The following is a 115,343-nucleotide window of genomic DNA, read 5'->3' as shown; positions in this document are numbered from 1 at the left end:
GTGTACAGCCTGCCCGTGTCGCCCTAGGATTCCGAACACTCCGCTTCGCCATAGCGACTGTGAGTGATGGTCTCGGGCTGGGTGGGGTTCGGCTACGTTGACCGAGGAGAGTGGAGGAACGTGTGGGAATCTCGCCGTCCGAGTTCCTGTTGCGCGAGCTGCGCCGACGGCGGGTGGCTGCCGGGTTGACCCAGGAGGCGCTGGGTGAACGGGTGCACTACTCGAACACGCACGTCAGCGCGATCGAGACCGGCGTCAAGCCGCCCAAGCCGGATTACCTGAAGGCCGTGGACGAAGCCCTGGAGACCGGCGGAATCCTCCTCAGTCTCTGGGAAGACCTGGTCAAGGACGCGAGCGCTCCGGTGTGGTTCCGGAACTGGATCGAGATCGAACGCCAAGCGCTGTCCCTGCGGTGGTACGAGATAACGGTTCTGCCTGGGCTGCTACAGACAGAGGCGTATGCGCGGGCGGTGTTCTCGTGTGGTGGACTGCTGACCCCTGAGGAAGTCGAACAGAGGACGGCCGCCCGCATCGCCCGTCAGGAGGTGCTCACGCGGGACTCGCCACCACAGTTCGTGGCGGTTGTCGATGAGTATCTGTTGCATCGCGAAGTCGGTGATGCCGCGCTGATGCGCGACCAGTTGTCCCGACTGGTGGAGCTTTCTGCCCAGCTTCCGCACGTACGAATCCATGTCGTTCCCTCGTCCGCCGGGGCGTACGCTGGCATGAGTGGTCCCTTCGTGTTGGCGACACTCGAAGGAGGGGACGAGTACGCCTACCTGGACAATCAGCTCCAGGGTCAAGTGGTGGACGAGCCATCCAGCCTGATCTGGGTGCGGCAGGCGTGGGAGTCCATCCGCGGCGAGGCGTTGCCCCACAAGCAGTCGATTGAGCTGATCAGGGAAGTGGCTGAGAAATGGATCTGAGCGGCGCTGTTTGGCGCAAGAGCACGCGCAGTAGCCAGAACGGTGGAGCGTGTGTCGAGGTGGCGGACAATCTGGCGGGGGTGATTCTCGTGCGGGACACGAAGAACCGGTCGGGCGGCACGCTCGCCTTCGCCCCCGAGTCCTGGCGCGCGTTCGTCGCCCAGGTATCCAGCCGGCGGTAACAGCACTCGTGGCGAAAGGGCGTCCGACTCCCGGGTGGGGGTTGGGCACCCTTTCACTCCCGCGCTTGGCGTGGCCGCCTTACCAAGCCCGCTAAGTTCTGTCCGGCGGATTTCGAGGGTCCTCCATCCGGTACTCCCAGCCCTCACGCCAGGCGAAGTCAGCGTCAATCAGATCCTCCAGCCGCACCCCGTTGATCCAATGGTCGAGGCCCCACCGAGTGGCAACGTGTCCGATCACCAGGACTCGTCGGCCCGCCCACCGCAGCGACAGGTCATCGAGAAAGCGCCCGACCCGGTGCACGGCCTGTCGCCAGCTCTCACCGCCGGGGTAGGGGTGTTCGAGGTACCGGCTGCGCTGCTCGTGCAGCTCGGCGGCCGGCATGCCGTTACGCTCCCCGTAGTCACACTCCCGCAGGCGCCAATCGTGCAACACGGGGATCGTGGTTCCCGAGAGGGCTATGTCGACCGTCTCCACAGCCCGACGCAGGTCCGAGGCGAATACCGCCTCGATGCCGTCGCTTCGCCTGCGCTGGCCAAGCTCGGCTGCCAACGCTCGTCCCCTGGCAGACAATTGACCCGGCAGCCAGCCGGTAGCAAAACCTCGGTCGTTGTCCTGGCTCCAGGAGTGAGTCTCGAAAACGATTTCGGTCGGCATGGGGCGATGCTACTGACGAGATGGGAAACGTGGCGCGACCACCACGGGCCATCGACGCGATCTGTCGGGTGAAACGCACCAACTCGCGTTCGACCCCGACGCATCCGGGCGCGACCGTGATGGAGGTTCGACGGTCGACTCAGACGCGACGGATGACCAGCCCCGGTTTGACGTCTGAGGTGGCCGAGAGGTGTGCGATGTCCTCCGGATCGCTGGTGAAGACGATCGCGCCGCAGGCCAGAGCGATGGTGACCACGCTGGCGTCGACGACATCGCGGGTCCGGGCCTTGCCGCACAGCACGCTGACCCACGACGACGGAGGGGATAAGCAGGCGTCGCCCCTCCTCCAGGGCCAGATGGTGGATCGCCTACATCCGCCGGTCGTTGCCGTCGATCGCAAGGAGCACCCCGGCGTCGTAGACGTAGAGAACGCTTACGCCGTCGCCTGGCCGAGCCCGCTGACTGCATGCGCGTCGGCGGCGGCCATTTCTGCACGCGCTGCGGCGATCTCCTCCACGGAGAACGTGCCGTGTTCGGCCTGCCAGTCTGCGACCAAGCGCCGCCCGACCCGCCGCCGGAGTTCGCTCTTCGCCGCATGGGCGACCAGCCTCGACAGCGGGACGCCATCTTCGCGAGCCGCCTCACCGAGTGCCGCCACCAACTCCTCGGGGAGGGTGACCGTCACCTTCTTCGCCGCCATGCAAGCACCATATGAGTAAGGCTTCCGGTGGTCAGCCGCGTTTCATGAGGCGGCCGACTGCCGCCATCATCTCGGTCGCCATCTCGTCGGCGCGGCCCTCGGCGGCGCCCTCGTGCATGCAGTGCCGGGCATGGCCGTCGAGCAGGCCGAGGGCGACCTTGTCCAGGGCGGCCTGGATGGCGGAGATCTGGGTGAGCACGTCGATGCAGTAGCGGTCCTCGTCGACCATCTTCTCGATGCCCCGGACCTGCCCCTCGACCCGGCGCAGTCGCGCGAGCAACTGGTCCTTGGTGGCCGTGTATCCCCGGATCGGTGTGGGTGCGCTCATGATGTCGAGGATAGCTTACCCCCTGGGGGTATGCTACGGTCCAGTCGAAGGGATACCCCAGGAGGGTATCCATCGTCGAGAGGAGTTCCGATGGCCACCGAGACGTACCAGGTCCAGGGCATGACCTGCGGACACTGCGTCAGCGCGGTCAGCAGCGAGCTGGGCGCGGTCGACGGCGTCACGGACGTCCAGGTCGACCTGGCCTCGGGGCAGGTCACCGTCACCAGCGACGCCCCGTTGGAGACCGAGACGGTCCGCGCGGCGGTCGACGAGGCCGGATTCGAGCTCGTCGGCTCATGAACACAGCGACGAAGCTGAGCGGGCTCGCCCTCGGCCTCGTGGCGGTTCTCGGTGCGGCGTACGGGGTCGGGCAGTTGACCGGCCCCGTCACCCCCGCCGAGAGCGGCCACCCCACCGCCGGGCACGCGCCCGCCGACCCCGAGGACGGCGACGGGCACGAGGGCGGCACGGGTGCGGCCGACCACCTCCCCGGCGGGCTACTGGTCTCCGACCGTGGCTACACGCTCACCCCCGTCTCCGCGCCGGCCGGCGAGTTCGCCTTCCGCATCACCGGCCCGGACGGGCACGCGATCACCGCCTTCGACGAGGCGCACGACAAACGGATGCACCTGATCGTCGCCCGGCGGGACCTCGCCGGCTTCCGGCACGTGCACCCGACGATGGACCCGGACGGCACCTGGCGGATCGCCTCCCCGCTGGCCGAGCCGGGGAGCTGGCGGGCGTTCGCCGACTTCACCCCGACCGGGGCGGAACCGCTCACCCTCGGTCTGGACGTCGCGGTCCCCGGCGCGTTCACACCGCGTACGCTGCCCGCGCCGACGGCCACCGCCACCGTCGACGGGTACGCGGTCACGCTCACCGGCGAGCTGCGCCCCGGCGACACCAGCGAGCTGACCCTGACCGTACGCCGCGACGGCGTACCGGTCACCGATCTTCAGCCCTACCTCGGCGCGTACGGGCACCTGGTGGCGCTGCGTCAGGGGGACCTGGCGTACCTGCACGTGCATCCGGACGGCGCGCCCGGCGACGGGCGGACCCGGCCCGGTCCGGAGGTCCGCTTCCGCGCCGAGGTGCCGTCCGCCGGGACGTACCGCCTCTTCCTGGACTTCCAGCATGGCGGCACGGTCCGTACCGCGGAGTTCACGGTCGTGGCCGGCGCAGCCGACCACGCACACGACTGATCGGAGGTACTGATGTCCACCGCTGAGCCACTACGGGTGGCACCCCACCGGATCGAGCTGGCCATCGGCGGCATGACCTGCGCCTCCTGTGCGGCACGGATCGAGAAGAAGCTCAACCGCCTGGACGGGGTGACCGCCTCGGTCAACTACGCCACTGAGAAGGCGACCGTCCGGTACGACGACACTGTCACGCCGGAGGACCTGATCGCCACGGTCGAGAAGACCGGTTACACCGCCGCGCTGCCACCCCCGCCCACGCCGGCCGCCGCCCCGGAGGGGGCTGCCGAACCGGTGGACGAGCTGCGCGGACTGCGTACCCGGCTCTGGGTGTCGATCGTCCTGACGGTGCCGGTGGTCGCGCTGGCGATGGTGCCGGCCTGGCAGTTCACCTACTGGCAGTGGCTCTCGCTGACCCTGGCCGCCCCGGTGGTGGCCTACGGCGGGCTGCCCTTCCACCGGGCCGCGCTGATCAACCTGCGGCACGGTGCCGCGACCATGGACACCCTGGTCTCGCTCGGCACCCTCGCCGCGTTCGGCTGGTCGGTCTGGGCGCTCTTCCTCGGCGACGCCGGCGTGCCCGGCATGACCCACCCGTTCAGTTTCGACATCACCCGTGGCGACGGGGCCGGGAACATCTACCTCGAGGCGGCAGCCGGGGTGACCACGTTCATCCTCGCCGGCCGCTACTTCGAGGCCCGGGCGAAGCGCACCGCCGGCAGTGCCCTGCGGGCCCTGCTCGAACTGGGCGCGAAGGACGTCGCCGTGCTGCGCGACGGCGCGGAGGTCCGGATCCCGGTGGACCAGCTCGCGGTGGGGGACCGGTTCGTGGTCCGGCCCGGCGAGAAGGTCGCCACCGACGGGCTGGTGGCCGAGGGCACCTCGGCGGTCGACGCCAGCATGCTCACCGGCGAGTCGGTGCCGGTCGAGGTGGGACCGGGTGACGCGGTGGTCGGGGCGACCGTCAACGCCGGCGGCCGGCTGGTGGTCACCGCCACCCGGGTCGGCGCGGACACCCAGCTCGCCCAGATGGCGAAACTGGTGGAGGAGGCGCAGACCGGCAAGGCGGCCGTACAGCGGCTGGCGGATCGGATCTCCGGGGTGTTCGTCCCGATCGTGATCGCGCTCGCGGTCGCCACCCTCGGCTTCTGGATCGGCCGGGACGCGGGCCTGACCGCCGCGTTCACCGCCGCCGTGGCGGTGCTGATCATCGCCTGCCCGTGCGCGCTCGGCCTGGCCACGCCGACCGCCCTGCTGGTCGGCACCGGCCGGGGCGCGCAGCTCGGCATCCTGATCAAGGGACCGGAGGTGCTGGAGTCGACCCGGCGGGTGGACACCGTCGTGCTGGACAAGACCGGCACCGTCACCACCGGCAAAATGACCCTGGTCGACACGCTGCCGGCGGACGGGCAGGACGCCGCCGAGTTGTTGCGGCTGGCCGGCGCGCTGGAGGCGGCCAGCGAGCACCCGATCGCCCGGGCGGTGGCCGCCGGAGCGGCCCGCGCCGGGACCCTGCCCCCGGTGACCGGGTTCGCCAACGTCGAGGGGCTCGGCGTCACCGGCGGCGTTGACGGCCGGCAACTGGTGGTCGGCCGGGTACGGCTGCTGCGCGAGCGTGGGTTCGACGTACCCGAGGAGGTCGCGCGGACCGTGACCGACGCGGAGGCCAACGGACGGACGGCGGTGCTGGCCGGCTGGGACGGCCGGGCGCGCGGGGTCCTGGTCGTCGCCGACGTAATCAAGCCGACCAGCCGGGACGCGATCACCCGACTCCGCGAAATCGGCCTGACGCCGGTGCTGCTGACCGGGGACAACACCGCCGCCGCCCGCACGGTCGCCGCCGAGGTCGGCGTGGACGAGGTGATCGCCGAGGTGCTGCCGGCGGAGAAGGTCGACGTGGTCAAGCGGCTCCAGGCCGAGGGAAAAGTCGTGGCGATGGTCGGGGACGGGGTCAACGACGCCGCCGCGCTCGCCCAGGCCGACCTGGGGCTGGCCATGGGCACCGGTACGGACGCCGCGATCGAGGCGTCCGACCTGACCCTCGTCCGGGGCGACCTGACGGCGGCGGTGGACGCTATCCGGCTCTCCCGCCGGACGCTGCGGATCATCAAGAGCAACCTCTTCTGGGCCTTCGCCTACAACGTGGCGGCGCTGCCACTGGCCGCCGCCGGGCTGCTCAACCCGATGATCGCCGGAGCGGCGATGGCCCTCTCCTCGGTCTTCGTGGTCGCCAACAGCCTCCGCCTGCGCGGCTTCCGCCCCGTGGCGTGACCCGGCGGGAGGTGGCCGCCCTGCCCGACGGCGACCCGGGCGGCAGGGTTGGGCCGGCAGCGTCGGGGTAGGAGGAAGACGTTCCACCCGCGATTCTGGAGGTGCGACATGGGTCTCGATAACAAGATCGACAACGCGTCTGAGCAGGTGGCCGGCAAGGTGAAGGAAGGCGTCGGCCGGGCGACCGACGACGAGCGCCTGGAGGCCGAGGGCCGCCAGGAGCAGGCCAGCGGCCATCTCAAGCAGGCCGGCGAGAAGATCAAGGACATGTTCCGCAGCTGATGTCCGCGTTCCGCGTCGGGTCGGCCCCTCGGCCGGCCCGACGCGCGCGTACGGGTCACCTTCGACCGGCGCGGCTTTGGGCACGAGCGGCTGCTGATCGCCGGCGGGCCCCTGCCCGAGCCGGTCGCCGGCCGGCCCCTGCCCGAGCCGGTCGCCGAACGGTCAGCCGGCCGCTCGCGCCGCGCGCAGTAGCCGGAGCTGCCCGATCTCGGCGACGTTCTTCATCAGCTCGGCGTTCGCCCAACCGAGGGTGTGCGCGACGGTGTGCGCCGGATCGTCCTGCCACGGGAAGGTCGCGGGGCGGGCGAGGTCGGCGTCGGTGAGCCGGTCGAGCACGGCCAGCCATCGGGTACGCAGGTCGCGGAGCCAGGTCACGGTCGGTTCCCCCGGGCCGGGCCAGTGGACGTCGGTACGCTCGCGCGGCGCCAGCCCCTCAAGGTGATCCAGGGTCACGCTCCACCACCAGCCGAGATGCCAGGTCAGCCAGCCAATCGTGGGCACCGGTACCGGTTCCGGCTCGGTGTCGGCCCAGTCGGGCACCCACCCGCCGTCGGGGCCGACCCGCATCGTCCAACAGAGTGTGGCGGGCTCCCAGCCGAAGTCCTCCGGTTCGAGTCGTTCGAGGTGGTACTCGAAAAGGGACCAGGTCAGGTCGAACTGCCACCGCGTGAGCGCGAGGGAGGGCACCGGCATTCGGGCACCATGCCACCGCGTCGCCCCGCCGGTCGACCGAATATGGCCCGCCGTGCCCCCGTTGACGCATGGCGTCGCACCTTCCGTGGCGTTGGCGTGACGACGGAATCGACGGATCAGGAGGCTGGGTCGCTGCGGTAAGGCCGTCCTCGCGCTGGCCGGCAGGAAGCGACCACAATCGACACATGGCCGCTGACTTCGACATCGACGCCTTCCTCGCCCAGCCGCTCACCGCTCGCCTTGCCACCAACGGACCTACCGTTCGGCCTGTCTGGTATCTGTGGGAAGACCAGGCCTTCTGGATCATCACCGGCCCCTGGTCCAAGCTGCGCGACCATGTTCGAGTCGACCCCGCCCTGGCCATCACCGTCGACGTCTGCGACCTCACCACGGGTCTGGTCCGACAGGTCATCGCTCGCGGATGCGCCGAACTGCTGCCGTTCGACATTCCGCGTGGCAAGCGCAAGCTCAGCCGCTATCTCGGCCCTGACGAGACCCGCTGGGCCACCCGCTTTCAACTGCACGACGACCTTGCCGAACGTGACACCGTCTGGCTGCGGCTGCGACCCACCTCCATCACCGCCGCTGACCTCAGCTACCAGGCTTGACGGACACGATCTCGATCAGCGTGACCCGTCGGCCGGCTGCTTGATCCACTCCATTACGTCGAAACGGCGGTCTCCGACGTTTTGGGCAGCCCCATCTCGCCGAAACGGAGTCGATCACCCGAGGCCGGCTGCTTGATCGACTCCGGTTGCGGCAAGTTGGGGTCACCCGGGCCGTGGAGACCCCGACATGCCGCAAATTGAGGGCCGGGCCGAGGGACGGGCCGGCGGCGGACGGTCCGGCGTCCGGCGGGCGCGTCGGCGGGCGGGCCGGTCGGCGGCGGACGGGGCCGGTCGGCGGCGGACGGGGCCGGCGGCCGGTGGGAATGGCGGCGGGGGTGGGGTGGTTGTATCCCCCGTGCGGCTGTGACCCCGCCCCTGGTGAGTGGGCGGGTGGGCCGGGCCCCCCGGGGAATGGGGGCGGCCGGTTGGTCGTTATACCTTGTCCGCGCCGATGCAGTGGCCCCCTGTGTGGCGGGCCTGGCGGATCCCCCGATCCCCCTCGTCTGGTGCGGTGAGTATCCCCCTGGATCTTTCTCAGAGCGCCCTTACGTGTGGTGCTTACGCGCTTGTCCGGTATCTGCCGAGATGGCCGGCTGTGGTGCGTCGACCCCGAACGGAGCTTTGATCATGAACAAGCTTATCGAGCGTGGTGTGCTGTCCATTGCCGGTCTGACCGCTGTGGTGGGTATGGCGGCTGGTTCGGGTCTGTCGCAGGACGTGACTCCGGCAGTGACGACGAAGCCGGTGGCGGCGACGCAGCAGGTGTCGGCGGACAGTGGCAAGCAGGTGTCGATGGACAAGTTGCTGCCCAACGGTGTGCCTGGTGGGCAGTCGGCGATTCCGCTGAACGGTGAGCAGAAGGACAACGCGAAGGCGATCGTCGAGGCGACGAAGAAGGCCGGGATGGACGAGCGGGCCGCTGTGGTGGCGATCGCGACGAGCTTGCAGGAGTCGAAGTTGGAGAACCTGGGTCATCTGGGTGACCGCAACGACCATGACTCGCAGGGTCTGTTCCAGCAGCGTCCGTCGAGTGGGTGGGGCACGGTGGAGCAGATCACCGACCCGGAGTACGCGACGACCGCGTTTTTGAACGGGTTGAAGGGTGTGGACGGCTGGGAGGACATGCCGCTCACTGAGGCCGCGCAGACGGTGCAGGTGTCGGCGTACCCCGACCACTACGCGCAGTGGGAGAAGCAGGCCGCTGACCTGGTCGCCGAACTCTGGACCAAGTGACGACAGCACCGAGTCACGACAGGACCAAGTCACGATAAGACCAAGTCACGACAGGACCGAGTGACGGCAGGGCCAAGTCGCGACAGGACCAAGTGACACACGCACGAGGGCTCCTTCCCGGACGGGAAGGAGCCCTCGTCGTCTTCAGGCCGGGCGGAGGTCTGTGGTGTGGTGGACCCGCCAGGCGGGAGAGCCGACGATCCAGGCGGCGGCGGTCGCCGCCCCGACGGCGCAGAGCGCCAGCACGGCCGTGGTGCCCCACTGCTGGGCGAGCCAGCCGGCGAGCAGCGCGCCGACCGGGGCGGAACCCCAGACGACGGTACGGATCGTGGCGTTGACCCGGCCGTGCAGGTGGTCCGGGGTGAGCGCGTACCGGATCGGCACCTGGTGCACATGATGGACCTGCTGCCCGAACCCGGCGACCACCTGGGAGGTCAGCACCAGGGCGAACGCCGCCCACCCGGGCGTCCACTCGGCCAGTGGGGTCAGGCTTGCGCCGAGCCCGCCGACCAGCAGGGCGTACGCCATGGTCGGGCCGCTGCCCAGGCGGCGGCCGAGCGGTGCGGCTACCGTCGCGCCGAGCAGCCCGCCGACCGCCGCCGCACCGAGGGTCACCCCGAGCAGCCAGGGGGCGAGGTTCCGTTCCCGCAGCAGGTGGAGCACGAGCAGGGCGGACGACCCACTGGTCCAGAAGACGAGGGTGGCGGTGGCCAGGGTGACCGCGCGCAGTACCCGTTCACCGAAGACCACCCGCAGTCCGGCCCGGATGGCGGTCAGCAGACCGGTGGCCGGCCCGGCGGGGCGGGGCGCGCGGTGCCGGATCGCCAGCACCGAACCGGCGGCGACCAGGTGGGAGAACGCGTCGACCGCGACGGCGACCGGTGCGGTGAGCACCTGTACGAGCCAGCCGGCCAGGGCCGGCCCGCCGAGCTGCCCGGTCGACTGGGTCACCTCGATGATGCTCTGCGCGCCGGTGCGTTGCGGTGCGGGCACCAGCGTCGGGACGTACGCCAGATGGGCGACGTCGAGGAAGACGGCGAACGACCCGGCGACGAAGGTCACCGCGTACAACTGGGGGAGGCCCAGCCAGCCGAGGAGCGCGCCGGCCGGGACCACCGCGAGCACCGCGGCCAGGGCGAGGTTGACCGCGACCAGCGCGGGGCGGCGCGGCAGCCGGTCGACCCAGACCCCGACGACCAGGCCGAGCAGGAGGTACGGTGCCCGGCTCAGCGCGGCCAGCACGCCCATGTGCAGCGGGCCGGCGTCGAGCGCTGCCGCCGCGGTCAGCGGCAGCGCCACCACGCTCACCTGGGAACCGAGGTACGACACCCCCTGCCCGGCCCAGAGCCGGCGGAAGTCCGAATCACGCCAGGCGGTCAGGAGTGCGTCACGCTCAGGCCGTAGATCAGCGTCTGACCGTAGTTGTCACTGCTGCACGGCGACGAGTTGCTGCAGTTGGCCTGGGTGTACGCGCCGGCCTTGAAGTACGCGCCGGAGAAGCTCTTGCTGAGCGTGGTCTGGAGGGTGCCGTTGTAGTACGCCTTGATCTGCCCGCCGCTGACCACGAACTTCACCTGGATGCGGGTGCCGAGCTGGTAGCTGCTGGTGACCAGCTTGTGGTGGGTGGTGTCGCCGTTGGTGACGTACAGGCTGGACCCCTCCAGCCGGAACACGGTTACGTCGTCGCTGCCGTCGTGGATCTGCGCGCCGACGACGTGCGGCTTGGTGGACGGCAGGCGGGTGAAGGCGAGGTCCACGGTCAGGGTGTGCGTGCCGGAGGTGGAGGACCAGGCCGCGTTGGACGTCCCGTTGTTGGTCATCTCGCGCAGCTCGGAGCGGGGGTAGCTGGACCCGCTGGTGGTCACCCCGTTGACCGGGGCGCGGAACTGCACCGCCCGGCACGAGTCGGCGGTGACGAACCACGGGGAGATCTGGTAGCCGTCCAGCGTGGGCTGCTTGATCTCGGTCGGGCTCTCCGACGACCCGGTCGGCAGGGTGATCTTCCAGTTGGTCAGGTTGAGCACGTCGGCGGGGACGGAGCAGGTGCCGCCGCTGCCGTCCGCCCCGTACACCTGGGCCTCGGTGATGCTGTTCCAGTCGTTGTACGTGTTGCCGTAGCCGACCACCCGGATGTACCGGGCGGTGCGGTCGGCGAAGCCGTACGTCTCGAGCTGCGTGGTGCTGCCGCTGCTCGTCCGCTGGCTGACCACCGTGTTCCAGGTGGAGCCGTCACCGGAGACCTGCACGGCGAATGTCTGCACCCGGGTGTCGCCCTGGTGCCAGGCGATGGCGATCGAGCCGATCGTGGTGGTCGCCCCGGTGTCGAAGCGGATCCAGGAGCCGTCACCCTCGGCCGACCAGCGGGTGTTCAGGTCGCCGTCGACGGCGTTGGCCGGCACGTTGCCGTCGTGCGAGCTGGCGGTCACCGCGGAGACCGGCAGAACCGTCGCGGCCTGGGCGGGCGCGGCGGCCAGGCCGGTGCCGAGCAGCGCCAGCGGTAGGAGGGCAGCCATTGATCGTCGCAACGGACACCTCACGTGGGTCGGGGCAAGCTCGATCGCTTTGCCAACGCCGAGCGACCCTAGGAGAGAGTTCGGTGTCCGTCAATGTGTGTCCGGGCCATACCGGGGCCGGACAGCGAGCGACGTGCCGAATGCGCTGCCTCGGTGGTCGCCGCTGTCAGGTTTCAGACAAGCAGGAAGGGGGAGATGCGGTCGGATTTCCCTTCTTGCGGAGGTGCGACATGGCCACCAGAACCGATGCCCGAGCCCGGGCCGCTCACCCGGTGCGCAGGGCCGCCCAGTTGGTCGGGGCGGTCTTCCTGCTGGTCGGGGTGCTCGGCTTCGTACCCGGCATCACCTACGACGTCGGCGAGATGACCTTCGCCGGCCACCACTCCGACGCGAAACTGCTCGGCCTGTTCCAGGTGTCCGTCCTGCACAACCTGGTACACCTCGCGTTCGGCGTCGCCGGGCTCGCCCTGGCGCGTACCGTCTCCGGCGCGCGGACGTACCTGGTCGGCGGGGGCGCGATCTACCTGGTGCTCTGGCTCTACGGCCTGGTGATCGACTTCGACAGCGGCGCGAACTTCATCCCGCTCAACACGGCCGACAACTGGCTTCACCTGCTCCTGGGCATCGGCATGATCGCCCTCGGCATCACGCTGACCCGGGGCTCGCCGGCGGCCCGACGCCGCTAGCGTTTCCGGCGAGGCGGGCGGCGCGCATCAGCAGGTAACGCTGCTCCGGCTGGCTGCTGGTGCGTTCGGCCGCCGCCCGGTAGTGGCCGAGCGCCGCCTCCCGGTCGCCGGCCAGTTCGTGCAGGTGGGCGCGGGCCGCGTGCAGCCGGTGGTGTCCGGCGAGGCGGGGGTCGGCGGCCAGCTCCGCGAGGGCGTCCAGGCCGGCGACCGGCCCGTGCACCATCGCGTACGCCACCGCGCGGTTGAGCGACACCACCGGGTTGTCGGCGTGCCGCTCGAGGACCTCGTACAGCGCGAGGATCTGCGGCCAGTCGGTCTCGGCGGCGGTGGGTGCCTCGTCGTGCAGCGCCGCGATGGCGGCCTGGATCTGGTACGGGCCGACCGGCCCCCGGGGCAGCGCGTGGGTGACCAGGGCGATCCCCTCGGCGATCGCGGCCCGGTCCCAGCGGCTGCGGTCCTGGTCGGTCAGGGAGATCAGCTCTCCGTGCGGACCGGTCCGGGCCGCGCTCCGGGCGTCGGTGAGCAGCATCAGGGCCAGCAGCCCGGTGACCTCGCTGTCGTCGAGCAGCAGGGCGTGCAGCAGGCGGGTCAGCCGGACGGCCTCGTCGGACAGGTCGACCCGGCGCAGGTCGGGGCCACCGCTGCTGGTGTGCCCCTCGGTGAAGATCAGATAGAGGACGTGCCGCACGGCGTCGAGCCGGCGACCGCGTTCCGACTGCTCGGGCAGCCGGAACGGGATTCCCGAGGTGCGGATGCGCTGCTTGGCCCGACTGATCCGCTGGGCCATGGTGGCCTCGGGCACCAGGAAGGCGCGGGCGATCTCGGCCGTGCTCAGGCCGCCGACCGCGCGCAGGGTCAGCGCGATCGCCGAGGCCGGCGAGAGCGCGGGATGAGCGCAGAGGAAGAGCAGGGTCAGGGTGTCGTCCCGGTCCGCTGCCAGGTCGTCGGCCGCCGGTGCGTACTGCCGGTCCGTCGGCTCGCGGCGGGCGGCGAGGTCCTCCCGGCGCCGTCGGGCCTGCTCGCCCCGGACCTGCTCGACCATCCGGCGGTACGCGACCTGGACCAGCCAGCCGCGCGGGTTCTCCGGCACCCCGTCCGCCGGCCACTGCGTCGCGGCGGCCAGCAGCGCCTCCTGCACCGCGTCCTCGGCGGTGGCGAAGTCGCCGAACCGGCGGGTGAGCACGCCGAGGACCTGCGGCGCCAGTTCGCGCAGCAGGTCCTCGGGGGCGTGGCTGCTCGTCACATGTCCTGTGGCGGCGCGGACATCACCGGGTGCACCTCGATCGGCATGTTGACCGGGCGTCCGCCGGGGCCGGGGGCGGCCGAGGCGAGGGCGGCGATCTCGACGGCCCGCTCGGCGGACTCCACGTCCACCACCCAGTAGCCGGCGAGGAACTCCTTCGTCTCGGCGAACGGGCCCTCGGTGACCACCGGCCGGCCGCCCTCGCCGGCCCGGACGATCTTCGCCTGCTCCGGCCCGCCCAGGCCCTGCCCGTCGACCAGCTCGCCGGCGGCGGTGAGCTTGGCGTTCAGGTCGCCCATGTGCCCGATGTGGGCCCGGATCTCCTCCGGCTGCCAGGTGTGGATCGGCGGGAACTCGTCGAACGCTCCGCTGAACTGCATCAACAGCATGTACTTCATGGTCTGCTCCTCAGGGCCACCGCACCATTCTCGGTGCGTTCACCCCAGGTCGAAGCCGCGACCCGCGTCCTCGACATGCCCGCCGGAAAAATCTTTGGAGATTTCTCAGCCGGCCGGGGCGTACCGGGCGAGGGGGTTGGCGAGGGTGCCGACCAGTTGCAGGGCGGCGGAGGGATCGGCCAGGTCGACCATCTGCTCGTTGTTGCGCAACTGGAGCCGGTTCAGGCAGGACAGGGCGAACTCGTCGGCGAAGAGGTCGTACCGCCGGAACCGGTCGGCCAGGTGCGGCACCCGGTCGCGGTAGTCGGCGGCGCAGGCCGCCACCGTCCGCCAGAAGCTCTCCTCGTCGAGGACGCCCTCGGTGGACAGCACCGCGTTCAGGTGCCGGAAGAAGCAGTCGAAGACGTCGGTGAAGATCGACAGCAACCGCATGTCCTCCGGGATCTCGGCCTGGACCCGGCGGACCGTCTCGGGCAGCTCCACCGCCGGATCCATCACGCAGATCTCCTCGGCGATGTCCTTGAAGATCACCCGTTCCACCGTGCCGCCGTCCAGCACCAGGATGACGTTCTCGCCGTGCGGCATGAACGCCAGGTCGTAGGCGTAGAAGGCGTGCAGCAGCGGCACCAGGTACGCGTCCAGGTAGCGGCGCAGCCACACCTCGGGGGCCAGCCCGGACTCCGCGACCAGCGCGGCGGCCAGCGAGCGCCCGTCGCGGTCGACGTGCACCAGCGACGCCATGGTGGCCAGCCGCCGCCCCGGCGCCAGGGCCGGCACCGGGCTCTCCCGCCACAGCGCCGCGAGCATCTTCCGGTACGGGGAGTACCGGTCGGTGGCCGCCTCGAACTGCTGGTGCCGGTAGCCGATCGCGGCCCGCTCGCGCAGGACGGTCAGGCCGGTCTCCTTGATCACCTCATCGGCGTCGAACAGCTCGGCGAGCCAGTCGTTGATCGCCGGGGTGGCCGCCATGTACGCGGCGGAGAGCCCGCGCAGGAAGCCCATGTTCAGTACGGACAGCGCGGTCTTGACGTAGTGCCGCTCCGGCGCGCTGACGTTGAAGAAGGTGCGGATGGACTGCTGGGCCAGGTAATCGTCCGGCCCCTCGCCCAGGCAGACCAGCCGCCGCTGGGCTACCTCACCGGCGAAGGTGACCGCGAGCCGGTTCCACCACTGCCAGGGGTGCACCGGGATGAACAGGTAGTCGGCCGGGTCGAGGCCGAGGTCGGTGAGGGTGGCGGCGAACCGGTCCAGGGTTTCCGTACCCAGCTCGTACGCCATGAGGGTGTCGTAGTCGAGGTCGGCGGCGCAGGTGAAGGTGGCATGGTCGCGGTGCGCGGCGAGCCAGAGCAGGCGGACCGGGTGGGCCGCCTCCGGGGCGTACCGGTGGTATTCGTGGATGCCGAAGCCGAGTCGCCCGTTGTTGGCGACGAAGCAGGGGTGGCCCTCGGTCATGCCGGTCTCGACGGCCTGGAAGTCGGCGCGGGCCAGCTCGGCGGCGCTCACCGCCGGGCGGCTCAGCTTGTACGCGGTCCCGGCCAGGGTGGAGGTGATCTCCTCCAGATAGACCGGCAGCACCCGGTCGGAGAGGCCGAGCGCGCCGCGCAGCTCGGTGCAGAGGTCCAGGGCGTCCAGCGGCAGTTCCGCGCCGTCCCGGTGGCGGGTGATGCTTTCCGGGTCGATGTGCCAGTGCTCCAGGGAGAGCAGCCGGGCAGTGAACCGGTACTCGACGCCACCGTCGTTACTGCGGATGAGATACCTGCGCCCAGCCGGGCCGGTCGAACCGGTGGGCTCGTCGTCGACCGGCTCGGGGGTGAGCAGCCGCTCGTGGGCGAACTCGGCGAGCGCCTTGCGCACCAGCAGCCGGTTGGCCCGAGCCCAGTGCTCCGGGGTCAGATGGGTGACGGACTCGAGGGGGTTCACGCGCGGGACTCCTCCGGGGACGGCCGGACCGTGGTGTCCAGGCCGGTGGCTTTCTCGAACATGGCCCGGGTGCAGACGCTGAGCAGGGCCTTCTTCTCCGGCTTCGCGAGCGGGCCGACCACCTCGAAGCCGACGGCCGCGTTGAGCGCGTGCACCGCCGTGTTGCGGATGTCCGGCTCCACCACCACCCGGCGGGTGGCCGGCTCGGCGAAGAGCCAGGCCAGCACGGTGGTGATCACGGCGAGAGTGAAACCGTGCACGGGTGTGTCGGTGGGGGCGCAGAGGAAGTGCATGCCCACGTCGCCCTCGACCGCGTCGTACAGGCCGACGAGTTCGACGTGCGCCGGGTCGTACCGCTCGGCGAGGAAGGCGGGCCGCTCCCGCCACAGGCCGACGAAGGCGTCGTGGTGCGGGTGCGCGTGGATGCGGCGGTACTCGGCGGCGACCTGGACCGGGTCCATGTCCGACATCAGCCAGAACGCCGCCTTCGGGTGGGTCACCCAGCCGTGCAGCAGCGTGGCGTCCGCGTCCGGATCGAGGGTACGCAGGGCGAGGTCGCCGAGCCGGTCGTCGACCCGGCAGTACACGACGGTGGTCACGCCCCCGCTCCCGCCGGTGCGCCGAACTCCTGGAAGGCGATGCTCTTCTCGATCGGGTAGTGCTCCCGGCCGGTCAGCTCCCGGATGATCCACGAGTTGCGGTACGGACCCATGCCCAGGTCGGGCGAGGTGATGCTGTGCGTGTGGGTGCCCGCGTTCTGGAGGAAGATCTCCCGCCCGGCGTGGTCGACGGTGTAGTTGCGGGCCACGTCGAAGCGGCCGTGGCCGTCCCATCGGATCCGGTCCCGCACCGGTTCGAGGAAGTCCGGCACCCGGTAGTGGTAGCCGGTGGCCAGCACCAACCCCTCGGTGTCCAGGGTGAAGTCCCGTTCCTGCTCGACGTGGCGCAATCCGAGCCGGTAGCTGCCGGTCGACGCGTCGTACGCGGCGCTGGTCAGCTCGGTGTTGGTGAGCAGCCGGGTGCGGACCGGTCCGTCCAGGCTGCGGGCGTAGAGCAGGTCGAAGATGTCGTTGATCAGGTCGGAGTTGATCCCCTTGAACAGGTTCTTCTGCTCGGACTCCAGCCGGTAGCGGGTCGCCTCGGGCAGGCCGTGGAAGTAGTCCACGTAGTCCGGGGAGGTCATCTCCAGGGTGAGCTTGGTGTACTCCAGCGGGAAGAAACGCGGCGAGCGGGTCACCCAGTTGAGCTGGTAGCCGTGCGCGTCGAGGTCGCCGAGCAGGTCGTGGTAGATCTCGGCCGCGCTCTGTCCACTGCCGACGACGGTGATGCTCCGCTTGGTGCGCAGGGCGTCCCGGTGCTCCAGGTAGTGCGTGTTGTGGATGAGGTCACCGCCGAGCTTCGCGCAGGCCGGCGGCAGGTACGGCGGGGTGCCGGTGCCCAGCACCAGGTGTCGGGCGCGGTACTCGACCGGCTCGCCGCTCGCCGCGACCGTGGCCCGGACGGTGTAGCCGCCGTCGGCGTACTCGACCGAGGTGACCTGCTGGCCGAAGCGGATGCTGTCCAGCTTGCCGGCTGCCCACCGGCAGTAGTCGTTGTACTCCCGGCGGAGCGGGAAGAAGCTCTCCCGGATGTAGAACGGGTAGAGCCGCCCCGACTCCTTCAGGTAGTTCAGGAACGAGTACGGCGAGGTCGGGTCGGCCAGGGTGACCAGGTCGGCGATGAACGGCGTCTGGAGCCGGGTGGACGCCAGCAGCATGCCGGGATGCCAGTCGAACTCCGGGCGGGCCTCCAGGAAGACGCCGTCCAGTTCGGTGATTGGTGCGGTCAGGCAGGCCAGGCCCAGGTTGTACGGACCGAGCCCGATCGCGATGAAGTCGTGGGTCGACATGCGGCTCTCCATCAGACGGGGCGGTCAGCCGACGTGGCAGGGCTCGGCGACGGACACCTCGGCCGGGACCGGCAACGCCATCTCGGCGGCGGTCCGCGCCCGGACGTACCGGCCCGCGTGCGCGGCGACCAGGTCGAGGACGTGCGCGATGTCGTCGATGGTGGTCTCCGGGTTGAGCAGGGTGAACTTCAGGAAGTGCCGGCCGTCCACCTTCGTCCCGGCGACCACCGCGGCGCCGGAGGCGGCCAGCGCCTCCCTGGCGTGCAGGTTGGCGTCGTCGGCGAGGTGACGTTCCGCCGGCAGGTACCGGAACACCACCGTGCTGAGCTGCGAGCGGGTGACCACCTCGAAGCGCGGGTCGGTGCTGAGCAGCGCCCAGGCGTCGGCGGCCCGGTCCACCACCTCGTCGAAGAGTTCGCCGAGGGCGTCCGCGCCCATGATGCGCAGGGTCAGCCAGAGCTTGAGCGCGTCGAAGCGACGGGTGGTCTGGAGGCTCTTGTCCACCTGGTTGGGGATGCGCTGCTCGACCATCCGGGCCGGGTTCAGGTAGTCGGCGTGGTAGGTGACGTGCCGCAGCATCCGCCGGTCCCGGACGAGCACCGCGCTGGAGCTGACCGGCTGGAAGAAGGACTTGTGGTAGTCCACGGTCACCGAGTCGGCCTGCTCGATGCCGTCGAGCAGGTGCCGCCGGGTGCGGGAGACCAGCAGCCCACAGCCGTACGCGGCATCGACGTGCAGCCAGACCCCGGCGGCCCGGCACTGCTCGGCGATGGCCGGCAGCGGGTCGATGGTGCCGAAGTCGGTGGTGCCGGCGGTCGCGACCACGGCCATCACGACCAGCCCGGCCCGCTGGCAGCGTTCGATCTCGCGGGCCAGCGCCTCGGGACGCATCCGCCGGTCGGCGTCGGTCTCCACGGTGACCACCGAGTCCCGGCCCAGGCCGAGCAGCTTCGCCGACTTCTGCACGCTGAAGTGCCCGGCCTCGGAGGCGAGGATGCGCAGCTTCGGCAGCAGGTCGGCGCGGGGCAGCGGCTGCGTCGCGCAGGCCTCCTCCCGGGCCATCAGCAGGGCCTGGAGGTTGGACTGGGTGCCGCCACTGGTGAAGACCCCGTCGGCGGTCGGGCCGAGGCCGATCCGGTCGGCCGTCCAGTCGATCAGACGGCGCTCGATCAGCGTCCCGCCGGCGCTCTGGTCCCAGGTGTCCAGGGAGGAGTTGACCGCGCTGAGCACCGCCTCGCCGAGCAGCGCCGGGATCACCACCGGGCAGTTGAGGTGGGCCAGGTAGCGGGGGTGGTGGAACCAGACCGCGTCGCGGAGGTAGACGGAGTCCAACTCGTCGAGGGCGGCGGCCGGGTCGTGCAGCGGCCGGTCCAGGTCGATCCGGCCGATCGCGGGAGCGAGACGGTCCGGGGTGACGCCGGTGAACGGGCGGTCGACGCCGGCCACCCGGCCCGCCACCCGGTCGACCCCGGCGGTCACCGTCCGCCGGTAGTCGTCGACCGTGGCCTGGTTGAGCAGGTACGCGCGGGCGGCCGTCGGCCGGCGTCGCGCCGGGATCGGCGCAGCCTCGTGCCCCTGGAGGTTCATGGCGGTTTCCTCAACGGTCGCGTGGAGACGGTCAACGGCGACCGGGCATCCGGGAACGGACGCGCCGGCCTGGGCCGTGGTTAGGTTACCCTAACCTAATTTCCTGTCAAGGAGTTGTGGTCGCCTCGCGCACCGTGATCGGATCGGTGGAATTGTGCGCACGCTCTCCGTTACATAGGTTAGGCAAACCTTATCGATGAGAGGGGTCGAGTGGAACACCGGGTCTTCCGTGATAAGTGGGGAATTCCGCACCTTCGGGCCGACGACCCGCACGCGCTCGCCTTCGCCCAGGGGCGTAACGCGGCGACCGACCGGGCCTGGCAGCTCGAGGTGGAACGGCACCGGTCACAGGGGACCAGCGCGTCCTTTCTCGGCGCGGAGGCGCTCGACTGGGACCTGTTCGCGCGGCGGGCCCGGCTCGCCGACACCGCCCGACGCTGCCACGACAACCTCGACCCGGCCACCGCCGCCTGGGTGCGCGCGTACGTCGACGGCGTCAACGCCGGCCTCACCGCTGGTGCCCGCCGCGCACCGCAGTTCACCGCCACCGGGCTGACCCCCGGACACTGGCAGCCCTGGACTCCGCTGGCGATCTGGCTCTCCCACCACGTGCTCTTCGCCGGCTTCCCGGCCAAGCTCTGGCGGACCGAGGTCGCCCGCCGCCTGGGCGCGGACGCGGTCCGCCTCTTCGCCACCGACCGTCCCGACACCGCCGGCAGCAACGGCTGGCTGCTCACCGGGGCACGGACCGCCAGCGGGTCGCCGATCGTCGCCGGGGACCCGCACCGGTTCATCGAGGACCCCGGCATCTACCAGCAGATCCGGCTGGCCTGCCCGACGTACGACGTGGTCGGGCTGGCCGTGCCCGGCGTGCCCGGCATCGCCCACTTCGGACACACCGGAACGGTGGCCTGGGCGATCACCAACGCGATGGCCGACTACCAGGACCTGTACGCCGAGCGGCTGCGCCGCCGGGGCGACACCGTCGAGGCGCTCGGCCCGGACGGCTGGCACCCCGCCGAGCGGCACGTCGAGTCGGTCGAGGTGGCCGGCGGGGATCCGGTCGAGGTCGAGGTCGTCGAGACCGACCGTGGCCCGGTGATCATCGGCAGCCCCGACGACGAGTCGGCGATCAGCCTCCGCTACCCGCCCCGGGTCTCCGGCGCCCTCGGCTTCGCCGCGCTGCCCGCCCTGCTCACCGCCACCCGGGTGGCCGACGTGGACGCCGCCTGCGAACACTGGGTGGAACCGGTCAACGTGGTGCTCGCCGCCGACACCGAGGGCGGCCTGCTGCACCGCGTCGCCGGGACCGTCCCGGTGCGGGACCGGGACAACGGGCTGCGGGTCGTCCCGGCCTGGGAGCCCGGCCACGAGTGGCGCGGCTGGCACGACCTGCCCCGTACCGAGGTACGCGACGTCGCGGTGATGGCGAACGAGCGGGGCGTCGCCACGCCGCTCGGCGTCGAGTTCGCCCCACCCCACCGGGCCGACCGGATCCGGGAACTCCTCACCGCCCGGACGGACTGGTCCGCCGACCAGCAGGCGATCGTCCACACCGACACCAGGCTGGCCTCCGCCGAGCCGCTGCTCGCCCTCCTCGCCGGCCTGGACGGGCTCGCCCCGGCCGCCGCCGCGCTGCGCGACCGGCTGCTGCGCTGGGACCGCGAGATGCGCGCCGACAGCGTCGACGCCGCCGCCTTCGCCGCCGTCCGGGCCATCGTGGTACGCCGTCTCGCCGCCCACCCCACGCTGGCCCCACTGGCCGATCTGCCGGCGAGCTACCCGGCCCTCTTCCACCCCTGGCTAGCCCTGGTGCCGAAGGTCGGCTTCGCACTGCCGACCCTGCTCACCACGGATCTCCTCACCACGGATCTCCTCACCACGGCCGACCGGTCCGCCTCCGCCCGTGCGGCGCTCGACGAGGTGGCCGACGCCGCCCTGACCCGGTGGGGGGACGTGCACCGGCTCGCCCCCTGGGCGGCCCGGCCCGACCCCGAGGAGCAGTGGCCGGGCCTCTCCGGAGACCACGACTGCGTGCTCGCCACCTCCAGCGTCCCCGGAGTCACCCACCTCTGCTTCCGGGCGTCGGCCGCCCGCTACGTCTGGGACCTGGGCCGACGCGACGACAGCCGGTGGATCGTGCCGTTCGGGGCGTCCGGAGTGCCCGGCGACCCGCACCAGCGTGACCAACTGTCGTACTGGCTGCGTGGTGACCTCGTCCCCGTGGTCACCGACTGGCACCAGCTCACCGAGGAGCGAAATGACCAAACCCCCTGACCCGGTCTGGCAGCGGCAGGTCGACGGCTTCGGGGAGGTGGCCATCCGTCCCGTCGACCCGGTCACCGACGCCGGCCTGATCCACGACTGGGTCACCCGGGAACGGTCCCGCTTCTGGGGCATGCGGGACGCCAGCCGGGAGCGGGTCCAGGAGATCTACGCCTACCTGGACTCGCTCGCCACCCACCACGCGTACCTGATCCACCGGGACGGCCGCCCGGTCGGGCTCTTCCAGACGTACGAGCCGGCGGCCGACCCGGTGGGCGAGTGCTACGACGTGCAGCCGGGCGACTTCGGCATCCACCTGATGGTCGGCCCGCCGGACGGCGGGGTCGAGCCCGGTTTCACCGGCACCGTGCTCGGCGCGTTCCTCGACTTCGTACTGGCCGACCGGTCCCGGCGGCGGATCGTGGCCGAACCCGACGCCCGCAACGACCGGGCCATCGCCCGGTTGGTTCGCGCGGGCTTCGTCCTCGGGCCGCAGATCGACCTGCCCGAGAAACGCGCCCAACTCCTCTTCCTCGACCGTCCCGCCCCCTGACCGCCCCCGGCTGGGGGCTCGCCAGGTGAGCCTCCGTTTCGCCGATAGTGCGGTGTCCCAGCCTGAGGAAGGCGCAGTATCGCCGAACCGGAGTGGATCAACGCGGGGTGGGGCCGGCGGGGCGGTCGACGTGGCGGGCTGGCGGGGGCTGGTCAGTCGGCGGTGCGGCCCAGTCGCCAGTAGCCCATGAAGGCCACCGCGCTCCGGTCGAGCCCTCGTTCGGCGACCAGGTGCCGGCGCAGCCCCCGGATCACCGCCGCCTCCCCGGCCAGCCAGGCGTAGAGCGGGGCGGTGGGGGCCACGTCCGGCACCTCCCAGAGGACATCCCGGTCCACGTCCACGTCGGCCAAGGAGCCGACCGTCGCAGCCATCGCGTCGGCCAGGGAGTCGACCGTCGGGGTTCCTCCGCTGGCCAGGGTCAGGGCGGGCAGGGCGGCGGGGAGCAGTTCTCCGGCGAGTGTCGCCACGGTCGGGGTGAGCCGGCTGCCGTGGGCCGCGCCGATCCGGGGCAGCCAGGTCACAGTCATCCCCGGCGGTGCGGTCACCGGCAGGGTGTCGCCGGCCTCCGGTACCTCGATCAGCGCGTGGCCCCGGGCGTCGGCCGACAGCCGCTCCAGGATGGCGCAGATTGCCGGTGCGGCGGTCTCGTCCCCGGCGAGCAGCAGCGTCCCGACCGTCGGGGGCCGGAACTCGATGCCGCCGTGCACCCCGTCGTAGCCGACGTCCGGGCCGACCAGGGCGAGCCGGTCGCCGAGCCGGGCCCGTCGCGCCCACCGGGTGGCCGGACCGCCGTCGCCGTGCAGCACCAGGTCGACGTCCACCTCCTGGGCGTCCGGCCGGACCGCCCGGACCGTGTACGTACGGATCGGGCAACGCGTCTCCTCTGGCTGCGCCCGCCACTGCTGGTACCAGTCGGGACCGTCCGGCAGTTCGGCCGCCAGCTCGCCGGTACGCGGTAGTGCCACCTTGATTCGCTGGTCGTACCCGTTGTCGGCGAACCGGTCCAGGTCCGGGCCGGTGAAGGTGACGCGCAGGAACGACGGGCTGAGCCGGCGCAGTGCCCGGACCTCGACGGCGAAGACGCGCCAGGGCGCGACGGAGAGGGTGCTCGGCATGGCGGCCTTCCTTATCGGTGTCTGGTGGCCCGGCACGCCTGCCGGGCCGCTGGTCGGGAACTCATCGGGGGGCGGTCGCCGTGCCGCGCGAGCGCCACAGCAGCCAGACGAAGTACGGGGTGCCGATCATGGCGGTGACCAGGCCAGCGGGGACCTGGGCGGGGGCGATGACCGTGCGCCCGAGGGTGTCGGCGAGGCTGACCAGTGCCGCGCCGAGCAATATGGCGACCGGCAGCACCCGGGCGTGCCGGCCGCCGACCAGGGCCCGCGCGGCGTGCGGGGCGACCAGCCCGACGAAACCGATCACGCCGACCGCGCTGACGGCGGTCGAGGTGAGCAGCGCCGCCGCGCCGAGGGCGAGCAGGCGGGTACGTTCCAGTGGGACACCGAGCACCCGGGGGGTGTCATCGTCCAGGGTGAGCAGGTCGAGTTCGCGGCGGGCCGCGACGACGGCCGGGATGCTGAGCAGCAGGGCGATCGCCACCGGCAGCACCTGCGGGGCGGTGCGGCCGTAGGTGGAGCCGGAGAGCCAGGTCAGCGCCTTGCCGGTGTTCCACGGGTCGGAGCTGACAATGATGAAGGTGATGACGGCGGTGCCGCCCTGCCAGACCCCGAAGCCGATCAGCACCAGCCGGTCTGAACTCAGGCCGCCGTACCGGGCCAGGCCGTAGACCAGCGCGAACGCCAGGATCGCGCCGAGCCCGGCCGCACCGGAGATGGCCGCGACGCCGGCCAGCGGGACGAAGGTCAGCAGCGCGACCGCGCCGATGCCGGCCCCGCCGGTGATGCCCAGGATGCCCGGCTCGGCGAGCGGGTTGCGGCAGACCGCCTGCACGGTGGTGCCGGCGACCGCGAGCGCCGCGCCGGCCAGCAGGGCCGCCACGACCCGGGGCCAACGCTGGTCCAGCACGAAGGTGTACGCCGGACCGGTGCGCCCCTGCACCCAGTTGACCACGTCGCCGAGGAGGACCCAGGTGTCCCCGGCGAGGATGCCGAGCACCACCGCGCCGACCGTCACCGCGGCGGCGGTGGTGACCACGCCGAGGTGGAAGGCACGGGAGCGGACGGCCGCGTGCCCACCCGGCGGCCGGCGGGTGGGGCCGGCGTCCCGGTAGCGGCGGGCCAGCCAGATCATCAGCACCGCGCCGAAGAGGGTGGTGACCACCCCGGTCGGCACCTCCACGCCGGCCTGAGCGCCGAGCACGGCCCGCAGCAGCACGTCGGAGCCGAGCACGATGAGCACGCCGACGATGCCGGAGAGCGGCAGCAGGACCCGGTGCCGGTGCACCCCGGGCACCATCCGGCCGAGTAGCCGGACGATCACCGGCGCGCAGAGCCCGACGAAGCCGATCGGCCCGGCGAGGGTCACTGCGGCGGCGGAGAGCAGGACGGCCAGGAGGACCATCACGAGCCGGGTACGCCGGACGTCCAGCCCGAGCACGGTGGCGGTGTCGTCGCCGAGGGCGAGTACGTCCATCCGGTGCCCGAGCGCCACCAGCAGCGCGGTAGCGATCCCGATCACCGGGGCGAGCTGCGTGAACGCCGTCAGGTCGGCCTGCACCAGCGAGCCGTTGCCCCAGGCGAACAGGCCGATGGTGGCCTGCTCGAACAGGAGCATCAGCAGCATGGTGAACGAGTTCAGGGCGAGCGCGGTGGCCGAGCCGGCGAGGATCAGCCGGGTCGTGCCGGCATGCCCGCCGGTGGCCAGCGCCATCACCAGCCCGGCTGCCGCAAGTCCGCCCAGGAAGGCCAGTACGCCGGAGGACAGGGCGGGCAGGGAGATGCCGAACGCCGCCGCACCGACGATCGCCAGGTGCGCGCCGGCGTTGACCGCGAGGGTGTCCGGGGAGGCCAGCGGGTTGCGGGCCAGCGACTGGAGGGCGGCTCCGGCGAAGCCGAGCGCGACGCCGACGGCCAGTCCGGCGAGCATCCGGGGGAGCCGGGAGGCGACCAGCACCCGGGCCGCCTCGTCGTCCGACCCGGTGAGCAGGCGCAGCAGGTCGAGCGCGCCGACGCTGGAGGTGCCCTGGGTGAGGTGCACCGCCGTGACCACCAGGAGCAGGGCGGTGGCGACGACGAAGGCGGTGACGACCCGGGCGGGGGCGAGCGGTCCGGTCGGAGCCGGGCCGGTGGCCGCCCCCGACCGGACGGGTGCGCTGAGCTGGCTCAAGCCGCGTAGACCTTGACGAACTCGTCGATGTACTGCTTGCCGGAGAGCGGACCACCGAAGGTCCAGATGCCGTCGGGCATCCGGTGCAGCTTGTTCTGCTGTACGAAGGACAGCGACTTCCAGATCGCGTTGCCGGCCAGGCCCGTCTTGAAGACGTCGTCGCCGTCCGAGGCGTTGTAGAGGAAGGTCAGGTCCTGACCCTTGAGGACGGTCAGCCCCTCGACGTCGGTCTGGCCCAGCCCCCACATCTCGTCTACCTCGCCGGTCCAGGCGTTCTTCAGTCCGAGCTGGATGCCGATCTGGGAGACGAACGCGCCCTGACCGAACATCCGGATGGTGACGTTGCTGCCGTCCTTCCAGCCGTCGGCGACGGCGAACTGCTTCCCGGCGGCCCCGGCGTCGGCGATCTTCTTCTTGGCGTCGGCGAGCGCGGCGTCGAAGTCGGCGAGCAGCTTCTCGCCCTCGGCGGTCCGGCCGGTCGCCTGAGCGATCATGGTGACGTCCGACCGCATCCGGCCGAGGTTGTCCTTGGCGTCGCTGCCCTTGGTGACCAGCACCGGCACGTACTTCTCCAACTGGTCGACCAGGGTGGCGCCCCGCTCGGCCTCCATCACCACCAGCTCGGGCTGCAACGCGACGATCGCGTCGACGCTCGGCTCGGCCCGGGTGCCGACGTCCGTGACGCTCGGGTCGAGCTTGGCGGCGCCGACCCAGGTGGCGTACGCCTTGGTGTCGGCCACGCCGACCGGCATGACACCGAGGGAGACCAGCGTCTCGGCCTCGGCCCACTCCAGCGCGACGACCTTGGTGGCCGGCGCCTTGAGGGTGACGGCCTTGCCCCGGCTGTCGGTGACGGTGACCGGACCGCTGGCCGCGGTGTCGGCGGGGGCGGGGCTCGCGGCCGGGTCTTCGGTGGTGCCGCAGGCGCTCAGTGCCAGCGCGGCGACGGCGGCGACCAGGAGGGTCGCGCGGGTACGCATCATGACGGTCTTTTCTGCTCGTGATGGGCGGGTCAGGCGAGGGCCCGGGTCGAGTGCCGGCCGACGGGTCGGGTGGTGAGGATCCCGTTGACCGGGTCGACGGTCACCTCGATGCGGATGCCGTACGTCTCGGTCAGGGCCTGCTCGGTGAGGACGTCGTTCGGGGCGCCGGTGGCCCGGACGCGTCCGCCGTGCAGGAGCACCACCTCGTCGGCGACGGCGGCGGCCTGGTTCAGGTCGTGCAGGACGACCCCGACCGCGACGTCGTGGTCGTCGGCGAGGTCCCGCATCAGGTCGAGGATCTCGACCTGGTAGCGGAGGTCGAGGAAGGTGGTCGGCTCGTCGAGCAGCAGCACCCCGGTGTCCTGGGCCAGGCAGGTGGCCAGCCAGACCCGCTGCAACTCGCCGCCGGAGAGTTCGTCAACCGGCCGGTCCGCCATCGCGGTCACGCCGGTGGTCGCCATGGCCCGGTCGATCATGGCCGGGCCGTCGGGGTCGCCGGCCCGCCAACGTCCCCGGTACGGGTGCCGGCCGTAGCCGACCACGTCCCGCACGGTAACGCCGCTGGGCGTGGGGCGGCTCTGGGCCAGCAGGGTTACCCGGCGGGCGAACTCACGGGCGGTGAGCGCCCGGGCCGAGGTGCCGTCGGTGAGCCGCACCTCGCCGTGCTCCAGCGGGTGGAGTCGGGCCAGCCCGCGTAGCAGCGTGGACTTGCCGCTGCCGTTCGGCCCGACCAGGGCCGTCACGGCACCGGGGCGCAACGTGATGGCGGCGTCGTGCACCACGGTCGCGCCGTGGTAGCCCAGACGCAGGTCCACGCCCTGGAGGCCCTCGGCGCGACTGTCCCGACTACTCATGGCGGTTAGGTTATCCTAACCTCACTTACCCCTCAAGGGCGGCAGTGGGTAGTCGTTCAACTCCGTAGCGTGAATGATTGGAGCCGGCCGGTCAGGAGACCGGCCGGCTGGGCTTGCGGGATCAGGTCGGTCGGGTCAGGGGGTGAAGACGCCCTGCTCGAGCGCGGACGTCCAGACCTCCGCCGCGATCTTGTTCTGGCCGGCGATCGACGGGTGGAAGCCGTCGAGGATGGACAGATCCGTCCTGGTGAACGGCGTGTTGTGCACCGCGCCGTTGTCGTAGAAGACGTTGGCGCGTTCGGCGGCGAGCTTGGCCAGTCGCTGGTTGTACTCGTCGACGCGTGCCTCGACCGCGCTGCGCCGCGCGTTGGCCTCCGACGAGAAGTTCATCGGGTCGGCCAGCATGATCTCGCAGATGCCGATCAGGTTCCACCGGGTGCGGATGGTCACGTTGTCCCGCCCGATCTGGTACAGCGCCATCAGGCTCGGCGCCGACGCCAGCATGACCCGGGCGTCCGGGTTCTGGGCCTTGATGATGTCCAGCGTGCGGCGCACGTTCGACTCGAACGTGTCGGCCGACGTCATCCCGGACAGCGTCGATGCGGCGCAGACGTCGTTGCCGCCGATGAGGATGGTGACGTAGTCGGGTCCGGTGGCGGCGGCGGTGGTCGCCTGGCCGGGCAGGTCGCCGGAGCGGGCGCCACCCTTCGCGTAGTTGCCGGCGGTCATCGTGACCCCGGCAGCCTGCATCCGGCGCAGGTGCGAGTTGACCGAGGTGCTGGTGCCGGTCGACCACGAGTTCTGCGGCTGGCTCGCGGTGGTGCCGTCGGCGACCGCGGCCCGGGTGATCGAGTCTCCGAGCGCGGCGATGCGGGCGTGGCTGGGCAACTCCGCGGCCCCGGCGGCCGTCGGCGAGAGAGCGACGGCAGCGGCGGTGGCGCCGACGGCGAGACTGGCGAGCAGGCTACGCAGAATATTCACGTCGATCACAGTAGACGGTGGTGAGCATTCCGATCCAGATCCGCGTTCGATGATTTCCTGGCCTCGCGTTTCGGCGTGAAGGCGCTGGCTGTGACCGCCCGGCAGGATCCGGTTTCCGGCTGGGGGCGGCACGATCGCGTACCCCCGGACGGCTCCGTACGCAATAAGGTGTGTGAATGCGGTGTCCGGCGCTGCGCCGGCGACCGCGCGGTGGTGTGGGGCGCGCGGTGAATCCCCGCGGCCAGCGAAAAGCGGAACGGTAGTGGTCAATGTGACGACTATTGCTGACCGGTGTCGGGGCGCTGCCGGCAGCCGTTCCCGGTGACGATGGGAGAGCAGGCATGGACGGTGTGGGCGGGTCGGCCGTGGCGGCGTATCCCGGTCCCGGTGTCGCGGCGCTCCGGCGGGACGTGGACACCGTGCTCGACGACTTCCTCAGCGCCCACCTCGACACAGCCGGCGACGAGGACTGGCGGGAGGACGTCGAACTGCTCCGGTCCTTCGTTCTGGGCGCGGCTGGCAAGCGGACCCGGCCGACCTTCTGTCATCTGGGCTGGCGGGCCTGCGGTGGGACCGGTCCCGAGGTGGTGCGCGCCGCCGCCGCGCTGGAGCTGTTCCACGCCTTCGCGCTGATCCACGACGACGTGATGGACGACAGCGACACCCGGCGCGGCCGGCCGACCCTGCACGTCAGCATCGCCGACCGGCACCGACGCCGGGGCTGGCGGGGGGACGCGGAGCGGTTCGGCCGGAACATGGCGATCCTCTGGGGCGACCTCTGCCTGGTCTGGTCCGAGCAACTGTTCGCCAGCGCCGGTGCCGACGGGGTGTCCCGGGTGCGGACGCTGTTCCAGCGGATGCGCGCCGAGGCGGTGATGGGGCAGTACCTCGACGTCCGGGGTGAGGCCGCCGGGGCCGGACTGGCCGACTGCCTGCGGATCCTGCGCTACAAGTCCGCCCGTTACACGGTGGAGCGCCCGCTCCAGATCGGGGCCGCGTGGGCCGGTGCCGGCAGCGCCGAGCTGGCCCTCTTCTCCCGGATCGGCGTCCCGCTCGGCGAGGCGTTCCAGCTCCGCGACGACGTGCTGGGCGTCTTCGGCGACGACACGCACACCGGCAAGTCCAACCTGAGCGACCTGCGCGCCGGCAAGGCGACGGTGCTGATGGCGCTCACCCGAGAGGTCGCCACGACCGCGCAGGCCGCCGCCATCGACCGGTGGCACGGTGACCCGCACCTGGACCGGGTCGGCGCGGACGTGCTCCGGGGAATCATCGTGGACACCGGCGGCCTGCGCCGGGTGGAGGAAATGATCGCCGCGCGGACCGAGGAGGCGGTGACCGCGCTCGCCGACGCGCCGCTCGTCGACGACGCGCGGGCCGAGCTGATCGGGCTGGCCCGCCGGCTCTCGGTCCGGAGCCGCTGAGGGACCACAAGGGACGGCGCCAGGTGATCGAAGCCCGCGCACTCGACGGGACGTGCGTCGGCGTGCCCGGGGCGGTCAGCGGCGGAGCAGCGCGAAGACTCCCCAGCCGAGATACTCCCGGGCGTACCGCACGTGACGGACCGGGTCCTCGGTCAGTTCGGCGCGCATTCGTGGGGCGAGGTCGTCGTCCGGGTTGTCGTCGAGCCAGCGGCGGAGGTTGAGCCAGTGCGCCGCCGCGTATCGGTCCCAACTGTCCTGGTCGGCGAGAACCATCTCGACCAGGTCCCAGCCGCACCGCTGGAACAGCTCGACGAGGCCCGGCAGGTCCTGGAAGTCGTCCCGGGAGGCGGCGTAGCACCCCTGCACGGTCGCCTGGTCCGGGGGCGTCCGCCGCCAGTACGGCTCGCCGACCAGCAGCATCCCGCCGGGCCTCAGGCCGCGTTCCAGGATCTCCAGGGTGCCGGGGACACCCCCGCCGATCCAGGTGGCACCGACGCAGGCGGCCACGTCGACCGGTTCATCGGGTACGTAGGCGGCGGCGTCGCCGTGCACGAACCGTACCCGGTCGGCCACCCCGAGTTCGGCGGCGCGGTCCCGGGCGGCGGCGGTGAAGGCGGTGCTGATGTCCACACCGGTGCCGTGGATCCCGTACTCCCGGGCCCAGGTGCAGAGCAGTTCGCCCTTGCCGCTGCACAGGTCCAGGACGGACGCCCCGGGGCGCAGCCGGATCGCCTGCCCGAGGGTGGCCAGCTTGCCGGCGTCGAACGGGTTGAGGATGCGCAGGTCACCCTCGCGGATGACGTGACTGCGATCGAGGTCCAACGAGGTCGCTCCTCAGGTCACGGGTCGAGCGTGGTGTCGGCTCCCGTCCGGCAGGTTAGGCGTGGGCGGGCGCCGCGCCAACCGGGATACCGCGGCCCCGGCGACCTGCGTCGGAGCGAGCACCGTTCATGATTGACCGGACAACGGCGTGCGGGGCGTACCGGCTGGGGTGGGTGGTGTCCTTGACGCGCCGGGTGGGGGAGGAGGCGTGGGGACGTTGGGTATCGCGTACCACCAGCGGGTGGAGTTGGCCGCGCTGGACGGGCCGCTGGCCCGGGTCACCGTGCTCCTCGGCGGCCGGCTGATCCGCCGCTACCTGGGCATGGAGGCCGACGGGCTGCGCCGGGAGGTCGAGCGGGACACCGGACGATGAGGGGTGGCACCGTACCGGCGGCTGCGGCCCGGTGAGCCGCGTCACCCCGCAGGCCGACCAGTCCGCCCTGGCCGAGCGGTGCGGCCGGCTCGCCCGGTCCCGCCCGTTCGAGATCGCCATCGTCGTCGTGATCATCGCCAACGGCGTGGTACTCGGCGTCGAGACGTACCCGCACCTGGGGGCGGCCCGGCCGGTCCTGCACGGGCTGGAGTGGACCTTCCGCATCGCGTTCGTCGCGGAGATCGTCATCCGGCTGCTCGCCTACGGCCGCCGCCCGCAGGACTTCTTCCGGCACGGCTGGAACGTCTTCGACTTCGTGGTGATCTCGGCGATCTTCCTGCCCGGCCTGCACGGCGACTCGGCGCTGCTGCGGGTGGTCCGGGTCGCCCGGATGCTCCGGTTGGTGCGTTTCTCGCCGGGCCTGCGCACCATCGTCGCCGCACTGTGGCGCAGCCTGCCGGGCGTCGGCGGCTTCCTGGCGCTGGCCGTGGTCACCCTCTACGTGTACGGCATGGCCGGTTGGCTGATCTTCAAGGACACCTACCCCGAGCAGTACGGGGACATCGGCCGGTCGCTGCTCACCCTGTTCGTGCTGCTCTCCCTGGAGACCCTGCCGGACCTCATCGAGCAGGGCATGGCCGTCTCCCGGTGGACCCTGCTCTACTACGTCAGCTACGTGCTGATCACGGTGAACCTGCTGCTCAACATCCTGATCGCGGTCATCGTGAACTCGATGGAGGAGGCCCGCCGGCTGGAGATGACCGAGCGGCTCGCCCCGGACTACGACGAGGACGGGGACGGCGTGCCGGACGAGGTGGACCGGATCGCGCTCACCCAGCGGCTGGACGACCTCCGGGCGGTCATCGTCGAACTCGAACGGGAACTGCGCATCGACCGTGACGAACCGCACTCCCGGCCGCCGCGCCGGCACCCTGACCGCCCAGGCGGGCACTGACCGGCGGTCGCGCCCCGCCGCCCCCGCCGGCCAGCGGTGATAGCTCGGTGTGACTGTTGGATGACGTTTGCCTGCGGCGCGTGTCGATTCGGCTTTTCCCTGGATAAGGTTGGGGTCGGCGGTCAGTGGATCTTGGGGAGGTTGTGTGCTGGTACTGGTGGCGGTCCATGCGCTCGCAGCCGTGGTCGCCCCGGCGCTGGTACGCACCTGGGGGCGGCGGGCGCTCTACCTCGTGGCGGCCGTACCGGCGGCGACCCTGGCGTGGGCGCTGGCCCACACCGGGCAGGTCCGCTCCGGCGCGCCGGTGGTGGAGACGTTCCCCTGGGTGCCGGGGCTCGGGCTGGAGATCGCCCTGCGGATGGGCACCCTGGCCTGGTTGCTGGTCGTCCTGGTCGGCGGGGTCGGCGCGCTGGTGCTGGTCTACAGCGCCCACTACTTCAGCTCCGACGACCCGGGGCTGGGCCGGTTCACGGCGGTCTTCGTCGCCTTCGCCGGGGCGATGCTCGGCCTGGTGGTCTCCGACGACCTGCTGCTGCTCTACGTCTTCTGGGAGCTGACCACCGTCTTCTCCTACCTGCTCATCGGGTACGACCCGGCGAAACGGGCCAGCCGCCGGGCGGCCATGCAGGCCCTGCTGGTGACCACGCTGGGCGGTCTCGCCATGCTCGCCGGGTTCATCATGCTCGGCCAGCACGTCGGCACGTACCGCTGGTCGCGGATCGTCGAGAACCTGCCCGACGGCGGCTACCTGGCCGTGGCGCTGGTGCTGGTCCTGCTCGGCGCGATGAGCAAGTCGGCGATCTTCCCGTTCACCTTCTGGCTGCCCAACGCGATGGCGGCCCCCACCCCGGTCAGCGCCTACCTGCACGCGGCGGCCATGGTCAAGGCCGGCGTCTTCCTGGTCGCCCTGATGGGACCGGCGGTCGCCGACGTCGCACCGTGGCGGGCGGTGCTGCTCACCACCGGTCTGGTCACGCTCTTCCTCGGCGCCTGGTCCGCGCTGCGCCAGGTCGACCTGAAGCTGCTCCTCGCGTACGGCACGGTCAGCCAACTCGGCCTGCTGATGGTGGTGCTCGGCGCGGGCACCCGGGACACCGCACTGGCCGGCGTGGCGATGGTGCTGGCCCACGCCCTGTTCAAGGCCACCCTGTTCCTGGTGGTCGGCATCGTCGACCACGCCACCGGCACCCGTGACCTGCGCGAACTCAGCGGGCTCGGCCGCCGCGCCCCGGCCCTCGCGGTGGTCGCCACACTCGCCGCCGCGTCCATGGCCGGCCTGCCGCCGCTGGCCGGGTTCGTCGCCAAGGAGGCCGCGTACGAGGCGTTCCGGCACGGCGGCACCGCCGAGAAGGTGGTGCTGGCCGGGCTGGTGCTCGGCTCGGCGCTGACCGTGGCGTACACGTTGCGGTTCCTGTGGGGCGCCTTCGCCGGCAAGCCCGGGGTGCCGCCGACCGAGCCGCACCCGGTGCGCTGGCCGTTCCTGGCGGCACCGGCCCTGCTCGCCGTCGTCGGCCTGGCCGCCGGGGTGGCCGCCCCCGCCGTCGACCGGCTGCTCGCCCCGTACGCCGATCTGTATCCCGTCGCCGGGACCCCGTACCACCTGGCGCTCTGGCACGGGCCGACGCTCGCCCTCGGGTTGTCGGTGCTGGCCGTCGCGGCCGGGGCCGGGCTGTTCCTGCTCGTCCACCGGGGGCACCTGCGCACCGGCCAGTGGCTGCCCTTCGACGGCGCCGCCGGCTACCAACGGGTGGTCGCCGGGGTGGACCGGCTGGCGGTGGAGCTGACCGGTGCGACCCAGCGGGGTTCGCTGCCGTTCTACCTCGGCGTCATCCTGCTCGTGGTGGTCGTCCTGCCCGGCGGTGCGCTGGTGGCCGGGGGCCCGTGGTCCGGTTCGTTTCGGGCCTGGGACACCCCGCTCCAGGCGGTCGCCGCCGCCGTGGTGATCGTCTCCGCGATCGCCGCCGCCCGGGCGCTGCGCCGGCTGACCGCGATGATCCTGGTCGGGGTCTCCGGCTACGGCACCGCGTTGCTCTTCATCCTGCACGGCGCGCCCGATCTGGCGCTGACCCAGTTCCTGGTGGAGACCGTCACGATCGTCATGTTCGTGCTGGTCCTGCGTCGGCTGCCGGAGAAGTTCTCGGAGCGGCCCATCCGGTCCAGCCGGCGTGGCCGGATCGGGCTCGGCATTGCCGTCGGCGCGGTCACCGCCGGGATGGCGTACGTCGCGGCGGGCGGCCGGCAGGCCGTACCGATCTCGGTCGACTTCCCGGCCGAGGCCGTCTCCTACGGCGGCGGCAAGAACGTGGTCAACGTGACCCTGGTGGACATCCGGGCCTGGGACACCATGGGCGAGGTCGCCGTCCTGCTGGTGGCCGCCACCGGCGTGGCCAGCCTGATCTTCCGGCGGTCCCGCGACCTGGACCGGCGCAGCGGGATTCCCGGGATGACCAGTACGCCGTCCCGGCCGCGCTGGCTGACCACCGGGGCGACCACCCGCCGCCAGTCGGTGATCCTCCAGGTGGTGACGCGGCTGCTCTTCCACGCCATCGTGATCTTCTCCATCTACCTCCTCTTCTCCGGTCACAACGCGCCCGGTGGCGGGTTCGCCGCCGGTCTGGTCGCCGGGCTGGCCCTGACCGTGCGCTACCTGGCCGGCGGACGCACCGAGCTGAACAGCGCCGCACCGGTCGACGCGGGCAAGCTGCTCGGCGCGGGGCTGTTCGTGGCGGTGGGCACCGGGGTGGTCGCCATCCCGTTCGGCGGGGAGTTCCTCCAGAGCGCCCTGCTGGACTTCCACCTGCCGGTCGTGGGCCACCTGCACTTCGTCACGTCGGTCTTCTTCGACGTCGGCGTCTACCTGATCGTGGTCGGGCTGGTGCTGGACATCCTGCGCAGCCTCGGCGCGGAGATGGACCGGCAGCACGAGACCGAACGGAGCGACGTACCGGCCGAGGTGCGGGAAAGGGAACTGGTGTGACGCCGAACCTTACCTACGTCCTCGTGGTCGGGGTGCTCTTCGCCGCCGGGGTGACCCTGCTGCTGGAGCGCAGCCTCACCCGGATCCTGATGGGCGTCGTCCTGCTCGGCAACGGCGCCAACCTGCTCCTGCTCACCGGCGGCCGGGCCGGCGGCCCGCCGATCGTCGGTACCACTCCCGAGGAGGAGATGAGCGATCCGCTGCCCCAGGCGATGGTGCTCACCGCCATCGTCATCACCCTCGGCATGACGGCCTTCCTGCTCGCCCTCTCCTACCGGAGCTGGCACCTCAACGGTCACGACGAGGTGCAGGACGACGTGGAGGACCGCCGGATCATGGACCTCGCCGAGCGGGACGAGGGGCCGGGCACCGCCGACGAGCAGACCGCCGGTGAGCCGGGCGAGGACGACGACCCGGTGCCCACCCCGTCGGGTGCGGACGCGGGGAGGGCCGGATGAACCACCTCGTCCCGATGCCGGTGGTGATGCCGCTGCTCGGCGCGGCGCTCACCCTCATGCTGGCCGGCCGGCCCCGCGCGCAGCGCTGGGTCAGCCTCACCGTGCTCACCGCGACCGTCGTGGTCGCCGCGCTGCTGCTGTTCTGGTCCACCGTCGACGGTCCGCTCGTCGTCGAGGTGGGCGGCTGGGTCGCGCCGCTGGGCATCGTGCTCGTGGCCGACCAGCTCGCCGCGCTGATGCTGGTCGTCTCCGCCGCGGTCACCCTCTGCGTGCTGGTGTACTCGATCGGGCAGGGCATGGCCGACGGCGACGAGGAGACGCCGCTGTCGGTCTACCACCCGACGTACCTGGTGCTCACCGCCGGCGTGTGCAACGCGTTCCTCTCCGGCGACCTGTTCAACCTCTACGTCGGTTTCGAGATCCTGCTGGTCGCCAGCTACGTGCTGCTCACCCTGGGCAGCACCGAGACCCGGATCCGGGCCGGCACCACGTACGTCGTGGTCAGCCTGCTGTCGTCGATGGTCTTCCTGGTGGCGATCGGGCTGGTCTACTCGGCCACCGGCACGCTCAACCTCGCGCAGCTCGTCGGCCGGCTGGACGCCCTCCCGGACGACCTACGCCTGGTCCTCCAGGGCATGCTGCTGCTCGCCTTCGGCATCAAGGCCGCCGTCTTCCCGCTGTCGGCCTGGCTGCCGGACAGCTACCCGACCGCGCCCGCCCCGGTCACCGCGGTCTTCGCCGGCCTGCTCACCAAGGTCGGCGTGTACGCGATCATCCGAACCGAGACGCTGCTCTTCCCCGGTGGCCGGACGGCCGACCTGCTGCTCTGGGTGGCGGGGCTGACCATGCTGGTCGGCATCCTCGGCGCGGTCGCCCAGTCAGACATCAAGCGGCTGCTCTCCTTCACGCTGATCAGCCACATCGGGTACATGCTCTTCGGGGTGGGGCTCACCACCTCGCTCGGCCTGGCCGCCGCGATCTTCTACGTGGTGCACCACATCACCATCCAGACGACCCTGTTCCTCGCCGCCGGTCTGGTCGAGCGGCGGGGTGGCAGCACCGCCCTGGACCGCCTCGGCGGGCTGGCCCGGCTCTCCCCGCTGCTCGCGGTGCTGTTCTTCGTCCCCGCGCTCAACCTCGCCGGCATCCCGCCCTTCTCCGGGTTCCTCGGCAAGCTCGGTCTGGTCCAGGCCGGGGTCGACGACGGCGGGCTGCTGGCCTGGGGGCTGGTCGCCGCCGGCCTGGTCACCAGCCTGCTCACCCTCTACGCCATCGCCCGGGTGTGGAACCTGGCCTTCTGGCGGGCACCCCACCCGGACATGCCCACCGCCGCCGCACCGGCCGCCGACACCGTCGCGGTCCCCGCCGGCGCACCTGCTTCCGCCGGCGCTGCGGTCTCCGCCGACGCCGCCCCGGTCGCTGCCGGCGCCGTCCCTGCCCCGATCGCCGCCGCCCCGGGCGCCGCCGGCGCCGCTCCCGCTGCCTCCAGCGTTGGGGAGGCGGTGGTTCCGGCGGCCCGGGTCGGCGACGCGGAGCAGACCCGCGAGGAGCCGGACGCAGGGCAGCCGGCTGTCATGCTGCCCCGGCTGATGATCGCCTCGACCGCCGCCCTGGTGGTGTTCGGGCTGGCCCTGACGGTGGTCGCCGGGCCGCTCTTCGAGATCAGCACCGACGCCGCCGACGACCTGCTGCGCCGGACCCCGTACGTGGAGGCCGTCTACCCGGAGGGGACGCCGTGAGCGCCGATCCGTTGACGCCGGGCCAGCCGATCGAGCCGCCGAACCCGCCGCTGACCCGGCGCGCCCGACGGCGCAACCTGGCCGTCGCGGTGACCGCCCTGGTCACCGTCTGGGTGCTGCTCTGGGGCACCTTCACCTGGGCCAACCTGATCAGTGGGCTGCTCGTCGCGGCCGTGCTGCTGGCCGTCTTCCCGCTGCCACCGGTGACCTTCGCCGGTCGGCTGCACCCGCTGGGGCTGCTCCGCTTCGGGCTGCGCTTCCTGCGTGACCTGGTGGTGGCCAGCGCCCAGATCGCCTGGCTGGCCGTCCGGTTCGGGCACACACCGCGCGGCGCGATCATCGCCGTGCCGCTGCGGATCAACACCGACCTGAACCTCACCCTCACCGCCGAGGCGCTCTCGCTGGTGCCGGGCAGCCTCATCCTCGAGGTCGACCGGACCACCGGCACCCTCTACATCCACGTGCTCGGCGTCCGGACCATCGAGGAGGTCGAGCAGTTCCGGCAGGAGGTCCTGGAGTTGGAGATGCGGATCATCGCCGCCATCGGCTCCCCGGACGAGCAGCGCCGGGCTGTCGAAGCCACCCATACCGGCACGTCACCGCCGGCCGACCTGTCAGGGGCATCGAGTTGACCGCCGTAGCCGTGACCGTCACCGTCCTGCTCGCCGTGGCCGGCGGGCTCACCCTGCTCCGGATCATCCGGGGGCCGTCCATTCTGGACCGGGCCGTCGCCACCGACGTGCTGCTGGCCATCGTGGTCGCCGCCATCGCCACCGAGGCCGCGTACAGCCGGGACGCCACCGCGTTGCCGGTGCTGGTGGTGCTCGCGATCCTCGGTTTCGTCGGCTCGGTCAGCGTCGCCCGCTTCGCGGCCCGGAAGGACCCGAAGTGAGCCTGGCCACCGTCCTCGACGCCGTCGCCGCGGTCTGCCTGATCTCCGGCGCGCTGCTCAGCCTCGCCGCCGGGATCGCTCTGGTCCGCTTCCCCGACCTGCTCTCCCGGATGCACGCCGCCGCCAAACCCCAGGTCCTCGGCCTGCTGCTGGTCCTGCTCGGGTGCGCGCTGCGGCTGCGCACCGGAGTGGACATCACCACCCTCGTCCTGGTCGGTGTGTTCCAACTGGCCAGCGCTCCGGTGGCCGCGCACATGGTCGGCCGGGCCGCGTACCCGCACGACGAGATCCGGACGGACCTGCTGATCACCGACGAGCTGGCCGCGCACCTCGACCGGATCAGCGAACGCTCCTGACCACGCCGCACGAGACGGGGGTCAGGAGCGCTCGCGCCGGCCACCGCGCGGACCCGGCCGGGCGTTCGTACCGGGTGGACGGTCAGGGCGTCTCGACGACCTCCCGGCCCAGCGGCCAGAGGGCGGCGGGGACGAGCTTGAAGTTCGCCAGGCCGAACGGGATGCCGACGATGCTGACGCACTGGGCGATGCCGGCGAGAATGTGCGACAGGGCGAGCCACCAGCCGGCCACCAGCAGCCAGACGATGTTCGCCGCGCCGGAGGCCAGGCCGGCGTCCGGCTTCTCGACCAGGGTGCGGCCGAAGGGCCAGAGCGAGTACCGGGCCAGCCGCAGCGCGGCGACGCCGAACGGGATCGTGACGATGAGTACGAAGCAGACCAGCGCCGCGAGTCCGTACCCGATGGCCAACACGAATCCACTACCGAAGACGAACCAGAGCGCATTCAACAGAAAGCGAATCACCGTCTCATCATGACCGGGCCGCGCTACCCGCCCGGCCGGCCGGATGATCGTTTTCCCTGGTGATCGAGCCCGCCCGCGGTCAGCGCACCGGGTCGTGGGTGCCGCGCGGCACCGTGGGGCGGCAGCGCCGTACCCGTTCGGCGGCCAGCCGCCCGCCCACCGCCAGCCCGTGCCGCTCCACTGCGGACAGCCCGTACGCGCCACACGTCGGGGTGAACCGGCACCGCCCGGGCCAGTACGGCGACAACCAGCGGCGGTAGCCCCGGATCGTCGCCACACCCGCCCGGTCCAGCCCCGGCGCCCCGGTTCGGGCCGCCACAGTCGAGCCGACCAGCAGCAGCGTGGAGAACAGACCGAAATCGCAGCAGTCGCAGCAGCCGTCCGGGTTGTTGGACTTCTGCATCTTCCGCTGCTGCCGACGATTTTCCCGGGCGCCTTCCAAGATTCGTCTGATCACAAGGTCATCATCGCAGGGCATCCTGCCCCGCCCGGAGTGCCCGACCCGTAACGGCCTTTTCGGTGGCGTCAGGTGCTTCCCTGGCCGACTCCGATGGCGTTAAGTGGTGAGGTCGGCACTCTCGGCGACGGGGCCGGCCGCCACGGTGGCCGCCCGGTCCGGGCAGCCGGCCGCAGTTCCCCGCCACCGTGAGGAGCGTCCGTGACCGGAGCCGCCGTCGAGTCCGTCCGTCCGGCCGGGGGAGAGGAGCCGGCCGGGACCGGCCCGGCGTCCGCCGAGCCGGTCCTGCCCGAACTGCGGGCGATGTGGTGGGAGACGGGGGTACGGGCCCGGGCGGAGGCGGGACTGTTCGCCGTCTTCGCCGAACTGCCCCGGCTGGTGGCGGAGGCGGTCCGGGTCAGTTGGCGGACCGACCGGTTCCGTACCTCGGTGGTGGCGGTCACGACGGTCGGTGCCGGGGTGATGTCGGCGTTCGGGCTGTTGGCGACGCAGCGGGTGCTGGTGGAGTTGTTCGCGGGCGGCCCGACCGGTGACAAGGTGATGGCCGCGTTGCCGGCGCTGGTGGCCCTCGCGGTGGTCACCGCGATCCGGGCCGGCATGGGCATCGCCTCCGGGTACGCCCAGAACGGTCTCACCCCGAGGGTCGGCCGGGCGGTGGAGCGCCGGCTGTTCGAGGTGACCACGGCGGTACGGCTGGACGCGTTCGACGCCGACGCCTTCGCCGACGAGATGGAACGCGCTTCCCGGGGCGACGAGGCGGTGGTCTCGCTGGTGCAGGCGTCGATGAACCTGCTCGCCGGACTGGCCGGTCTGCTCGCGGTGGGCGTGGCGGTGGTCGTGATCCACCCGCTGCTGCTTCTGGCGCTGCTGGTCGCGACGCTGCCCAAGGCCTGGGCGACGCTACGGGCCGGGCACCTGCGTTACCAGACCTACATCGCCGGGTCGGTCCGGCGCCGCCGGCAGTGGTTGCTGCGCCGGCTGATGGCCGAACGCGACTCCGCCCCGGAGCTGCGCTCGTACGGGCTGCGCCGGTTCCTGCTCGACCAGTACGACCGGGTGATGGGGGTGGAGACCGACATCCAGCTCGCCCTGGCCCGGCGGGTCACCACGACCACCAGCCTTGGCGCGGTGATCGGCGGCCTCGCCACCGGGGCCGTATACGTCCTGCTCGGCCTGCTGCTCGTCGACGGGCGGATTCCCCTTGCGGCGGCGGCCACCTGCGTGGTCGCGGTGCAGGCCGCGCAGCGCTCCCTCGACGCGCTCACCTTCCAGATCGACCGGGTCTACACCGAGGGGCAGCACGTCGGCGACTACACCGGGTTCCTGGCCCGGGCCACCGCCTACCTGCCCGCCGAGGGCGGGAGCGGGGAGGCCCCGCCGCCGCTGCAGGAGATCGCCGTGCGAGGCCTCAGCCTCCGCTATCCCGACCGGGACACGCCCGCCGTCGACGACGTCACATTGACCATCCGGGCCGGGCAGACGGTGGCGTTCGTGGGGGAGAACGGATCCGGCAAGACAACGCTGGCCGCGATGATCGCGCTCCTGCGTACCCCGAGCGCCGGGGTGGTCGAGTGGAACGGCCGGCCGCTGGCCGAGTGGGACGTCGGTCAGCTCCGGGCCCGCATCGCCGTGGTCACCCAGGAGTACCACAAGTGGCCGTTCACGGCCGCGACGAACATCGCCATCGGGGACGTGGACAGCGAGGCACGGCAGGACCGGATCGAGGCCGCCGCCGCCCGCGCGGTCGCCGACGACATGATCCGCGAGCTGCCGTACGGGTACGAGACGCTGCTCGACCGGACCTTCGCCCAGGGGCAGGACCTCTCCGGTGGGCAGTGGCAGCGGATCACCGCTGCCCGGGGGTTCCTCCGGGACGCCGAACTGCTGATCATGGACGAGCCGTCGTCGGCTCTCGACCCGAGGGCCGAGGACGCCCTCTTCCAGGCCATTCGGGACCGGCAGGGCCGGGTGACCACGATCCTGATCACTCACCGGCTGGCCAACGTCCGGCACGCCGACCGGATCTTCGTCCTGCACCACGGGGTGCTCGTCGAGGCCGGCAGCCACGCCGAGCTGATGGCGGCCGGCGGCCGGTACGCCGAACTCTTCGCGCTCCAGGCCGCCGGGTACGACGACACCGTGGACCGGCACCTGCCCGGACAGCGTCGGCCGACCACGTCCTGACCGCCGCGATCCGGGGCCCACCGGACGCGTTTACGCCCGTGTGGTTCCACTGTGTACGGTGTCTGTCCATCGCCGCTCGATCGGGGTAACCCCGCGCGGCGCCCCTCCGTCTGTCGTCCCTCCGCTCCCATGGCCCGGCCGACGGAGGACACCGACCCCCATCGAAGGACTGAGACGAAAATGTACGACGCGATAGTCGTCGGTGCGCGCTGCGCGGGCGCCTCCGCCGCGCTCCTGCTCGCCCGGCGCGGGCACCGGGTGCTCGTGGTGGACCGTTCGTCGTTTCCCAGCGACGTCATCTCGACGCACTTCCTCTGGCCGCACGGAATGTCCTACCTGAACCGGTGGGGAGTGCTGGACCAGGTCACCGCGGTCACCCCCACCCACACCGCCATCGACGTCATCAACGACGGCATCCGGCTGACCGGGTCGGTGCCGGAGGACCTGCTCCGGGAGTACTTCCGGGACCTGCACGGCGACGACTCCGGCGTGGTGCAGAGCTACGCCTCCATCCGCCGCCGGGTGCTCGACCAGATCCTCGTCGAGGCCGCCGCCAAGGCCGGCGCCGAGGTACGTACCAACTTCTCGGTACGGGAACTGATCGTCGAGGACGGCCGGGTGGTCGGCATCCGGGGCCGTTCCGTCGACGGGCAGCCGGTCGAGGAACGTGCCCGGATCGTGGTCGGCGCCGACGGCCGGAACTCGTTCGTCGCCCGTACCCTCGGCCTGCCGAAGTTCGACGAGCGGCCGCGGTGCACGTTCGCCTACTGGAGCTACTTCTCCGGCTTCGACCCTGGCCACGCGCAACTGCACCGGCGCGGCCGGCTCGCCGCCGCAGCGGTGCCCACCAACTTCGAGCAGAACATGGTGCTGGTCTGGGGGCCGAGCGACTGGTCCCGGGAGTTCCGGGCCGACGTGCCCGGCAACTTCCAGCGGGCGCTGGACTTCGTCAGCCCCGAACTCGGGGAGCTGGTCCGGACCCGGGGTGTTCGGGAGGAACGCATCTACGGCACCCTCGACCAGTCCGGGTTCGTCCGGCCGCTGCACGGGCCCGGCTGGGTGCTCGTCGGCGACGCCGAGTCCGCCAAGGACCAGTGCACGGCGATCGGCATGACGCACGCCTTCCGGGACGCGGAACTGGTCGCCGCCGCGCTCGACCGGTGGCTGACCGGCGAGACGTCGGTCGACGAGGCGATGGCCGGGTACGAGGGCCGCCGCCGCAGCCAGAACGCCGCCGCCTACTACGACTACGTCTGCACGCTCGCCGAGATGCGCCCGTACCGGCACGACGAGTTGCAGCTCTTCGTGGCGCTGCGCGGTAACCAGCAGGAGACCGACCGGTTCATCGCCACCCACGCCGACATCGCCCCGGTGTCGGAGTTCTTCCAGGCGTCGAACCTGTTCCTGCTCAACGACGCCGCGAAGGAGTCCTCCGCCGACCACGCGGTCTTCGAGGACTTCGCCGAGACGTCCCGCATGTACCAGCAGAACCTCTTCGCCTGAGAACGGGAGCGCATACCGTGACCACCACCGCCGAGCTGGACCAGCGCGAAGACGGCGAACTGATCGAGATCATCCTGCGCGCGGCGCGGGCCGGGGACGTCGAGACGATGGCGAAGACCGCCATCGAGGTCTCCGAAATGATCCGCAACTGGGCCACCCACATTCCCTGGGACGACTTCCTCGAGGTCGACGCGTCCGGGGCGGACGGGGAACTCGCCCGGATCACCGACGACCTGACCGAGATGTGGGAGCCGGCGCACCTGCGCAACCCCGTCGACCCCGACGAGGAGTACGCACTGGACAAGAACGCGTACGACTTCTACCGGCCGGCCGGGCGGAACCTGCTGTCGCGTACCGAGGACTTCTACGGCTGGGTGGAGGCCCGCCGCCGGACCGAGACCTGGCAGTACTCCCGGGTGCTCGAGGCCGCCCCGGACAGCGTCGCCCAGATCACCAACGACCTGGGCAAGCGGACCCGGGGCATCAACTTCAACTCGCAGGACTACCTGTCGTTCAACACCCACCCGGCGATCCGGGAGGCGGCGTCCCGGGCGATGCGGGACTACGGCCCGCACAGCGCCGGCTCGCCGATGGTGCTCGGCAACACCCACATCTCCGACGAGTTGGAGACCGCCCTCGGCGAACTGGTGGGGCTCGACCACGTGACGCTCTTCCCGACCGGCTGGGCGGCCGGCTTCGGTGCGGTGGTCGGGCTGGTCCGCCAGTCCGACCACATCCTGATCGACCGGCTGGCCCACTCATGCCTGCAACAGGGTGCCCGGGCGGCCACCCGGAACGTGGTTCGCTACGAGCATCTCAACGTCGAGGCGGTCCGCCAGCACCTGGCCGAGATCCGGGCCACCGACACCCGCAACGGCATCCTGGTGGTCACCGACGGCCTCTTCTCCGTGGACGCCGACTGGCCCGACCTGGTCACCCTCCAGCGAACCTGCCGGGAGTACGACGCCACCCTGCTGGTCGACGTCGCCCACGACCTCGGCTCGATGGGACCGGGCGGCACGGGCGTGCTGGGCATGCAGAACCTGCTCGGCGAGATCGACATCGTGATGGGCGCGTTCTCGAAGACGTTCTGCTCCAACGGCGGCTTCGTGGCGTCCAACTCCCCGGCGCTCAAGCAGTACATCAAGATGTTCGGCGGCAGCCACTTCTTCTCCAACGCGCTCTCGCCGGTGCAGACGGCGGTGGTGCTGGAGGCGGCCAAGATCATCCGGTCGCCGGAGGGGGACGCGCTGCGCGGGAAGCTCTTCACCGCCATCCACGCGCTCCGCGACGAGCTGACCAGCCGGGGGCTGACCTGCATGGGTGAGCCGTCGCCGATCGTGCCGCTGCTGATCGGCAACGAGAAGCTCGCCCGTACCGCGAACCGGCTCCTCTTCGACCGGGGGGTCCTCGCGTTCATGGTGGAGTTCCCGGTGACCCCGACCGGGTCGTCCCGGTTCCGGCTCCAGGTGCAGGCCAACCACCGGCCCGAGGAGGCCCGCGAGGCCGCCCGGATCATCGAGGGCGCCATCGCGGACTCCCGCGCGTACCTGTCCAGCGCGTTCGGCAGCGCCCCCAAGTAGGTCGGCTCACCGGGTCGCGTCGCGGCCGAGAAGGGATGGCCCGCGCCGGCACCGGTGCGGGCCATCCCTCCGTCTCAGGAGGACGGTCCGGGGATGGTGCGGCTCCCACCTCGACGGCGGTCGTCGGGCTCGTGGTTACGGCACTAGCATGGTGGCCCCTGTCCGACCGTCGAAACAGGCCGCCATGACCGACACGGTTTTCGAGAACGCCCGGATCCACACGCTCGACCCCGCCCGTCCGCAGGCCGAGGCGATGCTGGTGCGTGGCGAGCGGCTGGTCCACGTCGGGAGCCTCGACGAGTGCCGGGAGCGAGCCGCCGCCGGGGCGCGCCGGGTCGACCTGGGTGGGACGACCGTGCTGCCCGGGCTCATCGACAGTCACCTCCACTCGGCGCTCTACGTACGCGGCCTGGAACAGGTGGACCTGCGCGGCACCACCAGCCTCGACGAGGCGTTGGCCCGGATCCGGGGCCACGCCGCCACCCTGCCGCCCGACGCCTGGCTCTTCGGCGGCCGGTGGGACAGCAACAAGTGGGCCCGGCCGGTGCAGCCCACCCGGGCCGACCTGGACCGGGTCTGTCCGGACCGGCCCGCCGTGCTGCCCAGCATCGACGGGCACACCACCTGGGTCAACACCGCCGCCCTGCGGCGACTCGGCATCGACGTCCACACCCTCGACCCGGTCGGCGGGCAGATCGTCCGCGACGAACACGGCGAGCCGACCGGCATCCTGCGGGAGGCGGCCGGCGACGCGGCGTACGACCTCATGCGCTCGTCCCTGACCGGGGATCTCGTCCAGCAGTTGCGTACCCATCTGCCCCGGTTGCTCGCCGTCGGCCTGACCAGCATCCACGACCTCGACGGGCAGGACTGCCGGGCCGCCTACGAGACCCTGTACGCGCGGGGGGAGCTGCCGCTGCGGGTGCACAAGTCGATCCCGTCGACCGCGCTGGACGAGGTCATCGACCTGGGTTGGGCGACCGGCGACGGGGACCGCTGGCTGCGTACCGGGCCGGTCAAGATCTTCACCGACGGGGCGCTCGGCTCGCACACCTGCCTGATGAGCGAACCGTACGACGGCGAGCCGGACAACCACGGCATCGCGGTCACCCCGGCCGAGGAGTTCGAGCGGCTGGTCGCAAAGGCGGCCGGGGCCGGCATCGCCGTCGCCGCGCACGCCATCGGGGACGCGGCAAACCGGATGGTGCTGCGGGCGTACGCCCGCTGGCGGCAGGCGGCCTGTGCCGACCCGGCCGCTGCCGGAGCGCTGCCCCGGCTGCGGCACCGGATCGAACACACCCAGCACCTGAGTCCGGAGGACGTGCCACTGCTCGCCCGGCTGGGCGTGATCGCCTCGATGCAGCCCACCCACTGCACCAGCGACATCCCCCTGACCAGCAGGATGCTCGCCGGCCGGGACCTCGCCTCGTACGCCTGGCGCAGCCTGCTGGACACCGGCGCGACGGTCGCGTTCGGCTCGGACGCCCCGGTAGAGGATCCCGACCCCTTCCACGGCATCCACGCCGCGGTGACCCGGCAGCAGCCGGACGGGACCCCGCCCGGCGGAGTGGACCCGCACGAGCGCCTCGACCTCGACGCGGCGCTGCACGGCTTCACCGTCGCCGGCGCGTACGCCTCCTACGAGGAGCACCTGAAGGGGCGGCTGCGCCCCGGCATGCTCGCGGACTTCATCGCGTTGCCCGTCGACCCGTACCAGGTCGAGCCGGCGGACCTGCGCGACCTGACCGTGGCGCTCACCGTCGTCGGCGGCGTCGTCCGCTGGCAACGCTGACCTGCCCGGTCGGCAGTGGACGGTGCCGGTATCCGTCGGTCACGCCGAAGCCCGGAGCGGTTTAGCCCTGATGGAGAACGAGCATACGGAATATCCGAGGAGGTGTAGTCGGGCCGGACGGCTTCCGCCGACCGCCACGGCCCGCGAGCCGTCCGACGAGTTGAGGAGGCACGAGATGCGGCGTCCGATCGCCCGTTCCACCCGTACCGGCCTGGTGACGGCGCTCTGCGCCGGCCTGCTGTTGACCCAGGGTTGCGCTGCCGACCCGGACGGGGAACCCTCGGTGACGCCGTCGGTCGGCCCGACGACCGGTGCCTCGGCTGGCGATCCGCCGGCCACGCCGTCCGCCACCACGTCGTCGGCGACCACGTCGTCGGCGACCACGTCGTCGTCGGCCACCGGTTCGCCGCCGGCGGCGGGAGGCGGCGGTGGAGACGAGGCCATCCTGCGCGGTGAACGCCAGGTCGCCATCAAACCGGTCCCCTCGTTCGAGTCGATCCTGGCCGTCGACGAGAAGGGGCGACTCAACCTCACCGACGGCGGCGCGGAGTACGCCCTGTTCGTCCTCGACCCGGTGGGCGGCGGCCGGCATCAGATCAAGACGGCGTCGGCCGACCGCAGCGGCGAGCCCTCCTGCATGGGCCTGCGGGACAACGGCAACGAACCGACCACCGTGATGGCCGCCCCCTGCGACACCTCGGCGGCCGGGCAGCTCTTCACGCTGGAGCGGATGCGGGCCACGGACGAGCGGGGCCGCCCGACGTACGCGATCCGTGGCGACAAGGGTGTCCACCTGCGGGCCACCGCCGACAGCGGTCTGGTGGCCCGGGCGGCGGGCGGCGGGGGACTGGACACGGCCTTCGCCTTCGTCGACAACGGCGAGGCCACGCTGCCCGAACTCGACTGACGGTGACCCGGCTGGCGGCAGTCTGATTCTGCTTCACAGGATATCTTGGCTTCCATTATATTGGGCCCATGAGTTCTCGGGCGATGACGGAACCCGCCTTCTTCATCCTCACGGTCCTGCTCGCCGGGCCGCGCCACGGCTACGGCATCGTCACCGACGTGGCCGACGCGTCGGAGGGGCGAGTACGGCTGAAGATCGGCTCCCTGTACGGGGCGCTGGACCGACTCGTCGGCGAGGGCCTGGTGGAGTTGGACCGCGAAGAGGTCTGGCAGGGCCGGTTACGCCGGTACTACCGGCTGACCGAGCCGGGACGGCACGCCCTCGCCGAGGAGGCCGAACGACTGGCCGCCAACGCACGCATCGCCTCGACGCGGCTACGGGAGCAGCGCCCGATCGCGGACCCGGCATCGTGACCAGTCGGCTGGAGGAGCGCTACCGCTCGGTGCTGCGGCTGCTGCCCGCTGCGTACCGGCAGCGATGGGCGGACGACATGGTCGCCGCCTATCTCGACAGTGTGGACACCGGCGATCCCGAGACGACGGAGGACGTCCTCGACTACGGCCGGCCGAGCCTGTCCGAGGTCGCCAGCATCGTGGCTCTCGCCGTCAAGCTGCGCCTCGGCGGGGCGGACGCGCCACCCCGGCCGTACGCGTGGGGCCAGGCGGTACGGCTGGCGACACTGATGGTCGTACTGACCCACGCCGTCATGGCCACCGGCGGCATCGCCGTCACCCTGTGGCTGTCGGGAAGCGTCGGCTGGCTACCGGCCGCCGCCTCCGACCTGGCGCTCACCCCGCCGTCGAGCACCTGGCGCGTGGCGTGGGATCTCGCCGGCTACGCCTGGTTGCCGGCCTACGTCGCGCTCGTCCTGGGACAGCGACGGGTGGCCCAGGCGGTCGCGCTGCTCGCCGTCGTGCCGCCCACGGTCACCATCGCCGTGACCCAGGCCACCGGCGCGGCGCCGCTGACCGTGTCGCCCTGGGCGAACCGGCTCGTCGACGTCGTCCTGCTCCTGGCCATGGCGGCGTTCCCGCACGGCAGCACGCCGGTGTCGCGCCGACCCTGGCTGCTCGCGCTGCCGATCGGCATCCTCCTCGTCCCCGTACCGCTGTTCGCCCTCCAGGCCACCCAGCCGGAACTGAGACTGCTCGACTGGCCGGGCCTCTGCTGTGTCCTGGTCAGCGTCGCCATGCTGGTCCACCTCACCGGCCGGTCAGCGCGGTCGCTGCCGTGGTCACTGGCGTTCGTCCTGCTCGCCGCGACCGCGCTCACCCTGCGCCTCGCGACCCTGCCCGACTACGGCAACCAGGCACAGCGCACCGCGCTCTTCGTCATCGCCGGCGCGCAGGTCGTCGTCCTGCTCGCGGTGGGTGTACCGGTCGCGCTACGGGCCAGCCGAGCGTTGCGCCGACTCCCACCGATCCCCGTCAACGGGTAACGGGTCGTCGGACCTCGGCGTGCCCTGACTCCACGTAGGAGGGCACACCGAGGTCCGGCGTTCGACTCAGGGGCGGGGCCAGACGTTGCAGATCCGGAACTCGAACCGGCCGAACCCGTTGTCCTTGAAGTACTGGTACTCCGCGCTGCCGGGCTCCGCGAAGACCCAGACGGCGTCCGCGCCGTGCATGAGCGCGTGCAGCGGGACGGTGCCGGGCGGGCTGTCGGTGAAGCAGGCGAAGGCCGCCCCCTCCATCACCCAGTTCTGCTGCACCTGCGGGTTGCCCGAGTAGTAGTAGCCACCCACCTCACCGCAGCCGCTGACGCAGCGCGACTGGTAGATGTTCTGCAAGCCCGGCACCGCTGCGTCCGGTGGGTAGACCCGGCCGATGGTGGACTGCTGGCTCCAGCCACCGGGACCGCCGCCGCCCGGGGAGAGGAAGTTGGCCCGGTTCGGCGCTGGTGCCTTGAAGCGGTGCAGCGGCGCGGGCGCGGTGGACTCGTAGGTGATGGTCACCGGGCTGCCCGCCGGCAGCGCGGCCCCGGGCGCCGGGTCCTGGGCCAACACCTGGTTGACCTGGAGGGTGACCGCGTTGTCGTTGCGGTTGCAGGCCAACTGCGCCGCCTGGAGCGTCGCGCACGCCTGGTCGGGGTTCATGCCGACCAGAGCCGGTACAGCCGGATGCCCGTAGTGGTCCAGCACCACGTTCGAGCCCGGGTCCGCGCCCGCGCCTGCCGCCGGGGTCTGCGCCACCACCACGTAGGCGGGGGTGCCGGGGCCGAGGTTGCGGGGTACGCAGTTCAGGCCCACCGGGCACGCCGTGTCGTACGGCTGCCCGGCGAAGTTGCCGACCGCGATCTGCGCCGGATAGGTGATCTCCACCGGGGCGTCGGTGTCCGCTGCGCTGTCCGGAGCCGGGTTCTGCGCGGTCACCACCCGCACCTCGTTGCCGCTGCTGGCGAGCCCGGAGACCCGATCCACGCACTTCAACCGGGCGGCGATCAGGGCCTGGCAGGCCTGGCCGGCGGGCAGGTCGACCACCCGGGGCACCCGGGCCGGGCCACGGTAGACCACGGTCACCGGCTTGCCCGCGCTGAGCCGCGATCCGGCCGGCGGGTTGGTGCTGAGTACCTTGTCGGTCTCGCCCTCACCGTCCGGCTGGGCCACCGCCACGCAGCGCAGCTTCGGTTCCAGCTGGGCACAGGCCGCCGTCCGGTCCAGCCCCACCAGGTCGGGCACGGTCAGCAGCTCCGCCGGCTTGGGCGGTGGGGTCTTGGGCGTACGGGTCGGCGGCGGAGGGGTGGCCGACTTGCTGGGCGCCGGCTTCGGCGGGTCGTCGCCCCGACCGGTGATGTCGATTTCGGTCGACCGGCCGTTGCCGTCGAAGGAGACCACGATGCCGCTACCGTGCGGGTCGTTGATCCACACCCGGCTGTCCCGGACGCTCACCTCGAAGGTGGCCGAGGTGCCCGGCACGGTGGTGTAGGTGGCCACCCGCAGCTCGTTTACCGGAACCACCAGCACGTGCCGGGAGGTGAAGTCCGGTACGTACACCCGGCCGCCGAGGACGACCGGCGGGCCGAACTGGTGCCCGGCCCGGTCCGGCAGCGTCATGCGCTTCACCTCGCCGCTGCCGAAGTCGGCGATCACCAGTTCGCCGCTGTTCGGCACCACCACGGCCAGGTGGTTCGGGGCGCCGGGGGCGGAGGAGATCCCGTACCGGGCGTCGAGGTCGAGCTGGCGACGCAGCCCGTCCGGCCCGTAGAGGCTGGCCTGTCCGGTCTCCGGCCGGTAGAGCACCGGCGCACCGCTGACCAGGGTCAGCCCGACCTGCTCGCCGCTGCCGGTGACCCGCTGCTTGCCGGTGACCGTACCGCCGCTGATCTGCACCAGCTCGCCGCTCTCCGGCGCGTACGCCCAGGCGGTGCCGTTGCCGTCGACGACCGCCTTGGTGACGCGCGGCGCCGGCACCGGCGCGCCCGGCCCGTCCTTGCGCTCCAGCCGGTTGAGGGTGCCCTGCTCGGCGTCGACCAGGTAGGTCGACCCGCCGCCCGTCACCACGGAGAGCTTGCCCTTGGAGTCGGGCCGCCGCTGCACCGGCTCCGCTTCCAGGGATTCGGTGGGCAGGCGGGTGACCACGCCGGTCTCGTTGTTGACCACGTAGACCAGCTCCGGTCCGACCTGCACCACCTCCAGGGTCTGCTTCCCGGTGGCGAGCTGCTTGGCGGTCCGCGCGTCGATGTCCCGGTTGTCCGCGTTGACGTGCACCACCCGGGACGACTTCTGCAGGTACGCGCCGCCGTCGTCGAAGGCCGCCCGGGAGGACCGGTAACCGGTGCCGAAGGCGAACGCGGTTGCCCCGACGGCCAGGGCGGTCACCAGCAGGATCCGGTTGAGCCGGGTCCCGGTCAGGGTCTTCCGACTGGGCCGTACGGCGGCCAGCCGACGCAGCGCGCTCGCGCTGCGCCGTGGCGGTGGAGTGGATCGGTCTGTTCCAGCAGAGCCGGACATGGGGAATCCTCCAGAGAACGCGGTCGGCCGCAGCGCCCGGGCGGCATCGGGGCGGGGACCGGCAGTGTCCGAGAATAGGCGAGGACCGCTGAGGTCGGCGGGACCGGTGGATGGGGAAGGGTCCCCAGTAGTCGCGGGAAGGAGCGCGGGACCGGTGACAGGGATGCGGATCGAGGCGGCCGATCACACAGTGGAACTGGACCCGGACCAGCGGTTGACCTTCGGACGGGTCCGGGAGTGCACCATCTGCCTGGACCCGACCGACACCGGCATCTCCCGGATCGCCGGCACGGTGGCCCGGGAGGGCGACACCTGGTGGCTGACGAACAGCTCCACCACGCGTCCGCTCTCCGTCGTGGACGACCTGGGGTTCCGGTCGGTGCTGGCACCGGGCCGGCGGATCGCGGTGGAGAGTCCGACCAAGGTGCTGGTGGACGGCACGCACGGCCAGCACGGGCTGACCCTGCTGCCGTCGGCGGTCCCGGCGCCGGCCGGCGAGGCGCCGCCCGAGGACGTGGCCGAGGCGACCGCGGTCGGCGCCGAGGTGATGATCAGTACGGCGGACCGGCTGGCCATGGTGGCGCTCTTCGCCGGTTATCTCGAGGAACTGCCCCGCTACGACCCGTACCCGAAGAGCTACGCGGCGGCCGCGGCGCGGCTCGGCTGGCCGCGCAGCACCCTGGTCAAGCGGATCGAGTACCTGCGGACCCGGCTGCACGCCGCCGGGGTGCCCAACATGACCGGCTTCAGCGCGCTGACCAACCTGGCCGAGTACGCGATCAGCCGGGGCCTGGTGACCAGGGAGGACCTCGCCCTGCTCCGCCGCTGACCGGGCGCTTGCCCCGCCGCCCGGGTCGGTCGGGTCGGTCGGCAGAGCCGGTCGGGTGGGTCGGCGGTCCCGGCCCCGTTGGGGAGCCTTTCCGATTTTGCCGGCCGGTGTCGCTGCCTAGCGTGGTCCTCGACGACACCGACCAGCGAAGGAGATCCGATGTCGGTCATCGGTGGCGAGATTCCCCAACTGCACTCCCTGAACACCAACTTCAACCGGCAGAGCTCGGCGGTGGACAGCCTGCTGCGCGAGCTGCGTAACGAGCTGGCCAACACCTACTGGCGCGGCGGGGCGGCCGACCGGTTCCGTACCTCCTGGAGCAGCGAGTACGAGCCGGCGCTGACCCGCCTCTCCGCCGCCCTTCAGGACGCGGCGCTGGAGGTCCGGCGGCGCGCGGACGCCCTGGAGCAGGCCGGCGGCTGACCGGCAGGGAGGGGGACCGGGACGGGTCGGGGTTCGGGAGGCCGGGATGGAACGGGAACTGCGGATCGCGGTGAGGGGACGGGAGGTCCCGATGATGGTGCGGGCAGGAGCCCGGGCCACCGTCGCGGACCTCGCCGCAGCGATCGACCGGGCGTCGCCGGACGCCGGTCCGGTGGGGCGGGCCGCCCCGGTCCGGCTCTGGCTCCGGGGACGGCCGTTGTCCCGTACCGCCCGGCTGGCCGACCTGCCGCTGCCCGCCGGTAGCCGGATCGAGGTGGCCGCCCGCCCGGAGGAGGCCGGCACCGAGCCGGTCGGCACGGTCGAGGTGGCCGTCGTCGGCGGGGCCGGTGGCGTGGCGGCCACCTCGTTCCACCCCGGCACGGACCTCACCGTCGGCCGGTCACCCGAGGCCGGCCTCGTGCTGACCGATCCGGAGGTCAGCCGGGTCCACGCCCGCCTGACGACCGGACGGGACGGCGTCGCGGAACTGGCCGACGCCGGTTCGCGCAACGGTACGGCCTGGCGGGGCGTCCGGCTGGACGCGCCGACCCCGATCGCCCCGGGGGACGTCTTCGGCGTCGGCGAGACGGTGCTGACGCTGCGGCCGGTGGACCCGGCCGACGCCCCGGTCGAGCCGGTCGACGCGGCCGGCACCATCCAGTACAACCGGCCACCCCGGATCAGCGTCCGCGCCGCCACCCCCCGGCTGACCGTGCCCCGCCGCCCCGAACCGCCGCGCACCGTACGGTTTCCGCTGCTGGCCGTCCTGCTGCCGGTCCTGCTGGGCGGGGTGGCGTACGCGATCTTCCCGAACGCCGGCTACCTGCTGCTGTTCATGGCGCTCTCGCCGCTGCTGCTGCTGGCCAACGTCTTCTCCGACCGGCGCGGCGGTCGCAAGGAGTACCGCCAGGCGCTGGCCGACTACGAGCGGCAGCGCACCGAGCTGACCGAGCGCCTGGACCGCCTCGCCGAAGAGCAGGGGCGGACCCGGCGGGAGGAACTGCCCGACCCGGGACGCCTGCTGCGGACGGCCACCGGACCCACCCGGCGCCTCTTCGAACGCCGCCCGGCGGACGCCGACTTCCTGCGGCTGCGGGTGGGCCTCGCGTCGACCCTGGTGGAGGCGGTCCTCACCGGACCGGGCGCCGAACTCGAGGCGAGCGCCGAACCCCTGGAACTGCCGGCGGTGGCGCAGAGCCCGATCGCCGTGGACCTGACCGTCGCCGGGGTGCTCGGACTGGCCGGTCCCCGGCCCGGTCTGCTGGCCACCGTCCGCGCGGTCCTCGCCCAGCTCGCCACCCTGCACGCCCCGCACGACGTCGGGATCGTCCTGCTCACCGGGGGTGACGAGGCCGACGACTGGGGTTGGCTGAGCTGGCTGCCGCACACCCTGCCGCACACCGCCGACCTGGAGTGCGACCGGATGGTCGCCACCGACGCCGAACAGGCCCGGGCCCGGCTGGCCGGGCTGCGGCGCATCGTCGACCAGCGCCGGGCCGAACGGGCCGCCACGCTCCGGGCCGGTGCTCCGGTCGGGCGGCGGCTGGTCCTGGTGGCCGACGGGGCCCGCCGGCTGCGCGGCCTGCCCGGGTTGGCCGAACTGCTCGCCGACGGCCCCGAGGTGGGGGTCTACGCGATCTGCCTGGACGCGCTGGAGACCGAACTGCCCGGCGAGTGCCGGGCCACCGTGGTGGTCAACAGCGGCTCGGGCACCCGGGCGATGGTGCGCCGACCGGAGCGCCCCGACCTGGACGGAGTGCTGCTGGACCGCCTCGACCCGAGCGCCGCCGCCAGGCTGGGGCACGCGTTGGCCCCGCTGCGGGTGCTCGGCGAGCGCTGGGGTGAGGGCGGCGGCGTACCGGAGACGGTCCGGCTGCTCGAACTGGCCGGGCTGGGCCGTACCCCGGGGCCGGCGCAGATCCAGCAGCGCTGGGCCGCCGAGCCGGCCGGCCGCTCCACCCGGGTGCTGCTCGGCGTCGGACCGGACGGGCCGATCACCGTCGACCTGCGGCGGGACGGCCCGCACGCGCTGATCGCCGGCACCAGCGGCGCCGGCAAGTCGGAGCTGTTGCAGACCCTCGTCACCGGCCTGGCGCTCGGCAACACCCCGGACGCGCTCTCCCTGGTGCTGGTCGACTACAAGGGCGGCAGCGCATTCGCCGAGTGCGCCCAGCTTCCGCACTGCGTCGGCATGGTCACCGACCTGGACGGACACCTGGTCAACCGGGCCCTGTCCGCGCTCCGCGCCGAGCTGCGCCGCCGGGAGGCCCTGCTCGCCGAGGCGGCGGCCAAGGACATCGACGACTACTGGGCGATCACCGGTGGGCGGCTGCCCCGACTGGTCATCGTGATCGACGAGTTCGCCTCGCTGGTGGAGGAGGTACCCGAGTTCGTCAGCGGGGTGGTGGGCATCGGCATGCGTGGGCGCAGCCTCGGCGTACACGTGGTGATGGCCACCCAGCGCCCGGCCGGCTCGGTCAACGCCGAACTGCGCGCCAACCTCAACCTGCGGATCTGCCTGCGGGTCACCAGCGCGGCCGACAGCGCCGACGTGGTGGACGTACCCGACGCCGCCCGGCTCTCCCGGCACCAACCCGGTCGGGCGTACCTGCGGGCCGGGCACAGCGACCTGACCCTGGTGCAGACCGCCCGGATCGGCTGGCCCCGGGTGGCGGCCACGGCGGAACCGACCAGCGTGACGCTGCGCCCCCGACGGGTCCGGGACCTGGGGCGCGGCCCCGCCCCGACCGCCGAGGCGCCGGCCGTCCCGCACCAGCCGGCCCTGACGGACGGCGCGACGCCGCCGCTGGTCCCCGCTGGACCGGCAGCGCCATCCGGCGGGGTCGTTGCCGCAGTTCCCGAGCAGGTGGAGACCGACCTGACCGTGCTGGTCGCGGCGATCCGGGGTGCGGCCGAGGCAGCCGGGATCCGGACGCCGGAGAGCCCCTGGCTGCCGCCCCTGCCCGAGCTGGTGGTCGACGCCGAACTGGCCCGGGGCACCGGCGGCGGGGCGCTGGCCGCTCCGGTCGGGCTTGCCGACCACCCCGAGCAGCAGGCACAGCGCCCGTACCTGCTGGACCTGGAACGCACCGGGCCGGTGCTGGTCGCCGGGATGGCCCGCAGTGGCCGGTCCACCCTGCTGCGCGCGCTCGTGGTCGGGCTGACCCGACGGACCGGCCCGGCCGACCTGCACCTCTACCTGCTCGACCAGGGCAACCGGGCGCTGGCTCCGCTGGCCGGGCTGCCGCACTGCGGGGCGTACGTCGACGGCGACGACAGCGACCGCACCACCCGGGTGCTCACCCTGCTGGACGCCGAGATCGGCCGCCGGCAGCGGTTGCTGGCCAGCGGCGGGTACGCGGCACTGGCCGAGCAGCGGGCCGCCGTCGCCGACACCGAGGCGCTGCCCTACCTGGTGCTGATCCTGGACCGGTACGAGACGTTCGTCGCCCGGTACGGCGAGACCGACGGCGGACGGCTGGTCGACCTGCTCGACTCCCTGCTGCGTCGGGGACCGGCGGTGGGCGTGGTGACCGTGCTCGCCACCGACCGGTCCGGGTTCACCCACCGCCTCTCCGGGGCGGTGGCCACCCGGCTGATCCTGGCCCACGCCGACCCGGACGACCTGGCCGCGTACGGCATCAACCCGCGCGAGGTGCCCCGGACGATGCCGCCGGGACGGGCCATCGGCCTCCCCGGGAACTCCATGTTCCAGGTGGCGCTCCTGGACCCCGACCCGGACGGCACGGTGCAGGCGACCGCGGTGCAGCGGCACGTCGCGGTGACCCGCTCCCGCTGGGACGGGCTGCCGGCGGAACTGCTGCCGCAGCGGGTCGACCCGCTGCCGGTGGCGATCACCGCCGTCGAGGCCGACGCGCTGCGTCGGGGCCCGCTGCCGACCCGGCCCACCGTCGGCACGGTCGGCGTCGGCGGGGACCACCTCGGCCCGGTCGACGTGGACCTCGCCGAACTCGGACACACCTTCCTGGTCGCCGGGGCCCCCGGCACCGGACGCAGTGGAGCCCTCCTGGCGTTGGCCGACTCGCTGCTGCGCCGGCCGGGAGCGCTGCCGGTGGTGGCCCTCTGCCCCCGTCCGTCCCCGTTGCAGGAACTGGCCGGCCGACCCGGCGTGGCGGCCGTCCTGACCGGACCACGGGCCGACGCCGAACTGGCCGCGGTGCTGGCCGACCTGCCCGGTCCGGTCACCGTGCTGGTCGACGACGCCGAACTGCTCGCCGACGGGTCGGCCGCGCACCTGCTGGAGGAACTGGCCCGGCAGGCCCGGGACACCGGCAACCTGCTGCTCGCCGCCGGCACCACCGACGACCTGGTCCAGTTGCGTTACCGGGGCTGGTTGGCCCGGATGTGCCGGGCCCAGGCCGGGCTGCTGCTCAACCCGGTCTCGCACGTCGACGGTGACCTGTTCGAGGTGAAGCTGCCCCGCTCGACCTGCGGCGCCTGGCCGCCCGGTCGGGGACTGCTGATGCTGCGCCGACGGGCCAGTCAGCTCCAGATCCCCCTGCTCGAGCTGGCGGTACGCGGATGAGTCGTCGGCCCCCGGAAGGGGAGGGCTATGGTACGACCACGGTGGCGTTCGCGACGGAGCGTCCGACGCCCCCGCTCCGGTCCGACCACACCCCTGTAACCGTGGAGATCATGACCACCCCGGACGTAGACCCGGCGGGGCAACCCACGTTGCCGCCGACCATGCCCCCCGCCGCGCCGCCCCCGCAGGCCGTGCAGACCGTCGCGCTCGGCAGCCGCTACGTGATGGAACGGCCAATCGGGGAGGGCGGCCACGGCCGGGTGTGGCGTGGCCGACGCCGGGCTGACGACGCGCCGGTGGCGATCAAGATCATGCGGGAGGAGTACTCGGCGGACCCCGCCGCGGTGGGCCGCTTCCTGCGCGAACGCAACGTGCTCCGGGCGCTGCGCCATCCGCATCTGGTGCCGGTCCACGACCTGGTCGTCGAGGGGGACACCCTGGCGATCGTGATGGACCTGGTCACCGGGGAGAACCTGCGGGTGGCCGCCAGCCGGGGCGCCTTCGACCAGGACCGGGCGGTCACCGTGCTCGCCCAGGTCGCCGCCGCGTTGGCCGAGGTGCACGTGGCCGGGATCGTGCACCGGGACGTCAAACCGGAGAACGTGCTGATCACCTGGCGGGGCGGTGAGCCGTGGTCCCGGCTCACCGACTTCGGCGTGGCGCAGGTCGCCGACGGGCAGACGCTGACCCAGCGCGACCACACCGTCGGTACACCCGCCTACCTCGCCCCCGAGCTGGCCCTGGGCCGTACCGCCACGGCGGCGGTCGACGTCTACGCCCTCGGCGTGCTCGGCTACGAACTGCTGGCCGGCCGTCGGCCGTTCGACGCCGAGCACCCGCTCGGGCTGCTGCGGGCGCACATCGAGGACGAGCCGGTCCGCCCGGACGGGTTGGCCGAGCCACTCTGGCAGGTGGTGCAGCAGTGCCTGGCCAAGCGTCCGGAGGACCGGCCCGACCCGACCTGGCTCGCCGAGCGGTTCGCCGCCCTGGGCGGCCAGCCCGACACGCTGCCGGACGACGCCCCGCCGCCGTTGCCGCCCACGTCGGAGGCCGCCGGGGCGGAGCAACCGGCGTGGCGTTTCGAGCCGACCCCGGTCGGCCCGGCATCGGTCCGGGACGCGGCAGGCCTGCGCGCCGACAGCGCCGGCGCCATCCCGGCCAGCCGCACCGGTACGGACGGCTGGACCGGCGCGGACGGCCCGGCCAACCCGACCGGCGCGGCCTCGACCAACCTGGCCTCGACCGGGGGAGCCTCGACCGGAGGGGCCCGCACCGGGCCAGCCTCGACCGGCGCGGCCCTGACCGGCGCGACCTCGGCCGGGGCAGCCCTGACCGGGGGAGCCTCGACCGGGGTGGGGCGGTCGGACGGCGGGGTGGAGGTGCTGGCCACCACCGGCGCGACCGTACCGGTTCCCGAGCCGACGCGACCCGAGCCGGTGAAGCGGCGCCGCTGGCTGGTCCCGGCCGCCGGGCTGGCCGTACTGGCCCTGGTCAGCGCGGGCGTGGGGGTGTGGCTGGGACGACCGGACGACACCGCCCGACCGAACACCCCGACCGCCAGCCCCACCGCCCCCACCGGGCCCACCGCCCAGCTCTACCCGCTGCCGGTCACCGCGAGCAGCCCGCGCGCCGGCACCGTACGGCTGGACTTCGGTGACCAGTCCAAGCTGCCGGGCTTCGACTCGTACGTGATCTGGCGGGACGACACCAAGATCGACCAGGTCGGTGCCGGAGACGTGCCGCCGTACCTGATTCCCGGTGTCGACCGCCGGACCCGGCACTGCTACCGGGTCTGGGCGCTGGTGGTCACCGACCGGCCACCACCGGCCCCGGCCGAACCGGCCTGCCTGACCGCCGACGGCAAGCAGTCGGCCAAGGAGCCGGGCTGATCCGGCCCGAGCCGCCATATTCGCCGTAACCGGCCCTTCCACCGACTCCCAGAGCGAGGATCGCGTGAACACCAGCAACTCCGCGGCCGGCCACGACCCCGCCACCTACTTCGCGGCCCGGTACGAGGCGGTCCGGGCCAACGTCAGCCGGGCGCTCTCCGGCAAGCCGGAAGCGGTACGCCTCGCCCTGACCTGCTTCTTCGCCGGTGGTCACCTGCTGGTGGAGGACGTCCCGGGGGTCGGCAAGACCACGCTGGCCAAGGCCATCGCCGCCTCGTTGGACGCGAGCTGGCACCGCATCCAGTTCACCCCGGACCTGCTGCCGTCGGACATCACCGGCACCAACGTGTACGACCAGCGCACCGGCACGTTCGAGTTCCGGCCCGGTCCCGCCTTCGCGCACCTGGTGCTCGCCGACGAGATCAACCGGGCGTCGCCGAAGACCCAGTCGGCGCTGCTGGAGGTGATGGAGGAACGGCAGGTCACCGTGGACGGCCGCAGCTATCCGGTGCCGGCACCCTTCCTGGTCGTCGCCACCCAGAACCCGGTCGACCTGGCCGGCACCTACCGGCTGCCGGAGGCGCAGCTCGACCGCTTCCTGCTGCGGATCTCCGTCGGCTACCCGGACGTGGCGGCCGAACGCGACATCCTGGTCGGCCGGGCCCGGGAGGGCGGGGCCCCGGAACTCTCCCCGGTGGCCAGCGTCGAGCAGGTGCGCTGGATGATCGAGTACGTCAGCCGGGTGCACGTGGCGGACGCGGTGGCCGAGTACGTCGCCCGCATCGCCGAGGCGACCCGCCGGGATCCGCGCCTGCGGCTCGGCGCCAGCCCCCGGGGCAGTCTGGCCCTCGTCCGGGCCGCCCAGTCCTGGGCTGCCGGGCAGGGCCGGGGTTATGTCGTACCCGACGACGTGAAGGCGGTCGCCGAGCCGGTACTCGGACACCGGCTGCTGCTCGCCTCCACCACCGAGATCGAGGGCGGTTCGGCCGACGACGTGCTGCGCGACGTGCTGGGAACCGTACCCGTACCGCTGGCGGCCCGGGTCTGATGCGCCGCCTGCGCCGGAGCACCGGGCTGACCGGCACCGGGCTGGCGGTGGCCCTGGGCTCGATCGTGCTGCTCACCGCCGGTACGCTCGGCGGCTACCCCACGCTGGGCGGGCTCGGCGCCGCCGGGATCGCGATGGTGCTCGCCGCCGCGCTCCTGGTCCGGCTGCCGGCCCAGGTCCGGGTGACCCGTACCGTCGCCCCGCACCGGGTGACCGTCGGTGACCAGGTCACCGGCTGGCTCAACGTGGTCAACGCCGGCCGCCTGCCCACCGGACGGTTCGAGGCGGTCGACGGGCTCACCGCCCTGGGCACCCCGGCCGATGGTGGTGAGCTGCGGATCGCGGTGCCACCACTGACGCCCGGCGGAGCGATCCGCCTCAGCTACCCGGTGCCGACCGCCGACCGGGGCGTGCTGCGACTCGGGCCGGTGAGGCTGCACCGCCGTGACCCGCTGCGGCTGGCCCTCCGTACCCAGACCCTGGCCGCGCCGGAACAGATCTGGGTACGGCCCCGGGTGCATCCGATCCGTCCACTGCCGATCGGCCCGGTCCTCGACTTCGAGGGGCGGCTCACCGACCGGGTGCTCCGGGGCTCGATGGCCTTCGCCGCACTGCGCGAGTACCGGCCGGGTGACGACCCCCGGCAGATCCACTGGCGCTCCACGGCGCGGGCGGGTGAACTCATCGTCCAGGACCGGGTGGACACCACCGAACCGAGCGCCGCGGTGCTGCTGGACACCCGGGCCACCGTGTTCGGCGCGGAGTTGTTCGAGGAGGCGGTGGAGCTGACCGCCTCGGTGGTGGTCTCCACCAGCCGTTCTGGTCAGTCGGTCAGCCTCGCCGTGCTCGGCGAGGACGGCGCGGACCTGGCCCGGCTCGGCGCTCGTGGTCCGCTGGACCGGCTGGCCGCCGCCGGCCGTACCGACGACCGCGATCTGACCGAGCTGCTGGCGATGGTCGCCCGCGCCCCGGCCGGTGGCGGGTTGGTGGTGGTCAGCGGGGCGGATCCGGCACTGGCGCCCGCGTTGGCCGGGCAGACGCGCCGGTTCGGCGGGATCGTGCTGGTGCAACTCGTCGCGGACGGCTCGGCTGCCCACTCCCCGAACGGTCCGCGCGGCGTCCCGGCGCAGGCCGGTCCCGGGAACGGTCCGCGTGGCGTCCCGGCTGGGGAACCGACCACCGGTACGTCGGTCAGCGTGCAGGGAGGACTGGTGGTGATCCGCGCCGACCGGGCCCGGAGCGCGGCGACCGCCTACAGCGGACTCGCGGGAGGACGCCGGTGAGGCGATGGCTGCTGGCCAGGGCGGCACTGGCCAGCCTGCTCGGACTGGCCCCGGTGGTCGCCTTCGCGGGGCTCTTCGGGCGGACCGTCGACGAGGCCCTGGCCGACCCCGGATACCTGCTGCCGACCGCCGGCGCCGCCCTGGTGCCGGCCCTGGTCGGGTTGCTGCTCGCCGCGACGACCCGGGTTCCGCCGGTCACCCGGCTCACCGTCGAACTGCTGGTACTCGTCGGATACGTCGTGCTGGTCAGCCCGTCCCGGGTCACCGACGGGCCGTACCGGTTGCTCACCTCCGTGCCGCCGGTCGACCCGGGCGGACCGGAGCTGGCCCTGGTGGCCGTACTCGCCGGGCTGGCCGGCATCGGCGCGGTGGAACCGTCGCTGCGCGGCGCCGCCGTGCCCTGGGCGCTGCCGGTGCCGCTGCTGGCCATGACCGCCGGCCTGCTCCTGACCACGCCGACCGACGTACCGGGCTGGCTGGCACCGGCGGTGGCCGGGACCGTCCTGGCGCTGCTCGCCACCGCCGCCGCCGACCAGCGTGCCCCGACCACCGGCCCCGGCCGGCGCGCCCAGCAGGCCGGTGCCGGCCGGCAGGGCCGGACCGTCGGGCTGGCCGGTCGGCTGGTCGCCCTGCCCGGACTGGTCCTGGTGTTGGCCGCCGGGGCGGCAGCCAGCCTGCTCGGGCCGAACCTGGTCACCGCGGCCGGCGACCGGACCCCACCCGATCCCCGGGACCTGGTCGCACAGCCGGTACGCCCGCGTACGGGCAGCAGCCCGCTGGCCCAGTTCCCGGCGCTGCGGACCGGAAAACTCAGCCTGCGGCTCACCGTCACCGGCGACGAAGCGGCCAACCGGTTGCGGTACGCCACACTGGACCGGTTCGACGGCACCTACTGGACCAGCGCGGCCACCTACTGGCGGGCCGGACAGCAGCTACCCGCTCCGACCGGCCCGGCGGAACTGGTCACCCAGGAGGTCCGGATCGACCAGCGGGGCCCGCTCGAGTGGCTGGTCAGTGCCGGTCGGCCGGTCGAGGTGTCGCGCAGCGGGCTCGGAGTGGACCGGGCCACCGGGGACGTGATCTTCCCGGACAACCAACCGGCGCCGGACGCGTACACGGTGCGCAGCGCCGTACCCCGCTTCGAGGCGGCGGACCTGCCGATCGACCCACCGGCCGTGCCCCCGTCGGGATCGGTGTCGGGCAGTCCGGTGCCGTCCGGGCTGGTCGCCAAGGCCACCTCGGTCACCGGGACCAGCGCGGGCTACCCCGCCCTGCGCCGGCTCGCCGACCACTTCGCCCGTACCGGCGACTACCGGCTGGACACCTCGCCGCGACCACCGGCCGGGCACGGGCTCTACCAGATCGACCAGTTGCTGAAGACCCGCAACGGCACGGCCGAGCAGTACGCGTCGGCGTTCGCCGTACTGGCCCGGGCGCTGGGCTACGACGCCCGGGTGGTGGTCGGGTTCCGCACTCGGGCGGGCCACGGCGGCAGCCGCGTGGTCACCGGCCGGGACGTGGACGCCTGGGCGGAGGTCCGCTTCACCCGGGCCGGTTGGGTGCCGTTCCACCCCACCCCCGGCCAGTCCGGCGACCGCCGTCCGGACGAGCCCGAGCCGCCACCGAGCAGCGAGCCCGAACCGACCCGTACGCTCAGCGCACCGACCCCCGCCACCTCCGCCGGCGCGGCCGCTCCAACCGGTGCCGGCCCGGACGCCGGACGACCGGAGCCGGTCCCGCCCTGGCTGACCGTGACGCTGCTCGCCACGCTGGTGCTGTTCGTGCTGCTGGGTGGGCCACCGACGGTCAAGTGGGCGGTACGGGCCCGGCGACGCCGCCTCGACGACCCCGGTCGCCGGCTGCTCGCCGCCTGGCGGGACACCCTGGAACGCTGTGCCGAGACGGGAGTCGCCATCTCCCGGGCCAGTACGACCGGCGAGGCGCTGGCCACACTGTCCGGCCGGGCCCCGGCGGCCGACGTACCGGCGCGGGAACTGGTGGCGCTGGTCGACGCGGCGGCGTACGGTCCGACGCGGGTGACGACCGCCGACGCCGACCGGGCCTGGGCCCTGGCCGACACGGTACGACGGCAGCTCGCCACGGCGTCGTCCCGGCGGCAGCGGATCGTCGCCGCCCTACGGCTACCAGCGCGGACCTTGGTGGTCGACGCCGGGCGGTGAGGGTGGGGAACACTTCCCATTGGCCGCCGCCCGGCCCGGACCTAGCGTGTCGAACATGAGCTTGGGATCGATTGGCGCCAACCCCGCCGGGCTGCGCGCGGTGAGCACCGCGGTCAGCACGGCGGCGGCCGGGCTGCCCCGGACCTGCCCCGTCTCGGCATCGGTGGGGGACCCGGCGGCGGACGCCGCGCTGGCGGACTTCACCCGTCGGTGGAGCGCCCAGTTCGAGCGGTTGCAGGGTGCAGCGACGGTCATCGCCCGCCAGGCGAACATGACCGCGGTGGCCTTCTCGCTGGCCGGGGAGTGACCATGTCGACCGACACCGCCGACCCGGACGCCCTGCGCCGGGCCGCCCGGGACAACGGGGCCCGCGCCGGTGCCCTCGACCACTCGGTGCGTACCGTCCGGCGGGCCAGCGCCAGCTTCGCCGGCACGGGCACCGCCGGTGCTGCCCAGGTGCTGGTGGGCCCGGCCGGCGCCCGGTTCCAGGGCGCCCTCGGCGCGCTGGACGCCGCGTTCGCCGCCGCGCGGGCCGCGCACGAGCGGGTCGCCGAGGCGCTCGGCACGGTGGCCGGACCGATCGAGGACGAGCAGCGGGCCCGCAAGGTGCTGGACCGCGCCGAGACCCGGTTGGACGAGGCCCGCCGGCAACTCTCCGCCGAGCAGATCGGGTTCGGCGCGGCGGCCAAGCGGGCGTCGATCGACCGCGCCGCCGGGCTGGAGGTCCCCGCCCCGGACATGTCCGGTGTGCTCCGGGCCCAGCGGGAGGTGGAGGAGGCCGAACGGGCACACCGCCGGGCCGCCGAGCGGCACGAGGACGCGCTGCGGGACCGCAAGCGGGCCGTGCAGGCCTTCGTCGCGGTGTGCCGGTCGGCCGCTGCGCTTGCGCCGGCCATCCCGGGCGCGCCCGGTGCTCCTGGCCGGGTGACCAACCACACGGTGTTCGGTCCCCGGCTCCTCGACGACATCAAGACCCGCGGCATGCCCAACAAGGGCCGGTCCACCGGCGGGCGCAACCTGACCCCGGCGGAACGGCGGCGGCTGGCCCGCAACGGCCTGAGCCCCAAGGACCCGCTCTTCTCCCTGCTGTACGGGTCCCGGACCTGGCAGGGCTCGTTGAAGAACTACGAGAAGTCCCTGTTGAAGGGCCGCAACGGCAGCGTGGACGTGCAGCTGCAACTGTTGCACCGACTCGCGATGGCCGAGGGCGGCCTGGGCCGGGTCGGCAAGGACCGGTACGGCGCCTCGGTCAACGCGCGGGCCGAGGTGAACGCGTTCGACGCCCGGGTCAAGGCCAAGCTGCGGGCCGGCGGCTTCGGTGCGCAGGGCGAGCTGCGTGGCCGGGGCGGCGCGGACGCCGGCGGCGGGTTGGACATCAACGGGGGTCGCAGCGGTGGCCGGCTCCGGGCGGAGGCGGAGGCCTTCGCCGGAATCCGGGGCACTGCCCGGGGCGAGGTGGACGTGCTCGGCGTACGCCCCCGGGGGTCGCGGAGGGGCAGATCGGCGTCGGCGCTTCGGCCGGGGTGGACGCGGGGGTCGACGGCGGCAAGGTGAAGGTGCAGGCCAGTGTCGGTCTCGCGCTCGGCATCGGCGGCAAGATCACGGTCGGCGGCGAGGTGGACGTACCGAAGATCGCCGGCCACATCGGAGACGGCGCCAAGGCGGTCGCCGACGTGGCCGGCAAGATCAACCCGTTCTGAGAGAAGGACAACGGATGACCGTCGTGGAGTGGCCGAACGCGATCTCCCCCGGCCTGTGGCCGTTCCGGCTGGCCGCGCCCGAGCAGTGGAGCGCGGTGGAACCGGACGAGGGGCTGATGGCCTTCCTCGCCCCGCCGGCCGACGGGTTCCGGGCCAACCTGGTGCTCTTCGGCCGACGGCTACCCGAGGACCTCACCCTGGGCGAGGTGGCCGAACTGGCGCTCGCCGACGACACGCCGCGACGGATCATCGACCCCGGCATCGACCAGCCGGCCGCCCCGGGCGGTCTGCCGGTCGCGGTCCGCTCCAGCGGGACCGTGGTCGACGGCCGCGAGGTACGCCAGATCGCCGTGGTGACCGAGGCGCCGGACCGCTCGCCGTCCGGGCTGCGCAGCGTCTACACCATGCTCGGTACGTACCTGGCCGACCGCGCCGACCTGGACGAGTCGACCCTGACCTCGATGATGGCCTCCTTCGAGCTGATCCACTAGCCCCCATCGAAGGGCCAGGGTTCGAGCCCCCGGGGCGCCGTAGGTGGGTGGGGGCAGCCCCTTGCCGCGCGGTTGTTGCGCCCGTCATTGATGGCGGCTGTACGTTGTCGCCCGACGGCAGTCCGGCGACGTCTCGCCTGGACCGGCATCGGGGTCGATCAGGTCGTGCATCTCCCCGCCCCGTTGCGCAGCTCTTCGACGGCTTCGTTCAGACGGCGCGCATTGGCGGGGCTGGCCGACAGGTATGCCGTCTCCTTCAGTGACTCGTACTCACGCAGCGAGATGATGACGGCGGCCTCACCGCCGGAGCGGGTGATCACCACTTCCTCGGCGTCGTCCACGACATGGTCGAGCATCTTGGCCAGGTTCTGCCGGACTTCTGAGTAGGGGACGGTGCGCATGAGGCCTCCTGAGCTTGGCGTACAAGAAGTTGTACAACCCGGTGGGGTCGTCTATCAGGCGAATCCGGCACCTGGCGGTCTGTCGATCAAGCGTTGGGGCAGCGTCGACGTAGCGGAAGCGGCTCGCTGCCACGGTCACCATATGGTTCGCATGGTGGTGCCTCCGGCCACCCGAGTTCAAAGGCCGTCTCCGCCCACCGGAGACGGCCTTTCTCGATGTTGCGATTGTCGTAGAGCGGGAGGTGAGCCGGCGAGGGCGGTGCGCGCGGCGGGTAGCTGGACCGGTCTCGTTACGGTGTGCTCGTGGCGAATGGGACAGCTGGCTGGGGGATGAAGTTCCTGCTCTGGGTCGGGCTGCCCTTTTTCGCCCTCCTCGGGCTGAGCCTTGCCATACCCGACGTCGCTGCGGCCTGGCAGGCGAAGGCCGGTGACGGCACGGCGGGCACATTCATCGCGCGCTACGAGACGTGCGGCCGCAACTGCAACTGGTACGGCGACTTCGTCCCGGACGGGGGCGGGACGACGCGCAGCGACGTCATCGTCTACGACGGGCCGGATGAACTGACCTCGGGGGCCACCGTGGCGGCCCGCGACACCGGCGCCCGCAGGGGTGTCTTCGCCGCCCAGGGCGGCAGCACCTGGCTGCTCTTCACCGGGCTTGCCGTGGCCGGCGCGCTTGCCGCGATCGGCTGGGTGGTCGTCCTGGTCCACGCGATAGCCAGCCGACTCCGGACGTAGCGGGAACCGACCGGACCCTGGCAGTCGGTCCAGGGCTGAGGCCGCAGGCTGCCTCGTCGCGGACCTGGCGATCAGTCGTCAACGTCGTAGTCGGATCCGTCGACGAGGCCGGTCACGAAGGTCTCGAAATCGGGGGCGAGGACGGTGATCTGATAGTTCCATTCCTGGTCGACGTGTACGACGACCGGCTCCCCAGGCGAGCGGTAGTCGAGGGCAATCATGTCGTGACCCGCAGACGGGCAGTCGGCGATGTAGATGCCGATGTCGGGGTAGCCCCATTCCGCTACCCAGAATGCGCTGCCGAACTCGCCGCAGAGGCTGAACGGAGCAGTTCGACCGATCGCCGCCAGCGCGTATACGCCAACGTGGTCCTCAGCCCAGGAGGTTCGGTTGGGTGCCGGATGGGCGTCACGGGCAAACGAGCCGCCGTTGTGCCGACGGGCCAGGTCGACGTACGCGGTAGGCAGCTTGTGTCCAAGCTGCGCCTCCACCGCGCGCAGAGCCGCGTCGGTGACCGGGGCCTCCATCGGGCCGGAACCGTCGAAGACAGTTGTGGGATCGAGCACGGGCTGACGGTAGACGCTGTCTGCCACGAACTGCCTGTTCATCAGGGGTGCCGCCTGAACCGGGGAGCGTGGCATGATCGGGCGCATGCCGCAGGTGATCGACTCGGCCGGCCCGGAGCAGGTGGCCCGTGGCCGTGGGGCGACCCTGCTGCCGGACTGATGGGCGCTCCCGGTGGCCGCCCGGTACCGGACGGTCAGGCGCCGGTCCCGCCCGACCGGGCCGACCAGTCGACGCCCGAGTCGAACCGCCTCGGCGGGCTGCTGCGCCGGCACCGCACCGACGCCGGCCTGACGATCGAGGAGTTGGCTGCGGCGTCGGGCGTCAGCGTCCGGGCGATCAGCGACATGGAACGCGGCCGGAGCCGGGTGCCGCAGCGGCGGACCGTCGAGGCAATCGTGCGGGCACTGGACCTGCCGGACAACTCGGCTGCCGCGCTACGGGAGGCCGCCAGAGCCGGCCGTCGTGTGCCGGCGACGGCGTCGGCGTTGGCGCCGCCACGGACCGTCGCGGACTTCACCGGCCGGCACGGCGAACTGGGCTGGCTCGGCGACCTCGTCGCGCGCAGCGCCGAACACCCCGACCGGCAGGGTGCTCCGGTGGTCGCGGTCGTCTCCGGGCCGCCCGGCCTGGGCAAGACGGCGCTCATGGTGCAGGCCGCCACCCGGTACGCCGAGTCCTTCCCGGGCGGTGTGCTCTTCATCGACCTGCGCGGCCTGGACCCCGATCCGCCCCGCCCGAACGACCTCCTGCTTCGCCTGCTGACCACGTTGGGCGTGGAGGAAGCCCGGGTGCCCGGCGACGAGCACGCCCGCAGCGCCCTGTACCGGGCACTGCTGCGCGAGCGGCGCAGCCTGCTCCTGTTCGACAACGCCGCGGACGAGGCGCAGGTCCGCCCGCTGTTGCCGGGTGCCGGGAGCACGATGACGATCATCACCAGCCGACGCGGGCTGGCCGGCCTGGAAGCGGTCGACCGGCTCGTCCTGCCGGCTCTCACCCGAGGTGAGGCGGTCGCCCTCCTGCAACGGATCATCGGACCGGACCGCGCCGCCGCCGAGCCGGACGACATGCTGCTCGGTCTCGCGCAGGCGTGCGGACACCTGCCGCTGGCGCTGCGGATTGCCGGCAACCGTCTGCTCAGCCGTCCGGACTGGAGCATCGAGTACCTGTTGTGCCGGCTGGCCGACCAGGACGACCGGCTCGACCTGCTGGTCGCCGGGGACCTCCAGGTCGCGGCGCCGTTCATGCTCTCCTACCGGCAACTGTCCCCGGCCGCCGCCCGTACGTTCCGGCGGCTGTCCCTGATTCCCGGCCCGGACGTCGGTTCGGAGTTGGCCGCCCAGGCGACCGGCCTGGGTGTCCGGGAGACCGAGGCGGCCCTGGAGGAGTTGGCCGAACTCGGGCTGCTCCAGCCGGCCACCGACGGACGCTACCGCTTCCACGACCTCATGCGGTTGTTCGCTCGGGCCCGCCTGGCCGCCGAGGAGACCGTGGCGGACCGGCGGCGCGTCGAGGACCGGGTGGTCACCTGGTTGCTCGACACCGCGGTCGCCGCCGGGCAGTGGTTCGAGCCGGCGTACGCCGGTGGAGCTGGCGGAAGACCGGCCTCCGCCGAGGAAGCCAGACGCTGGATCCAGCAGGAGGGCCTGAACTGGCTCGGTGCACTGCGGGCCGCCTTCGCCGCCGGCCGGCACGCCGAGGTGATGACCGTCGCTGACGCCATGCACTGGTTCTCCGACCGCTGGACGCACTGGGGGAACTGGCTGGAGGTGTACCAGATGTCGGCGGCCTCGGCCGAGGCGCTCGGCGACCCGCGCAACCAGGCCGTCCACCTGAACTACGTCTCGTGGGTGTACACCGCCTGCCTCCTGCGTCCCGACCTGGCGGAGGCACCCGCCCGGGAGGCGCTGCGGCTGGCCGCCGCCGTGGGTGACGCCAGCCAGCAGGGCTGGGCGTGGACGTACCTCGGGTCCGCGGCCCGGCGCCGGGGCGACGCCACGCGGGCGCAGGCGGCGGCCGGGCAGGCGCTGCCGTTGTTCGACGCCGCCGGGGACTGGGACGGGTACGCGCAGGGACTGTCCCTGCTGGCCGGCAGCCTCGCCCAGGCCGGCCGGCACCGGGAGGCCATCGAGCAGTACCAGCGGTTGGAAACGCTGCTCGCCGATCCGGCCCGCGCGCCGTCTCCGCAGGTCGTCGACCTGACCGCCGGTCACCTGCATCTGAACGTCGGCCTGAGCCTGCTGGCGTTGCGACGCTGGGCGACGGCCGCGACCAGCTTCCGGGTGGCGCTGCCCCCGCTGCAACGGGCCGGGGTACGGCAGAGCGAGGCGCGGTGCCGGTACGGGCTGGGTAGCGCGCTCGTCCGGCTGGGCCGGGTCGACGAGGCCCGGGGCGAGCTGCGCCGGGCGGTCCGTATCGCCCGCCGCGTCGGGCCGGCAGACCTGGCGGACCAGGCGCTCGGCCGGCTCGCCGGGCTCGGTTCGCCGACGGATCGCCGAGTCTCGTGAACGCGCGGGCCTCGTGAACGGCGGGCCCGGCCTCGTGAACGGCGGGCCCGGCCTCGTGAACGGCGGGCCCGGCCTCGTGAACGGCGGGCCCGGCCTCGTGAACGGCGGGCCCGGCCTCGTGAACGGCGGGCCCGGCCTCGTGAACGGCGGGCCCGGCCTCGTGAACGGCGGGCCCGGCCTCGTGAACGGCGGGCCCGGCCTCGTGAACGGCGGGCCCGGGACCAGTGGATGCGCGAGGCCCGGACCTATGAACGGCGGGGCCGGGCAGCGCGTGCCCGGCCCCGCGTGTCCACGCCTGGCTACCGGAGCTGGTAGGCCCGGTAGACGGTGGTGGTGACGGTGTTCCCCGCGCTGTCGACGGCGGTGGCCCGCAGCGACACGAAGCCTGAGGTGCCCTTCGGGTGTTGCACCGTGGCGGTGTACTGCCCGTGCTTCTCCGTCGTCCGGACTGCGGTCCACGTCCGGCCGTCGTCGTACGACACCGACACGTCCGCCGACGTGATCCGGCCTGCGGTCGCCTGCTGGGCAAACGTCAGCGGGATGTCCAGCTTCTTGCCCGCCTGGGCGCTGTTGTCCAGCGCCAGCGCCGGCTGGAACCCGATCGAGGTGAGCGGCAGCGCGCCCTCCTGGGCGGCGGAGGTGGTGAAGGTCCACTCCGTCTCCAGGCGTCGGGACAGCCGGTACGGCTCCGGCAGGTCCAGCTCGTACCGCATCCGGTAGGTGGTCGGTTCGGCGGCCACCTCCCACGAGCCGTACAGGTAGTTGTACTCGCCCACCAGCGTGTCGCCCCGGTGCAGGGTGAAGCGGTGGTTGGTCATCGAGTACGGCAGACCCACGTGGCCGGCCCCGTCGGCGTAGTCGGTGAGGCTGGCCCGTACGGCGTTGCCCTGCCGGGTGACGAGCGGGGAACCGTACTGCGGGGTCAGGGTGGTCTGGAGCACCGCGCCGTTCCAGCGCTCGACGTAGTCGCGGCCGGGCTGGTAGGTGACCGCCTGGGGGTGCGTCAGGTCGAGGATCAACAGACCGCCGGCGACGGTCTCCTCCCGGACGACGGACCGCCACTGCACGGCGCCGTTGTAGTACTCGGTACGGCGTCCCGGCGTCGCCACCGCCGGCAGTTCGCTGGTCAGCATGAGCCCGCCGCCGCTGACGTCCGGGTCGGGCGTGGTGTTGGTACGCGACGCCGCCACCCCGGTCGCGTTCTGCGCGTACTGGGCGTCGACCGTGGCCAGCTCACCCCGGGAGACGTGCCGGACCAGACCGGTGATGAAGGAGCCCTTGATCCGCCAGCCCAACTGGTAGACGTCTGGCGCGCGGTCGGTCCGGGCCGGGCCCTGGAAGGCCGCGTGCACCTGGGTGGCCAGGCCCGGCAGGTCGGCCGGGCCGACGTCGGCGGTGCGGATGGTGTCCAGCTCGCCCGTGACCCCCGCGTACGTCGTCAGCCGGTCGCCGCCGCGCAACACCATGACCGAGGCGTCCTGCGACTGCGCCCGGGTGTCCGGCACGGTGATGTCCAGCGGTCGGGCCTTCCGCGCGTCGAGCACCACCTCCTGGTCGGCGTCGGCGACGATCCTGTTGTGGGTGAGCAGGGCGATCGTGCCGTCCGGGTTCTCGATGTACGCCGACAGCCGCCAGGAGCTGTTCAGCGGCACCCGTACCGACGCGCTCGACGTGTAGAACGTGTGGCTGGCGTAGTTCTGCGGGTCGGGGTTGACCAGCTCGACCATCACCGTGGCGGGGGCGTTCCCGTCCGCGCCGATGGCAGAGACCTTCAGGCCCGCCGCCGGCTCCTCGTGGTAGACGCTGAACGGCGTCTGGAGCTTCACGGCACCGCCGGTGGCCACCAGACGCCCCTTGTACAGCCCGTACGAGGTGCTCGCCCGCTCGTCCACGGTGACCTGGACGGTGGCGTCACCACCGGCCGGGACGGTCAGGGTGCGCGCGCTCAGGGTCAGCAGGCCCGCCGGCGCGTCGCCGTCCAGGGCCAGGTCGAGCGTCACCGGCTGGTCGCCCCGGTTGTGGTAGGTCATGGTTCGCACGGTGGGGTCCTCGGTGTGCGGCCACTCGAGCACGCCGAGGCTCAGCGAGGCCGGCGTGACGGTGACCGGCTGGCTCAACGCCTTGGCCACGTCGACGAAGCCGGCACCCTGGGCGAAGACGTCGTACGCCGGGTTCGGTGACGCCGTCGCCATCAGCGCCTCCTTGAACTGGGCGGCATGCCAGCCCGGGTGGGCCTGCGCCAGCAGGGCGGCGGCGCCGGCCACGTGCGGAGCGGCCATGGAGGTGCCGGTGGCGGCGAAGTAGGACCCCGCCGGCAGGTGGCCGAGGGCGCTGGGCGACCGGGCGGCGGTGATCTCGGTGCCCGGTCCGCCGATGTCCGGCTTGACGCCGAAGTCACCGATACGCGGGCCGCGCAGCGACGACCAGTTCAGCTCCCCGGCCTTGTCGAAGTTCGCCACCGACAGGGCCGCGTCCGCCGTCGACGGCGATCCGACCCGGAACTGCCAGCCGTTGTAGTTGCCGGCGGCGACGACGAAGAGCGTGCCGTACTCGGCGGTCAGGTCGTTGACCGCCTGCTCCAGCGGGTCGACGCCGATGGTGTCCTGGGTGCCCAGGCTCATGTTGACGACGGTGGCACCGGACTCGGCCGCCCACTGCATCGCGGCCAGGATCGCCGAGTCGGAGCAGCTGCCCCGGCCCTCCACGTTCCAGCACACCTTGCCGTCGAGCAGGGTCGCGCCGGGAGCCACCCCCTTGTACTTCCCGCCGGAGGCGGCGCCGCTGCCGGCGATGGTCGACGACACGTGGGTGCCGTGCCCGTTGAGGTCCAGGGCGCTCTCGATCTCGGGGATGAAGTTGCGCCGTGCCACCACCTTGCCGGCGAGGTCCGGGTGGGTGTCGTCGATGCCGCTGTCGAGCACCGCGACCTTCACGCCGGTGCCGTCGTACCCGGCGGACCAGGCGGCCGGGGTGCCGATCATCGGCACGCTGGTGTCCAGGCTGGACTTGCGGACACCGTCCGCCCAGATCTTGCCCCGGGTCAGCGAGGACTTCGTGGTCTGCCAGGTCTTCGCCAGGTCGGTGCGCGGCACCCTGGTGGCGAAGCCGTCCACCGCCTCCAGTTCCGGACCGGTGGCGAGGCCGCGCACGGCGGTCGCGTCGGAGACCACCAACGGCAGGTACGACAGCTCGTCGAAGCCGAACTCGAGCAGGGCGGTGACGTTGAACAGCCGCTCGTCCAGCCGGTCGGCCTTCAACAGGGGGATGGCGTCGGACGGGATGACGTAGTCGGCCCTGTCCCGCTGGAGGCGTACGAAGTGGACGCCCTCACGCGGCGCGACGGTCACCTCCTTGCCGCGAACGGTGACCCGGTCGCCGGTGAACAAGGTCAGCCTCCGCGTGGGCTCCTGGTCGTCGGCCGGGGAGGCCGCCGGAGCCGAAAGCGCTGGCGGAGCCGACGGGGTCGCCGTGGGGCGGGCGGCGGCGGGTGGCACTCCGACCAGTACGGTCGCCAGCGTGGCGCCGAGTGCGCCGTACGCCAGAAGACGGCGTTGTCGCATGGGGGTTCGCTCCACTTCGGGGGTGATCGGCGCGGCTGCGCGATCGGGGGTGAACGGGCACTGGCGATGACGTCAGCTGCACGTTTCGTAGCGGCGGCGGCACGGTGCCGCAATGGGCTCGTCGACGACGACAACTGCCGAGGCTGACGACGTTTGCGCTGCTCAGCGGAGCGATGTCGGAAGTGTTCTGTGACGTTCGCCATGCCCGGGAGTGGGTGTCCCGCAGGAAGTTCTGCCTGTCGTTCTGCCGGATCAGGTGGCCGGGCCAGGCGTCGATCTCCGGCTGCTCGCGAGCTCGACGAGGGAGGCGAGGACCCGTCGAGGCTCACGCCGGGCTGCCGGCCCGCTGCTGGTACGCCCGCCAGCCGCCGAAGGCGGTGATGTCCTCGGCACCGGTCAGCGCCCCGGGCGTACACCCGAAGCCGACCACGTCCCGGCCGTCGGCCAGCCGTACCCGGCCGAGGGTCATCGGCGCGGGCAGGGCGGCCAGGAATCGACCGAGCCCGCCCGGCGAGAGCCACCACAGCTCCCCGGCGATCTCGGCGCCGCCGGAGGCCACCTCCACCAGGCCGGGCTTCGGTGGCTCGGTGTCCAGCGCGTAGAGCCGGTAGGACGGCGCGGTGGTGACGTCGCCGCCGAAGCGGGCGCCGAGGTCGACGAGTTCGTGGTGGAGCGGCCCGCCCCGCAGGTGGGCACCGACCACGGCCAACGGGACCTCGGTGTCCACCCACGAGGGTGCGGCGACGCCGAGGAACCGCGCGGCGATGTCGGTGCACACCTGGTCGTCGAAGGCCCGACCGATGACGGAGATGCCGAAGGAGCCCGCCTCGTTCTCGCCCGCCGGTACCGCCGTCGCGCAGAGGTCCAGCAGGTTGACGAAGTTCGTGTATGTGCCCATCCGGCTGTTCACGCCGACCGGGTCGGCCGCGACCTCGGCGATGGTGGGGTGCAGCGGGGCCGTGGGCAGCACCAGCGCCGTACAGCCGGCCAGGAGTTCGGCGGCCCGGGCGCGGGCGTCGTCGAGCGCGGCCCGGTCGCGTACGTACTCCCAGCCCGCCGGGGTGCGGGCCCCGCGCACGATGCCCGCCACGGTCGGGTCGAGTCCGGGCACGCCGTCCTCGGCGGTCGGGCCGACCCACCGGCCGGCCGCCGCGTAGCGTCCGGCGACGATCGCGCCCTCGTAGAGCAGCAGCGCCGCGTCCAGCAACGGTGACACGTCGACCACCCGCAGGTCGGCGACGGTGGCGAGCCGGGCGAGCGCCTGGTCCCACAGTGGACGCAGCTCCGGGGCGACCGCGCGCAGACCGGCCTCGTCCGGCACCGCGACGGTCGGCCGTGGCCCGGCGGCGAGCCGTACGTCAGTGGGCCACCGGCGGGAGAGGCCGTCCCGGTCACCCGGTCCGGTGATCACCCGCACGCCGCGTACGGCGGTGTCGAGGTCGCGGCCGAAGACGGTGATGGTGTCGAAGGGCCGGCAGGCGTCCGCCATGCCGGTCGTCGGCACCAGACCGAGGGTCGGCTTCACGCCCACGATTCCGTTGAGCGCGGCGGGGACCCGACCGGAGCCGGCGGTGTCGGTGCCGAGTGCCAGGTCGGTCACCTCCAGCGCGACCGCCACGGCGGATCCGGAGCTGGACCCGCCCGAGACGAGTTCGGGCCGGTGGGCGTTGCGGACCACCCCGTACGGGCTGCGGGTGCCGACCAGCCCGGTCGCGAACTGGTCGAGGTTGGTCTTGCCCAGCACGATCGCCCCGGCCCGGCGCAGCCGGGCCACCGCGTCCGCGTCGACGTCGGGCTGCCAGGCGGCACCCGGGCAGCCCAGGGTCGTCGGCTGCCCGGCCACGTCGATGTTGTCCTTGACCGCCACGGTCAGGCCCAGCAGCGGCAGGGCCTCCCCGTCCGCCGCCCGCGCGTCGAGTTCCTGTGCCTCGGCGAGCAGGCTGTCGGCGGTACGCAGGCTGGTCCACACCTCGGGGCGGTCGACCTGCGCCAGTCGCTTCAGCGCGCGCTCGACCCCGGCGGTGGCGTTACTCGGTGGCACGTACGACCTCGATTCCCTTGCGTTCCAGAGCGTCCAGGACCTTGTGTGGCCCGGTGGCGTCGGTCACCACGACGTCGGCGGACGCCAGCCGGCACACCGGGGCGAACGACGGCGCGTCGAGGTGCCGACTCTCCGCGAGGAGGACGACCGTGTCGGCCGCCTCCACCATGGCCGCCTTGACGTGGGCGTCCGTCTGGCTGTAGTCGCTGAACGCGTCCTGTTCGATGTTCACCCCGGCAACGCCCACCACGGCGACATCCCAGCGGCGTTCGCGGAAGAACCGCTCGGTCACCGAACCGAAGAGGCTCAGCTCGATCGGCTTGAGTTCCCCACCGGGCCACAACACGTGGATGTCGGGGTCCTGCCCGAGCACGTCCGCCACCTGCATGCTGGTCGGCGCGGCCAAGATCTGGAGCCGGCGGCGACGGATCTCCTGCGCGACGAAGTACGTCTTGGTCCCGAAGTCGATCGCCACGTTGGAGCCGCGCGAGATCCGGTCCACCACGGCCCGCGCGATCGCCTCCTTGCCCGCCCGGTTGGTCTCCAGGCGGAAGGCGAACGGCGGCTCGAAGCTGCGTCCGGAGTTGACCTCGACCCCGCCGAACACCCGGCGGGCGACGCCGGCCGAGTCCAGGTACTCGATGTCCCGGCGGACCGTCAGTTCGGTGACGCCGAGTTGCTGGCTCAGGGCCACGACCTCCAGCCGGCCGTGCTCCTTGAGCAGTTCGAGGATCCGGCGGCGGCGCCGCGTCTGGTTGTTCTCCCCCACTGGCCGTCGTTCTCCGCTCTTCCGTCGATACTCCCCGGCCGCCGATCGCTGTCGTCGGATGCCGACCGGCGGGCTGTCCGTCCCCATGATGGGCTCAGATTCGCGGATGCAGGCCGGCGACCCCGAGCGCCGGTTCGAGCCGCTCGCCGAGCGTGAGCAGCGCGCCGTCCGCGCCGTGGTGCCCCACCACCTGGAGGCCCACCGGCAGTCCCTGCGGGTCGAACCCCGCGCCCATGGCCAGCACCGGATGCGCCGACGGCACCAGCCGGCACGCCATCCGCTGCCAGAGGAAGTACCGGTCGAAGGTGGTGCCGTCGATCTCGGGCACCCACGGCAGGTCGGCGTTCGGCGCCACCACGGGAGCGCTCGGGGTGATCAGGCCGTCGAGCCCGTCGAGCACCCGGGCCATCTGCTCGAACGCGGCGTACCGGCGGTGCAGGGCGTCGGCGAGGTCGGTGGTGGTGTAGCCGGCGGCCTCGGTCACGTTGACCACGAAGTCGTCCCGGTACAGCTCGGGGTGCTCGATCGGGTGCCGGCCCAGCAGGGTGAACCAGCCGAACATCTCGATCACCTGCCAGCAGCGGTCCAGGCCGTCCGTGTCGAGGTCGACGTCGACGACCTCCACCCCGGCCGCCTCGAGCCGCGCGCGGGCCTGTGCCAACGCGGTGGCGACCTCCCCGGTGACGGGCAGCCCGCCGAGGTCGGTGCTCCAGCCGACCCGGGGGGCCCGGTCGGGCGTCGGAACCCCCGCCGGCTCGGCCCGCAGGTTCGACAGCGGGGCGAGCCGGTGTCGCCCGGACATGCCGGCCAACGTGAGGGCGGTGTCCGCGCAGGTACGTGCCATCGGCCCGTTGACCGAGTGCGGCGACCACGAGGTGCCCGCGGAGACCGCCGGCACCAGGCCGGGGGTGGTCCGCAGCCCCACGATGTTGCAGAAGGCGGCCGGGTAGCGCAGGCTGCCGCCCGAGTCCGAGCCGTCGCAGATCGGCAGCATCCCCGCCGCCACGGCCGCCGCGCCACCGCTGGATCCGCCGGCGTGCCGGGTCAGGTCCCAGGGGTTACGGGTCACTCCGAACACGTCGTTGAACGTCACCGTGCCGACCCCGAACTCCGGCGAGTTCGTCTTGCCGATGATCAGCGCGCCGGCGGCGCGCATGTGGGCCACGTGCGGGGCGTCGGTGGTGGCCGGGCCACCGTTGGCGAACCGGCGCGACCCCCGGGAGGTGGGCATCCCGGCGACGTCGACCAGATCCTTGACGGCGGTCGGCAGGCCGTGCAGGACCCCGAGTTCGTCGCCCCGGGCACGTGCCCGGTCGGCCTCCTCCGCCAGCTTCACGCACTCGGCCCGGGGGAGCCGGTGCACGATGACGTTGACCTCCGCATTGAGTTCCTCGATGCGGTCGTAGAACGCGTTCATCACCTCGACCGCCGACAGGTCGCCGGCCACCATGGCGTCGCGGAGCGCGACGGCGCTCCACCAGTGCAGCGGTACGTCGGTGCTGGTCAACGGGTCAAGCGTCGAGGTCATGGGAAACTCCGATTCGGGTGGACTGGTGGTCAGAGCGGGCGGGTGAAGGGCGCTTCGGCGAAGGCGACCCCGGTGAGTTGGCCGGCGGTATCGACGACCGACAGGACCACCAGGACGTCGACGGCCCCCTCAGCACGGAGGGCCCGGTCCAGCACGACGTCGAGCTGGTGGTCCCCGGCCGGGACGACGAGCCGCAGGCCGGCCAGCTCGACGATTCCGGTGGTCCCCGAGGGCAGGCCGGTACGGATCCGGACGTCGACGGCCCCGTCGGCGCGGACGCGGGCGTCGACCTTCAGGTCGGCCGCCGCACCGACGTTCGGGTCGGCCGCTGCCGCGACGACCTCTCCGGCGGGCGGGGTCACCGCGGTGGAGGGCAGCGGCGCGGTCGGCGGCAGTGGCGCGGCCGGTCGGGGCGGCAGTACGGCTTCGATCTGCTCGGCGAGGTCGAGCAGCCGCACGTCGTCGTAGGCCCGGCCGCAGAGGGTCAGCCCCACGGGCATGCCGAGGTCGGCAGTGAGCCCCATCGGCACGGTGACGCTCGGGATGCCGAACCTCCGGAGCACGTGGTTGGTGGTCGAGAAGACCGCCCCGTCCGCCCAGGCGAGCCGCGCGGACGACGGGTTCACGTCGCAGTCGTACGGCCCGATGTCGCTGTTGGCCGGGAAGACGAGTCCGTCCAGGCCCAGTTCGTCGAGCCAGCGTTCGTACCGGTCGCGCCGTCCCGCCGCCAGGCCGGTCATCGCCTGCTCGACCTGCGCCGACACCACCTCGGGAGCCGGGGGCGCGGAGCGCAGGATCGCGGCGAAGTCGAACACGTCCCGGCCCGGGTGCAGCCGGCCGTTCTCGATGGCGTCGACCGCGAACGGCGGGTCGGGGCGGACCGCGTACGGGGAGATGTCGGCCAGCCGCAGGCCGGAGTCGGTGTAGTCGTCGAGGAAGGACTGCCAGGCCCAGGTCATCAACGGCCCCAGCTCGAACGCGGTCCACTCCGCCGGCAGGTAACCGGCGGCGGTCAGGTCGCGGTGCCGGGCCGAGCGGCCCTCGTACGCCTCGACCAGCGGGAAGTCGACGGCGACGAGTTCGGCGCCGGCCTCGGTGAGCGCGGTGCAGGTCGCCGACCACAGCTCCGCGATGGACGGTCGCAGGGCGACCGGTACGACGTCGGCGTACGGCTCGCCCACGTACAGCCTCGGCACACCGAGCCGCCGGCCGGCGAGAGACACGCGCTCACCGGTGCCGTCGCGCAGCGCCGCCGCCACCCGGTGGGCGGTCGACATGTCGAGCGCCCGCTGCCGCTGCCACACGTCCCGGTCGTCCGGGCCGGCGAGGACGCTCAGCAGTCGCCGCTGGTCGGCCACCGTTCTGGTGTGCGGGACGACCACGTCCCGGTACGGATGGAGCGGCCAGTTGCCCGCGCTGGGCACCACTCCCCAGGACGGGGTGTACGCGACCAGGCCGTTGTTCGACGCCGGGGACCGCCCGGACGACACGGTCTCCTCGCCGATGCCGAACTCGGCGATCCCGGCCGCCACTGAGACGGCGGAGCCGATCGAGGATCCGGAGTGCCAGGCCGCGGCGAGGTACTCCGGGTTGTAGGGGCTGCGCACCCGGCCGTACAGACCCGCCTGGCCACCGCCGATGGCCATCGGCGGCATGGCGGTCCGGCCGACCAGCAGCGCGCCGGCGGCCCGGAGCCGGGCCACGACCACGGCGTCCCGGTCGGCGACGAGTTGGGCGAAGGCGGGCGAGCCGGCGGCGACCGGCAGGCCCCGCGCAGCGAAGCTGTCCTTGATCGTGTACGGCACACCGTGCCACGGGCCGCGTACCCGGCCGGCGGCCCGTTCCCGGTCGAGCCGGACGGCGTCGGCCGGCAACTCCGGCGACAGCACCGGAACCGACCCGAGGCGCGGCCCGTGGCGGTCGACCGTGGCGATGCGGCGCAGGGAGTCGGCGGCGGACCACACGGCGGTCGGCCGCGCATTCGTTCGCTCTGTCATGTCGGAGGCACCCTGTGGTTTCGGTGGGCCGGGGCGGAGGACAGCGCCTCCGCCCCGGCCGGGGGATCAACTGACCTTGCTGCAGTCCGTGGTGTAGAGGTACGGCGCGATGTCAGCGGTACCGACGTTGGCGGCGGTGACCAGCGCCCAGGGCGAGTAGACGGTCTTCTCGGTGATGTCGGCCGCCTTCTTCTCGCCCTTGACGAGCTGCGAGATCAGCGTGGTCGACTCGTAGCCCATCTTGTACGGGCTCTGCGCGATGAGCGCGTCGTAGCCGTTGCCCTTGAGTTCCTCGACCTGGGCGGAGGAGGTGTCGTACCCGACGTGCACGATCGAGTCCCTGGCGTCGCCGATGCCGTTGGCGGAGCCGGTGCCCGCGCCGATGTTGGTGCTGAACACCAGGGCGAGGTCCTTGTTCGCGGACCGGGCCGAGCTGACCGCCTGGGACGCCTTCGCCGCGTCGCCCCCGACGTACTGGAACTCCAGCACCTCCAGACCCGCCTTCGTCTTGATCGCGTCGCGGAAGCCCTCGGCCCGCGCGGTCTGGATCGCGTTGCCCGGGGCGTCGGTGACGATGAGGACCTTGCCGGACGCGACCTTGAAGTCCTCGACGACCTTCAGCGCGGCGTCGTACGACGACTTGTACGAGTCGGTACGGATGCTCTGCACCTGGCTGTCGTCGGAGAGGTACGAGTCGGGCATCACCAGCGGCTTGCCGGTGGAGGTGTAGGGCTTCAGCGTCTGGTTGAAGGCGTTGTTGTCCCAGACGGTGAGCAGCAGGCCGTCGGGCTCGGTCGCCAGGACGGACTGCAACACCTGCATCTCGGCGTCGACCGTCACCTCGGGGGTGCCCTGGATCTTCAGGTCGACGCCCTGCTCCTTCGCGGCGGCCTTCGCGCCGCAGTACATGGCGCCGTAGAACTCGCCGGTGCTCTCCGGCGTGACCATGGCGACGGTGGGGGTCCCGTCCGGCGACCCCGCCTTGCTGCTGGACGAACACGCCGCGAGGCCGAAACCCAGGGTGACCGCTGTGGAGGCCGCGAGGAACGCGCGGCGCTGGGGAGACAAGCGCATTGATGCTCCTTGAGCTAGAACTGACGCAGCTAGAACTGACGCGGGCAGGGCTGGCGGTGGCAGGGCGGACAGCGGTTTGTTCAGTCGTCCCGTCGGCGGTCTCGACCGCGGTCCACGCTCACGGCGACGAGCAGCATCAGGCCGATCGCGATGGTCTGGTAGAACGGGGACAGATTGATGATCACCAGGCCGGATTGCAGGATGATCGCCAGGAACGCGCCGAAGATGGCGCCCAGGAAACTGATCCGCCCGCCGGTGAGTGCGGTACCGCCGATCAGCGCCGCGGCGATGGCCGCCATCGAGTCGTTCAGGTGCCCGGAGATGTTCGTCGTCGAATAGCGGGACAGGTCGATGAACCCGGCGAGCCCGGCGAGCGCCGACGACAGGATGAAGATCGCCAGGGTGTTCCGCAGGGTGGCGATGCCGACCCGACGTGAGGCGCCGAAGTTCGAGCCCATCGCCAGGGTGTGCGTGCCCCAGGGGCCGACCCGGAACAGCAGCCAGACCACCCCGACGACCGCCATGCTGGCCAGCATCGGCAGCGGCAGGGCCCCGAGGTACGCCTGACCGAACTCGCTGGAGAGTTCCGCCGGCATACCGGAGAGGTTGACGCCGCCGGTGACGACCTGCGCGATGCCGGTCATCACCCCGAGCGTGCCGAGGGTGGTGACCAGGGCGTTGATCTTCACCACCCCGACGAGCAGGCCGTTGGCCAGCCCGATGAGGGTGCCGATGGCGATCGAGACGACCAGCCCGAGCAGCACGACCACGGCCAGCGGGTAGTCACCCTGGAGGGCGAGCATCACCTTGCCGGCGACCACCGACGACAGGATCACCGCGGCGCCCTGCGAGATGTCGATCTGCCCGGCGGACATCAGCACCGCCTGGCCGACGGCGAGCAGGATCACCTGGGACGCCGTCAGGGCCATTCCCCGCAGGTTCGTCTGGTTGAGGAAAGCGCCGTCGGGTGACAGCGAGAAGAACACCGCGATCAGTACGATCTCCACCGCGATGATCTGGATCGCGCGGTTGGTGATCAGTTTTCGGCCGAGGTCGCGGTTGGCGGCCAACCCGCCACCGGGAATCTTCGTGACTTCGGAAATTGCCATCACTCGTCACCCACCATCATGGTCACGACCTGAGCTACCGACAGTCCGGCGGGCGTACGGTCCTCGACAATGGTTCCGTGGCGGAGCACCACGATTCGGTCCGCGATTTTCAGCACGCTCGGAATGTCGTGGGACACCAGCACCACGCCCAGCCCGTGGGACGCGGCCGTGGTGATCGAATCCAGCACGATGCCCACCTGCTTGGGCCCCAGCGCGGCCGTCGGTTCGTCGAGCAGGATCAGGTTCTTCGCCCACTTCATCGCCCGCGCGACGGCCAGCACCTGACGCTGGCCCCCGGAGAGCCGGCCGACCGGCATGGTCACGTCGCGCAGGGTGCTGATGCCCAGCCGCTCGATGGCCTCCGTGGCCTCCCGGCGCATCCGCTGCCGTTGCAGCACCCGGACCGGCCCGTACCGGCGGACGGCCTCGTTGCCGAGGAACAGGTTCTCGGCCAGGTTCAGGTGCGGCGCGAGCGCCAGGTCCTGGTAGACGACGCCGACCCCGAGGCGGCGGGCGTCGGCCAGGTTGGTGAGCGGTTCACCGTCGACGAGCACACTGCCGCCGTCGGCGGTGGCGGAACCGCAGATGACGTTCATCAGCGTCGACTTGCCGGCACCGTTGTCGCCGAGCAGGGCGACGATCTCACCCGCCCGTACGGTCAGGTTGATGTCACGGAGCGCCGAGACCGCCCCGAAGTTCTTGCTGACCCCGGTGACCGCCAGGACATCGGCTTTCATCGGTCTCCTTCCAGCTTGTGGACCGTGCTCTCGACGTCCCGCAGCACGGTCCGGTAGCTCTCGACGAACTGCTTGGCGTCCTCCTCGTCGAAGACCAGCGGTGGCCGGATCTTGAGGACCTGACCGGACCGGCCGACCGCGCTGATCAGGACGTGCGCCGCCCGCAGCCCGTTGACCACGTAGCGGGCGACGTCGCCGGCCGGGTGGCCCTGGTGGGCCACCATCTCGACGCCGATGAACAGCCCGGCGCCGCGCACGTCACCGACGAGCGGACTGCTGATGCCGGACAGCTCCTTCGTCAACCACGCGCCGAGATCGCGGGCGTTGCCCATCAGGTCCCGGGACTCGATCTCGTCCATGACCGCCGCCGCGGCGGCGATCGTCACGGGGTTGCCGCCGAAGGTGTTGAAGTACCGGTGGCTCGCGGCGTAGGCGTCGGAGAGTTCGGCGGGCAGCACCAGCGATCCCATCGGCATCCCGCCCGCCATCGGCTTGCCGCAGGTCACCATGTCGACCTGGTCGGTGTGGCGCAGGAAGCCCCACCAGTGGTCGCCGGTCCGGCCGAGACCCGGCTGCACCTCGTCGGCCACGACCAGGCCGCCGGCCTCGCGGATCGCCTGGTAGCCCTCGACGAGCATCCCCGGTTCGCCGGGGTAGATCCCGTCGGTCGACATGATGGAGTCCAGCAGCAGCGCCGCCGTGCCCATGCCGTGCCGCCGCAGGTCCCAGACCGCCCGCCGGATCGACTCGGCGAAGACCGCACCGGCGTCGGCGCCGTACCGGAAGGTGTCGGGTGCGGCCACCGTCCGCACCCAGGGCGCCAGCGGCATCGACGACCCGTTCTCCGGTGAGCAGCCCGCCGTCAGCGCGCTGTTGCCGTGGTACGCCGACTCGGTCACCACGACCCCGAGGTTTCCGGTGCGCCACTGGGCGATCCGGATGGCCAGGTCGTTTGCCTCCGACCCGGAGTTGGAGAAGATCACGTGGTCCAGGTGGTCGGGATGGGTGGCCAGGAACCGCTCCGCGTAGTCGACGACGCCGTCCTGTAGGTAGCGGGTGTGGGTGGCCAGGGTGAGGAGTTGCTGGCGTACCGCCTCGGCGATGCGCGGGTTGCCGTGCCCGGTGGCCTGGACGTTGTTGTAGACGTCGAGGTACTCGGTGCCGTCGGCGGTGTAGAGCCGGGTGCCCGAGCCACGCACGAGGTAGAGCGGCTCCTCGTAGAAGAGCGGGTAGATGTCGCCGAGCGTCGCCCGACGGCGGGCCAGCAGGGCCTGCTGGCGCGGCGGGAGCGCGTCGGCCTGCGCCAGGTCGAACTTGTTGATCATCTGTCCGTCGAGGACGCCGGACTCGGTCGGGCGGCTCTTGTTTCGGACGGCGCTCATGACGGAGTTCCCCCGTATTCGAGTACTGGCACGGATTCGTGCTGGACGGTGGTGGCGAGCGCGACGGCGAGCCCGTCGTAGCGGAGGGCGTAGCCAGCGCGCTCGGGGTGGCGGGCCGCGACCTCGCGACCCCACACGAGCACCATCGCGAGGCGGGTCAGCGCGAGCGCCGGCACGAGGGAGACCTCGACCGGGTCCAGCCCGACCAGCGACGTGACAGTGGCGACGTACCGGTCGACGAGGGGATGCGTGAGGCTCCCGAGCGCCAGAGCCAGGTAGCAGGTCGTCACCGCGACGTCGTACACCCGGGGCGCGTGGACCGCGTCGCCGAAGTCGATGACGCCGGTGACCCGATCGCCGGTGACGAGCAGGTTGGACAGGTTGAAGTCGGCGTGCAGCACCTGGTGCGGCAGCCCGTCCCGGACCGGGACCACCCGGGTACGGAAGTCCGCGACGACGTCGGCCACGAACGCGCCGAGTCCGGTGTCGAGGTGCTGCTCAGCCAGCGGGGCGTAGCCGAGCATCGAGTCGAGACACCACTCCTGCTCGGTCGGTACACGGGCCGCGGCCGGGGCCAGGTCGGCCAGCGCGGCGATGAGGCCGGCCTGCACCTGCGCGATCCGGTCGACCAGGGGCCCGGTCAGCACCGCCGTTTCCAGACTGCTGCCCGGACATTTCGTCATCACGAACACGGCGGAGTCGCCGTGGCGGGTGACCGCGCGGCCGTCGGTGTCCGTCAGCAGCCGGGGCACCGGCAGTTCGGGGTCGTGCCCGGCCACGTGCGCGAGGAGGGCGGCCTGCATCGTCGCGCCACCGCCCGGCCAGGGCGAGATCTTCAGGACGAAGTGGCCCTCCGTCGCCTCGACCAGACAGGTCCGGTCGGCCTCGGACGCGGTCGTCCGAACCGTACGGACACCGGAAACGCCGTACCCAGCGATGATCTCGGTGACGGTCACGCCGCCGAGGCCCAGGTCGTCACCCATCGCTGGCCGCCGTGCACATCCGTACCACCATCAGGGCTATCACCTCGATGGCGCGGCGGTACTCGTCAAGGTCGAGGTACTCGTTCGGCTGGTGGGCGACGCTGAGCTGCCCGGGTCCGAAGGTCACCGTCGGCACGCCCGCCTTGATCGGCAGTCCCATGTCGGTGTGGCAGGTGACGCCCTGCAACACCGCCGGAAGGCCGAGGGTCCGCATGACGTCCAGCGGTACGGTGACCACCGGCTCGGTGACCGGGGTTTCGCCGCAGTCGGCGTCGACGAGCCAGGTGAGCACCGGCGGGTGCGCGGTGAGCCAGGGGTCGTCACCGACGAACCGGGCGAGCATCTCCGCGACCTGCGTCCGCACCACGCCGCCACCGCCGTGCTCGTCCAGTTCCGCCGGGAGGTACTGGATGTCGAACCGGATCGTGAAGGACTCGGCCCAGGCCGACGGGTAGGTGCCGGCGTGGATCTCGGCCACCGTCATCTGGCCGGGCAGCGGCAGGTACTCGTGGTTCTTGACCGGGTCCTTCGCCCAGGCGGCGTTCATCTCGTCGATCGCGTCGAGCAGCCGACGCCCGTAGGCGATGGCGTCCACCGCTCCGCCGTCCCGCCAGTCCGGTTGTTCCAGCTCGATGTGGCCGGCCTTGCCCGGGATGGTGATCTCGCCCCAGAGGATGCCCCGGCACAGCGGGGCCACGGTCAGGCTGGTCGGCTCGGGGATGACGATGCCCAGCTCGGGGCGGTAGCCGCGGTGCACCAGGGCCAGGGTGCCCATGCCGCCGGTCTCCTCCTCGGTCACCGAGGCGAAGCAGACGTCGTTGACCAGCTCCACACCGGCGGACCGGACCGCGTGGATCGCCGCCAGCGCCGCCGCCATGCCGCCCTTCATGTCGCAGGCGCCGCGTCCGTAGACCCGGCCGTCGGCCACCCGCGAGACGAACGGGGCGTCACCGTCCCAACCGGAGCCGCCCGGCACGACGTCACAGTGACCGAGGAACATCAGCGCCGGCCGGGGGAGTCCGCGTCGGCACGGATGCGTCCCACCAGGTTGGGGCGACCGGTGAAGTCCCGGTCCGGGAAGTAACCCGGGCCACCGTCGTAGACCGCGAGTTCGGCGGCGGACGGCTCCCACTGGTCGACCTCGGCGCCGAGTTCCTCCAGCCGCGTCCGCAGGAACGCCTGGATGGCGCCCTCGCCGGTGACGCTCGGGGAGTCGCCGAACCAGGGGCCGACGCTCGGGATCTCGATCATGTCCCGGAGCAGCCGTACGGACTCGTCGAACTGCGCATGGACGGCGGCGAGCACCGCGTCGCGCGTCGCGTCCGGCTCGGGGAGTGCCCGGTCCCTTGGTACCTCCACAGTCATGAACGAGACGATAGGGAGGCCTGATCGAAACATGAACAATCTGCGGTCGCTTTTTACTGCGGAGCAACAGCCTTGTAACGGCTGCCCAAGGGGTCCGCCTGACGCCATCAGGGCAGGTCAGGCCGGGTTGTCCGGGTCTGCGGCGCAGTGGCGGCCGGGGTTCCAGGGCGGCGGCGGGAGGCTCAGCCCGATGAAAGTAGGGGACTTAAGCGCACAAATCTCCGCTCGCCGACGCGCGGCGTGGCCCAACTCGATCATCCTTTGTGATCGAAATGGTCGCCGAATCTCTCGCGCGACGAGCGTCCCTGCCTGCGCGGGCCTCAGGTGCCGCAGAACGTCCGGTACGGTCCGAAGTCCGGCGGGGCGGCAGCGGCGTAGCGATCCAGCCCCGGGCGCTCGTCGTAGGGGGCGGTCACGGCGTCAAGCAGTCGTTCCAGCGGGCTCAGGTCGCCGTCGGTCGCGGCGGTGAGCGCCTCCTCGACGAGGTGGTTGCGGGGGATGTAGACCGGGTTGACCCGGTCCATCGCGTCGGCGTCCGGAGCGAGGGCGTGCCAGCGCGTCAGCCAGTCGTCGACCGCGACGGGGTCGGGGAAGAGACGACGGACGGGTTCGCGGTCGCCCCGGGCGGCGACGGCCAGCGCGCGGAAGAACGACGTGTAGTCGACCTGACCGTCCCGTAGCAGGGTGAGCAGCTCGTCGGCCAGCGGCGTGACGGCCGGGGCGCCGAGGTCACTGGGCAGGCCGAGCTTGCCCCGCATGCCGTCCGACCAGGCAACGTCGTAGTGCCGGCGGAATCCGTCGAGTGCCGTGGTCGCCAGGTCGACGGCCGCCTCCTCGTCGTCGTGCAGGAGGGGCAGCAGGGCCTCGGCGAGCCGGGCGAGGTTCCACTGGGCCACCACCGGCTGGTTACCGTAGGCGTAGCGTCCGTGCTGGTCGATGGAGCTGTAGACGGTGGCCGGATCGAAGGCGTCCAGGAAGGCGCACGGCCCGTAGTCGATGGTCTCGCCCGAGATCGTCATGTTGTCGGTGTTCATCACCCCGTGCACGAACCCCACCAGCATCCACCGGGCCACCAGCGCCGCCTGCGCGGCGATCACCGCCTCGAGCAGCGCCAGGTACGGCTGCTCGGCCCCGGCCGCGTCGGGATGGTGCCGAGCGATAGCGTGGTCGGCCAGGCGGCGTAGCAGGTCCACGTCACCGGTGGCGCGGGCGTACTGGAAGCTGCCGACCCGCAGGTGGCTGCCGGCGACCCGGGCGAGCACGGCGCCCGGCAACGGGGTCTCCCGGTAGACGGTGCGCCCGGTGGCGACCACGGCCAGCGCGCGGGTCGTGGGGATGCCGAGGGCGTACATGGCCTGACTGACGACGTACTCCCGCAGCATCGGGCCGACCGCGGCCAGGCCGTCACCGCCGCGCGCGAACGGGGTTCGCCCGGAGCCCTTGAGGTGCAGGTCGCGGAGCTGGCCGGCGGCGTCGACGAGTTCGCCGAGCAGCAACGCGCGTCCGTCACCGAGTCGCGGGACGAACCCGCCGAACTGGTGCCCGGCGTAGGCCTGTGCCACCGGGGCAGCACCCTCGGGTACGCCGGCACCGACCAGCAGGCGTACCCCGTCGGGGCTCCGCAGCCAGGCGGGGTCCAGCCCCAGCGTGACGGCCAACGGCTCGTCGAGGACGAGCAACCGTGGGTCGGCCGGCTCGTCGGCCTGCCACGGGACGGCCATCTCCGGCAGCTCGCGCGCGAAGCGGTCGTCGAGGTTCACCGGCGGGGCTGGTGCGATGCTCACCCGTCGACAGTACGTCGGCCGCTGTCCGATACCCGTCACCGTTGTCGGCGGCTCCCGGCTTCGACCGCGAATGCCCGGGTCTGAAGCGGAAACGACGCGACAAACGGGGCGAGAGGGAAGCGTGAAATCCGTAGTCGACTGTGGACCTCTCTCCTAACGTCGGAGACGGTCCGACTACGAGGAGGTTGTCTTATGCGCGTCCTATCCCACGGTGTCCGCGCCGGCCGACGGTTCGCCCCGGCGCTGGGCCTGGCGTCCGCCATGGTGCTGGCGACCCAACTGGCGGTGGTCGCGCCGGTCGCTGCCGCACTGCCCGGCCTGACCCAGGTGACCAGCACCGGCCCCAGCAACAGCGACTGGAAGACGTGGCAGGCGTCCTGCCCCACGGACAGCTTCCTCGTCGCGGGCGGCGGCCGGATCAACGGGGGCGGTGGTCAGGTCGTGATGGACACCATGGTGCCGGTCTTCGGCGGCACCGACCTGTATTCGGTGACCGGCCGGGAGGACGACAGTCCCGGCTTCACCGGCGACTGGTCGATCACCGCCACCGCCCTCTGCGCGCGACCGCCGGACGGCTGGGAACACGCGGAGAGCGCCACGGGCTGGGACTCGAACAGCAGCAAGACGCTCACCGTGAGCTGCCCGCTCGGCAAGCGGCTGCTCGGCGTCGGGGTGGAGGTGAACGGCGGCCTCGGCCAGGTGGTGGTGGACGATCTGCGGCCGAGCGCCGACCTGAGCAACGTCACCATCACCGGGATCGAGGACGGCACCGGGTACGCCGCCCAGTGGCAGCTCCAGGGCGAAGTCATCTGCGTGACGGCGCCGGCCGGCCTGGCCCGTGTCACCGGCTTCGGCGTGTTCGACTCGACCCCGGTGAAGTCCGCCGTCGCGTCCTGCCCCGCCGGCCAGCGGGTGCACGGTGTCGGTGGTGAGATCGACAGCGGCGCCGGTCAGGTCCGGATGACCGGCATCGACTTGCTTTCGGACACCCAGGTCAGGGTCACCGCCGCCGAGGACGAGGACGGGTTGGCCAGCAACTGGGCACCCCGGGCGTACGCGATCTGCGCCTGAGTCACGGTCACCCCGGCCCCCGCTGCCGTCCCGCACCGGGGGCCGGGCCGTGATCCGGCGGCCGATCGGGCTGCCCGGCCCGGACGAGCCCGGACGAAACGCGCCCGGACCGCGTCGGCGATAGCATCGATATGTGTAATTGTGCTTGCGCTCCATCGATCGCTCTGTCCGTATCGCCGGCTCCCGGAGGTGGATCATGGCCCGAACAGGTTCCCGTGCGACCCGAACAGTGCCCGTCCGGGCACTCGCGGCGCTCTGCGCCGCCGTGTTGGTCGCCGCGATGGCGTGGACCGCGCCGGCGCTCGGCGCCGGACCCCGCCCGGACGTGGGCGGTTACGGCTCGTCGTTGTTCGCCGTCAACATCGACCCGGCCAACGAGGCGGCCTGGCAGCAGTCGCAACCCGGACGGCTGGCCAGTGAAGGATTCAAGGGCGTCCGGTTCGTGTCGCGCGCGTCGATCCAGCCGCGCATCGACGCCCTGAAGGGGGCCGGCCTCCGGGTGATGCCGATCATCACCAGCGAGTCGGGCGGTTACGTGCCGTGGAACGCCGACTTCCTCCAGATCGGCAACGAGATGGACCACGGGGACACCTACCTGCCACCCGCCGTGTACGCCGACATGTGGGTCCTGTACCGCAACACGTATCCGCAGTTCGCCGGCCGGTTCGTGATGGGTGGCCTGGCCTCGGGCGGACAGAACGCGGTCAACTACACGGCCGCCGTGTTCGCCGCGATCGGTGGTCGCGCGCCCCTGCCCGACATCATCGCCATCCACCCGTACGCGAAAAACTCCGCGCAGGCCGCCGGGGACTTCGACCTGATGTGGAACAACTTCGGCCGTCCGGTGATCGCCACCGAGTGGCACAACGAGGACGACACCTGGAACTTCCAGTGCATGCTCGCCGGCCGGTCGAGTGTCTGGAACTCCGTCTTCGCCTACACCGACGCGATGGTGCCGGGCTTCGGGCTGCGCGACGGGGCGGGAAACCCGAAGCCCTTCTACTACTCACTGCTGTCCGCGCCGGCGGAGTGCCGCTGAGGTGACCGGTCCTGGTGAACAGTCCGCTGGTGACCAGGACCGGTCACCAGCGGGCCAGCAGCGTGTCCCGTCCCTCGCTGGTGCGGTACAGCCAGGTGGTGCCGGGTACCACCGTGCCGCTCAGGTAACCGACGATCGGATCCCGCTGGGCGTCGCTGGGCAGTTCGCCGACCAGGGCGATCGCCTCCTCAACCGGAAAGAACCGCGCCTCGGTGACCTCGTCGTCATGAGACGCCAGGGTGCCCTCCCACTCGGCCAGCTCGAAGGCCATTGCGATCGCCGACGGGTGTTGCGGGGAGTCGACGTGCACCAGAAACGCCGTACCGACCGGGTCGCCCACCAGCAGTCCGGTCTCCTCGCGCATCTCCCGGCGGAGCGCCTCGTGCAGGAGTTCGCCGGTCTGCGCGCCGCCACCGGGCAGCGACCAGAGGAGCTCTCCGTCACGGCCGAGGCGCTCCCGGACCAGGAGTACCTCACCGTCCCGGCGAACGATGCCGATGACCAACTGGACGCGTACGGCGGAAGCCGCCGGCACGGCATCGTCGTCGTCGGGCACGAGCGGTGATGTTACGGGCCGTCAGGCCCGCGCCGCGACGCCAGGAGAAAGGCGACGCGGCCGGTCCGCCGACCTTGAGTCGTCGGACCGGCCGCCACGCTCGGATCACACTGTCAGGCGGAGAGCATGTCCATCGAGCGCCGTCAGGCGGACACGTGCGCGACTCCGGGCCGTCCGTTCTGCACGAAGACGCTGGCCCGGGTCGACACCGGGGCACCCGGAGCGTTGACGAACGGCACGACCCGGTAGTCGGTGCGCATCTCGTCCCGGCCCAGGTGGCACACCTGGTACCCGCGCTGCGAGTTGTGGAACTTCATGTGCGGGTTCTCGGCCAGCCAGGTCACACCGAGGCTGTCGTGGTCGGTCCCGTTGCCGCCCGAGCTGATCGACGTGCCGAGGAACTCGGTGCCGACCGTCCGCGATCCCGGGTCGGAGAAGTCCAGCTTGAGGTCGGCGGCCACGCTGCGGTGCGCGTCGCCGGTGATGATGAGGAAGTTCTCGACGTTCCGCTCGGCCACACCGTCGAAGAGCCGCTGGCGCGCAGCGGCGTACCCGTCCCAGGTGTCCATGCCGTACCGCTCGTCCGGGCCGGCGGTGTGGTCGGCCTCCATGGCGAAGATCTGGTTGCCGAGCACGTTCCAGCGTGCGGTGGACGCGGCCAGCCCGGCCAGCAGCCACGCCTCCTGCTCGGCACCGAGCATCTGCCGGTTCGGGTCCCAACGCAGCGACGCGTCGGTGAGCTGCTGGTCCCGGAACCGCCGGGTGTCCAGCACGTCGAGCTGCAGCAGGTCGCCGAAGTGCAGACGCCGGTAGACCTGCATCTCCGCGCCCTGCGGCATGGACGACTTTCGCAGCGGAAGGTTCTCGTAGTACGCCTGGTACGCGGCGGCCCGGCGGAGCCGGAACACGGCCAGGTCCTGGTCCGGCTCGGTGTCCGGCTGGGAGTGGTCACCGGCCCAGTTGTTCTCCACGTCGTGGTCGTCCGGAGCCACCACCCAGGGCGCGGCGGCATGCGCGGCCTGCAACGACGGGTCGAGCTTGTACTGGGCGTACCGGGTCCGGTAGTCGGTCAGGGAGAACGTCTCGACGGCCGGGTAGTGGGCGCGGCCGATCGAGCCCCGGCCGCCGCCCTCGTAGATGTAGTCGCCCAGGTGGACGACGAGGTCCAGGTTCTCGCGGGCCATGTGGTCGAACGCGGTGAAGTAGCCGTCGGTGTACGCCTGGCAGCTCGCGAACGCGAAGCTCAGCGACTGGAGCGCGGTCCCGGGACGCGGTGCCGTGCGGGTACGGCCCACCGGGCTGACCTGGTCGGCGATCCGGAACCGGTACCAGTACACCCGGTCCGGCCGCAGGCCGTGCACCTCGGCGTGCACCGAGTACCCCCAGTCGGCCGTGGCGCGCTCGACGCCCCGCCGTACCACCCGGCTGAAGTTCTCGTCCTCCGCCATCTCCCACCACACCAGCACGGGACGACCAGGCATGCCGCCGAGCCCGTCGAGGGCGAGCGGGTCCGGGGCCAGGCGGGTCCAGAGCACCACACCGTCGGAGGTCGGGTCGCCGGACGCGACCCCGAGGGTGAATACGTAGCCAGGCAGGGTGATCCGGCTCTCCGGGGCGGCGGAGACCGCCGAAGCGGGTGTGGCGGCGAGGACGGTGGCACCTGCGGCGACGCCGCCCAGGGCGAGAAAGCGACGGCGGGGCAGGCTGAGTGGGGACTGTGACATGAGGTGTTGCCTTCCGGACAGTTCGGGCATCTGCTTTTAGGCATCCCAACGGTCCGGCCTGACGTCCCCTGGAACGGGTGGTGAACGGAATCGATCTTGATGTGGGAGATTCGTGCCCTGATCAGCGCCCGGAGGCCCGGTCAGAAGTAGTCGAGCACGTCGGCGGGGCCACCGACGGCGAGCAGGTCGAGGGCGCGCGGATCGGCGTCGGCACGGTGGCGTAACTGGCCGGCCTGGACGAGGCTCTCGGCGGTGGTGGCGCCGGCGTAGAGCTGGGCGAAGCCGCGCACGCTCAGGTGCAGGCCCGGTTCGCCGGTGGCCGGCCGCAGCTCGGCCGCGCCGTCGGCGACCTCCAGCCGCCAGGCGCCGGTGTTCCAGTCGGCGAGGTCGTCGTCGAGGGTGAACTCGACGCTGCCGCGCGCGTACGGCGGCCAGCCGCGCTCCCGTACGGCCCGGGTCACGTCCACGGGCCGGTGCATCCAGGGCTGCTGCCGGTGCTCCCGGACCGCCTCCAGAGGAAGCTGGGCGGTGACCGCGTCGCCGTCGAGCAGGCGTAGCCGCAGGGTGGGGGCGACGCTGCGCCAACTCGCGAGGACGCCGACGAGTTCCCGGGCCGCGTCGGGGGTGGTGGCGAGCACGTCGTAGACCGTGAGCACGGAATCGGGACCGTAGCCACGGCGGCCACGGTCCCAACTGACGTAGCCGACCAACTCGCCGTCGTGCTCGACGAGGGTGACACCGTCGCTGGGCAGGGCGGTGGTGGCACCGAAGTGGTCGAACAGCTCGCCTCGGCGGGTGAGCAGGCCCCGGCGGTGGCGGGCGACGCGTTCGTACAGGTCGGCGACCGCAGGCATGTCCTCGGCGACGGCGGCGCGCACGGTCAGATGCGGGGCGGGCCGGTGCCGGGGGAGGTCGGCGGTGGCCAGATCGACGGTACGCAGCGTGCCCGCCACCTCCCAGCCGTAGGCCCGGTATGGGCCGCTGACGGTGGGAAACAGGGCGCTGACGGCGGCGCCCCGCTCGCGGGCACCACGCAGCAGAGCGGTCAGCAGAGCGCGGGCGACGCCGCGACCGCGCGCCTCGGGAGCGACGGCGACACCGGCGACGTCGGCGGCCGACACGGCCCTACCGGACCACCACTGCTCGTGGTGCAGGTCGACGGCCTTGCCGCACAGCCGCCCGTCCGCGTCGAACGCTCCGTAGCTGGTCCGGCCGGGAGTGGCGCGGGTGGCGTCCGGCGAGGGTTCCGGGTCGTAGCCGAATGCGTAACCGCCCAGAGCCGCAGCGGCGGGGATGTCGTCGGGAGTGAGCTCGCGGACGGCGACCGTGGGATGCATCGGCCGACGATAACCACGACTCGGCCGGCACCGAACCGGTTTTCGTCGAGGGCAGCCTCGGCCATGGACGGCAGGTGCGGGTACCGCGTGGCCCAACACACTCGCCGCCGGCCATGGGAGGCCTCCGGTGACAACCGCCGCTGAGCCGACCGCGCTCGACGTGGAGCTGGCCGCCAGGTAGGCGGAGCAGCTCCACGTCGCCGGCGGGTACCGGGCCGGCGCGGCTCAGCGAGGAGCCGCCGGCCCCACGTCGGCCCGCGCGACCCAGGCCGAGCGTGGATCACTGAACGACCGGGGCAGCAACACCGCCTTCTGCTCCGGAAAGTGATCGCCCCCGTAGCGGAAGATCCGGGCGCAGTTCTGGCCACGAGTTTCGGTCGCCAGGGCGCGCCGGGCCAGCGGCGAGTACATGGTGCGGTGTTTCACCCAGGCCGCCTCCTCGCCGTGTCGGTCGAAGCCGCGGCCGGTCGCCGCGTGCCCGAACACGTCGTGGACCGCCCGGAACATGTCGTTCTCCCCGTCGCTGAGGTACGGGTGCGGGTTGCCGCTGGCCGCGCTGGCCCACACCTTCAGCCGGCGCTGCCGTACGTCGTCGACCATCGACGCGACGTCCGCGTACGGGTCGGTGTCGACGATCCGTACCGCTACGCCCAGGCCACCGAACTCCACGCGACCCACCAGGAAGTGGTACTGCCGCACCGTCTCGCGGCAGAACGCGGCGTACGCGGGATAGGCCCGTTCGTCCCGGACCGGCGCCGCCACGTAGGCGTCCGCGATGGCCGCACCGACGACGGGGTCAAGGCGCACTCGCGCGTACGCCTGGGACGTTGTGTCGTCCGTGCAGTCGGAGCCGTACCGCCGCGCGCCGCGACGGACGTACGGCACCGGTGGAAAGCACGACGACAGGGTGGTTGGCAGCGCAGATGCGAGCAACGGTGTTCATGGTCCTCCTTCAGACGTTGGGATGGATCAATGTGATCAGCGGGTTTGCGAGCTTTCCCGCCTGTTCTGCGGCGACGCCGCGCCCGCGCCGGGCCGTGAGCCCTGTTCGCGCCGCAGCAGCTCGCCGAGCGCCCTGATCTCGGACACCCGACGGTCCTGATGGAACTTTCCGATCTTTCCGATGGTGGTACTGCGTCCACGACGCGGCATTGGTCCTCCACGAGGCTTGGTGACCCGGAACTGCTAAAGGAACATAGACCCTGTGAACCGTATACACAAGATTGGCCATCGTGCTAGCGTTCACGCGTGACAGCAGAGCCGAGCATGGCCCCGAACGAGGCCACCCTGACCGCAAGTGGCATCGCGCGACTGGCCGACGTCGGCAGGGCAGCGGTGAGCAACTGGCGCCGCCGGTACGCCGACTTCCCGACCCCCGTGGGCGGCACGCCGACGAGTCCGTCGTTCGACGCGCGGGAAGTGGAAGACTGGCTGCGCCGCCACGGCCGGCTGCACCACGCCGGCGCCGACCAGTGGGCCTGGCGGCACATCGAGAGCTACCAGCCCACGACGCAGATCAGCGACGTCCTCGGCATCGCCGGCGCGCTCCTCCTCGTCCGGGCCGACCAGCCCACGACTCTCGACGCCGGCCTGCCGACGCCGCAGCAACTCGTCAGCCATTTGCGCGCACTCGAACCCGACCTGGCCAGGCTGATCGGTGACCTGCTGCCGGGGGAGTGGACCGCGCAGCTCACCACGCTGCTGCGTACGGTCGACCAACTCGGCGCGGAACAGGGCCCGGAGGCCGCCTTCGAGCATCTGCACAACCAGTACGTGGCCTCAGCCCACTCGCTGTCCGGCCTGGCCGGAACAGCGGACCTCGTCGCCGACGTGATGTTGACCCTCGCCGGCTCCGGAGCCCGTACCTTCGACTTCACCAGCGGCACCGGGTCGATCCTGCGGAGGGCCGCCGACCGGGCCCTGCGCAGCGGCACACCCACCCGGTGCTACGCCCAGGAGATCAACCCGCAGTACGCGGTGATCACCCTGCTGCGGCTGTGGTTCGTGCACCTGCGGGCCCGACACGCCGGGCACGACGCCGAGCCGCCCGTCGTGCACGTCGGTGACAGCCTGCTCGACGACGCCCTACCCGAGCTGCGGGCCGACGTCGTGGTGGCGAACTTCCCGTTCGGCATCCACGAGTGGGGTCACGACCGTCTCGCGTACGACCCCCGCTGGACCTACGGACTTCCCCCGCGTACCGAACCCGAACTCGCCTGGGTGCAACACGCCCTGGCCCATCTCGCCCCCGGCGGCACCGCCGTCGTGCTCATGCCCCCAGCTGCCGCGGCCCGCCCCGCAGGCCGCCGGGTCCGCGCGGAGCTGATCCGTCACGGCGCGCTGCGCGCGGTCATCGCTCTCCCCGCCGGCCTCATGCCGCCGACCGGCATCGGACTGCACGTCTGGGTCCTCGCCCAGTCCGATCCGCACCAGCCGCACGCGGGAGACCTGCTCGTGGTCGACACCACCACCGAATCGGCCCGCCGACCCCTCGCCGAGATCGTCGACACCGCGTGGCGCGGCTACCAGACCGACGACTACGTGGAACAGCCCGGCGTCCACCGCACCGTGCCCGCCATCGAGCTGCTCGACGACCAGGTCGACCTGACACCGCAACGCCACCTGCCGCAGGCCAGTGAGCTAGCCGCCACTCCGGCACAGATCATCGCCAGCATCAGCGAGTTCGACCGACTCCTCGACGGTCTGCGCCGAAGCCTGCCCGCCGTACGCGAGACACCGACAGCGATTCTCGGCGAGGCTCCCCAGGCCGACGTCACCGACCTCGTCCGATCCGGCAGCATCACCATCCAACGCGCTGCCCGCAGCCGATCAACCAGCGGCACCGCCAGCACCGCCGCTGTACTGACCGTCGCCGACATCCTCTCCGGTGGCCCGGCCACCGGCTCGGCGACCCGCGCCGCAGACGACGACCCGGGGCCGCGGGTACGCGCCGACGACATCCTCGTCCCGCTCATCGGCCACAAGATCGACGCCCGGGTCGCCACCCCGGAACAGGTCGGAGCCGAACTCGGGCCCGGTACCCAGTTGATCCGCGTCGACACGACCCGCTTCGATCCATGGTTCGTCGCCGGGGTCATCTCCCGTACGGACAACCTGCGCATCGCCGGCCGTACCTCCAGCACCACCCACGGTGCCCTGCGCATCGACGTCAGGCGACTCGCCATTCCGGTGGTGCCGCTGGATCAGCAGCAGACGTACGGACGGGCCTTCCAGCAGCTCGTCGAGTTCCGTACCGCGCTGGAGCGGGCCGCAGCGACCGGAGCCAACCTGGCTCGCGAGATCAGCGACGGCCTCACGGCAGGTGCCCTCGGGCTGGCGTAGCCGGCAGCCCCACAGCCTGCTCAGCGCAGCGCGAGCCCGACGAGCCGCTCCACGAGATCGGGGAAGTCCATCCCGGCCGCGCCGGCCGCCAGCGGCAGGAGGCTGCTCGGCGTCAGCCCCGGCAGGGCATTCACCTCCAGACACATCGGCGCGCCCTCGCTGTCGCAGCGGAAGTCGACCCGGCAGTAGCCGTTCGGCCCGAAGCCGAGCGCACCGTGTGCCCGTCCGGCCAGGTCCTGAAGGGTGTGCGACAGGCTGAGATCGATCTCGGCGGGGCAGACCTCCCGGACCACCCCGGGCTGGTACTTGGCCTCGTAGTCGAAGAGCGGAGAGCCGAGTTCGATCTCGGCAACCGGCAGCACGAGGTCGCCGACCACACTGACGGTGAACTCCCGTCCCGGCAGGAACGGCTCGATGACGAGGTCGTCCGCGTCGCCGGGGGCGGGTGCGAGATCGGTGAGCAACTCCACCAGCCGGACGCTGACGCTGGAGCCGTCGGCCGCCGGCTTCACCACCACCGGACCGGCGTCGACGAGGCGCTTGGCGGCGATGGGCAGGTCCTCGTGGGCGGGCCGGTAGCGGACCTGCTCGGCGACGGGGACCCCAGCGCCGCGAAGGACCAGGCAGGTGTGGTCCTTGCGCCAGGCGGTGGCGCAGACCGAACTGCTGGCACCGGTGAACCGGATGCCGGCCATCTCCAGCAGCCCCTGGAGGTGGCCGTCCTCGCCCCAGCCGCCGTGCAGGGCGAGGAAGACGATGTCGACGTCCCGCAGCAGGTCCAGCACCGGGCCACGGGTCAGCGTGGCGAAGGCCCTGCGGCGGAGTGCGGGTTGGTCGGCGGCCGACGGCGGGGTCCGGGGGACCGCGAACTGCGGCACCGCCGCCGGCTCCCGGAGCCCGCGCGCGAGGAAGGGGTCCTCCGCTGCGGGGTCGACCAGCCAGACCTCGTGCCGGCGTTCGGTCAGCGCCCGGGCGACCGCGGACCCCGATGCCCTCGAGACGTCCCGCTCACTGCTCTCTCCGCCACAGAGGACCGCGATACGCATGTGATTCATTCTCGCACGGTGATGATCGGATACGTGGAGAATGCACCGATTGGGGCTGCCGTCGCGGGCCTGCTGGCGAGTTCCGCCCCAGGTCAGGCCGCACCTGCCTGTAGTTCCCCCGGTGTTCATCCCGCCTCGCCAGGATCCCGAGAGGCTTACGGTGGACTGAAGAGGACTGGCGATGCGGGCACGCGGACGGCGACTGTTGACGACGAGATGGATTGTCGCGGCCCTGGCGGGACTGGTTGCTCTCGGCACCGTCCACGGGCCCGCCTACGCCGAAGCAGCCGAGGTCCCGCCGACCCTGGTCGGCGGGGTCTACGAGATCGGTACGCCGGAGCAACTGCTCTACCTGAGCCACCACTACGGGTCGGAGGCCGCGCCCCGGTCCGGCTACTACAAGCTCACGGCGGACATCGACATGGCCGGAATCGCCGGCTTCCAGCCGTTCGGGCGCTTCTACGGCACGTTCGACGGTGACCACCACTCGATCTCGAACCTGCTGATCGACCGGCCGGGTGTCGGCACCGTCGGGTTCTTCACCCACCTCGGCGACTCCAACGTGCAGGCGGTCATCAAGGACACCGCCTTCGTCGACATCGACGTCCGGGGCGGCCAGACGACCGGCGCGGTGGCCGGCATGCTGTGGGGCACCATCGAGAACGTCTACACCACCGGATCGGTCGTCGCCTCCGACCACAGCGTCGGCGGGCTCGCCGGACGGATCCCGGTCGACACGTCGGGGACCATTCCCCAGCCCGACCCGGCCGAGGCGGCGATCCCCACGATCCGCAACAGCTACTCGCTGGCCCACGTCCAGGAGGTGGGCGAGGCCGACAGCCAGGGCGGACTCGTCGGGCGGGTGCTCAACCCCCGGACGATCATCGAGAAGTCGTTCGCGGCCGGACCCGTCGACGGATACGGCCGCGTGGGCGGGCTGGTGGGCGACCTGCGTGCCGGCGTGCTGCGCAACTCGGTCGCCGCAAACCCGATCGTCACCGGGCAGTCGTCGGTGAACTCGGCCTACGGCCGGGTCCTCGCCGAGGGAACCGTCGAGAACGTGCTGGCCTGGGCCGGGATGGTCGCGCCAGCGATCAACGGTGAGCCGGTCACCGAGGCCGAACTGCGGTCGATGCCGACGTACGAGGCCCTCGGCTGGGACTTCGAGGAGGTCTGGGACTTCCGGACCGCGACCGTCGACGGCGTCGAGGTGTCCTACCCCGTACTGCGCGGGTTCGCATCCCAGCCGCACCCGTTCGACTTCACCAGCTTCTCCTCGCCCATTTCGTTCGCGATCAACGGCACCGACCCGACCGACTCCGCGCTGACCGTCGACGTCGTCGACGTCACCAACGAGGGTGCCCCGGCCACCGCCGCCGAGGTGGCGATCGTCCAGTCCGAGGCCATGCCCAGCGACGACGGACTGGTCTGGAAGCCGGCGGGTCCGCAGGTCTTCGACGGGCTGGCCGCCGCGACCAAGTACACCTTCTGGGCGAAGGTCCGCCTGACCACCGGCGAGGAGAGCGGCTGGCGCTTCGCTCCGCTCTACACCAGGTACGCGCTCTCCGACGACCCGGAACCGGCCCACATCAGCGCCACCATGACCCAGGACCCGGCGCACAGTGTCACGATCAACTGGGAGACGCCGGACATCAGCCTGGACGACAGCGTCGTGCAGGTCGCCCGCGTCAACGGCAACGGCAAGCTGAAGTTCGAGGTGGTGCGCGGCACCCACCACGTCCAGGAAGTGCACATGAGCGCCAACGAGGGCGTGCTCGACGGCATCCGCAACTTCCACAAGGTGCACCTGGACAACCTGAAGGCCGATACCGAGTACGTGTACCGGGTCGGTGACGTCGAGGCCGACGTCTGGGGTCCCCTCGGCAGGTTCCGGACGGCTGTCGCCGCCAACCAGGACTTCTCGTTCCTCTACTACACCGACCCGCAGGTGCAGGAGGACAACGCGGCGTTCACGCGGAACATGCGGACGGCCGAGGAACGGTACGGGTCGGAGCTCTCCTTCACCCTCATGGCCGGCGACCTCACGGAGAAGGGCTACGCCGAGGGGCAGATGGACACCTTCTACGGCGGTGCGCAGGCCGGGCTGCTCAAGCGCACCTTCCTCGCCACCCAGGGAAACCACGACCGCGACGAACTGCTCGCCCCGCACTTCAACTTCCCCGCCACCGTGTTCGAGAACGTCTGGTCCTTCGACTACGGCGACGCCCACTTCGCCGTACTGAACACCGAGCACTACACGCCCGACGAGCTGGCCGCCCAGGCCAAGTGGCTGCGGGAGGACATGGCGCGAACCGACAAGACCTGGCGCATCGTCACCTTCCACAAGGCCATGTACGCGGCCACCGACCATGTCGACGACGCGGACATCGACGCGCTACGCCAGCACTGGGCACCCGTCTTCGAGGAACTCGGCATCGACCTCGTCATCACCGGCCACGACCACAGCTTCTCCCGTGGCTTCGTCAAGGGCGGTCAGGACGCCACCCCCGCCTCGGTGCGCAGCGGCGACCGCGAGGTGTTCATCGACGCCACCGCCCCGCTCTACATCGTCAACGGCACGGCGGGCAGCTCGAAGTGGTACAAGCGCATCTCCTACGACGCCAGCCTGTTCCACAACGTCGCACCCGACTACGCGTTCATCGACAAGTCCAGCGCCACGAACGACACGGTGCTCCAGGAGCAGAGCTACTCCGTCGTACGCGTGACCCGCGACGGAAAGCTCAGCATCGACACCTACTTCATGAAGTACGACCGCGACGACCCCGACGGCTACGAGGTGGCTCCTTACCTGTTCGACTCCATCGAACTGGTGGACACCGCCGCGCGCCCCGGTAGGGGGCGCTGACGATCCGAAGTCGGGGTACCCGTCAAGCCGCTGTAGTCTCCGCTGCCGGCTGGTCACTTCCTCCGTTCACCGCTCGGGAACGGAGGAAGGTGACAAGCACGACCGCCAGGATCACAGCGTGGATCAGCCAGCCGAGGTGGGTAGCGCCTCGGACGCCCACGAACGTGTAGAGAAGCCACGGCGGGTAGGGCACCTCGCCGGGTGATGCGAACAGGTAGGTTTCCACCGGCGTGGTCAGAACGCAGAGTGTGTTCGGAAGCAGCAGTACGGACGCCACCACCGCGCCTTCGTTGGCCAGCCGCCGTACCGACTGCGTGGCCGCCTGCGCCTGTCGATAGATCCACGTGGTCAGGAGAGTCCCCAGCACTCCTCCTATCAGTAGCCCGATGATGCTGAGTGCTGGGGCGAGGACGGGTTCGTCACGGACGATCTCGAGGGTGGGAGCGGGGCGCGAGTCGACGTCCGACGCGGGTAGGACGGACAGCAGCAGACCGTCCTTGGTGCCGACCAGACCGTCAGGGTCGGATGCGAGGACCTCCCAGCCGGCGGCACGGAGGCGTTCCTCCGTCTCCGTCGCCGCCGGTAGCGGCGAGGCGAGCTTCACCTCGGTCGAGCCGGCCAGGTAGTCGTCATCACCGATAAGGACCCTTACCACCGGATTGCTGTCCGGGGTCCCCTCGTGCTCGTAGTAGAACAACTTCGGGTTCCGGGCGACCTCCGCGATCCGCGCACCTGGCAGGACCTCGCTGGTGACTTTCCTCGCCTGTTCTTCTGTCGGCAGGGCGGGAGCGGACTGCCAGCCCAGCCAGGCGCCGAGCATCGCGGCGGGGACGCCCACAGCGATCACCCCCACGACCGCCAGGCAGATCTTCATCCATCGCCCGGCGAGTGCGCTTCCCACCATCGATACCGTCCTTCTGGTAGCCGGGGCGGGGAGAAGCAACCGCCGCCGAGACAGCCTGACCACGAGCACTGCCAGCGTGGTTGCCGCCAGCAGCGCGAGCATGACCACCCCGATCAGGATCTTGGTGTTCGGGCCCAGCCCGGTCGGTGGTTGTCCACGCCGGCTGGCCCCGCTGGCGATGAGGTCGCTCGCGACGTCCAGTGCCTGGACGTCGTCGACCGGGGTGGCGATCAGGATGCGTGGCTCGGCGTCGGGGCGGAGAGCGGCCACGTCGACCCGGCTGACCCGGACCGCGCTGGTGATGTCGATGCCGGCTTCGAAGCCGACGACCTTCTCCGTCGGTTCGGGGTGGTACCGCGCCACCACGGCTTCTCCCGCCGGTGACCAGCCCATCAGGCGTAACGCCGTGAGGCTCGCCTGCTCGGGTATCACCGGTGCGGGCAGGCCCTGTCCGGTCGCCGGATCGACGACGTGCAACTGCCAGCGCGACGGGTAGGTCTCACCCTCGCAGCAGCGGCGCTGGGTGACCAGGGCCAGGCCACGACCGTCCGGGGTCCACGCCCCCTTGCCCGCCAGCCGCGTGTCGTCGGGGAGAGTGAACCGGCTGCGTTCCGCCCCTCCCATCTCGGCCACCACGATCGCGTTACCTGACTGGTAGGCGAGACGACGGCCGTCCGGGGCGAAAGCGACCATGAAGCCGTCCACGATGCGGGGTGGCTCCACGTCGGCAATGGTGGAGAGGCTGCCGGATTCCAGGTCCACCAGGCCCAGCACGGCCCGGGTCACCCGGTACTCCTCCGTACCGTCCGGCTGCACCACGTTCGCGCGGTTGGTTCCGATCACCGCCAACTGGTCTCCCTGCGGGGACCAGGCCGCCGGGCCCGTGGTCGCCACGCCCGGTATCCGGGGCAGCCGTCGGACCTGCCCGTCGTCGAGGTCGATGACCCGATCCGTCAGCGCCACCCGCGACCCGTCCGGCGACAGCAGCACCTGTTCGCCCGGTCGGCCGAGCTGGTCGTCCGAGAACACCCGATACTCGTCGCTGCCGGCACCGACCACCGCCACCGCACCGTTGGCCTCACCCCACCACCACAGCTCCGAGGAGAAGATCACCGACGCCCGACCCAATGGCCGCTCCCGCACCGAGTCGGTGCCCCACAGCGGTGCCCCCAACCGGTCCGGCACGGACTCCTGGCCACGCCCAGGAGCGGCCGGAGCCGCCGCTCGGCTGGCTGCCTGGAACGGCCCGACCAGCGGTACGAGCACCACCGCCACGGCGAGGACGACGGCCACCGCCACCATCGCCGGGGCCCGCCGACGGCGCCGTCGCTTCTCCGCCGCAAAGCTGACGTACGTTGGAATCGGCGCCGCTACCCTCCACATCGGACCACCCAACCACAGGCGTACCTGCTCACCTATCTCGGCCGGTACCCGGCCGATCTGTTGGGCGGTGCCGTAGGGGGCGCTGTCGCCGCCGGAGAGGACGCCAGGTCAGGACTGCTCCGGCGACGAGCAGCGCTGCGATGAGCACCAGACCGGCGATCTTGAGGTACATCCGGTATTCGGGCCCGATGCCGTCGTCGGGTGGCAGCTTGCCGGGGTGGGTGCGGCCGCTGGCGATCACGTCGTCGGCGATGTCGACCCCGTGCATCGCTTCCCCGGTGCCGGCGAGCAGCGGTCGGGTGTCGTTGCCGGTCAACGCCACCACGTCGGTGTCGTATTTGGTCCATTCGCCGTTGGTGATGCCGTCCTGGACACCGAAGCCGACCACTTTGGCGTCGTCCCAGGGGTGGTAGCGGGCGACCACGGCTGCGCCGTCCGGTGCCCAGCCCAGCAGTCGCAGCGCGACCAGCCCCGCCTGCTCAGCGAGCGGCGTCGTGGTCGGCAGTTCGGCTCCGGTGCTGGCGTCCACCGTGCGCAACTGCCATCTGGATGCGTACGCGTCGCCGTCGCAGCAGCGCCGCTGGGTCACCAACGTCAGTCCGCGACTGTCCGGTGTCCACGTGCCCTTGCCGGCGAGTTGGGTGCCCTCGGGAACGGTGAACCGGTTTCGCACCGCACCGTCGGCCGTCACCACGGTGATGGTTCTCGCGGACTGGTAGGCGAGGGTGCGTCCGTCCGGGCCGAACGCCGCCAGCCAACCGTAGAAGAGCGTTCGCGGATCAAGATCGGCGATCGTGGTGAGCCGGTCGGTGGTCACGTCCCATACCGCCAGCACCGCCCGGGTCACGGTGTAGGCGTCGGTAGTATCGGGCTGCCGCATGTACCGGCCGTCGAAACCGACGAGCGCCAGCCGTTCGCCATCCTTGGACCAGGCGACCGGGAAGGTCACCTCGGTGCCGCTGACGGACGGCAGGCGACGGGTCTTTCCGGTACGCAGTTCCACGAGCTTGTTGGCCGTGGCCACCCTGCCGCCGTCGCCGGAGAGCAACACTGCCTCTCCGGCCTGGCTGCCCCAGTCGTTGGACAGCAGGCGGTACTGGTCGCTACCCGCTGCGACTGCCGCCACCGAGCCCAGGCTCGGCGGCTCGTACCACCAGTTCTCAGCGGTGAAGATCATCGAGGCGGCGGCAACCGGGCGTCGTTGCACCGACCAGGTGCCCCCCTGTGGAGTGCCGACCAAGTCGGGCAACGACATGGCTCCGGATGCGGGTCCCGCCGGTGCCGGTGGGCCCTGCCAGCCGACCAGCCGTGGTGCCACGACGACGCCCACCACCAGCACCAGGACCACTACGGCCGCGACGATCGTCCGGTGCCGTCGCCAGCCGACCAGACCCTTATTCGAGCCGTACGCCGGCATCCCGGCCATGCCTTCCCGCATGGCTTCCGTCGGCTTGCTGGTCACCCGCCACCCCCTCGACAACCTGCCCCGGAGTCCACCAGACGCGGCGCCACTGGATGTAGCCGGATCGGTCCATCATGGCCGGACCGGCTTACCGCTCCGACGCTGCGGGTGGCCACCGCAGCCGGGTCGACGTACCGGGCCGGTGAACGGTGATCGCGGCACCAGCCGCTCGGGTCGGGCGGACCAGCGCCCCTGTCCGCCAATCAATCTATGTATTTAGATATCGACATGTATTACAGTGACGCCGTGCCAGCCCGTACGGGTATGGGACGGCCCACGGCGGCCTCCCGGCACCCCTACTTCCGTGGAGAGGTGCTCATGATCGGTAACTCCTCAATGCGTCGCCGTACCCTGCTGGCCGGCGCGGCTGGTTTCCTTGTGGCGCCGCTGGTGGCCGGAACCGCGCACGCGGCGGGCCCGAAGGTCTACCTCGACCCCGGGCACGGGGGCACCGATCCCGGTGCGGTCGCCAACGGCCTGACCGAAAAGGCCCTCACCCTCAACATCGCGCTCCAGACCCGCAACATCCTGCTGGCCAACTGGGCCGTCGACGTGCGGATGTCCCGCACCTCCGACGTCACCCGCAGTCTCACGTACCGCACCGACGACGCCAACGCGTGGGGCGCGGCGCTCTTCGTGAGCATCCACATCAACGCCGGCGGTGGTAACGGCTTCGAGAGCTACCGGTACCCGGGGACCACCGGCAACACCGCCGCGCTGCACAGTGCGGTCCACTCCCGGGTCCTGTCGGGGATGCGCTCCGTCTCCTCGGTCACCGACCGGGGCATGAAGACCGCGAACTTCCATGTGCTGCGGGAGACCGCCATGCCGGCGGTGCTGACCGAGAACCTCTTCATCGACACCGTGTCCAACGCGAACCTGCTCAAGAACGCCGCCTTCATCACGGCCACCGCTCGCGGGCACGCCAACGGCATCGCCGCCTACCTCGGCCTGTAGCCCGCCGGCTGCTCCGCCACCCGGCAAAGGGCCGGACCCGATCGGGTCCGGCCCTTTCGCTGCGGCAGCACTCGCTGCGTCGGCGGAAACGACACCCGCCCGCGTTCACTCAGAACACGGGCAGGGCGGCAGCCGGATCGTCGAGGACGGCGGCGAGGAGGGCGGATGCCGCCGACCCGGCGGTGACGTCGAGCTTGGCGTAGGTCGGCCTCGGTGAGCGGGCGAGCGGTGTACTCACGGGCGTACGGCACGTCGGTCGTGAACGTTCCCTCGGTGGTGGTGAGCGTGACCCTCGCCCGGTAGCCGTCGCCGGTGTCGCGGAGCGTGTCCGAGGCGCGTACGGTGACCCGTTCCTGCCGGGACGCGCGGAAACGGCAGGAAACCGTCGCGGCAGGTGCTGGCGCGGGCATGTTTCCAAGCCGGGACCCGCGAAGGTCCGCTCTTGCGTCTGCGGGCGCAGGCGCCAGGTCGTCACCCGGGGCACCCCATCGCGGACGAGGGTTGCCTGCCAGCGAGCCGGGGCTTGGCGCTGGCCATCTGGACCTGCGGACACCATAACCACGCCGACGGTCGAACAGGTAGCCGGTAATTCCTATCTGTGATGCAGCTAATTCCGCCGCAGTGGTTCCGGCCGCTTCTCGTAGTTGGTCCCTGAATCGCCTGGTCAGATGCCAGATGGCGGAACTTCGTACCGGCGTACCGAAATCGCCCGGTGCTCGCGGACGGAGCTCAGCCGCCGGTCCGGCCTGGTCAAGCCGCAGGTATGCTGTGGCCAGGTCATGAGCGCCAGCGTCAAGCCCCGGCTCGCTGGCCGGCAACCCTCGTGTTCGCGGTGGGGTGCCCCGGGTGATGACCGGGCCCAGCCCCGTCCGGTGCTGGGCAAGCGCGGACCCCGACCCGACGCGTGACCCGGGGTCCTCGGACTCCGGAGGTCGTCGTGTCCGTCACCCTTGAATCCCCACTGTCCGCCCGGCCGCTCGACGTGCTCGGCGTGCCGGGCCAAATCAACCTCGACTACGCGGCCAGCGCGCCCTGCGCCCGGGTCGCCGCCGACGCCGTGGCCGAGCTCCTGCCCTGGTACGCCAGCGTGCACCGCGGCTCCGGCAAGCTGTCGCGGCACTGCACGCTGGCCTATGAGCGGGCTCGGCAGGCGATCGGCGATTTCTTCGGTGCCCGCCCGGACGACCATGTCGTCTTCACCCGTAACACCACGGACGCGCTGAACCTGCTGTCCCGGGCCCTGCCCGCCGGGACCACGGTGGTCTCCTTCGCCGGGGAGCACCACGCGAACCTGCTGCCCTGGCCGCGCGCCTCGGTGCGGCTGCCGGTGCCGGCCAGCCCCGGCGAGGCGGTCCGCGCACTGAACGCGGCATTGACGGAGCTGCGGCGCGGAGCGCCGGCAGACCGGCCGGTGCTGGTGGCGGTGACCGGGGCGAGCAACGTGACCGGGGAACGCTGGCCGGTGGCCGAGCTGGCGATGGTGGCGCGTCGCCACGGGGCCAGGATCGTGGTGGACGCCGCCCAACTCGCCCCACACGCTCCGGTCGACGTGGCCGCGCTGGGGGTGGACTACCTGGCCGTGTCCGGGCACAAGATGTACGCGCCGTTCGGAGCCGGGGCGCTGCTCGGTCGAGGTGACTGGCTGGACGCGGCCCCGCCGTACCTGGCCGGCGGCGGCGCGACCAGCCACGTCGGGGCGGCCACCCACGACGTACGGTGGGTCACCGGCCCGGCCCGACACGAGGCCGGCACGCCCAACCTGCTCGGCGCCGCCGCCCTGGCCGCGGTGTGCACCGCGTTGACCGACGCCGATCCGGCCGCGCTGCACGCCCGGGAGCAGGCGCTGCTGGCCCGGCTCCGGAACGGTCTGGCCGCCCTGCCCCACGTGGTGGAACTGCGTACCTTCGGCCCGGACGCGCCCCGGGTCGGCATCGTGTCGTTCGTGGTCGCCGGCCGGGACTCGGCGGAGGTTTCAGCCGAGCTGGCGCAGCAGCACGACGTCGGCATCCGGGACGGCCTGTTCTGCGCCCATCCGCTGTCTCGGCGGCTGCTGGCCGAGGCCGCCACCCGAAGCGGACGGACCGATCTGCCGCCGACCGCCCTGCGGGCCAGCCTCGGACTCGGCAGCACGACGGAGGACGTCGACCGGCTGCTGACGGCTCTCGCGACGCTGGCCTGAACACCGTTGCGCCCTGCCCCCAGCCGCGTGCCGCCTGAACACCGCTGCCAGGCCCGATGCTGACAACTGCGCGCTGCCTGCCGTTCGCGGTGCGGACCACGACGCGCAAACCAGCGTCGTTACGTTCCCGCCGGTAGGCCGACGACTTTGGAGACCTCGATGGGGCAGAGCGATGTGCACGAAGCCGGTCTCGGCCGACGGCGGTTTCTGACGCTGGCGGGCGCGGGGCTGCTCGCGGCGGGCACCGTGGCGGCCACGAGCGGGCCCGCGTTCGCCGTGTCGCCGGTCGGCCGTGATCCGTTCACGCTCGGTGTCGCGTCCGGCGACGCGCTGACCGACCGCGTCGTGATCTGGACCAGGCTGGCCCCGGAACCGCTCGATCCGTCGACCCGGTTCGGGATGGGCGAGCTGACCGACGTGCCGGTTCGCTGGCGCGTCGCCAAGACCGAGTCGCACCTGGACACGCCGGCCAAGTGGATCGCCTCGGGTGCGGCCGTGGCGCTCGCCGACGACGGGTTCTCCGTGCATGTCGACGTCGCCGGGCTCGATGCCAGTCGGCGCTACTTCTACGAGTTCGAGGTCGACGGGCCGAACGGGACGGTGTTCCGCAGCCCGATCGGCCGTACGCACACGGCGTTCGCCCCCGGCGGCGACCGTACGGCCCGGTTTGCTGTGGTTACCTGCCAGAACATCGCCCGCGCCGACGGCGGCGAGTTCTACTTCCACGGCCACGACCACCTCGCCGGCCGCGAGGACATCGACTTCGTCGTGTTCCTCGGCGACTACTTCTACGAGTTCGGGCGGGCCGCGCACGTCCCGCCGCGCGAGGTCAGCTCGCTCGACGACTACCGCACCCGCTACGGCCAGTACAAGCTGCGCGGCAGCCTGCGCGAGGTCCACCGGCGGTTCCCGGTGTACGTCATGCCCGACGACCACGAGTTCTTCAACGACTACCGGGGCGGCGACCTCGGCGGGGTCGGCCAGGTCCGCCGGTTCAACCGCGCCCTACAGGCGCTGTGGGAGAACATGCCGCTGCGCAACGCGCACCCCGGCCCGATCGGCGACACGAAGAACCACCTCGCGCTCTACCGGCGGATCGCCTGGGGCACGAATCTCGACCTGTTCCTGACCGACGTCCGCCAGTACCGTGGCCCATCGCTGCTCGGCGACGCCCAGACCGACGATCTGCTCGACTGGCTGCGCACCACCACCGCGACGTGGACCGCGCTGGCGACGCCGACGCCGATCTGGTGGAACGGCGGCAACAACGGCTGGAACGCGTTCACCAGCGTGCGCGACCGCGTCACGGCCGTCCTCGAGGAGCGCAAGACTGCCACACCGGCCACGTTCAACCCGGTCGTGCTGTCGGGCGACATCCACTGCGGCATCGTGACCCACGTGCGCCGCTTCCGCGACCACTTGAGCCCGTTCGTCGCCACCGAGTTCATCAACGCCCCGATGACGAGCCAGAGCAGCAACCAGTTCCGCCCCGACGACGAGATCCGCGGCGCCTACAACGGCAGGTACGGCTACATGGAGTGCACCGCCGGGCCGACCGGCTGGAAGGTGCGCTACGTGGTCGGCGACCAGACCGACGACCCGTTCGGCACCGTGACCGGCGAGCTGCCGTGGCATCTCGACGCGGGCGCCGCTCCGGGCACCGTCTACCAGGTGGCCTGACGGGACACCATCGGGCAACCTGATCCGTACGGGAAACGGCGGGCTCCCCCTTGGGGAGGCCCGCCGTCGTCGGTGGATCTGGCGCCTGCTTGGTGTCAGCGTCCGCTGCCCACGACCGTCCAGAGTCACCCGCTACCGGGTCACTGGTAGTAGCAGCTCTCCTGGATGACCCTGCTGCGCTCGAGCTGCCCCACGGTCCCGTCGTAGCGGGCGAGGTAGTGCAGCGGACCCCGGTAGTCGAGGATGCGGACCAGCGAGCCCTCAGGGACCCAGATTCCCGAGGTCGGGCTCGTGTAGAGGATCGCGGAGCTGTTGGTGCGGCACAGCTGGTTCGGCTGGGCCGCCTGGGCGGCGGCCGGCACCGCCGTGACCATGGCTGCGGTCAGGGCGGCAACCGCCGCGCCGCGCAGGAGGGTACGCATGCAGGTCCTCGTCTCGTGTCAGGTTCAACGCCGCATCGCACTCTAATTGATGATCGTGACTAGGAGAAGAGGCTCGCCGCTGCTCTTCCAGGTACTGCACCGGCATCCCGCAGAGGTGCTGCCGCAGGCCCTGATGAGGCTCGCGCTGCCGACTCCGCTGGAATAGCCTCAGCGACAAAACAAAAATCTGAGTCCTGTTGAATTGATCACAAGGTGCACCATAGACTCCGATCTCGTATTGATCCATACGCATGTAGGGCGCGTCTCGTCGTGACCCCAGAAGGCGCGAGGAAGGATGAATGAGGGCTGGCAAAGTGATCGCTGGTGCCATCATGACCTGCGGCATCATGCTCACCGGAATCGGGATTGCCTCGCCGGCAATGGCCGCCAGCGGCACGGCCTTCAGCACCGACGCCGGAGCCGCGGGGGCCAGCACGCGCTACAACGACGACGGCGACATCTACACCGCCTGCGATCTCGACGCCGACGGCACGGGCGCAGTCGGCTGGATCGAGGTCAGGCAGGCAGACGGCTCCTGGAACAAGTACCCCGAGCGTTACGTCGGTGGGGGCGCTGGTAGTTGCAGCGAGTACAACGCCAATATAGCCAGGGAAAGCGCCGATGTGAGGATCGTCGCCTGCCGCCAGAACGGCCCAACCGCGAATCCCCAGGATTGCGGGCGTCACATTGTGCCGGGAGCCTGAGCGCGCGCGTCACCACTGACCAGCGCGGGAGGCTGATCGTTCTGGACAACCGCGACACTCCCGCTGACGCGGCCAACCGGTGTCGACCCACTCTCTAGTGGGCTCGTTGGTAACGCCCGGATCCGGCGGTCCTTTCTGGGTGAGGTTGGCGGCGAAAAGCGGTCCGCGGCTGACCGACGCTCGGTCCACCTCCCCGACCGGGTGGGTGGGCTGACCGGTCGCCGACCGTGACGTGAGTCGTACCCCGGCCGGGGCGCCCCCGATGGCGTCCCGGCCGGACCGTTTCCTACCCCACCAGCGCGGACGTGACCCCAGCGAGCAGGAATTCTGGGGTTCAGGGATCGACGCAGCCGCTGTAGGCTCGCACCGATCTTGGGGGAGGCCGACCGGTGACGGAAGTTCGCGTCGAACCAGAAGTGTTGGAGAAGACGTCACATGTCTGTGACGACCTGCGTGACGATCTGCGACGCAGTGCGGCAGACATCGAAGACGATACGCAGGCCGCTCTCTCCGGCCTACCCGGATGGCAGACGCGGACGGCGCTGGAGCAGCTGCGCTGGTCGTGGTCGGACGATCTGACCAAACTGACCGGCCACATCTCGAACATCGGCGATGCTCTGCGCGGCTGCGCGAGGGACTATCGCTACAGCGACGTGGCCAGCGCCGCCCTTTTCGACATCCGTGAGCGGTGATCCCCTTGGTCACCTACGCGGACCTGCGTGGTGCGCGCCTCGCCCCGCTTCGGCACGCCGCACAGGCCTGGACGAATCTGTCGCGGTCCTGCGTGAAGCTGGAGGAGCGGTGTGGCGCCGAGCTGACCGGTCCGCTGCGTACCTCGGGCTGGCAGGGGCCGGCCGCCGACGCCGCGTTGGGTCGGCTCGACGAGCTCGATGACGAGTTCGAGGTCGCGAGCCTGCAGACGCGCACCGCCGCCAGCGTGCTACGGGAAGCGGCAGAGGATTTCGAGGGTTTGCAGCGGCGGCTGGAGTCGGCTGTCGGTGCCGCCCGCTCTCTGGGCCTGGCCGTCGACGACACCGGCCGGGTGTCCGCCCCGCCGATGGCGGTGGAGGCCAGGCATGATCCGGATGCGGAACTCATCCATCGTCGGGGCGTGCAGAACGCCGCCATCTACACCGAGCTCATTGGAAAGATCGTGGCCGAGGCCACCGAGACCGACAACCGGATCGCCCGAGCCCTGACCCGGCTGAAGGCAAGCATGCCGGGGCAGTACGAGTGGGAGTACAACAAGGCCCGGGACGGCGCCCGGGCCGCCGCGGCAGCGCTCGGTCTCCGCGAGGACAGCATCCCGGCCCCGGGCAGCAAGCCCGCCGACGTTCGCGACTGGTGGCGGGGCCTGTCCGACGATGAGCGGCAGATCTACCTGACCGCCTACCCGGAACGGATCGGGGCTCTCGACGGGCTGCCCGCCACCGACCGCGACTCGGCAAACCAGCTCGCGCTGCGTACCTTCATCGGCGACAACGTCAACCATCACCGCGACCAGAACAACCCGCAGCACGCCACCGCCCTCATGCTGCTCGACAAGCTCGAAGGGGCGGAGAACGCCCCAGCGCACAAACGCCTGTACCTGCTGTCGGTCGACCCCACAGGTGACGGGAAGGCGGCCGTGGCCATCGGCAATCCCGACACCGCCGCCCACACTGCGGTGCTTGTTCCCGGCGTCGGCACCGAACTCGACGACATCCGCGGCCTGATCGGTCGGGCCAACGACCTGCAGGACGCCGCGATCCAGCTCGACCGCGCGGAGAGCGTCGCCGTCGTGGCGTGGCTCGGCTACGACACCCCGTCAGCCGACATCGACATCGTCACCGCACTCTTCGGCGACAAGTCCGAAGCCGGTGCCCACGCGCTCGACGGCTTCGTCGACGGACTCCGCGCGTCTCACGACGGCACGCCCTCCCATGTCACCGCAGTCGGGCACAGCTACGGATCGACCGTCCTGGGTGAGGCGGCCAGCACCGGTGACGGCCTCGCCGTGGACGACATGATCGCCGTCGGTAGCCCTGGCATGCGCGTCGACAACGTCAGCGAGTTCAACGTCGACCCCCGGCATGTGTGGGCCGGCGCCGCAGCCGACGACACGTTGGTGGCCCGACCCGAAGAGATCGCCAAATGGCTCGACGCTGTACCCATCGTTGGCCCGTTCCTGGGTGACGGCGTGGTCGGCATCCACGGGCCAGGGCCCCACACCCCGGAATTCGGTGCCAACGTCCTGCACGTCGACACCAGCGGTCACAGCGGATACTGGACGGAAGACAGCCAGGTGCTGCGCTCCCAGGCAGCGGTGATCGTCGGCCACTACCAGGCAGTCGCACTCGACCACGGGGAAGCGCCATGAGCCACCGCCGGCGGGCGTCCTGGCGGCGCGCTGTTGCTGTCGCCGCTCTCCCCGCTGTACTGACCCTTGCCGCCGCCTGCACCGACAGCGACTCCGGCGCCTCACCAGGAAAGGACGATCCGTTGCAGACCAAGGCCATCGCCGAGGTGACCGCGCTGGCCCAGGAGCGCGCTCAGGCCGTCGCCACCACTGTGGGGAGCCCACTGGACGACTGGCAGACCAACACCTCACCCTGCCTCGGCCGCCGCGGTGAGATCGCTGATGACGGACGCTGGACGCTCAAGGGCTTCGCCGGGCTGCCGGTCGCCCCGGCCGACCAACTCACCACACTGCACCGGGTTCGGGACATGTGGCGCCAGCAGGGCTACGACATCACCGAGGACCGGTCCTTCGACGACGGCACCGGAGGCGCTGTCTCCATGCGTGACCAGGAAACGGCGATCACGATCAGCCTCACCACCAGCAAGAGTCGCGACAGCATCGCCTTGATCCTGGCCAGCGGCTGTTACATGCCCGTTGCCGGCGAAGATCCGGCCAACGCGTAACCCGATTGGATAGCGAAGAGCGGCCCGTCGCCGACACGCTGCGCCGAGAAATCACCCGGAAGGTGGGGTCTCCAGGGCCGGCGGCAGTTGTACGGCGATGTCCATGCCGCCGGTCGGCCGGGCGGTACTGGAGATCTCTCCGTCGTGCGCGGTGACGACCGCCCGGACGATGGACAGGCCGAGCCCGGCCCCGCGGTTGCCGTTGCCGGTGCCCCGGACGAACGGTTCGAACAGCCGCCGCTCCTCGTCCGGCGTGACCGGGGGACCGGTGTTGACGACCCGCAGGAACGCGTGCCCGTTCGCGGTGCCGGAGCTCACCGTGACATGTCCGCCGGCGTGGTTGTAGCGCAGCGCGTTCTCCAGCAGGTTGCCGGCCATCCGTTCCAGCAGAACCGGCTCGCCGCTGGCCGGCGCCGGCTGCAGATCGGCCTGCAGGGCGACGGCCCCGTTCGCCGCCCGGTCGGCGGCGTCGGCAACGGCCGCGGCGGCGACCGCGGCCAGGTCCACGGGCGTCCGGCGGGGCGGACCGGCCTGGCTGCGGGCCAGGACCAGGAGCCCGTCCAGAGTGCGCTGACTGGTTTCGACGGCGGTGGCGATGTCGCCGGCCATGGCGACGAGTTCGGCCCGGTCGGGTTCGCCGTCGAGGGTGACGTCGATGGCGGCGCGCATGGTGGTGAGCGGGGTGCGTAGTTCGTGCGCGGCATTGGCGACGAACAGGCGCTGGCTGTGGAGGACTCGGTCGCGTTCGGCGATGCCGTGCTGGATGCGGTCGAGCATGCTGTTGATGGTGGCGGCCAGCGTGGCGAGTTCGTCGGTGGGCTGGCGGACGGGTATCCGTTCGGACAGGTTCTCTGCGGAGAGCTGGTTCGCGGTGCCGGAGATCGTGCGGATGGGGCGCAGTATCCGCCCGGCCACCAGCCAACCGGTCAGCCCGGCCAGCGCGGTCACGACCAGCAGCGCCGGTGCGGCCTGGGTCAGCAGCTTGGACATCGCCTCGTCGATGTGCAGTCGCAGGCTGCGAAACAGCAGCAGGTAGGTCACCGCCGTGAGCAGCGACCCGGCGGCCAGCACCAGGCCGGTGTACACCAGAGTGAGCTGGCTGCGGGCGGTGAGTCGCCGGATCATGGGGCGATCTGGTATCCGACGCCGGTCACGGTTTCGATCAGTGGTGGATCGCCGAGCTTGCGGCGCAGGCTGCTGATGGTGATCCGCACGGCGTTGGTGAACGGGTCGGCGTGCTCGTCCCACACCTTGTCCAGCAGCGTCTCCGCGCTCACCACGGCGCCGTCAGCGGCGAGCAGCCGTTCCAGCACCCCGAACTCCTTCGGGGTCAACGACAGCAGCCGACCGTCCCGTTCGGCGGTGCGCCGGGACGGATCGAGTTCGACATCCCGCGCGCGCAGCACCGGAGGGCGGGCCGGGGTGCTGCGCCGGGCCAGCGCACGCACCCGGGCGACCAGCTCGGAGAACGCGAACGGCTTGCCCAGGTAGTCGTCGGCGCCCAGGGCCAGCCCGTCCACCCGGTCGGACACGGCACCGGACGCGGTGAGCATCAGCACCCGGGCAGTGCCGCGCTGCGCCAACAGCCGGCACACGGTGTCGCCGTGCACCACCGGAAGGTCCCGGTCCAGGACCACCACGTCGTACGGGGTGATATCGCATTTGTCCAGTGCCTGCTGACCGTCGTGCACCACGTCCACGGCGCAGCCGTGCTTGCGTAGCCCGGCCGCGACATAGGAGGCCAGCGGCTGTTCATCCTCGACCAGCAGCAC

Annotated in this window: 98 protein-coding genes, 1 pseudogene and 2 riboswitches (1 of these 101 only partly in view); of the genes and pseudogenes, 51 read left to right on the top strand and 48 right to left on the bottom strand. The window is 71.9% G+C overall.

All coding sequences use genetic code 11. The annotated features are described in order from the left end of the window. Positions 1-122 precede the first annotated feature (122 nt). Positions 123-926: a helix-turn-helix domain-containing protein gene (locus GA0074692_RS22510; RefSeq protein ID WP_091647208.1), complete on the top strand. Its 804-nt coding sequence runs from the start codon at positions 123-125 to the stop codon at positions 924-926. Further along, the gene (locus GA0074692_RS22505) at positions 917-1,108 is read left to right on the top strand and encodes a DUF397 domain-containing protein (RefSeq protein WP_091647206.1); all 192 of its coding nucleotides are present in this window, start codon (positions 917-919) and stop codon (positions 1,106-1,108) included. Before GA0074692_RS22510 ends, GA0074692_RS22505 begins: the two co-directional genes overlap by 10 nt. 91 nt (positions 1,109-1,199) lie before the next feature. Here GA0074692_RS22505 and GA0074692_RS22500 read toward each other — a convergent pair whose 3' ends face one another. The 4 genes from GA0074692_RS22500 to GA0074692_RS22485 form a co-directional block, all read right to left on the bottom strand. Next, the gene (locus GA0074692_RS22500) at positions 1,200-1,763 is read right to left on the bottom strand and encodes a histidine phosphatase family protein (RefSeq protein ID WP_091647204.1); all 564 of its coding nucleotides are present in this window, start codon (positions 1,761-1,763) and stop codon (positions 1,200-1,202) included. A gap of 139 nt (positions 1,764-1,902) precedes the next feature. Then, positions 1,903-2,064: a hypothetical protein gene (locus GA0074692_RS35420; protein ID WP_218106703.1), complete on the bottom strand. Its 162-nt coding sequence runs from the start codon at positions 2,062-2,064 to the stop codon at positions 1,903-1,905. A 132-nt stretch (positions 2,065-2,196) separates the two neighbouring features. After that, the gene (locus GA0074692_RS22490; protein ID WP_091647202.1) at positions 2,197-2,463 is read right to left on the bottom strand and encodes a ribbon-helix-helix domain-containing protein; all 267 of its coding nucleotides are present in this window, start codon (positions 2,461-2,463) and stop codon (positions 2,197-2,199) included. A 31-nt stretch (positions 2,464-2,494) separates the two neighbouring features. Beyond that, a complete protein-coding gene (locus GA0074692_RS22485) occupies positions 2,495-2,791 on the bottom strand; it encodes a metal-sensitive transcriptional regulator (protein WP_091647200.1) in 297 nt (98 codons plus the stop codon). A 90-nt stretch (positions 2,792-2,881) separates the two neighbouring features. Between GA0074692_RS22485 and GA0074692_RS22480 the strand changes: the two genes are divergently transcribed. The 4 genes from GA0074692_RS22480 (at position 2,882) to GA0074692_RS22465 (ending at position 6,543) form a co-directional block, all read left to right on the top strand. Then, entirely contained in the window at positions 2,882-3,091 is a 210-nt protein-coding gene (locus tag GA0074692_RS22480) for a heavy-metal-associated domain-containing protein (RefSeq protein ID WP_091647198.1), read from the top strand. Beyond that, positions 3,088-3,993, top strand: a complete 906-nt coding sequence (locus GA0074692_RS22475; protein WP_091647196.1) for a DUF748 domain-containing protein — start codon at positions 3,088-3,090, stop codon at positions 3,991-3,993. Before GA0074692_RS22480 ends, GA0074692_RS22475 begins: the two co-directional genes overlap by 4 nt. Positions 3,994-4,005: 12 nt before the next feature. Next, the gene (locus GA0074692_RS22470; protein WP_176738550.1) at positions 4,006-6,261 is read left to right on the top strand and encodes a heavy metal translocating P-type ATPase; all 2,256 of its coding nucleotides are present in this window, start codon (positions 4,006-4,008) and stop codon (positions 6,259-6,261) included. A gap of 108 nt (positions 6,262-6,369) precedes the next feature. After that, positions 6,370-6,543 carry a CsbD family protein gene (locus tag GA0074692_RS22465; RefSeq protein ID WP_091647191.1) on the top strand — a complete coding sequence of 58 codons (174 nt, stop codon included), beginning with the start codon at positions 6,370-6,372 and terminating at the stop codon, positions 6,541-6,543. A gap of 162 nt (positions 6,544-6,705) precedes the next feature. Here GA0074692_RS22465 and GA0074692_RS22460 read toward each other — a convergent pair whose 3' ends face one another. Next, positions 6,706-7,236, bottom strand: a complete 531-nt coding sequence (locus GA0074692_RS22460; RefSeq protein ID WP_091647188.1) for a DinB family protein — start codon at positions 7,234-7,236, stop codon at positions 6,706-6,708. A gap of 185 nt (positions 7,237-7,421) precedes the next feature. Between GA0074692_RS22460 and GA0074692_RS22455 the strand changes: the two genes are divergently transcribed. Both GA0074692_RS22455 and GA0074692_RS22450 read left to right on the top strand, forming a co-directional pair. Beyond that, on the top strand, positions 7,422-7,844 hold the full coding sequence (locus GA0074692_RS22455; protein ID WP_091647186.1) for a pyridoxamine 5'-phosphate oxidase family protein: 423 nt from the start codon (positions 7,422-7,424) through the stop codon (positions 7,842-7,844). Between the two features lie 627 nt (positions 7,845-8,471). Continuing rightward, the gene (locus GA0074692_RS22450; protein ID WP_091643285.1) at positions 8,472-9,077 is read left to right on the top strand and encodes a hypothetical protein; all 606 of its coding nucleotides are present in this window, start codon (positions 8,472-8,474) and stop codon (positions 9,075-9,077) included. A 144-nt stretch (positions 9,078-9,221) separates the two neighbouring features. On the opposite strand, the gene GA0074692_RS22445 is transcribed toward GA0074692_RS22450, so the two are convergent. Next, a complete protein-coding gene (locus tag GA0074692_RS22445) occupies positions 9,222-10,457 on the bottom strand; it encodes an MFS transporter (RefSeq protein WP_091647184.1) in 1,236 nt (411 codons plus the stop codon). Next, a complete protein-coding gene (locus tag GA0074692_RS22440) occupies positions 10,454-11,590 on the bottom strand; it encodes a polysaccharide lyase family 7 protein (RefSeq protein WP_091647181.1) in 1,137 nt (378 codons plus the stop codon). The genes GA0074692_RS22445 and GA0074692_RS22440 overlap by 4 nt, the downstream gene beginning before the upstream one ends. A gap of 230 nt (positions 11,591-11,820) precedes the next feature. Between GA0074692_RS22440 and GA0074692_RS22435 the strand changes: the two genes are divergently transcribed. Continuing rightward, positions 11,821-12,276, top strand: a complete 456-nt coding sequence (locus tag GA0074692_RS22435) for a DUF4383 domain-containing protein (RefSeq protein WP_091647179.1) — start codon at positions 11,821-11,823, stop codon at positions 12,274-12,276. Here the strand turns inward: GA0074692_RS22435 and GA0074692_RS22430 are convergent. From GA0074692_RS22430 to GA0074692_RS22405, 6 genes are all read right to left on the bottom strand, one after another. Then, a complete protein-coding gene (locus GA0074692_RS22430) occupies positions 12,236-13,519 on the bottom strand; it encodes an RNA polymerase sigma factor (RefSeq protein ID WP_091647176.1) in 1,284 nt (427 codons plus the stop codon). The two genes, GA0074692_RS22435 and GA0074692_RS22430, sit on opposite strands and share 41 nt — an antisense overlap. Further along, complete coding sequence (locus GA0074692_RS22425) at positions 13,516-13,917, bottom strand: YciI family protein (protein ID WP_091647173.1); 402 nt, start codon at positions 13,915-13,917, stop codon at positions 13,516-13,518. Before GA0074692_RS22425 ends, GA0074692_RS22430 begins: the two co-directional genes overlap by 4 nt. 105 nt (positions 13,918-14,022) lie before the next feature. Beyond that, positions 14,023-15,837 (bottom strand): IucA/IucC family protein, encoded by a 1,815-nt coding sequence (locus GA0074692_RS22420; RefSeq protein WP_091647170.1) that lies wholly within the window; start codon positions 15,835-15,837, stop codon positions 14,023-14,025. Further along, complete coding sequence (locus GA0074692_RS22415) at positions 15,834-16,436, bottom strand: GNAT family N-acetyltransferase (RefSeq protein ID WP_091647168.1); 603 nt, start codon at positions 16,434-16,436, stop codon at positions 15,834-15,836. Before GA0074692_RS22415 ends, GA0074692_RS22420 begins: the two co-directional genes overlap by 4 nt. Beyond that, positions 16,433-17,725: a lysine N(6)-hydroxylase/L-ornithine N(5)-oxygenase family protein gene (locus GA0074692_RS22410; protein ID WP_091647165.1), complete on the bottom strand. Its 1,293-nt coding sequence runs from the start codon at positions 17,723-17,725 to the stop codon at positions 16,433-16,435. The genes GA0074692_RS22415 and GA0074692_RS22410 overlap by 4 nt, the downstream gene beginning before the upstream one ends. A 24-nt stretch (positions 17,726-17,749) precedes the next feature. Beyond that, on the bottom strand, positions 17,750-19,312 hold the full coding sequence (locus GA0074692_RS22405; protein WP_091647163.1) for a pyridoxal phosphate-dependent decarboxylase family protein: 1,563 nt from the start codon (positions 19,310-19,312) through the stop codon (positions 17,750-17,752). Positions 19,313-19,522: 210 nt separating this feature from the next. Here GA0074692_RS22405 and GA0074692_RS22400 point away from each other — a divergent pair, with 210 nt between their 5' ends. Continuing rightward, on the top strand, positions 19,523-21,589 hold the full coding sequence (locus GA0074692_RS22400) for a penicillin acylase family protein (protein ID WP_091647160.1): 2,067 nt from the start codon (positions 19,523-19,525) through the stop codon (positions 21,587-21,589). Then, entirely contained in the window at positions 21,573-22,130 is a 558-nt protein-coding gene (locus GA0074692_RS22395) for a GNAT family N-acetyltransferase (RefSeq protein WP_091647157.1), read from the top strand. Before GA0074692_RS22400 ends, GA0074692_RS22395 begins: the two co-directional genes overlap by 17 nt. Positions 22,131-22,282: 152 nt before the next feature. Here the strand turns inward: GA0074692_RS22395 and GA0074692_RS22390 are convergent, their stop codons facing one another. The 5 genes from GA0074692_RS22390 to GA0074692_RS22370 form a co-directional block, all read right to left on the bottom strand. Beyond that, positions 22,283-23,245, bottom strand: coding sequence for a siderophore-interacting protein (locus GA0074692_RS22390; RefSeq protein ID WP_091647155.1), 963 nt, complete (start codon positions 23,243-23,245; stop codon positions 22,283-22,285). A 61-nt stretch (positions 23,246-23,306) separates the two neighbouring features. Further along, positions 23,307-25,415: an iron ABC transporter permease gene (locus GA0074692_RS22385; protein WP_091647153.1), complete on the bottom strand. Its 2,109-nt coding sequence runs from the start codon at positions 25,413-25,415 to the stop codon at positions 23,307-23,309. Further along, a complete protein-coding gene (locus GA0074692_RS22380; protein ID WP_091647150.1) occupies positions 25,412-26,398 on the bottom strand; it encodes an ABC transporter substrate-binding protein in 987 nt (328 codons plus the stop codon). Before GA0074692_RS22380 ends, GA0074692_RS22385 begins: the two co-directional genes overlap by 4 nt. Positions 26,399-26,427: 29 nt before the next feature. Further along, entirely contained in the window at positions 26,428-27,252 is an 825-nt protein-coding gene (locus GA0074692_RS22375; RefSeq protein ID WP_091647148.1) for an ABC transporter ATP-binding protein, read from the bottom strand. A gap of 135 nt (positions 27,253-27,387) precedes the next feature. Then, positions 27,388-28,233 (bottom strand): SGNH/GDSL hydrolase family protein, encoded by an 846-nt coding sequence (locus GA0074692_RS22370; protein WP_176738549.1) that lies wholly within the window; start codon positions 28,231-28,233, stop codon positions 27,388-27,390. A 341-nt stretch (positions 28,234-28,574) separates the two neighbouring features. Here GA0074692_RS22370 and GA0074692_RS22365 point away from each other — a divergent pair, with 341 nt between their 5' ends. After that, entirely contained in the window at positions 28,575-29,657 is a 1,083-nt protein-coding gene (locus tag GA0074692_RS22365) for a polyprenyl synthetase family protein (RefSeq protein ID WP_091647143.1), read from the top strand. A gap of 75 nt (positions 29,658-29,732) precedes the next feature. On the opposite strand, the gene GA0074692_RS22360 is transcribed toward GA0074692_RS22365, so the two are convergent. Beyond that, positions 29,733-30,479, bottom strand: a complete 747-nt coding sequence (locus GA0074692_RS22360) for an SAM-dependent methyltransferase (protein WP_091647141.1) — start codon at positions 30,477-30,479, stop codon at positions 29,733-29,735. A 208-nt stretch (positions 30,480-30,687) separates the two neighbouring features. On the opposite strand from GA0074692_RS22360, the gene GA0074692_RS34180 reads away from it, so the two are divergent. The 8 genes from GA0074692_RS34180 to mnhG all read left to right on the top strand — a co-directional run bounded on the left by GA0074692_RS34180 (position 30,688) and on the right by mnhG (position 38,229). Further along, positions 30,688-30,852: a hypothetical protein gene (locus GA0074692_RS34180; protein ID WP_176738548.1), complete on the top strand. Its 165-nt coding sequence runs from the start codon at positions 30,688-30,690 to the stop codon at positions 30,850-30,852. Between the two features lie 31 nt (positions 30,853-30,883). Next, complete coding sequence (locus GA0074692_RS22355; RefSeq protein ID WP_091647139.1) at positions 30,884-31,807, top strand: ion transporter; 924 nt, start codon at positions 30,884-30,886, stop codon at positions 31,805-31,807. 145 nt (positions 31,808-31,952) lie between these two features. Continuing rightward, on the top strand, positions 31,953-34,784 hold the full coding sequence (locus GA0074692_RS22350) for a Na+/H+ antiporter subunit A (RefSeq protein ID WP_091647137.1): 2,832 nt from the start codon (positions 31,953-31,955) through the stop codon (positions 34,782-34,784). Next, on the top strand, positions 34,781-35,242 hold the full coding sequence (locus GA0074692_RS22345) for a Na(+)/H(+) antiporter subunit C (protein ID WP_091647135.1): 462 nt from the start codon (positions 34,781-34,783) through the stop codon (positions 35,240-35,242). Before GA0074692_RS22350 ends, GA0074692_RS22345 begins: the two co-directional genes overlap by 4 nt. Then, on the top strand, positions 35,239-36,981 hold the full coding sequence (locus GA0074692_RS22340; RefSeq protein WP_091647132.1) for a Na+/H+ antiporter subunit D: 1,743 nt from the start codon (positions 35,239-35,241) through the stop codon (positions 36,979-36,981). The genes GA0074692_RS22345 and GA0074692_RS22340 overlap by 4 nt, the downstream gene beginning before the upstream one ends. Continuing rightward, a complete protein-coding gene (locus tag GA0074692_RS22335) occupies positions 36,978-37,613 on the top strand; it encodes a Na+/H+ antiporter subunit E (RefSeq protein ID WP_245730420.1) in 636 nt (211 codons plus the stop codon). The genes GA0074692_RS22340 and GA0074692_RS22335 overlap by 4 nt, the downstream gene beginning before the upstream one ends. Continuing rightward, positions 37,610-37,873 carry a monovalent cation/H+ antiporter complex subunit F gene (locus GA0074692_RS22330; RefSeq protein WP_091647129.1) on the top strand — a complete coding sequence of 88 codons (264 nt, stop codon included), beginning with the start codon at positions 37,610-37,612 and terminating at the stop codon, positions 37,871-37,873. Before GA0074692_RS22335 ends, GA0074692_RS22330 begins: the two co-directional genes overlap by 4 nt. Next, positions 37,870-38,229 carry a monovalent cation/H(+) antiporter subunit G gene (gene mnhG / locus GA0074692_RS22325; RefSeq protein ID WP_091647126.1) on the top strand — a complete coding sequence of 120 codons (360 nt, stop codon included), beginning with the start codon at positions 37,870-37,872 and terminating at the stop codon, positions 38,227-38,229. Before GA0074692_RS22330 ends, mnhG begins: the two co-directional genes overlap by 4 nt. An 82-nt stretch (positions 38,230-38,311) precedes the next feature. Here the strand turns inward: mnhG and GA0074692_RS22320 are convergent, their stop codons facing one another. Then, a complete protein-coding gene (locus GA0074692_RS22320; RefSeq protein WP_091647124.1) occupies positions 38,312-38,692 on the bottom strand; it encodes a YccF domain-containing protein in 381 nt (126 codons plus the stop codon). A gap of 79 nt (positions 38,693-38,771) precedes the next feature. After that, the gene (gene yidD / locus GA0074692_RS22315) at positions 38,772-39,149 is read right to left on the bottom strand and encodes a membrane protein insertion efficiency factor YidD (RefSeq protein WP_245730419.1); all 378 of its coding nucleotides are present in this window, start codon (positions 39,147-39,149) and stop codon (positions 38,772-38,774) included. 285 nt (positions 39,150-39,434) lie between these two features. Here yidD and GA0074692_RS22310 point away from each other — a divergent pair, with 285 nt between their 5' ends. The 7 genes from GA0074692_RS22310 to GA0074692_RS22280 all read left to right on the top strand — a co-directional run bounded on the left by GA0074692_RS22310 (position 39,435) and on the right by GA0074692_RS22280 (position 48,556). Next, the gene (locus GA0074692_RS22310; protein WP_245730728.1) at positions 39,435-41,333 is read left to right on the top strand and encodes an ATP-binding cassette domain-containing protein; all 1,899 of its coding nucleotides are present in this window, start codon (positions 39,435-39,437) and stop codon (positions 41,331-41,333) included. 180 nt (positions 41,334-41,513) lie between these two features. Next, positions 41,514-42,836 (top strand): NAD(P)/FAD-dependent oxidoreductase, encoded by a 1,323-nt coding sequence (locus tag GA0074692_RS22305; RefSeq protein ID WP_091647119.1) that lies wholly within the window; start codon positions 41,514-41,516, stop codon positions 42,834-42,836. 17 nt (positions 42,837-42,853) lie between these two features. Continuing rightward, on the top strand, positions 42,854-44,419 hold the full coding sequence (locus GA0074692_RS22300) for an aminotransferase class I/II-fold pyridoxal phosphate-dependent enzyme (protein ID WP_091647117.1): 1,566 nt from the start codon (positions 42,854-42,856) through the stop codon (positions 44,417-44,419). Positions 44,420-44,603: 184 nt separating this feature from the next. Beyond that, positions 44,604-46,211: an amidohydrolase gene (locus GA0074692_RS22295; protein WP_091647114.1), complete on the top strand. Its 1,608-nt coding sequence runs from the start codon at positions 44,604-44,606 to the stop codon at positions 46,209-46,211. A gap of 175 nt (positions 46,212-46,386) precedes the next feature. Further along, positions 46,387-47,118, top strand: coding sequence for a hypothetical protein (locus GA0074692_RS34925; RefSeq protein ID WP_091647112.1), 732 nt, complete (start codon positions 46,387-46,389; stop codon positions 47,116-47,118). 68 nt (positions 47,119-47,186) lie between these two features. Next, positions 47,187-47,531, top strand: coding sequence for a PadR family transcriptional regulator (locus GA0074692_RS22285; protein WP_245730418.1), 345 nt, complete (start codon positions 47,187-47,189; stop codon positions 47,529-47,531). Next, positions 47,528-48,556: a hypothetical protein gene (locus tag GA0074692_RS22280; RefSeq protein ID WP_091647107.1), complete on the top strand. Its 1,029-nt coding sequence runs from the start codon at positions 47,528-47,530 to the stop codon at positions 48,554-48,556. The genes GA0074692_RS22285 and GA0074692_RS22280 overlap by 4 nt, the downstream gene beginning before the upstream one ends. 66 nt (positions 48,557-48,622) lie before the next feature. Here GA0074692_RS22280 and GA0074692_RS22275 read toward each other — a convergent pair whose 3' ends face one another. Further along, the gene (locus GA0074692_RS22275) at positions 48,623-51,067 is read right to left on the bottom strand and encodes a PASTA domain-containing protein (protein WP_091647103.1); all 2,445 of its coding nucleotides are present in this window, start codon (positions 51,065-51,067) and stop codon (positions 48,623-48,625) included. 154 nt (positions 51,068-51,221) lie between these two features. On the opposite strand from GA0074692_RS22275, the gene GA0074692_RS22270 reads away from it, so the two are divergent. The 11 genes from GA0074692_RS22270 to GA0074692_RS22225 all read left to right on the top strand — a co-directional run bounded on the left by GA0074692_RS22270 (position 51,222) and on the right by GA0074692_RS22225 (position 65,456). Continuing rightward, on the top strand, positions 51,222-51,896 hold the full coding sequence (locus GA0074692_RS22270; RefSeq protein WP_218106702.1) for an FHA domain-containing protein: 675 nt from the start codon (positions 51,222-51,224) through the stop codon (positions 51,894-51,896). A gap of 159 nt (positions 51,897-52,055) precedes the next feature. Further along, positions 52,056-52,319, top strand: coding sequence for a WXG100 family type VII secretion target (locus tag GA0074692_RS22265; RefSeq protein WP_091647098.1), 264 nt, complete (start codon positions 52,056-52,058; stop codon positions 52,317-52,319). Between the two features lie 46 nt (positions 52,320-52,365). Then, positions 52,366-56,865 (top strand): type VII secretion EssC family protein, encoded by a 4,500-nt coding sequence (locus tag GA0074692_RS22260; protein WP_091647096.1) that lies wholly within the window; start codon positions 52,366-52,368, stop codon positions 56,863-56,865. Positions 56,866-56,975: 110 nt separating this feature from the next. Beyond that, positions 56,976-58,754, top strand: a complete 1,779-nt coding sequence (locus tag GA0074692_RS22255) for a serine/threonine-protein kinase (protein WP_176738547.1) — start codon at positions 56,976-56,978, stop codon at positions 58,752-58,754. A 64-nt stretch (positions 58,755-58,818) separates the two neighbouring features. After that, entirely contained in the window at positions 58,819-59,802 is a 984-nt protein-coding gene (locus GA0074692_RS22250) for an AAA family ATPase (RefSeq protein WP_091647091.1), read from the top strand. After that, a complete protein-coding gene (locus tag GA0074692_RS22245) occupies positions 59,802-61,085 on the top strand; it encodes a DUF58 domain-containing protein (RefSeq protein ID WP_091647089.1) in 1,284 nt (427 codons plus the stop codon). The genes GA0074692_RS22250 and GA0074692_RS22245 overlap by 1 nt, the downstream gene beginning before the upstream one ends. After that, on the top strand, positions 61,082-63,265 hold the full coding sequence (locus GA0074692_RS22240) for a transglutaminase domain-containing protein (protein WP_091647086.1): 2,184 nt from the start codon (positions 61,082-61,084) through the stop codon (positions 63,263-63,265). The genes GA0074692_RS22245 and GA0074692_RS22240 overlap by 4 nt, the downstream gene beginning before the upstream one ends. A 55-nt stretch (positions 63,266-63,320) precedes the next feature. After that, a complete protein-coding gene (locus GA0074692_RS22235) occupies positions 63,321-63,572 on the top strand; it encodes a hypothetical protein (protein ID WP_141725381.1) in 252 nt (83 codons plus the stop codon). Between the two features lie 2 nt (positions 63,573-63,574). Beyond that, the gene (locus GA0074692_RS22230; RefSeq protein WP_091647081.1) at positions 63,575-64,819 is read left to right on the top strand and encodes a hypothetical protein; all 1,245 of its coding nucleotides are present in this window, start codon (positions 63,575-63,577) and stop codon (positions 64,817-64,819) included. A 2-nt stretch (positions 64,820-64,821) separates the two neighbouring features. After that, entirely contained in the window at positions 64,822-64,965 is a 144-nt protein-coding gene (locus tag GA0074692_RS34920) for a hypothetical protein (RefSeq protein ID WP_176738546.1), read from the top strand. Between the two features lie 14 nt (positions 64,966-64,979). Next, complete coding sequence (locus GA0074692_RS22225) at positions 64,980-65,456, top strand: hypothetical protein (protein ID WP_091647079.1); 477 nt, start codon at positions 64,980-64,982, stop codon at positions 65,454-65,456. 84 nt (positions 65,457-65,540) lie between these two features. Here the strand turns inward: GA0074692_RS22225 and GA0074692_RS22220 are convergent. Next, positions 65,541-65,857: pseudogene (locus tag GA0074692_RS22220) on the bottom strand (type II toxin-antitoxin system Phd/YefM family antitoxin). Between the two features lie 303 nt (positions 65,858-66,160). Between GA0074692_RS22220 and GA0074692_RS22215 the strand changes: the two are divergent. Then, entirely contained in the window at positions 66,161-66,595 is a 435-nt protein-coding gene (locus GA0074692_RS22215; RefSeq protein ID WP_141725380.1) for a hypothetical protein, read from the top strand. A 71-nt stretch (positions 66,596-66,666) separates the two neighbouring features. On the opposite strand, the gene GA0074692_RS22210 is transcribed toward GA0074692_RS22215, so the two are convergent. After that, entirely contained in the window at positions 66,667-67,161 is a 495-nt protein-coding gene (locus tag GA0074692_RS22210) for an SMI1/KNR4 family protein (RefSeq protein ID WP_245730417.1), read from the bottom strand. 159 nt (positions 67,162-67,320) lie between these two features. On the opposite strand from GA0074692_RS22210, the gene GA0074692_RS22205 reads away from it, so the two are divergent. Next, positions 67,321-69,666 carry a helix-turn-helix domain-containing protein gene (locus GA0074692_RS22205; RefSeq protein WP_141725379.1) on the top strand — a complete coding sequence of 782 codons (2,346 nt, stop codon included), beginning with the start codon at positions 67,321-67,323 and terminating at the stop codon, positions 69,664-69,666. Positions 69,667-69,965: 299 nt separating this feature from the next. Here the strand turns inward: GA0074692_RS22205 and GA0074692_RS22200 are convergent, their stop codons facing one another. From GA0074692_RS22200 to GA0074692_RS22140, 13 genes are all read right to left on the bottom strand, one after another. Continuing rightward, on the bottom strand, positions 69,966-73,226 hold the full coding sequence (locus GA0074692_RS22200; RefSeq protein ID WP_091647074.1) for a S8 family serine peptidase: 3,261 nt from the start codon (positions 73,224-73,226) through the stop codon (positions 69,966-69,968). A 325-nt stretch (positions 73,227-73,551) separates the two neighbouring features. Further along, positions 73,552-75,267: an allophanate hydrolase gene (gene atzF / locus GA0074692_RS22195; protein WP_091647073.1), complete on the bottom strand. Its 1,716-nt coding sequence runs from the start codon at positions 75,265-75,267 to the stop codon at positions 73,552-73,554. Continuing rightward, positions 75,254-76,036: a DeoR/GlpR family DNA-binding transcription regulator gene (locus tag GA0074692_RS22190; protein WP_176738545.1), complete on the bottom strand. Its 783-nt coding sequence runs from the start codon at positions 76,034-76,036 to the stop codon at positions 75,254-75,256. Before GA0074692_RS22190 ends, atzF begins: the two co-directional genes overlap by 14 nt. Before the next feature lie 94 nt (positions 76,037-76,130). After that, positions 76,131-77,564, bottom strand: a complete 1,434-nt coding sequence (locus GA0074692_RS22185) for an amidase (protein ID WP_091647071.1) — start codon at positions 77,562-77,564, stop codon at positions 76,131-76,133. Between the two features lie 29 nt (positions 77,565-77,593). Next, on the bottom strand, positions 77,594-79,561 hold the full coding sequence (locus tag GA0074692_RS22180; RefSeq protein WP_091647070.1) for an amidase family protein: 1,968 nt from the start codon (positions 79,559-79,561) through the stop codon (positions 77,594-77,596). Positions 79,562-79,627: 66 nt separating this feature from the next. Further along, a complete protein-coding gene (locus GA0074692_RS22175; RefSeq protein WP_091647069.1) occupies positions 79,628-80,635 on the bottom strand; it encodes a substrate-binding domain-containing protein in 1,008 nt (335 codons plus the stop codon). An 80-nt stretch (positions 80,636-80,715) separates the two neighbouring features. Next, complete coding sequence (locus tag GA0074692_RS22170) at positions 80,716-81,744, bottom strand: ABC transporter permease (RefSeq protein WP_091647068.1); 1,029 nt, start codon at positions 81,742-81,744, stop codon at positions 80,716-80,718. Then, positions 81,744-82,481, bottom strand: a complete 738-nt coding sequence (locus GA0074692_RS22165) for an ATP-binding cassette domain-containing protein (protein WP_091647067.1) — start codon at positions 82,479-82,481, stop codon at positions 81,744-81,746. Before GA0074692_RS22165 ends, GA0074692_RS22170 begins: the two co-directional genes overlap by 1 nt. Next, on the bottom strand, positions 82,478-83,863 hold the full coding sequence (locus GA0074692_RS22160) for an aspartate aminotransferase family protein (protein ID WP_218106701.1): 1,386 nt from the start codon (positions 83,861-83,863) through the stop codon (positions 82,478-82,480). Before GA0074692_RS22160 ends, GA0074692_RS22165 begins: the two co-directional genes overlap by 4 nt. Then, complete coding sequence (locus GA0074692_RS22155) at positions 83,860-84,846, bottom strand: phosphotransferase enzyme family protein (protein WP_091647066.1); 987 nt, start codon at positions 84,844-84,846, stop codon at positions 83,860-83,862. Before GA0074692_RS22155 ends, GA0074692_RS22160 begins: the two co-directional genes overlap by 4 nt. Beyond that, on the bottom strand, positions 84,839-85,846 hold the full coding sequence (locus GA0074692_RS22150) for a M20 family metallopeptidase (RefSeq protein WP_091647065.1): 1,008 nt from the start codon (positions 85,844-85,846) through the stop codon (positions 84,839-84,841). Before GA0074692_RS22150 ends, GA0074692_RS22155 begins: the two co-directional genes overlap by 8 nt. Beyond that, complete coding sequence (locus GA0074692_RS22145; protein ID WP_141725378.1) at positions 85,846-86,211, bottom strand: hypothetical protein; 366 nt, start codon at positions 86,209-86,211, stop codon at positions 85,846-85,848. The genes GA0074692_RS22150 and GA0074692_RS22145 overlap by 1 nt, the downstream gene beginning before the upstream one ends. 320 nt (positions 86,212-86,531) lie before the next feature. Beyond that, a complete protein-coding gene (locus GA0074692_RS22140) occupies positions 86,532-87,995 on the bottom strand; it encodes a protein adenylyltransferase SelO (RefSeq protein WP_091647063.1) in 1,464 nt (487 codons plus the stop codon). 192 nt (positions 87,996-88,187) lie between these two features. On the opposite strand from GA0074692_RS22140, the gene GA0074692_RS22135 reads away from it, so the two are divergent. Further along, on the top strand, positions 88,188-89,066 hold the full coding sequence (locus tag GA0074692_RS22135) for a hypothetical protein (RefSeq protein ID WP_091647062.1): 879 nt from the start codon (positions 88,188-88,190) through the stop codon (positions 89,064-89,066). Positions 89,067-89,262: 196 nt separating this feature from the next. Next, entirely contained in the window at positions 89,263-90,105 is an 843-nt protein-coding gene (locus GA0074692_RS22130; RefSeq protein ID WP_141725377.1) for a hypothetical protein, read from the top strand. Between the two features lie 43 nt (positions 90,106-90,148). Here GA0074692_RS22130 and GA0074692_RS22125 read toward each other — a convergent pair whose 3' ends face one another. The 4 genes from GA0074692_RS22125 to GA0074692_RS22110 form a co-directional block, all read right to left on the bottom strand. After that, positions 90,149-90,661 carry an NUDIX hydrolase gene (locus tag GA0074692_RS22125; RefSeq protein WP_245730416.1) on the bottom strand — a complete coding sequence of 171 codons (513 nt, stop codon included), beginning with the start codon at positions 90,659-90,661 and terminating at the stop codon, positions 90,149-90,151. 143 nt (positions 90,662-90,804) lie between these two features. Beyond that, positions 90,805-92,385 carry an alkaline phosphatase D family protein gene (locus tag GA0074692_RS22120; protein ID WP_091647060.1) on the bottom strand — a complete coding sequence of 527 codons (1,581 nt, stop codon included), beginning with the start codon at positions 92,383-92,385 and terminating at the stop codon, positions 90,805-90,807. Between the two features lie 140 nt (positions 92,386-92,525). Continuing rightward, positions 92,526-93,722, bottom strand: a complete 1,197-nt coding sequence (locus GA0074692_RS22115; RefSeq protein ID WP_091647059.1) for a GNAT family N-acetyltransferase — start codon at positions 93,720-93,722, stop codon at positions 92,526-92,528. Positions 93,723-93,947: 225 nt separating this feature from the next. Continuing rightward, positions 93,948-94,529 (bottom strand): hypothetical protein, encoded by a 582-nt coding sequence (locus GA0074692_RS22110; RefSeq protein WP_091653925.1) that lies wholly within the window; start codon positions 94,527-94,529, stop codon positions 93,948-93,950. Positions 94,530-94,970: 441 nt separating this feature from the next. Between GA0074692_RS22110 and GA0074692_RS22105 the strand changes: the two genes are divergently transcribed. Beyond that, positions 94,971-97,064, top strand: a complete 2,094-nt coding sequence (locus GA0074692_RS22105) for an N-6 DNA methylase (protein WP_091647058.1) — start codon at positions 94,971-94,973, stop codon at positions 97,062-97,064. A 20-nt stretch (positions 97,065-97,084) separates the two neighbouring features. Here the strand turns inward: GA0074692_RS22105 and GA0074692_RS22100 are convergent, their stop codons facing one another. Next, complete coding sequence (locus GA0074692_RS22100; protein WP_091647057.1) at positions 97,085-98,110, bottom strand: D-alanine--D-alanine ligase family protein; 1,026 nt, start codon at positions 98,108-98,110, stop codon at positions 97,085-97,087. Between the two features lie 181 nt (positions 98,111-98,291). Between GA0074692_RS22100 and GA0074692_RS22095 the strand changes: the two genes are divergently transcribed. After that, positions 98,292-100,976 (top strand): purple acid phosphatase family protein, encoded by a 2,685-nt coding sequence (locus tag GA0074692_RS22095; RefSeq protein ID WP_091647056.1) that lies wholly within the window; start codon positions 98,292-98,294, stop codon positions 100,974-100,976. Positions 100,977-100,998: 22 nt separating this feature from the next. Here the strand turns inward: GA0074692_RS22095 and GA0074692_RS22090 are convergent, their stop codons facing one another. Both GA0074692_RS22090 and GA0074692_RS22085 read right to left on the bottom strand, forming a co-directional pair. Next, positions 100,999-103,263 carry a TolB family protein gene (locus GA0074692_RS22090; protein WP_141725376.1) on the bottom strand — a complete coding sequence of 755 codons (2,265 nt, stop codon included), beginning with the start codon at positions 103,261-103,263 and terminating at the stop codon, positions 100,999-101,001. Between the two features lie 28 nt (positions 103,264-103,291). Beyond that, complete coding sequence (locus tag GA0074692_RS22085; RefSeq protein ID WP_141725375.1) at positions 103,292-104,725, bottom strand: WD40 repeat domain-containing protein; 1,434 nt, start codon at positions 104,723-104,725, stop codon at positions 103,292-103,294. A 246-nt stretch (positions 104,726-104,971) separates the two neighbouring features. Here GA0074692_RS22085 and GA0074692_RS22080 point away from each other — a divergent pair, with 246 nt between their 5' ends. Beyond that, entirely contained in the window at positions 104,972-105,682 is a 711-nt protein-coding gene (locus GA0074692_RS22080) for an N-acetylmuramoyl-L-alanine amidase family protein (RefSeq protein ID WP_245730415.1), read from the top strand. 109 nt (positions 105,683-105,791) lie between these two features. Here GA0074692_RS22080 and GA0074692_RS36555 read toward each other — a convergent pair whose 3' ends face one another. Next, positions 105,792-105,920 (bottom strand): hypothetical protein, encoded by a 129-nt coding sequence (locus tag GA0074692_RS36555; protein ID WP_281198984.1) that lies wholly within the window; start codon positions 105,918-105,920, stop codon positions 105,792-105,794. Between the two features lie 195 nt (positions 105,921-106,115). Further along, positions 106,116-106,226: riboswitch (SAM riboswitch) on the bottom strand. A gap of 231 nt (positions 106,227-106,457) precedes the next feature. Continuing rightward, positions 106,458-106,574, top strand: a riboswitch (SAM riboswitch). 45 nt (positions 106,575-106,619) lie between these two features. Between GA0074692_RS36555 and GA0074692_RS22075 the strand changes: the two genes are divergently transcribed. Continuing rightward, entirely contained in the window at positions 106,620-107,861 is a 1,242-nt protein-coding gene (locus GA0074692_RS22075) for an aminotransferase class V-fold PLP-dependent enzyme (protein WP_091647052.1), read from the top strand. A gap of 159 nt (positions 107,862-108,020) precedes the next feature. Next, the gene (locus GA0074692_RS22070) at positions 108,021-109,541 is read left to right on the top strand and encodes an alkaline phosphatase D family protein (RefSeq protein WP_091647051.1); all 1,521 of its coding nucleotides are present in this window, start codon (positions 108,021-108,023) and stop codon (positions 109,539-109,541) included. 140 nt (positions 109,542-109,681) lie between these two features. Here GA0074692_RS22070 and GA0074692_RS22065 read toward each other — a convergent pair whose 3' ends face one another. Continuing rightward, a complete protein-coding gene (locus GA0074692_RS22065; RefSeq protein WP_091647050.1) occupies positions 109,682-109,963 on the bottom strand; it encodes a hypothetical protein in 282 nt (93 codons plus the stop codon). A 299-nt stretch (positions 109,964-110,262) separates the two neighbouring features. On the opposite strand from GA0074692_RS22065, the gene GA0074692_RS22060 reads away from it, so the two are divergent. From GA0074692_RS22060 to GA0074692_RS36140, 4 genes are all read left to right on the top strand, one after another. Continuing rightward, complete coding sequence (locus GA0074692_RS22060; protein WP_091647049.1) at positions 110,263-110,667, top strand: hypothetical protein; 405 nt, start codon at positions 110,263-110,265, stop codon at positions 110,665-110,667. A 389-nt stretch (positions 110,668-111,056) separates the two neighbouring features. Next, positions 111,057-111,359, top strand: coding sequence for a WXG100 family type VII secretion target (locus GA0074692_RS22055; protein WP_091647048.1), 303 nt, complete (start codon positions 111,057-111,059; stop codon positions 111,357-111,359). Then, entirely contained in the window at positions 111,356-113,026 is a 1,671-nt protein-coding gene (locus GA0074692_RS22050) for an alpha/beta hydrolase (protein ID WP_245730414.1), read from the top strand. The genes GA0074692_RS22055 and GA0074692_RS22050 overlap by 4 nt, the downstream gene beginning before the upstream one ends. After that, positions 113,023-113,571 (top strand): hypothetical protein, encoded by a 549-nt coding sequence (locus GA0074692_RS36140; protein ID WP_091647047.1) that lies wholly within the window; start codon positions 113,023-113,025, stop codon positions 113,569-113,571. The genes GA0074692_RS22050 and GA0074692_RS36140 overlap by 4 nt, the downstream gene beginning before the upstream one ends. A gap of 51 nt (positions 113,572-113,622) precedes the next feature. Here the strand turns inward: GA0074692_RS36140 and GA0074692_RS22040 are convergent, their stop codons facing one another. Continuing rightward, positions 113,623-114,696 (bottom strand): sensor histidine kinase, encoded by a 1,074-nt coding sequence (locus GA0074692_RS22040; RefSeq protein ID WP_091647046.1) that lies wholly within the window; start codon positions 114,694-114,696, stop codon positions 113,623-113,625. Then, positions 114,693-115,343, bottom strand: partial view of a response regulator transcription factor gene (locus GA0074692_RS22035; RefSeq protein WP_091647045.1) — the 3' portion only. 6 nt of this gene lie beyond the right edge of the window; the window shows 651 of its 657 coding nt (coding positions 7-657); its start codon lies off the right edge, out of view — the gene reads right to left on this strand; the stop codon is at positions 114,693-114,695. Before GA0074692_RS22035 ends, GA0074692_RS22040 begins: the two co-directional genes overlap by 4 nt.

It is taken from the genome of Micromonospora pallida (assembly GCF_900090325.1).
Classification (GTDB): Bacteria; Actinomycetota; Actinomycetes; order Mycobacteriales; family Micromonosporaceae; genus Micromonospora; species Micromonospora pallida.
Note: the sequence above shows the minus strand (reverse complement) of the source record. Positions and strands in the feature narration are given on the sequence as shown.

Excerpts from the sequence above, each read along its gene's own strand:
- GA0074692_RS22505 (WP_091647206.1), top strand. The coding sequence starts at position 917 with ATGGATCTGAGCGGCGCTGTTTGGCGCAAGAGCACGCGCAGTAGCCAG.
- GA0074692_RS22500 (WP_091647204.1), bottom strand. The coding sequence starts at position 1,763 with ATGCCGACCGAAATCGTTTTCGAGACTCACTCCTGGAGCCAGGACAAC.
- GA0074692_RS22490 (WP_091647202.1), bottom strand. The coding sequence starts at position 2,463 with ATGGCGGCGAAGAAGGTGACGGTCACCCTCCCCGAGGAGTTGGTGGCG.
- GA0074692_RS22485 (WP_091647200.1), bottom strand. The coding sequence starts at position 2,791 with ATGAGCGCACCCACACCGATCCGGGGATACACGGCCACCAAGGACCAG.
- GA0074692_RS22480 (WP_091647198.1), top strand. The coding sequence starts at position 2,882 with ATGGCCACCGAGACGTACCAGGTCCAGGGCATGACCTGCGGACACTGC.
- GA0074692_RS22475 (WP_091647196.1), top strand. The coding sequence starts at position 3,088 with ATGAACACAGCGACGAAGCTGAGCGGGCTCGCCCTCGGCCTCGTGGCG.
- GA0074692_RS22470 (WP_176738550.1), top strand. The coding sequence starts at position 4,006 with ATGTCCACCGCTGAGCCACTACGGGTGGCACCCCACCGGATCGAGCTG.
- GA0074692_RS22465 (WP_091647191.1), top strand. The coding sequence starts at position 6,370 with ATGGGTCTCGATAACAAGATCGACAACGCGTCTGAGCAGGTGGCCGGC.
- GA0074692_RS22460 (WP_091647188.1), bottom strand. The coding sequence starts at position 7,236 with ATGCCGGTGCCCTCCCTCGCGCTCACGCGGTGGCAGTTCGACCTGACC.
- GA0074692_RS22455 (WP_091647186.1), top strand. The coding sequence starts at position 7,422 with ATGGCCGCTGACTTCGACATCGACGCCTTCCTCGCCCAGCCGCTCACC.
- GA0074692_RS22450 (WP_091643285.1), top strand. The coding sequence starts at position 8,472 with ATGAACAAGCTTATCGAGCGTGGTGTGCTGTCCATTGCCGGTCTGACC.
- GA0074692_RS22440 (WP_091647181.1), bottom strand. The coding sequence starts at position 11,590 with ATGGCTGCCCTCCTACCGCTGGCGCTGCTCGGCACCGGCCTGGCCGCC.
- GA0074692_RS22435 (WP_091647179.1), top strand. The coding sequence starts at position 11,821 with ATGGCCACCAGAACCGATGCCCGAGCCCGGGCCGCTCACCCGGTGCGC.
- GA0074692_RS22425 (WP_091647173.1), bottom strand. The coding sequence starts at position 13,917 with ATGAAGTACATGCTGTTGATGCAGTTCAGCGGAGCGTTCGACGAGTTC.
- GA0074692_RS22410 (WP_091647165.1), bottom strand. The coding sequence starts at position 17,725 with ATGTCGACCCACGACTTCATCGCGATCGGGCTCGGTCCGTACAACCTG.
- GA0074692_RS22405 (WP_091647163.1), bottom strand. The coding sequence starts at position 19,312 with ATGAACCTCCAGGGGCACGAGGCTGCGCCGATCCCGGCGCGACGCCGG.
- GA0074692_RS22395 (WP_091647157.1), top strand. The coding sequence starts at position 21,573 with ATGACCAAACCCCCTGACCCGGTCTGGCAGCGGCAGGTCGACGGCTTC.
- GA0074692_RS22390 (WP_091647155.1), bottom strand. The coding sequence starts at position 23,245 with ATGCCGAGCACCCTCTCCGTCGCGCCCTGGCGCGTCTTCGCCGTCGAG.
- GA0074692_RS22380 (WP_091647150.1), bottom strand. The coding sequence starts at position 26,398 with ATGATGCGTACCCGCGCGACCCTCCTGGTCGCCGCCGTCGCCGCGCTG.
- GA0074692_RS22375 (WP_091647148.1), bottom strand. The coding sequence starts at position 27,252 with ATGAGTAGTCGGGACAGTCGCGCCGAGGGCCTCCAGGGCGTGGACCTG.
- GA0074692_RS22365 (WP_091647143.1), top strand. The coding sequence starts at position 28,575 with ATGGACGGTGTGGGCGGGTCGGCCGTGGCGGCGTATCCCGGTCCCGGT.
- GA0074692_RS22340 (WP_091647132.1), top strand. The coding sequence starts at position 35,239 with ATGAACCACCTCGTCCCGATGCCGGTGGTGATGCCGCTGCTCGGCGCG.
- GA0074692_RS22305 (WP_091647119.1), top strand. The coding sequence starts at position 41,514 with ATGTACGACGCGATAGTCGTCGGTGCGCGCTGCGCGGGCGCCTCCGCC.
- GA0074692_RS22295 (WP_091647114.1), top strand. The coding sequence starts at position 44,604 with ATGACCGACACGGTTTTCGAGAACGCCCGGATCCACACGCTCGACCCC.
- GA0074692_RS34925 (WP_091647112.1), top strand. The coding sequence starts at position 46,387 with ATGCGGCGTCCGATCGCCCGTTCCACCCGTACCGGCCTGGTGACGGCG.
- GA0074692_RS22285 (WP_245730418.1), top strand. The coding sequence starts at position 47,187 with ATGAGTTCTCGGGCGATGACGGAACCCGCCTTCTTCATCCTCACGGTC.
- GA0074692_RS22275 (WP_091647103.1), bottom strand. The coding sequence starts at position 51,067 with ATGTCCGGCTCTGCTGGAACAGACCGATCCACTCCACCGCCACGGCGC.
- GA0074692_RS22265 (WP_091647098.1), top strand. The coding sequence starts at position 52,056 with ATGTCGGTCATCGGTGGCGAGATTCCCCAACTGCACTCCCTGAACACC.
- GA0074692_RS22260 (WP_091647096.1), top strand. The coding sequence starts at position 52,366 with ATGGAACGGGAACTGCGGATCGCGGTGAGGGGACGGGAGGTCCCGATG.
- GA0074692_RS22255 (WP_176738547.1), top strand. The coding sequence starts at position 56,976 with ATGACCACCCCGGACGTAGACCCGGCGGGGCAACCCACGTTGCCGCCG.
- GA0074692_RS22245 (WP_091647089.1), top strand. The coding sequence starts at position 59,802 with ATGCGCCGCCTGCGCCGGAGCACCGGGCTGACCGGCACCGGGCTGGCG.
- GA0074692_RS22235 (WP_141725381.1), top strand. The coding sequence starts at position 63,321 with ATGAGCTTGGGATCGATTGGCGCCAACCCCGCCGGGCTGCGCGCGGTG.
- GA0074692_RS22230 (WP_091647081.1), top strand. The coding sequence starts at position 63,575 with ATGTCGACCGACACCGCCGACCCGGACGCCCTGCGCCGGGCCGCCCGG.
- GA0074692_RS22225 (WP_091647079.1), top strand. The coding sequence starts at position 64,980 with ATGACCGTCGTGGAGTGGCCGAACGCGATCTCCCCCGGCCTGTGGCCG.
- GA0074692_RS22205 (WP_141725379.1), top strand. The coding sequence starts at position 67,321 with ATGGGCGCTCCCGGTGGCCGCCCGGTACCGGACGGTCAGGCGCCGGTC.
- GA0074692_RS22200 (WP_091647074.1), bottom strand. The coding sequence starts at position 73,226 with ATGCGACAACGCCGTCTTCTGGCGTACGGCGCACTCGGCGCCACGCTG.
- GA0074692_RS22185 (WP_091647071.1), bottom strand. The coding sequence starts at position 77,564 with ATGACCTCGACGCTTGACCCGTTGACCAGCACCGACGTACCGCTGCAC.
- GA0074692_RS22180 (WP_091647070.1), bottom strand. The coding sequence starts at position 79,561 with ATGACAGAGCGAACGAATGCGCGGCCGACCGCCGTGTGGTCCGCCGCC.
- GA0074692_RS22175 (WP_091647069.1), bottom strand. The coding sequence starts at position 80,635 with ATGCGCTTGTCTCCCCAGCGCCGCGCGTTCCTCGCGGCCTCCACAGCG.
- GA0074692_RS22170 (WP_091647068.1), bottom strand. The coding sequence starts at position 81,744 with ATGGCAATTTCCGAAGTCACGAAGATTCCCGGTGGCGGGTTGGCCGCC.
- GA0074692_RS22165 (WP_091647067.1), bottom strand. The coding sequence starts at position 82,481 with ATGAAAGCCGATGTCCTGGCGGTCACCGGGGTCAGCAAGAACTTCGGG.
- GA0074692_RS22160 (WP_218106701.1), bottom strand. The coding sequence starts at position 83,863 with ATGAGCGCCGTCCGAAACAAGAGCCGCCCGACCGAGTCCGGCGTCCTC.
- GA0074692_RS22155 (WP_091647066.1), bottom strand. The coding sequence starts at position 84,846 with ATGGGTGACGACCTGGGCCTCGGCGGCGTGACCGTCACCGAGATCATC.
- GA0074692_RS22150 (WP_091647065.1), bottom strand. The coding sequence starts at position 85,846 with ATGTTCCTCGGTCACTGTGACGTCGTGCCGGGCGGCTCCGGTTGGGAC.
- GA0074692_RS22145 (WP_141725378.1), bottom strand. The coding sequence starts at position 86,211 with ATGACTGTGGAGGTACCAAGGGACCGGGCACTCCCCGAGCCGGACGCG.
- GA0074692_RS22135 (WP_091647062.1), top strand. The coding sequence starts at position 88,188 with ATGCGCGTCCTATCCCACGGTGTCCGCGCCGGCCGACGGTTCGCCCCG.
- GA0074692_RS22130 (WP_141725377.1), top strand. The coding sequence starts at position 89,263 with ATGGCCCGAACAGGTTCCCGTGCGACCCGAACAGTGCCCGTCCGGGCA.
- GA0074692_RS22120 (WP_091647060.1), bottom strand. The coding sequence starts at position 92,385 with ATGTCACAGTCCCCACTCAGCCTGCCCCGCCGTCGCTTTCTCGCCCTG.
- GA0074692_RS22115 (WP_091647059.1), bottom strand. The coding sequence starts at position 93,722 with ATGCATCCCACGGTCGCCGTCCGCGAGCTCACTCCCGACGACATCCCC.
- GA0074692_RS22100 (WP_091647057.1), bottom strand. The coding sequence starts at position 98,110 with ATGCGTATCGCGGTCCTCTGTGGCGGAGAGAGCAGTGAGCGGGACGTC.
- GA0074692_RS22095 (WP_091647056.1), top strand. The coding sequence starts at position 98,292 with ATGCGGGCACGCGGACGGCGACTGTTGACGACGAGATGGATTGTCGCG.
- GA0074692_RS22090 (WP_141725376.1), bottom strand. The coding sequence starts at position 103,263 with ATGTGGAGGGTAGCGGCGCCGATTCCAACGTACGTCAGCTTTGCGGCG.
- GA0074692_RS22070 (WP_091647051.1), top strand. The coding sequence starts at position 108,021 with ATGGGGCAGAGCGATGTGCACGAAGCCGGTCTCGGCCGACGGCGGTTT.
- GA0074692_RS22065 (WP_091647050.1), bottom strand. The coding sequence starts at position 109,963 with ATGCGTACCCTCCTGCGCGGCGCGGCGGTTGCCGCCCTGACCGCAGCC.
- GA0074692_RS22060 (WP_091647049.1), top strand. The coding sequence starts at position 110,263 with ATGAGGGCTGGCAAAGTGATCGCTGGTGCCATCATGACCTGCGGCATC.
- GA0074692_RS36140 (WP_091647047.1), top strand. The coding sequence starts at position 113,023 with ATGAGCCACCGCCGGCGGGCGTCCTGGCGGCGCGCTGTTGCTGTCGCC.
- GA0074692_RS22040 (WP_091647046.1), bottom strand. The coding sequence starts at position 114,696 with ATGATCCGGCGACTCACCGCCCGCAGCCAGCTCACTCTGGTGTACACC.